Here is a 115,343-nt window from a genome sequence, read left to right as displayed (position 1 = left end):
TTTTTCAATCGGAGATTATTTTAAAGAAGAAGCCATTAGATGGGCTTGGGAGTTTTTAACAGATAAAAAGTGGTTAGGATTTGCTCCCGACAAATTATATGTTACCGTTCATCCTGACGACCACGAAGCTCGCCGTGTTTGGCAAGAGATTATCGGCTTGGCAGAAGAGCGAGTCATCGATATTGAAGATAATTTTTGGGAGATTGGTGTGGGCCCATGCGGACCAAACTCAGAAATATTTTATGACCGAGGACAGGCATTCAATGATTTAGCTGAAGACGATCCGGAAAATTATGCCGGAGGAGAAAATGAACGGTACTTGGAAATTTGGAATCTGGTTTTCTCTGAATTCAATCGGACAGAAGACGGTCAGTACGAACCGCTGCCTCATAAAAATATTGATACAGGGTTAGGATTAGAACGATTGGTGTCAGTAATTCAAAACACCCCGACAAATTTTGAAACAGATTTATTCATGCCAATCATTCAGGCGACGGAAAAATTGAGCGATGGCTTTTCTTATGGTAAAGAAAAAGAGACAGATGTTTCTTTTAAAGTGATTGCTGATCATATTCGTGCGGTAACCTTTGCGATTGGTGATGGTGCATTGCCTTCAAATGAGGGCAGAGGTTATGTGTTGCGTCGTTTGCTGCGACGTGCGGTAAGACACGGAAAGAAGCTTGGTATCAATCGCCCGTTTATGTATCAACTAGTACCAGTCGTGGGTAAAATCATGGAAAGCTTCTATCCGGAAATTTTAGCCCAGCAGGATTTTATTGCCAAAGTCATCAAAACAGAAGAAGAAAGATTCCATGAAACCATCAATGAAGGACTGCAGATTTTATCTGGGATTTTGGAAGATTTAAAAGAAAAAAATAAGACGATGATTCTTGGGAAAGATATGTTCAAATTATACGACACATACGGTTTCCCAGTGGAATTAACAAAGGAAATCGCTGAAGAAGCAGGGTTTGAAGTAGATGATGCAGGGTTTGAGAAGGAAATGGAAGCGCAACGTGAAAGGGCACGGGCGGCTCGAAGTGATGCTGCTTCGATGACGATTCAATCCGGTTTGTTTACAGACATTCAAACAGCAAGTGAATTTGTCGGTTATGATACCTTGAAAATAGAAAGTCCTTTGACAGTTTTACTCCATGATAATGAAAAGGTAGAGGAGTTGCTGCCAGCGGAAGAAGTTGTTGCCGATGCGATGTTTGAAGTGACACCTTTCTATGCTGAAATGGGAGGACAGATTTTCGATACTGGGGTCATCTATAATCAGAGCAACGACATCGTTGCAAAAGTTACTGATGTGAAAAAAGCTCCAAATGGACAACCGTTGCACAAACTCATTGTTCTAAAACCGTTAAAAGTCGGGGAACGCTATGTGCTGGAAGTAGACAAAAATAGACGCAATCGGATTCTGAAAAATCATACGGCCACGCATTTGCTTCATCAAAGCTTAAAAGATGTGTTAGGGATTCATGCAAACCAAGCGGGTTCTCTAGTTGCTCCGGGCTATCTTCGTTTTGACTTTACTCACTTCGGACAGGTAACTAAAGCGGAGTTGGAAGAAATGGAACATATTGTCAATCAGAAAATTTGGGAAAGCCTGCCGGTGGAGACGATTGAAACAGACATTGACACTGCAAAAAATATGGGCGCTATGGCATTGTTTGGTGAAAAATACGGATCGGACGTTCGAGTCGTAAAAATCGGAGATTATTCACTGGAACTGTGCGGAGGAACCCATGTAAAAAACACGAGTGAAATCGGCATTTTGAAAATTTTATCAGAATCAGGTATTGGAGCAGGCATTCGCCGAATCGAAGCTGTGACCAGTAAAGAAGCTTACGATGTTTTCCATGAAGAAGAGCAGCAGCTGAAAGAAGTGGCACAGATTGTTAAAGCTCCTCAGTTGAAACAAGCGGTCAACCGGGTGGAACAATTGCAGGAACAACTAAAAGAAGCCCAGCGTGACATCGAAACACTGGCGGCTAAATTGGCCAATCAGGAAGCAAAAGATATTTTTGCAGAGGTGTCAGAAGTTAACGGCATTCGTTTCATTGCTAAAGAAGCTCATGTAAAAAATATGAACCAATTACGTCAGCTGGCAGATCAGTGGAAACAAAATGCGGTTTCGGATGTTCTGGTTCTTGGAATCGTTCAAGATGGGAAAGCTAATTTGCTGGTAGCTATGACGAAAGAAATGAATGACCGGGGTCTTCGTGCGGGGGACTTGATAAAAGCTATTGCACCCCTTATCGGCGGTGGCGGCGGCGGTCGTCCTGACATGGCGCAAGCTGGAGGGAAAAATCCGGCAGGAATGATAGACGCTTTGGCAGAAGTAGAAAATTGGCTGAAAGAAAAATAGCCTCTATATAACTACTGTATGTAAAATTGTTTAGACTAAAAGGAGACAAACAGATTATGGCAAGAATTGAACAAAAACCCGGAAAAGTAAGTTTCGGGCAAGCAGTTAGTGATTTTTTTAAAGGCTACGTTGATTTTAAAGGAAGGACTACCAGAGCAGGTTTTTGGTGGGCACTTTTAATGTATTTGTTAGTGCACATTTCTTTTTTGATAATATTTTTGATATTTCTATTTTCTTCTAATGCTTCAAGCATCGCTTCGAACAATGTTGAGCAGTTTTTTCTTAATACAATGCTAGGCACTGGATTATTAGGGTTGATCTATATGCTGTTTGTTTTGGGGACAATCCTACCCATGCTGACATTGACAGTCAGACGTTATCGGGATGCGGGCATGACAGGCTCAGGGATTGTGCTCTTACTGATTGCGGGATATCTGCTGCCCAGAGGGGGAAACGGTAATACAATAATTTCTTTGGTTTCCTATGCTTTGATGGTTTTTGAGTTTATTTTGGCCGTGTTGCCGACGGATACTTTGTTCGCAAGAAGTACGGATAATGATGTGAAAAAATTCTTTTTACGAGTCAAACCATAGAAAAGGAGCCAGAATCGGGCTTCTTTTTCTACTAAAGAGAAAAAAATATGTTACACTATAGCAGAAAAGAAATAAAAAGGATTGAGCAAGTATGAAACCACAATCGGATAAACGCCAGCACTTTCGCTTCCCTGCCTTCGATGATGAAGAAGGGGTCAAGTTAATAAATGAAGACAGCCGTTATTTATTTGCGGAAGAAAGGGAAACTAGGATTTTTAATGCCCTTCGTGAAGAAATACCAGAAACTTATGACCAAGAAAAAAACATTCTTAAACATGACATCAAACGTGATGCACCTGTACAACAAGAAGTAAAACCTTCTAGACCGAACATTGCTTCAACTTGGGAAGCTCCTGATTTATCCCGTTCGAAGACTCAGTATTCGGGCCCGGCAATTACCGGACATAAAAAAGAGCCGGTGAATTCACTTTTTAATAAGCCTCATCGTCCTAGTATTCTGACCAAAGATGACAGTCTGACTCGTGAGAATCGTACTGAAATCGACCGAAGAATTGATAAAAGCAGTCATCTTGAGGAAAAGTTGGCAAGCACGCGTTTTGCTGCCCCTGAAAAAAGATTCAAACCTAGAAATATTCCTCAGCAATTATATGGAGTGGATGGGCTAGATAAAAATTGGAAGAAGGCGGAAATCGCTAATCAGATTACCAAAAATAAAACCAGTTATTTGATGCTCGCTAGTAAAGATGACAGTGATTTACCCGAATTGACCGATAATAAAGTTTTTCAGAAGTCAAAAGAGGAAAGCTTTGACACTGTCAGAAATCGTCCCCCTTCATCTGAAGAAGTCGTCGTTAGAAAAAAGCGCAAGATTCCAGAGGTGGCTTCTCGTGATTTTGGCAATCAATCTGTGGGAACTACTGGGAAAAAAAATGACACGGTCGAGTTGCCAGCCATTGAGAGAAAAAAAAGAGAAGAAGAAATCGTAACTAAAAATCGTCTGGAAAAGTCTTTGTCAGGAATTATGTCTGAAGAGGGCTCTCAGTTAGGGATCAATAAATATTTTGATTAAGTGCTCAGTTGAGATAGCTTCGGCTTATCTCAACTTTTTTGTGTCACATTAAAGTACTAAGTGTTGAAAAAAAAAGGAAAATGTATCATAATGGAGTTCGAATCAAATTTTGCTTATGCTATGAACGGTTTAAGAAAGAGGACTTTTATGACGAATAATATTTATCATTTTGTAGGGATAAAAGGTGCTGGAATGAGCGCTTTAGCCTTGATATTACATGGAAAAGGCTACCGGGTACAAGGATCAGATATCGATGACTATGTGTTCACGCAACGTGAATTAGAAAAAAACAATATAACAATATTGCCCTTTGATGAAAAAAATATAAAAAAAGACATGATTATTATTGCGGGCAATGCTTTTCCTGATACTCACCGGGAAATACAGGAAGCATTAAAAAAAGGTCTTCAGGTGATTCGTTATCACCGTTTTTTGGGCGACTTCATTAAAAAATTTACCAGTGTGGCAGTGACTGGTTCTCATGGAAAAACAACGACGACAGGGCTGCTTGCTCATGTTTTGAGCGGTATCAAACCCACGAGTTTTTTGATCGGAGACGGTACAGGTCAAGGCGTTGCCGATTCAGACTTTTTTGCTTTTGAAGCCTGCGAGTATCGCCGGCACTTCCTTTCATATAGTCCGGAGTATGGGATCATAACTAATGTAGACTTCGACCATCCTGATTATTACCAAAGTATTGACGATGTGTTTGATGCATTTCAAACATTTGCTCATCAAGTAAAAAAAGGCATCGTAGCTTATGGTGAAGATGATTATTTACGTAAGTTAGAGGCGGAAGTCCCTGTGTATTATTACGGGACCAGTCCCAATAATGATTACCGGGCTGTCAATATCAAGCGGACCACCGAGGGTTCCTTCTTTGAAGTTGAACGCGAGGGTCAAGTCATCGGTCAGTATAAGGTGCCTGCATATGGCATGCACAATGTATATAATGCGTTAGCGGTGATTGCTATCGCCCATCTTGAAGGCTTGGATCAAAAGAAAGTCGCTGAGGAATTATTGACATTTACCGGGGTGAAGCGCCGCTTTACTGAGAAAAAAGTCAGTGACATGATTATCGTGGATGACTATGCGCATCACCCGGCAGAAATCAAAGTGACGATTGACGGAGCAAGACAAAAATATCCTGATAAAGAAATCATAGCAGTCTTTCAGCCCCACACGTTTACCAGAACTATTGCACTTTTGGATGACTTTGCCGAATCCTTGGATTTGGCTGATCACGTCTTTTTATGTGATATTTTCGGGTCTGCCAGAGAACAGCAGGGAAGCGTGAAAATTGAAAACCTTGGAGAAAAAATATCTAAGGGGGGCACGGTAATCAGCGAAAATAATGTTTCACCCTTATTAGATTACCATGATGCGGTGATGATTTTCATGGGAGCCGGCGATGTACAGAAATTTGAAAGAGCGTATGAGTCTCTTCTGGCAAGTACTAGAAGAAACATTATGTAAAAAGCTGCTTATCTTTTAACGTAGTGAGATTTTTTCAGAGTTATCAAGGAAAAATAAGAAGGAGTGTTTTAAATGAATGATTACAAGACAAATCAAGTATCCGATCAGGAGCAGTTTGCTTTAGCGAGCTTTTATTCAAAAGTTTATGCGATTTTAGGAATAGGAATTGCCATCAGTGCAGTCACAGCATTTCTAGTTATCAACTTTTTCTTTTATCAAATTGCGTCAATATTGACCGCAGTTCCATTTGGCTTCATGATTTTATGGATTGCTCAAATTGGTTTAGTTATCTTTTTAGGCAGGAAAGCTTTCAGTAATCCGACGGCTGCCATGGGTGGCTTCGTAGCCTATTCGATTCTTAATGGAGTAACAATCAGCTTTACCTTGGCAATGTATGACATTCACACAGTTGGACAGGCCTTTCTGACAGCTTCTGTTACTTTCGGTGCTATGGCATTGATTGGTATGTTTACAAAGAAAGATTTATCTGTGATGGGTCGCGCCATGCTGACAGCACTAATCGGTGTGATTATCGCGCTAGTCATAAATATCTTTTTAAGAAGTGAAGGATTGGATTTCTTCCTTTCGATTCTAACTGTTTTGATTTTCTCAGGTTTGACTGCTTATGACAACCAAATGATTAAAAGATACTTCTATCAAGCACAAGGCAATCAGCAAACCTTGAGCGGCATCGCAATATTTTGTGCCCTACAACTTTATCTTGATTTTATCAATCTGCTGTTGGCATTTATTAGAATTTTCGGCAGAGACTAATCCTTTTGATGGCTACTGTTTGACTCGCTTCGGGTCAAACAGTTTTTCTTTTTCCTTTTTAAGCAGATAGAACTTTGTTAGAATAGAAAGGAGCGAAGAAAGCCTCTATTTTTAAATCTAATTTTGCTTCTTTATGGATTTGTGAAACAAGAGTCGCAAGTTTCGGGGCATCCAACTAAAATTAAAAATAGCAGCTACCAATTTTAAAATTATAAAGGGGATCGAGTCAATGGCAGATAAAAAAAAGTTATTATTAGTAGATGGGAACAGTGTGGCATTTCGTGCGTTTTACGCGCTGTATCAATCTCTAAATCGTTTTAAAAATAGCAGCGGTTTGCACACTAATGCCATCTATGCGTTTCATAATATGCTGGAAAATATCATAGAAAAAGAGAAACCCAGTCATGTTTTAGTGGCCTTTGACGCAGGAAAAACAACTTTTCGTCATGAAACATTTTCAGAATACAAAGACGGACGTTCTAAAACCCCAAGTGAATTTAGAGAACAGTTGCCCTATATTCGTGAAATGGTGACGGCACTTGGTATTAAGCATTATGAATTGGATAATTATGAAGCAGATGACATTATCGGTACGTTGGCAAACAAGGTTTCCCATGATGATTTTGATGTCGTCGTCGTTTCGGGCGACAAGGATTTGACACAACTGGCAGATGATCATATCCGAGTTGAGGTGACAGTCAAAGGTGTTAGCGAGTTGGAATCTTATACTCCAGAACATATCAAAGAAAAGTATGGTCTGACCCCAAGGCAAATCATCGATATGAAAGGTTTGGCTGGGGACGCATCAGACAATTTGCCGGGAGTATCAGGTGTAGGTGAAAAGACAGCGATCACTCTTTTGAAAGAATATGGCAGTCTTGAAGGAGTTTACGAACATCTTGATGACATGAAGAAAAGCAAAAGGAAAGAAAATTTAATCAAAGACAGAGATCAGGCATTTATGAGTAAAGAATTGGCGACAATCAATTTGAACACGCCTGTGGAAATAAAAGTGGATGATCTTGCTTATGAAGGAAAAGATTTTGATAAATTGATTCCTTTGTATAAAGAAATGGATTTCAATTCTTTCCTGGCAAAAGTTGATAGTGATGAAATCAAAAGCAATGCAGAAAATCTGACAGAAATTGTTTTTGAACATGTTCTTGAAGCAAAAGAAGAGATGTTCAAAGACGGCATGGAATTTTATCTTGAAATGTTGGATGAAAATTATCATCTTGCGGAGATTGCAGGAGTCGCTTGGGGTAATCAGGAGCATATTTATGTGTGCTCTGGCGATGAAATGTTACACCAGCCTTTATTTAAAAAATGGCTTGAAAATAATCAGCTGACTAAAAAAACATATGATGTGAAACGCACGGCGGTCGCTTTAAATCGTTATGATATTGAACTCGCCGGAGTGACGTTCGATGCGTTATTGGCAGCGTACTTACTGGATACTAATGATAAGAGTGAGGATTTAGCGGAAGTTGCTTATAATTATGACTTTCGTGAGATTGAAACAGATGAAAAAATTTACGGCAAAGGTGTCAAACGGGGATTACCGGAGGAAGCAGTTTTGCTGGAGCATTTGGCACGCAAAATCAAGGCTTTGGCCTATCTTTATCCGACTCTTGACGAGCAGTTAAGCGATCAGGCGCAACATGATTTGTTTTATGAGATGGAGCTGCCACTGTCCCAAGTCTTAGCGAAAATGGAAATAGCAGGTATCAAGGTGGACGCCAGCCGCTTGACAAAGATGCAGCAAGAATTTTCTGTTATCTTAAAAGGTATCGAGCAGCGGGTATATGAATTGGCAGGAGAGGAATTCAATCTGAATTCACCGAAACAACTGGGAGTGATTCTGTTTGAAAAAATGGGATTACCGCCGATAAAGAAGACCAAGACAGGTTACTCTACTGCTGTAGATGTTTTGGAACAGTTGAAAGACAAATCCCCTATCATCGACGAGATTTTGCATTACCGTCAGGTGGCGAAAATCCAGTCGACCTATGTGGAAGGTTTGTTGAAAGTCATCCATCCCGAAGACGGCAAAATTCATACAAGATATGTTCAAACATTGACTCAAACAGGTCGATTGAGTTCGGTTGATCCTAACCTTCAAAATATTCCGATTCGTTTGGAAGAAGGACGGAAAATCCGTCAGGCATTTGTGCCGAGAAAGCCGGGCTGGAAGATTTTCGCTTCTGACTATTCTCAGATAGAGTTGCGTGTGTTGGCAGAAATCAGTCAGGATGAACATTTGCGTCAAGCCTTTTTAGAAGGGCAAGACATTCATACCAGTACAGCGATGCGTGTCTTTAATATCGAAACGGCTGAAGAAGTTACCCCGAATATTCGACGACAGGCAAAAGCTGTCAACTTTGGTGTGGTTTATGGTATCAGTGATTACGGTTTGTCTCAAAATCTGGGGATTACTCGAAAAGAAGCCAAGGAATTTATTGATACTTATTTTGAAAAGTATCCTGGAGTTAAAAAATATATGCAGGACATCGTTCGGGAAGCCAAAGATAAAGGGTTTGTGGAAACTTTATGGCATCGCCGCCGCTACTTGCCTGATATCAATTCTCGTAATTTTAATCTTCGGTCATTTGCTGAAAGGACAGCAATCAACACGCCGATTCAAGGAAGTGCCGCAGATATTTTGAAACTGGCGATGATTGAGCTGGATAAACGATTGGCTAAAGAAAATATGGAAGCTACCATGCTTCTTCAAGTGCATGATGAACTGGTATTTGAAGCGCCAGCTGAGGAAATCGAGCAGTTGGATAAAGTGGTGACAGAAGTGATGGAAGGTATCGCTACTTTTAGTTTGCCTTTAAAAGCAGACAGCAGTTGGGGCGATACTTGGTACGATGCAAAATAAATAATTTTTGAAAAGGACTGTTTTCTGTTAAAGAGGCAGTCCTTCCTTGACAAATAGAGTTTAGGAGCGGAGAATATGCCAGAATTACCAGAAGTTGAAGCCGTAAAAATCGGCCTGAATCAGCTAGTGACCGGTAAAACGATCAAAGAAGTGACTGTGTTTTGGCCCAGAATCATCGAGCGGCCGGAAGTAGATTTTTTCAAGACACAATTAATCAATGAATCTATCGAAGGATTTGATCGAAGAGGGAAGTTTTTAATTTTCAAGTTGACCCACTACGATTTGGTTTCTCATTTGAGAATGGAAGGAAAATACGAATACCATCAGGCAGATGATGAACTTTTGAAGCACACTCATGTGATTTTTAAATTTACTGATGGCAGCGAATTACGCTATCTAGATGTGAGGAAATTCGGCAGGATGACATTGATGCCTAAGCATCATGCCCTAGACTATCCGGGAATAAAAAAATTAGGTCCTGAACCTATCCGGTCAGACTTTCATTTGGATGTATTTGAAAAGCAGTTGCAGGCGTCTCACAGAGCGATTAAACCTTTACTGCTGGATCAAAGTCTGGTCACAGGTCTGGGAAATATCTATGTGGATGAAGCTTTATTTCAAGCAAAAATACATCCAGAACAGCCGGCGGATACTTTGAATAAACAGGAAGTTTTAGCGCTATATGAGAGTATCATAGATGTCTTGGCACGTGCAGTAGAAGCTGGCGGGACGACAGTCAGAACGTATAAAAATGCCTTGGGAGAGGCAGGGAAGTTTCAAGTAGCTTTGAATGTCTATGGCTTAACTGGAAAAGCTTGTCCAAGGTGCGGCACACCAATCAGTAAAATCAAGGTAGCACAAAGAGGGACACATTTTTGTCCGAGTTGTCAGAAAAAGCTCGTTGAGTAAGAAAGAAGGAAGTTCAAATGACATTTGTCTTAGGAATTACAGGAGGCATCGCCACTGGCAAATCAACGGCGGACAAATTTTTCAGCGAGAGGAATATCCCGCTGATCGATGCAGATATTATTGCTCGTGAGGTAGTGGAACCAGGCACGGCTGGACTGAGTAAGATTGCGGTAGAATTTGGCAAAGAGATTCTGACAGAAGAAGGAAGACTGAATCGAAAAAAATTAGGCAGTATTGTTTTTAATGATAAAAAGAAATTGGAACGGTTGAATTACCTTTTAAAAGAAGAACTCTTTCATGCTATTGGTGAGAAAATTAAAGAAGCTGAGAAAAAAAAGCCGCTACTAATCGTGGTGGACGTCCCTTTGATGTATGAAGAAAATTATCACCAGCTGATGGATGCAGTGATGGTCATCTATGTTCCAGAAAGAATCCAGTTGAAACGTTTGATGGAGCGAGATGGATTGAATGAAGAAGCCGCTGGACAACGGATAAAAAGTCAGATGCCAATTGAAGAAAAAAAGCACTTGGCTGACATTGTAATAGATAATTCATACAGTGTCGAAAACACTTACCGACAGTTGGAAAGTTGGTTGCAGGAACACTTTCCAGAAGTTTGGAAAGGTAATTAAAGCTCTTAGTCCGGCAAATAGTCAGACTGTACCAATCACTGTTTTTCATGGTACAATAAAAGACAGAAGAACTAGTACAGAACTGCTGGTTTGAGTAAGTCTACGAAAACGTAAAAGCTATAAGGGGTGAAAAAAATGCAATGTCCAAAATGTCAAAATAATGGCTCTAGAGTAGTGGACAGTCGTCCATCTGATGAAGGACGTGCGATCCGCAGACGGAGAGAGTGTGAAGCTTGCGGCTTTCGTTTCACGACTTTTGAGAGAATTGAAGCCACACCTTTATTGGTGATCAAAAAAGACGGCAAGAGGGAAGAGTTTAATCGCGAGAAAATTTTACGCGGATTGATTCGTGCCGCAGAAAAACGCCCAGTTTCTATGGAACAAATGGAAAATGTCGTGGATCAAGTGGAAAACAAAGTGCGGGCACGGGGAGAAAGTGAAGTGCCAACCAGTTTAATCGGCGAGTATGTCATGGAATATCTGGCTGACTTGGATGAAATCGCCTATATCAGATTTGCCAGCGTTTATCGTCAATTTAAAGACGTGGGTGTCTTTATTGAAGAAATGCAAGAGATGGTAAACAAAGGGCAAAGCTCCCATGATTCAAAAGAAGAGGGAAAATGATTAGGAGTTGACATTGTTGAATCAAGCATGGAAAAATGTGAAGCCTAAAGATACTTTTTTTGTGCAACAGGGACAATTGGTATCAGATATGGATAAAAAAACTTTAAGCTTTCTCTATCAGCCGTTGATCGGTGTGGTAGCTTTCAGTCTGTATCATTTGTTTTTGACGATGATTCAATCTAGTGACAAGGAAAGCAGAGAAATGTTTCATGCAGATCTTCTGAATGAAATGGATATTGATATCCCGACTTTTTATCAGGGGCGCAGCCGCTTAGAAGGTCTGGGTTTATTAAGAGTTTTTGAAAAAGAAGAGCACAACAGCAAAAAGTTTATTTATCGTCTTGAGGCACCGCTGTCCTATCAGACTTTTTTCCAAGATGATGTTTTGACGCTGCTGTTGTTAGACAAAGTCGGAGAACGTCGTTTCAACGGACTATTGGAAGAATTTAATTTTCACAAGAAAATTTCTGATGATTACCATGAAACTACGCGTAAATTTATAGAAACATATCAGTTCAATGGGGAGCGTCTGTTGTCGGCTCCTAAGGAATTGTCTCATGCGAAAAACAAAACAGCTGCTGTTTATCAGCCTGAAATAAAAATCGACTCAAAGACATTTGATTGGGAATATTTTTTATCCGTCGTAAAAGATTTGCATCTCAAACCGGATTATTTATCAGGGGAAGTCAAAGAGCTGATTTTGCTTCTCCATCAACTGTATGGCATCAATGAATTAGAGATGAAAGAGAGTCTGTTGCCTTTTGTTGATTATACAAAAAATGAACTTGAGTTGAGTAAATTAAAACATTCATTTGTAAAGAAATATCACAGGAAAGAACAGCAGGAATCACCTGTTTCCCCCACCAACGATGCTACTGAGAGGGGAAAGAGGAAAAACACCTTGAGACAGCAAGGCTTTTCTCAAGGTGAGATTAGTGTGATTTTATCAAGTGAGGAAAGTGCACCGCTAAGTTTTATTCAAGATATCAAAGAACAAAAAAACGGCTTTGTTTCCAATGAAGAAAGATGGGCGGTCGAGAATTTGGTGAGGCAGTCTGGTTTGCCGGGCGGTGTTATCAATATTTTGATTCACTATATTCTAGTGGTCAAAAATGAACCGACATTTATTGCAAAACTCGCTAACACCATTGCTAATGACTGGGCACAGTCAAGTGTTCATTCGCCGGAAGCAGCGATTGAAAAGGTCAAGAATTTGGTGAATAAAACAAATGAAGCCTCTCAGAAAAGAAGAGGCCAAGCAACCAAGAAAAACTACTATCAAAAAAAGACTCGGACAGAGACGTTGCCTGAATGGGCGGACAAAGATGTAAAAGAAACCCCTCTGTCAGAGGAAGAAATCAAAGCATTTAAGGCTAGATTGAATATATTCAATGGAACAGAAGAAGGTGAATAACATGGAGCATGTTGGAAAAGAAATGGAAAAAGTCATCCGTAAAAATAAATGGAACGACCGTTTTCAACTGTTGGTTTCTGAAGTCTTAGGTCATCCTCAAGTTCAAGAATTTATAGAAGAGCATAAGGACATCATGACAGAGGAAGTAATCGAAAAAAGTTATGCCAAGCTTTATGAATTTGTTCAAGAGCGAAAAAAATATGAGAGTGGCGATTCTTCCATGCTTGCTCCGGGATATGAGCCGAAATTATTTTTGAATTATCGTTCGATTGATGTAACCTATGTGCCGACCAAAGAGCTGCTGGCAAGACAGAAGGAAGCGGCGATTCGGCAGCGGGTGAGAGCGGTGGACATCCCTAAAGATGTTCGTGAAGCAAAATTGAGCGAATTTCATTTGACTGCAGAAAGAATGGAGGCCATTGAAGAAGCTTCCAGCTTTATTACTGCTTTTAAAAGTCAACCTAAAAAGTTCCAGAAAGGATTGTATCTCCAAGGCTCCTTTGGTGTGGGAAAGACGTATCTGCTGGGGGCTATTGCCAATGAATTGGCACAATACGGTTTTCGAACCACACTGATACATTTTCCGACGTTTGCGGTAGAGATGAAACAATCTATCGGAGATAATAGCACGGGAGAAAAACTGGATGAAGTAAAAAAATCTCCTATCTTGATGATTGATGATATCGGTGCAGATTCCATGACACCTTGGGTTCGGGATGATATTTTAGGCGTGATTTTGCAATATCGCATGCAGGAACAGCTCCCGACTTTTTTCAGTTCGAATTTTGACATGCATCAATTGGAGCATGAGCACCTGCGACAATCTCAGCGAGGTGATGATGAACCGTTGAAAGCTAAACGAATTATGGAACGTATTCGCTACCTGTCAAAAGAAATCAAGATGGTAGGTATCAATCGCCGTAATCAGGAATAGCTCATAGTTTACTACGTAAAACTTGCACTAATATGACCGCTATTGGTAGAATAAGATGATTTTGTCTTAGGCTGTTTTTTCAGCCTCATAGTCTTCGAGTGTACTTTCAATACGTCGAAGATATCTTTTGAAAGACTCAAGTTTCCATGGATGTGACTGTGGAGGAATATACTTGCGTCTTTCTTTTTTTGTTTCTGGGATCGTGTCAAATTCTTCTGAATAGCGTTCAAAGTGTTTAACGTTAGGGCGCACTTTAAACTGTCGATAAATCGTGATGATTTGTTGTTTAATGTTATCAGGGACAGCATGCTTATGTTTGACGCCTCTATTTTTATGTGCAAATATTATTTTCCCTTTCTCTTTATAGGCTTTAACTAAACGATTGACCTGCCTTATTGATAAGTTCAGCTCAATGCAGGCTCTGGCTTTTTGTTTCTTTTTTTCAGCAACAGCTTTAATAACTTTATATTTTTTGGTTTCATTCATTGTTAATAGTATCCTTTTCATATGACTAGTGTATCATTTTGGTACATTTTGTCTTTCGACCTACTTAGGACATTATCACTTTCGAATGATAGCAACACGAGCTGTCAAGAAAATTTGATTGACAAAGAAAATCGAACCTAGTATAATTATTTTTGTTGCGCAAGAGGTGATAATGATGAAATGGTCGCTGCTGGAGTTGCGAAAATATCAAGGCAATCCATTAAAAATTGACACTAAAATCGATATAGAGCAATCATTGATGGCTCGGGATGAGACAATTTTAAGTGCTGGTGAAGTAAAAGTATCAGGCTTTTTAAATGTTGATGAGACTTCTTATGAAGTTCAGTTAGAAGTTCAATTAGAGATAGTTGTCCCTTCTAGCCGTTCATTGGAACCAGTGAACTTTCCAATGGCATTTATGATTGATGAAGTGTATATGAAACCTGAGCAATATGAGCTGGTAAAAACTGTTGAAGGCTATGAAGATGTGATGGTTCTGGAAACCAATACTTTGGATTTACGTGAAGCAATCGAAGACTATGTGTTGCTGAATATTCCAATGCAGGTATTGACAGCAGAAGAAAAAAAATCTGATAAAATGCCTGAGGGTGAATTTTGGAAAATCATGTCAGAAGAAGAATACTATCAACAACAGAAACAGTCTCAAAAGGAAACTTTGGATCCTCGTTTTGCGACATTGTCTGCTTTGTTAGATGATAACGAAGCAAGTGATGATGAGTCGTAAGATTGGAATAGATTTACTGCATTTATTGCAGTAGGAAGAGTTGAAGGAGGTGTAGTTCAATGGCAGTACCTGCAAGAAGAACTTCAAAAGCAAAAAAAGCAAAACGTCGTACTCATTATAAATTATCTGTACCTGGTATGAGCGTCTGCTCAAACTGTGGTGAAATGAAACGCAGCCACCATGTATGTCCAGAATGTGGTCATTATGATGGAAAAGACGTAACAAACTCAACAGAAGAATAAAACATTTTTTGAAAATGTTAAAAACCCGTTAGACAACCATGGAGTCTAACGGGTTTTTTAGTTTATCGGTTCTACAAGATTTAATGTTGACGGAAAACCCTTACCAGATTTTCCATCAACTCTTTTCCATTTTTAGATACAAAAGGAGACCTCCAACTGATAAAATGAAGTCGTCTAAAGCAAATCATTAGAAGGAAGTCTCGTAGATAATAATACTAAAAAATTACTTGAACTGACAGATAAAAATTTGTTGTTTGAATGCTAAAAGGCTTCTTGCAACTGCTGGTTGACATATTTCTTGCTTAACTGGTGGCTATGCAACTGATAAAATTGCTACAATTATACTATGAAAGAAAGGAGTATTGCCAACGAATATAGCAAACCGAATACACTACTTGAGAAAAGCAAAGGGACTGTCTCAAGAGGAACTTGCAGATAAGGTAGGCGTTACTAGGAAAGCTGTTTCTAAATGGGAAAGTGAACAAAGCACACCTGACTTAGAAAGAATAATTATCATGAGCCAATTTTTTGGGTAGCAACAGATTATATTTTAAAGGGAATTGAGCCAGTAGAGAATAAAGCACAAACAAGTAAAGAAATCATTAGTAAGGTACTTTACATTTCGTCAACGACCTTTGTTGTAATTGGATTATTTTGTGCATGGTATGAAGAACAGACAATGGAAACTGTCTGGGGTTCAATGGTTATTCAAGCAGTTGGAATTGCCGGCTATTTTATCGGAAAATTATTATCAATAGAAAAAACGCACTTTTATGTGGATTGGCTTAATATAATTGGGGTTTGCTTCATTCCAGTCTCTATGTTGACTGGATATATTTCAACGCTTGTTTTCAAACAAGGGTGGATTGCACCTTATCCCAGTGGAGTGTTTCATACATTATTTTTTTGTCTAGTGTTTTTTATAATTTGTGTTATAAGCTTCATCTTTATAAGGAAACACAGAAAATAAACATATTCCCTATCACCTAGAGAATATCTACTGGAAGAGAAAGATAAGACTAAGTGCAAAACCCAAAAGGTATATAAACTTGATGTTTACTTTTATATTTTTCTTTATAGGAATGTTATATGCTGGCTATCGTGGTTGTGCTGTTTTCTTTATAACAGTGATTTTAGAAGTTCAAGAGTTGGAACTTTGGCTGAAGTTTTATATAGCTATTCTTATTATGATATTAAGCCTAAGATGAACGATAGCTTTTTTAATCAGGTAGCGTCAAGAATTATGTGTAAATAGAACCGTCCATCCTGTCCTATGAGTTAAAACATTGATTCTAATGTCTCTTGAATATCTTTGAAGCCTTTGTGGACACGGCCTAAAAATGTTTGATATATAATCATTGCGTCCTTGGCAATATTTGTCTATTTTATTGTACTATTTTAGGGGAATCTAGAATGAGGTAATTCGATCTAGCTTGTTTAAATAAGCAGAAAATATAAGTTTTTAGAGGTTTATCCAAAAAAAGCTTGACATTCTCATAGAAAACTAATAGTATTTTAATTAACTTGAATTCTGAATTTTCAGAAAATTGTTTAAATTTTCGATTTCAGCAATTGATTATTCAGAAGAGCAGACAAAATGACCCACAAAGAAAGGAAGAACAGAAAGATGATTAAAAAGACAAACAGAAACGTTTTCTTTTTATTATTATCGTAAGGGCTGACGGGAAGAAAACCTGTGGCCCTATTTCTGCATTCAACGATGTGGGGGCTAGCATCTCACATTGTGAGATGCTTTTTTTAATGAAAAAAGTATGGCCGGGTTTATAAAAAAGAGAATTGTCTGCTTAGATTTATTTGATTATTGGAATAAGGAAAAGAATGAAAGAAATGTAAACTTTATTTAGGAGGGTGTCATCATGAAAAAAATCCAGTTTTTTGATACGTCATTACGTGACGGTGAACAAACCCCTGGGGTAAACTTCAACACAAGTGAAAAAGTTAGAATAGCCAAACAATTAGAAGCTTACGGCATCGATGCCATTGAAGCTGGATTTCCAATAGCTTCACAGGGAGATTTTGAAGCAGTAAAAGCTATCGCTGAAGCTGTATCAAAAACCACAGTGGTTGGACTTGCCAGATGTGCCAAAGCAGATATCGATCGGGCGCATGAAGCGCTACAACACGCCAATTACCCACAAATACATGTGTTTATTGCTACCAGTGAAATTCATATGAAAGATAAATTGAACATGACAAGGGAAGAAGTTCTCCAGTCTATCAAGAAACACGTGGCGTATGCTAAATCTAAATTTGATAAGGTGCAGTTCTCACCAGAAGATGCTACAAGGTCGGAAAAAGAATTTTTACTGCAAGCAGTGCAAACAGCAATAGATGCTGGAGCTTCCATTATTAATATTCCTGATACTGTTGGTTACACAAATCCGACAGAATACGGACAACTATTTAATTATTTGAAGACTCATATTCCTAATTTTGACGACATTATTTTTTCTTCCCACTGTCATAATGATTTAGGGATGGCAACGGCAAATTCTTTAGCAGCCATTGAAAACGGTGCGACTCGTGTGGAAGGAACAATCAACGGTATCGGGGAGCGGGCAGGCAACACAGCGATTGAAGAAGTTGCGTTGGCATTGTATGTACGCAAAGATTTTTATCAGTGTGAAAGTAATATTTTTTTTGAAGAGACAAAACGTACCAGTGATTTGGTCAGCCGTATTTCCGGTGTCCCGGTTCCGATTACCAAACCGATTATTGGCTTAAATGCATATTCTCATGAGTCGGGAATTCACCAAGATGGAGTGCTGAAAAATCCAAATACTTACGAAATTATTACTCCAAGTCTGGTAGGAGTAGCAACGAATTCCTTGCCTCTAGGGAAGCTTTCTGGCAAACATGCGTTTAAAACTAGAATGAATGAGCTGGGGTACCAACTATCTGAAACTGAAATGACGGAGAGTTTTAAACGTTTCAAAGATTTGGCTGATAAGAAAAAACAAGTGACAGTTGATGACTTGCATGCTCTTGTTTTAGGTCAAGCCCATGAAAAAGCTGACAAATACTTCTTGAACAGTTTACAGTTGCAGTACGTATCAGGGGGGCGTCAAGGGGCCATCGTAACAATCCAAGAGGGTGAAATGACTTATACTGATTCGGCTGTAGGTTCGGGAAGTATACAAGCAATCTACAATACGATTAATCGTTTGGTAGACGAAGACATCATGCTTGAAAATTATCAGATTCGGGCAATCACTGGCGGAGAAGATGCGCAAGCAGAAGTTCATGTGACAATTTCAAAACCCCAAACCAATGAATATTTCAATGGTGTCGGCATTGATTTTGATGTGCTTCAAGCATCAGCAAAAGCTTATTTACAAGCTTGTTCCAATGCATTAAGCGAACAGGCATGATTATATTAAGAGGTGGAAAAATGACAAAGAAAAAGATTGTAACATTACCCGGTGACGGCATCGGAACAGAAATTATGGACAGTGCCTTGAATATTTTAGCTGAGGCAAGCAAAAAATTTAATTTTGCTTATGAAGTGGAAAGTTTTCCTTTCGGTGGTGCGGGCATCGATTTGGAAGGGGAGCCTTTATCAGAAAAGACGTTGACAGCTTGTCAGCAAGCAGATGCCATTTTACTAGGAGCCATTGGCGGACCAAAGTGGGAGCAGGCTGAAAAAACACCAGAGCAGGGGTTGCTCCAACTGCGAAAGGCATTGGGACTTTTTGCCAATGTCAGACCGATCAGGGTGCCGGAAGCCATCGTTCATCTGTCTCCATTAAAAGAAGAAATCGTTAAAGGCAGCGACTTTGTTGTAGTTAGAGAATTGACCGGGGGGATTTACTTTGGGACTCCCCGCAAACTAGAAGATGATTTTGCTTTGGACACGTGTCCATACTCAGGTGAAGAAATACGACGGATTGTGAAAAAAGCTTTCGAGATGGCAAGAAATAGAAAGAAAAAAGTCACATCGGTGGACAAATCCAATGTGTTGGCAACGAGTAAATTATGGCGAAAAATTACCGAAGAAGTAGCCAAAGATTATCCAGACGTTACCCTAGAACATCAGCTAGTCGATTCAGCAGCCATGAAAATAATCACCCAACCGGCATATTATGATGTGATTGTGACAGAGAATTTATTCGGAGATATTTTAAGTGATGAGGCATCAGTCATTACTGGTTCTCTAGGAATGTTGCCAAGTGCCAGTCATAGTGAAAACGGACCTTCCCTTTATGAGCCGATTCACGGATCTGCTCCGGATATTGCAGGAAAAAATATTGCCAATCCGATGTCGATGATTTTATCTGTGACGATGATGCTCCGTGAATCTTTTGACCAACATGAAATGGCAGAATATTTGGAAAAAATATGTGATGAAGTGATGATTGCGGGAATTTTAACTGGTGATTTAGGCGGAAAAGCAACTACTAGCGACTTTGAAGAAGCGGTCATTCAAAAAATAAAAGGTTAAGGAGTTTTACGTATGGAAAAATCTGGGAAAACACTTTTCGATAAATTGTGGGACCGACATGTGGTCTATGGAGAGATTGGGGAACCCCAACTGTTATATATTGATTTGCATCTGATTCACGAAGTTACTTCTCCGCAAGCTTTTGAAGGATTGCGGGAAAAGGGTCGTAAAATTAGACGGCCTGATAAAACATTTGCCACTATGGACCACAATGTGCCGACGAAAGATATTTTTAATATTACGGACTTGGTAGCAAAAAAACAAATCGAGGCACTGGAAAAAAACTGTAAGGAATTTGGTGTTGAACTTTGCGACAATGGCAGTGAGCGTCAGGGTATCGTCCATATGGTCGGCCCGGAAACAGGGTTGACTCAACCGGGTAAAACGATTGTTTGCGGAGATTCTCATACAGCAACCCATGGAGCTTTCGGCGCGCTTGCTTTTGGTATCGGAACAAGTGAGGTAGAGCATGTTTTTGCCACACAAACTATTTGGCAAAGTAAACCTAAAAATATGGGGATTCATATCACAGGGGAATTACCAGAAGGGGTCTACGCCAAAGATATTATTTTATATTTGATTGCTACTTACGGTGTCGATTTTGGGACAGGATATGCCATCGAATTTTTTGGCGATACGATTGAAAGTTTGACGATGGAAGAACGAATGAGCATCTGCAATATGACGATCGAAGGCGGAGGCAAGATGGGCTTGATGGCGCCTGACCAAACAACATTTGATTATGTTCAAGGCAGAGAGTATGCACCAGAAAATATGACGGCGGCCATTGAGGATTGGAAAACATTGTACACTGATGATAATGCAGAGTACGACCATCTTATCGAAATGGATGCCAGTCAATTAGAACCTATCATCACTTGGGGAACCAATCCGGGAATGGCAGTTCCTTTTTCTGCTGATTTTCCAGAAATAAAAAATGTCAACGATGAACGTGCTTACCAATATATGGATTTGAAGCCGGGTCAGAAAGTATCAGATATCAAGTTAGGTTACGTGTTTATCGGTTCATGTACGAATGGCCGCTTGTCTGATTTGAAGGAAGCCGCCCGTATCGTTAATGGTAAAAAAATCCATCAGAATATTACTGGCATTGTTGTGCCGGGATCTCGTCCGGTCAAAAAAGCCGCAGAGAAAATAGGTTTAGATAAAATTTTTAAAGAAGCAGGATTTGAATGGCGGGAGCCGGGCTGTTCCATGTGTCTAGGGATGAATCCCGATCAAGTACCAGAGGGAGTTCATTGTGCTTCTACATCTAACCGTAATTTTGAGGGGCGGCAAGGTAAAGGGGCAAGAACGCATTTGTGTAGTCCGGCTATGGCGGCAGCTGCAGCTGTTTCAGGAGCCTTTGTGGATGTTAGGGAAGGAGATTGGCTAAATGGAAGCTATTAATGTACATACAGGGAAAACAGTCCCTTTGATGAATGATAATATTGATACAGATCAAATTATTCCAAAATCATTTTTAAAGCGAATCGAGAAAAAAGGATTTGGTAAAAATTTATTTGACGAATGGCGATTTTTGGAAGATGGCAGTGAAAATCCCGAATTTATTTTGAATCAACCAAAACGTCAAGAAGCAACGATTTTAGTGACGGGAGAAAATTTCGGCTGCGGTTCTTCGAGAGAACACGCCGCATGGGCATTGATGGATTATCGTTTCAGAGTCATCATAGCAGGCAGTTATAGTGATATTTTTTATATGAATGCCATCAAAAATGGGCTGCTGCCAATTATTTTACCTCGTGAAGCACGAGAAAAGATAGCTGGGATTGAGTCAGAGGAAGACATTGTCGTAGATTTAGAACAGCAAGAAGTTAGAACTTCTGCGGGGACATTTCATTTTGAGATTGATGCAACTTGGAAAAACAAGCTGATTCACGGACTGGATGATATTTCTATTACAATGGCTCACGAAGAATTAATCACCGCCTATGAAGAAAAAATGGTCAGTTATTAAGAACAGGTTTATAAAAACGTTGTGGTCCTAATCGATTTCACAATTCGAAAAGTTTTCATCACTCTCTAAATAAGGTATAATGGAAAACGTGAATGCGAGTTATTTGCAATATAACTTTTAGGAGGTACGACATGTCCAAACAACAAATTGGTGTTATTGGTATGGCAGTGATGGGTAAAAACCTTGCCTTGAATATTGAGAGCCGAGGCTACAGCGTTTCTATTTTTAACCGAACAGGAGAGCGTACGAAAGAAGTCGCTGCTGAACATCCAGATAAAAAACTGGTTCCTACTTATACAGTAGAAGAATTCGTAGCATCGTTAGAACAACCCAGAAAAATCATGTTGATGGTAAAGGCCGGTAAAGCAACAGATTTGACGATTCAGAGCTTGCTGCCTCATTTAGATAAAGGGGACATTTTGATTGATGGGGGAAATACATTCTTTAAAGACACCATTCGTCGAAATGAAGAGTTGGCTGATTCAGGTATTAATTTTATTGGCACAGGAGTTTCCGGCGGGGAAGAAGGAGCGCTGAAAGGCCCATCTATCATGCCCGGAGGACAAAAAGAGGCTTATGATTTAGTTGCACCGATTTTTGAAAAAATTGCGGCAGTGGCTGAAGAAGATGGAGAGCCGTGTGTGACTTACATTGGACCTAACGGCGCAGGTCATTATGTGAAAATGGCTCATAACGGAATTGAATATGGAGATATGCAGCTGATAGCAGAATCTTACGACATCATGTCCCGTCTGTTAGGTTTATCAGTGGATGAAATGGCTGATATATTTAAAGAATGGAACACAGGGGAGTTAGACAGCTACCTGATCGAGATTACTGCTGATATACTGACCCACAAAGATGAAGAAACAGGAAAACCGATAGTAGACGTCATACTTGATACTGCTGGAAATAAAGGGACTGGAAAATGGACCAGTCAAAGTGCATTAGATTTAGGTGTGCCTTTGCCTCTAATCACAGAATCAGTTTTTGCCCGCTATATTTCTGCGATGAAAGATGAGCGTGTGGAAGCCAGCAGTAAAATCAAAGGAGTCGACGTGCAAAACTTCACGGGAGACAAAAAAGTATTTATTGAGAAAATCCGTGAGGCGTTGTACTTTAGTAAAATCATGAGTTATGCACAAGGATTTGCCCAGTTGAGAATTGCCAGTGAAGAGTACGGCTGGGACTTGCAATACGGAAATATTGCTAAAATATTTCGTGCCGGCTGCATTATTCGTGCTAAGTTTTTACAAAAAATCACTGATGCCTATGATCGCAATCCTGAACTTAAAAATCTGCTTTTAGATGATTATTTTAATGATGTGACGCAAAGATACCAACAGTCAGTGCGTGAAGTGGTGGCGGCTGCAATACAGGCAGGTGTTCCAGTGCCGACTTTCTCTTCTGCTATTGCTTATTATGACTCTTATCGCAGTGCTGATTTGCCTGCAAATATCATACAAGCGCAAAGAGATTATTTTGGTGCTCACACGTTTGAACGCAAAGACAAAGAAGGCATTTTCCATCACGAATGGTATGTCGACTAGAAAGAACATTTTAGCTGGTAAGTCTGTTAAGATTTATCAGCTTTTTATATTATTGCTAGCGAACGATAGCTTTTTCTTAGATTAATCGCTATAATATGAGTTGTGTGAGAATATTTCTAATGAAATGAAAGGAATTGCTCCGAAATGAATAAAATTTTAATCATAGAAGATGAAAAAAATCTTGCCCGCTTTGTAGAGCTTGAATTAAAGCATGAAGGCTACGAGGTAGAAGTGCATTATAATGGTCGCACTGGGCTGGAAGCAGCTTTAGGCACTGATTGGGACGCCATTTTGTTAGACCTGATGTTGCCGGAGTTAAATGGGATTGAGGTCTGCCGCCGAATCCGACAAACGAAAGACACGCCGATTATCATGATGACGGCTCGTGATTCTGTTATCGACCGTGTGTCAGGGTTAGATCACGGAGCAGATGACTATATCGTTAAGCCTTTTGCTATCGAAGAACTTTTGGCTCGCCTGCGGGCATTGCTGCGCCGAATAGATTTTGAAGGCGATCGAAATATTACAAAACAAACCACCATCAGCTATCGCAATTTGACGATTGAAAAAGAAAATCGGATTGTTCGCCGCGATAATGATGTCATCGAATTGACAAAACGTGAGTATGAGCTGCTGCTGACATTGATGGAAAATGTGAATGTCGTCTTAGCTCGTGATGTTTTGCTGAAAAAAGTTTGGGGTTATGAAACGGAAGTCGAAACAAATGTTGTAGATGTTTATATCCGTTATCTCAGAAACAAGATCGATTTACCGGGACAAGATAGTTATATTCAAACAGTTCGCGGAACTGGATATGTGATGAGATCCTGATGAAAAAAGTTTATATTCGGTTAAAAAACAAAGTTCATTTGCACTTGCCTTTAAGTGTCAAGTGGACTTTGCTTACTTCCGCCTTTGTTTTTATCAGTGTGATTATCTTTTCAGCGGTAACTTATCGAACCAGTATGTCAACTTTGATTTCTCAGGAGAAAGAAAAGGTGACAGAGGTGACGGAAAATATTGAAAAACGTTTATCGATTTCTAACCTAGAACTTACAATTCGAAACACCGCTTATTATTTAGGAGACAGCGGCGGTCAGCTGACAAGTGAACCGACAGAGCGAACACTGGAGGCTAACTTGATTCGCCTAAACTCATTTATCTCAGACTTGTCTTTACCGGAATTAAGCGTATCTGTCTATAATAAAAGCAAAGGATTAGTCTTTGAGACAAAAAATACCAACTATTCTTATGTGGGCAATGAGAACAAGAGTTTAGAAAAAACGATGCTGAACGGTACCTCTGGATTTTTGGCTACCCAACCTATTTTTTCAAAAGATTCAGATGAAAAAATTGGTTACATTCAATTGTTTTATAATTTGTCCTCTGTAGATGAAGTTCGTGGTCACTTAATCAGAACATTGATTTTATTGATCATAGGCGGGTTACTCATTAGTTTGGCTCTTGGTTTCTTATTGTCCAACTATTTCCTGCGACCATTAAAGAAAATCACGGCCACTATGAATGAAATTAAAGCAGATCCTCAAACAGATGCCCGTATTCCAGAAATTAAACAACGTGATGAATTTGCTGATTTGGCTTTGGTGTTTAATGAGATGATTGACAGAATGCAGCGTTTTATTGAACAGCAGCAGCAGTTTGTGGGGGATGTTTCCCACGAGCTCAGGACGCCGGTAGCAGTCATCGAAGGGCATTTGCAGTTGTTGAACCGCTGGGGAAAAGATGATCCGGAAATCTTGGAAGAATCTCTTTTGGCCTCGTTACAAGAAATCAGCCGGATGAAAACGCTGGTGCAGGAAATGCTTGATTTATCCCGTGTGGGTCAAGTGGAATTGCAACATAAAAATGATGTCTCCAATGCCAAAGAAGTGATTCACCAATGTTACAATAATTTTGTTTTATTGTATCCGGAGTTTACGTTTATTTTGGATGATGATTTAGATCAGGAGATGCAAGTCAAAATTTATCGCAACCACTTTGAGCAAATTTTGGTCATTATCATGGATAATGCAGTAAAATATTCCTTGGATCGCAAGGAAGTTAATTTATCAGTTTCTTATAATCATAACAGTCTTGAGATTGTGATTCAGGATTTTGGAGAAGGAATCAGCGAAGAAGAACTAGACCAAGTGTTTAATCGTTTTTACCGTGTCGACAAAGCGCGAAGCAGACACAAAGGCGGCAACGGTCTAGGGTTGGCTATCGCTAAAGAACTGGTGGAAACGTACGGCGGAACGATACACGCCGACAGTGTTTTGGAAAAAGGCTCGGTGTTTAGAATCACGTTGCCTTTGAAGAAAGACTAAAGCTTGTATTTTTATCAAAAAGACTAGCACATGAATTCAGCATCTTCATGTGCTTTTTCATATACAAATATCTTTGAAGAGCTTGTTGTATAGTAGACAATCTCAAGTTCTATCGGATTTTTTTTAAAAGTAATGAAACAGTTATTTTGCAGTAAAATGATTTAGTGAGTCTAACTCTTATGTTATACTATTTTTATAATTATTTACTGTGAAATAGTTGAGTGATTTGATTGAACAGGATCGTCCTCCTGTTAAGCTGAGAAATAAATTTTGTTGAAGTGTACGTACAGTTTCAACCATTGATTAAAAGCAGGGGAATGTTTCGAGGACTAAACAAGAAGAACCGAAAAGCCGGCACGTTTTTCGGCTTTTCAGTCAGCACAGAAATAAAAGTATACTAGGGATACTTGGATGAAAAGAAATATCAAAAAGAACATTGTCGAGCCTTATAAAGCTTGAAACAGAATCCCCAAATCAAAGACCTAAGATATTTCGTAAATGATTTAGCGCAATTGTTGGAACTAGCAAAAGTTTAATTTGTGACAGGTCCCACTATCAATGGCTTTGCTTAATTCTTGAATATGTTGCATTCCGGAACAAAGAGATGAACTCTGCGGCAGTCGCACAGGTCATTAATTTGGATGGAAATGAAAGCAAAAAGCGATGCTAGTATCAGCTTGTTTTACGAAGACTTTAGCGGTGTCATGAGAGTCGTTGCAACTACACCAATATTCACACAGTTTACTCTTTTGATAATGTAAAGAAGACAGCTGGAAAATAAAGAATTTCCTAAAGTGCCAATGTACAACTGGTTGAACGGATAGGAGAAAGAGAAGTGAAATTAATGAATAAGATCGAACAAAAGCTACATGACGAACTAGGAGATTTGATGCACACTGTTTATCGTGACGGGTGTATTTTGCCGAATCGATCCTCCAAGGATGGGATAGATATGGACGGTATTACAGGGTATTATTTTGAGCCAGTCACATATCTGATCTATCCGATTTACCATCAGCTGCATCCAGAATCTGTGGTAGATGAAACAGGCTATGTCCTAGACAGCGAGTTGGGAATGATTATGCTAAGTCCAGTTAATATAAATAGCCAAGAAGAACTTCAAAAATATGGATTTAACAGGCTAATGTTTCACACGGAATATGACAGTCCGACGAATGTAGTTAGGCATGAAGTTCATACGGCTCCAGTCACTTTGGATAAAATCAACATTTTAAAGCTTGTGCTAGCTAATGGCCGTGAAATACCAGTCATGCCAGACGGTAATTCAATCGGTTTAGCAGGCAAGGGCTACAAAATTATGAACAACTCAGAACCAATCGAGCCAGTTGGATTTTTGCAACGTTCCACTATCGCCGCTAAGGTTTTGAGGGCATTTGGCATCAAAGTTTTTGAGAAGTAAAATCAGAGACGACGGGTAACTGCAAGCTAGACTTATATTAATACGTTTCATTTGTCACTTTGACAATCAAAAAATTTCTTTTTCTTGTATATAAAAGAGTTTAGTTGCAAAATGTTCAGGCTCAGTTATTTTAAGGTACGCTCAGTCTAATATGGACGAGTGGCACCAAGACAAAGCATTTTAAGACAAAACGTAAAGAAAAATATGGTTATTGTCACCGCTGGCCATCATCTTCGGTGTTACTTTAAAAGAAACACCGAAGATAAAATTTACGCTTCTTATAAAATTCTCGGAAGAATTGGAAGAACTAATCTCTTATTTTTTTGTATGAGTGACAATCTATAACTTGATCGAGATTTTCAGGGAATTTAACTGTTGTTTTGCAGTAAAACAATGTGATGCGGCTAGCTCGTATGTTACACTGTCGTTATCCATCTTTTTGTCTCCTGTATTATTTTTTTCCAAGGAGATGACAACCATTTTTACGGTTATTCAGAGATAAGAATTTTTCAAAAAATAAAAATTTTGGAGGAATGAAGATGATCCGATGGGGAATCATAGGGGCAGGAAATATCGCCCACAGGTTTGCTGGCAGTTTGGCTGCGACAGAAAAGGGCAGTTTGTATGCTGTTGCTAATCGAACGCTGGAAAAGGCACGTGCGTTTCAATTAGAACACCCTTGTGAAAAAATTTATGATGATTATGAAGAACTTTTAAGGGATAATAACGTGGATATCGTATATATTGCTTTGCCCCACCTTTACCATGCTCAGTGGATCAAGCGTGCAATCGTACACGGTAAGGCGGTTCTTTGTGAAAAACCGGCAACACTGGATTTGAAGCAAATGCTTGAGATAGATATGTTATTGAAAGAAAATCAAGTTTTCTTCATGGAAGCAATGAAAAGCCGTTTCGTTCCCGCTTATCAAAAAATGTCGTCCTTGATTAAGGAAGGTTTGATTGGTGAGATTACTAATATTTCCACCAGCTTTTGCCGCTTGGTCCCAGAGGAAAACTCGGGATATTATTATCAGCCGATTCAAGGGGGCTGTCTGCTTGATATGGGGATTTATAATGCCAGTTTGATTGAAGATTTTACCACCGAACCATTATCGCTTCAACAGGTTGACTATCAAATGCATACTAGCGGCGTAGAAGTTTATGTCAATGCTGTTTTGGCAAATGATCATGTCACCTGTCAGCTGGAATCAGGTTTTGACCGTAATCTGCCGGTGGAAGCTGTGATTACTGGAACAAAAGGGAAAATTGTGATGCCTGATTTTCACCGCGGCAGCAGTATAACTATTTCTTTGAATCAAAACAAAGAGGGAGCAAAAAACTATGACATTCCCTATCACCAAGATGATTTTTATGGTGAAATCGTCCATGTGATGGATTGTTTTTCAAAAGGAGAGGTGGAAAGCAGTGTGATGTCCCGCCAAGCATCGGTAAATTGTGCGGAGATGATCGATCAAATCAAAAAGAAACTGAGCTATTAATTTTTAAATAAATGAGGTTGAAAAAAACGGCGGAGATAAAATCTCCGTCGTTTAATCGTTTCTATTCAGTTTATAGAGCGTTTGATTTAAAAATAAACTATTTGCGGATGTTTTGTTTACGACCAGCGTTTAAACCTTTAGTAGGTTTAGTATTTAGTTTATTTCCTTTGCCTTGATTCATCGGAGTATATCCGGTTTGTCCCGGTCTATTTGGTTTTACTTCTTTGACCTTTTTTACTTCAACAGGCTTAGGAGGATTTAACCGGATTTCTTCTTCAACTTGCGCCCGTATTTTTGGTTTTTGAACCAAATTAGTGTATAAGGTTTGCAGACTGCTGATGACACCGCCGACAACCCAGTAAATAGTTACGACAGCAGGAGAAGAAAATGAAATCATAATCATCATGATTGGTGTCATGAACATCATTGAACGCATTTGTTTCTTCTGGGCTTCATCAAGTCCGATTGTCCCCAGGTAAGCTTGTCCCAGATATAAAAGACCGACAATGATTGTCAGTACCCAACTAGGTCTTGACAAATCGATCCCAAGAAATGGTGCAGCTTTGTCGACACCGCTGGCGAACTTGATTGAATAAAACAAAGCAGTAAAAATCGGCATCTGTATCAACAAGGGTAAACAGCCGATGCTGCTGAACATGTTGATGTTATGATCTTTGTGAAGTTGTTGTAATTCTTTGTTAGCAGCCATTTGTTCTTCAGGTGTGGTGGCCGCTTTGACTTTAGCGTTGATGGCATCAATTTGAGGTTTCAGATGAGCCATTTTTTCAGACATGTAGGTAGATTTTTTTGTCTGATTGACCATCAGCGGGAACAGGATTGCCCTGACGACCACTGTTAAAATAATCACTGCTAAAACATAATTACCATTAAAAGCTTGTACCAAAGAATCAATGATACCGCTCATTGGACGAACAAGAAGATTGTAGACCCAACCGTCTCCCGTTGGTTTTCCAGCATCTGGACCGCTTTTGATTACCTGTACACAGCCGGACAATGTCAACATCATACCGAAAAGGCCTGAAGCAATCAGCCATTTTTTAAATTTTTTCATGCAACTCTTCCTTCTATAAATTTATTCACGTAATGATAACTATAAGTCAAAATGGCGAACTTTTCAATTAGTTTATCAAAAAGTTAGTAAAGAACATCAAAATTGCGTCGTTCTTCAATGGTGTCATCTTCCACAATTTTACTATAAGTGACTCGTCCGCTTGGTGAAGGAGATGCTTTTATTTTATTAATGAAGTTTTCCAAAACAATATCATCAGCGATTGCTTCAATATAAACGGAGCCGTCGTCCAAATTTTTAACATATCCTTTAACACCTAGACGATCAGCCACCATCTTGGTTGTAAATCTGAAACCTACGCCTTGGACACGTCCGGAGACAATCATTTTTATTTTTTTCATCAGCATTCACTTCCCTTAGATTGTTATCGTTATTTTCTTTAATCATATCAAAAAGTAGGGAGTTTTAACAAGTTAAAATAGGCTAGTAGGGAAATAATTATCATGCTATAATGCATCAAGAAGAAGGGAAGAAGACCATGAAAGAAATTACCTCTTTGCAAAATGCAACTATCAAAGAAACTAAAAAACTTTTGAAACCTAAATACCGTGAACAAACCGGTGATTATTTAATAGAAGGAGAACATTTGATTCAGGAAGCGTTGAAAGAAGCTCTAAATTTTGAAAAAATCTTTGTGACTGAAAAATTTATTGCGAACCATGAGACTTTCGAGTTGCTCAAAGCATCAACGGACGTTTTTCTAGTCAGTGAACAAGTAATGAAATCACTCTCTTCGTTACCCACACCCCAAGGCATTGCAGGTGTTTTGCAGCAACAAGAAAAACCGTTGCAGTTTCCGTTAGAGGGACCATTACTGATTTTGGATCGTGTGCAAGACCCGGGAAATGTTGGGACGATGATTCGCACGGCAGATGCTGCCGGCTACGCAGGAGTTGTTCTGGGGGAAGGCTGTGCCGATATTTATTCTGGGAAAGTGCAGCGTTCACTACAGGGCAGTCATTTTCATTTGCCTGTGGTTCAAAAAAAATTGGAAACATTCTTGCCTTTTCTAAAAGAAAACGGGATTCAGCTGTTAGGCACAGCGCTAGATGAGGAAGCCAAGATTTACACAGAGTTTACACCGGAGAAAAACTTTGCTCTTATTATGGGAAACGAAGGGCAAGGGGTTGCCCAACAGTTTTTACAACTGACCGATAGGAATTTATATATCCCAATCCATGGACAGGCTGAATCTTTGAATGTTGCAGTGGCGGCGGGGATTTTGATGTACGGATTGAAAGGAAAAATATTACAAAAATATTAAGAAGAATCAACCTTGCTGGAAACTTTGTGCAAAAGGTGCTATTATATGGAAAGTACCTCTGTAAAGGTACATTAAATATGAGGAATGATAACAGAATGAATTTGAACTGGCAAAACGATCAGGAATATATGTCCTATGTTGAAGATTTGATTTATACGGAAGAAGTTCAACGTCTAGCAGAATTTAAACAACACCGTTCAGAAACACGTTTGAGTCATTCAATCAATGTCTCATATCTAAGTTACCGTCTGGCCAAAAAATGGAATGGCGATGCCAAAGCGACAGCTCGTGCCGGATTGCTTCACGACCTCTTTTTTTATGATTGGCGTGATGAAAAATTTGACGAAGGCACTCATGCTTACGTTCACCCTCGCATGGCGGTAAGAAATGCTGAAAAATTAACAGATTTGTCAGATTTGGAAAAAGATATTATTGTGAAACATATGTGGTTGGCAACGATTGCCCCTCCTAAATACAAAGAAAGCTATATTGTCACTTTTGTGGATAAATATTGTGCTTTGTACGAAGGGCTGTCACCGACTTATTATAGTGCTAAACATAAGTTTGTTTCTTTCTTCAGTATGGCGAGCTAAAAATGTCAAGGAGTGATCGTAAAAGAGATCGCTCTTTTTTTGTTATTAAAATAGTGAATAGTTATAAATATTTTCTTTTTGTGATATAATTTGAAGAAGTTAAGGGAGGGATGCTAATGTTGAATAAGCAAGAATGTGAAAAAAGACAGTTTCAAATGTGCCCGAAGTTTGAAAAGACGTTTGAATTTTTAGGCAAACGCTGGAATGGTCTGATTATCGATGTTCTCTTAGAAGATGGGATTCAGCGATTTGGAGAATTGGCTGATAAGATACCAAACATTAGTGACCGCGTGCTGGTAGAAAGATTAAAAGAATTGGAAGCTTGCGGCATCGTTGAGCGGATTGCCGACGAAAAGAACAGCAAGAAGGTTGAGTATCGTCTGACTGCAAAGGGCAGCGACCTTCAAACAGCAATGAAAGAGATTCAAAATTGGGCTGAAAAGTGGATGATTTTATCAGAGTAGGTTGACCTTTGTCTGATTTTCTTGTAGACTGATAATCAAATAACAATTAACAATGATGGAAAAGAGTAGTTTATCTGATACTCACAGGAATAGTTTGCCGGCGACTGGAAGCAGACTAAGTATGAGTTAAATGAAGTTCACTTCCGGAGTTGCTTAGCCAATATCTAAGCCGGTGATAAAACACCGATAACAATTGATTGAGAGCATCATTTTTTTATGATGAACTAGGATGGTACCGCGAAGCTTCGTTCCTGATAACTGGAATGGAGTTTTTTTATTTGGAAACAATCGATTGTAAAGAAAAATATTTTTTAGGATTTTATGGCAGTCTGGCACTGCTGAAAATAGTAACGTATAAACTGTAGAGGGAGAAGAAAGATGTCTTTAAAACAACAATTAGAAAAATTAAAGGAAAAGACCATTGCTGAAATCGATGAAGCAGTGGACTTAAATGCCTTAAACAACATTCGTGTTGAAATTTTGGGGAAAAAAGGGCCGATAACTGAGGTTTTAAGAGGGATGAAAGATTTATCCTCAGAAGAAAGACCAGTGGTTGGCAGTTTTGCCAATGAAATCAAAAATAAAATTGCACAAAAAATAGAAGAAAAAAAAGAAATACTGGAATCTCAGGCTTTAGATGAAGCGCTGGTTGCTGAAACATTGGACGTGACACTTCCCGGGAAAAAAGTCCCTCAAGGTACACGGCATATTTTGACACAAATCATGGAAGAAATCGAAGATATTTTCATAGGCATGGGGTATCAGGTCATTGAAGGTTATGAGGTCGAAAAAGATGCCTATAACTTTGAAAGAATGAATATTCCTAAAAATCACCCGGCACGGGACATGCAGGATTCATTTTACGTGACGGAAGAACTTTTATTAAGGACCCATACTTCGCCAGTACAAGCCCGTACGATGGAAGTACATGATTTTTCAAAGGGACCGTTGCGGATGATTAGTCCGGGAAAAGTTTTTCGCCGGGATAATGATGATGCAACTCATAGTCATCAATTTCATCAAATCGAAGGTCTGGTTATCGATAAAAATATCACCATGGGAGATTTGAAAGGGACACTGGAAGTTTTGCTGAAAAAAATGTTTGGCGAAGATCGGGAAATCCGCTTGCGTCCAAGCTACTTTCCTTTCACTGAACCTTCAGTGGAAGTGGATGTCAGCTGTTTTAAATGCGGCGGTGCCGGCTGTAACGTTTGTAAAAAAACCGGTTGGATAGAAATTTTGGGTGCGGGTATGGTTCACCCGACCGTGCTGGAAATGTCCGGCATTGATCCGGAAGTTTACAGCGGCTTTGCCTTTGGGTTGGGACCAGACCGTGTGGCTATGCTGCGCTACGGTGTCACTGATATTCGTTCCTTCTATTTGAATGATTTACGTTTCATCGAACAATTTAAAGTAAAGGAGTCAAACTAACATGTTAGTGTCATATAAATGGCTGCAAGATTTTTTAGATTTATCTCAAACCACAGCGATTGAGTTAGCGGATAAAATGTCCCGAACAGGAATAGAAGTTGAAGAAGTCAATACCCTCCAAGATGGTTTGAAAAAAATTGTCGTGGGTTATGTAAAAGAAGCTAAAGCGCATGAAAACAGCGACCATCTTTCTGTGTGTCAAGTTGATGTGGGTGAGGAAGAAGATTATCAAATCGTTTGCGGTGCACCTAATGTAGCCACCGGACAAAAAGTAGTGGTGGCATTGCCCGGTGCGAGGATTACGGGCAATATTAAAATCAAAAAAAACAAAATGCGCGGAGAGGTTTCCATGGGAATGATTTGTTCCCTTGAGGAAATGGGATTTCCTGAAAATGTGATTCCTAAAGCTTATGCTGACGGCATTTACGTCTTGCCTTCAGATGCAAATGTAGGAGAAGAGGCCTACGCCTATTTAGGAATGGATGATCCCATCATCGAGTTGTCCGTGACGCCTAACCGTGCAGATGCGTTAAGCATGATGGGAGTTGCTCATGAAGTAGGAGCAATTTATCGTCAGCAACCAAAGTTTGATAAAAAAATTTTAAAAGAAACGTCTTCTATGTCTATTCAGGATTTGCTGACGGTTAGAGTAGAAGATGAAAAGGATGCACCTAACTACCGAATGCGTGTGGTAGAAAATCTTACCATCAAAGAAAGTCCTTTGTGGTTGCAGACACGTTTGATGAATGCCGGGATTCGTCCCCATAACAATGTCGTTGATGTGACCAACTATGTACTCTTATTGTTTGGTCAGCCGCTCCATGCTTTTGACTATGATAAAATCGGTTCGAAAGAAATTTTAGTCCGTCGCGGCTTGCCCGAAGAGACTTTAATGACGCTAGACGGCGTAGAACGAAAAGTCGGACCGGAAAATATTATGATTACTAATGGACAGGCCCCAATTGCACTAGCGGGGGTGATGGGAGGTTTTGATTCGGAAGTTACTGAAGAGACGACGTCTGTTGCGATTGAAGCAGCCAGTTTTGATCCGGCGCTGACACGTAAAACGTCAGCTCAATTTAATCTCCGCAGCGAGTCAAGTGCCCGATTTGAAAAGGGCATCAACTTGGCAACAGTTCAAGAGGCTTTGGATTATGCCGCAATGCTGATGGCAGAACTGGGAGATGGAGAAGTTGTTGCAGGTGAAATCGTTGCTTCCGAGACGCTGCCAGAACAAATCATTGTAGATATTTCATTAGAAAAAATCAATCGGTTGTTAGGCACGGACTTGCTCACCTCTGAAGTAAATGAAATTTTTGATGCTTTAGGTTTTGCATACTCGGAAAATGATGAATATTATGCGATTGAGATTCCACCGCGTCGTTGGGATATCAAAATACCAGAAGATATTGTGGAAGAAGTTGCCCGTATTTATGGCTATGACGATCTTCCGTCAACCTTGCCTAAGGGAGAAGCACTTCCCGGCGGATTGACTGTCAATCAGCAGCTGATTCGTGAAATTCGTGATATTTTGGAAGGCAGCGGCTTATCTGAAGCCATCAGCTACGCTTTGACGACTGAAGAGAAAGCTGGCCAGTTCGTCATTCAACATGGGGAAAATGTTAAATTAGCTTCCCCCATGAGTGAGGACCATAGTGTGATGCGACAAAGTTTGATTAGCGGTCTTTTGACCGATATGTCTTATAATGTGGCCCGTAAAAATTTAAATGTGGCCCTTTATGAAATTGGAAATATTTTTATTCAAAAGGAAAAGAAAGAAATTCCTGAACAGCGCAAACATTTAGCGCTGGCAATAACAGGTTTATGGCATGAAAAAGCTTGGAGCGAAACCAATCAATCTGTTGATTTTTATTTGCTGAAAGGCATTGTGGAAAATCTGATGACTATGTTGGGAGCTGAAAATGTACGTTATGAGGCAACAGTAGAATACAGTGAGCTCCACCCGGGACGAACCGCAAAAATGATTTTAAATGAAGAAGTGATCGGGTTTGTGGGACAGCTGCATCCAAGTATGGCAAAAGCGTATGACATCCATGATACTTTTGTCTGTGAAATCGATTTGGATATATTGTTTGCCCAAGAATTGAAAAACTTTGATTTCAAAGAAGTCAGCAAATATCCGTCCGTCAGTCGTGACATTGCGTTACTTGTGGACAAAAACATTACGAATCAGCAATTAATTGATGTGATTCGTGCAAAAGGGGGCGCCTATCTAAAGGATGTCCATTTGTTTGATGTTTTTGAAGGGGAAAAACTCGGCAAAGCTAAAAAATCTTTGGCTTATTCACTGACATTTCAAAATCCTGCAAGTACTTTAGTGGATGAAGAAGTCACACAAGCGATGGAAAAAATCAGCTCAGCCTTGGAAAACAATTTCTCAGCAGAAATTAGATAAGAGTGAAAGCTGAAACATTAAAAAATGTTTCAGCTTTTTAATGGTCAAGTCATAAAGTTTCCGACAGAGGTCAAAGAAAAAAACTCATGAACAGTGTATTTTTATAGATAGCACTTTAAAACAGAAGTCTGTTGGTATTTACTTCAAATGAAGGCTGGTCTTACGATTAAAAGACTTGCAACTTTCCTCAAAAAATTAGAGAATAGAAGAATGAGAAACAAGCGGAAAGGAGTTGGAAGCAGAGTGAATGAAGAAGCGATCGGCTTTATCGACTCAGGAGTGGGCGGATTGACCGTCGTTAAAGAAGCCCTTAAACAACTTCCAAATGAGCGCATCATTTACCTCGGTGACACAGCAAGATGTCCTTATGGTCCCCGACCTGTGGAACAGATTATTGAGTTTACTTGGGAAATGACTTCTTTTTTAATGAAAAAAAACATCAAAATGTTAGTGATTGCCTGTAATACAGCCACAGCAGCCGCACTTGATCGAATAAAATCAAGTTTGGCTATTCCAGTTGTGGGCGTGATTCTTCCGGGAGTCCGCGCAAGTTTAAAACGAACAGAAAACAATCGAATCGGCGTGATTGGTACAGTTGGGACAGTGAACAGCCACTCCTATTCCAAAGGTATTTTGACTAAAGCACCGAAAACGTTTGTCACGGAATTGGCTTGTCCTAAATTTGTCCCTATTGTGGAGAGTAGCGAATATAATAGTCCGTTAGCTAAAATGGTAGTGGCAGAAACTTTGAAATCTTTAAAAAGGGAAAAGATAGATACGCTAATCTTAGGCTGTACTCATTATCCTTTGTTGCGTCCATTGATTCAAAATTATATGGGAAGCCAAGTGACCCTCGTTGATTCAGGTGCGGAAACTGTGGGGGAGGTCAGCATGCTCCTTGATTATTTTAATATTGCCGCCCAAGCGAGTGAAAAAATGAAAGAACATGAGTTTTATACCACAGCTTCACCTAAAATGTTTGATGATATTGCGTTGGATTGGCTGCCATTAAAAAAAATAGCCGCGAAGAAAGTGACGCTCTAAAGGAGAGAAAGGAACATCAAAATGAGACACGATGGTCGACGAGTCGATGAACTCAGAAAAATTTCTATAGAAACAAATGTATTGAAACACGCAGAAGGGTCTGTCTTGATCCGCTTTGGCGATACTATGGTTTTATGTGCCGCTTCAATCGAAAATTCAGTTCCGACATTTTTAAAAAATAGCGGCAAAGGCTGGGTCACAGCGGAATATAGCATGCTGCCAAGAGCAACGAATACGAGAAATCGTCGGGAGAGCAGCAATGGCAAACTTTCCGGCCGAACAATGGAAATCCAGCGTTTGATTGGGCGCTCTTTGCGCTCTGTCGTGGATTTGGAAGTCTTGGGAGAAAAGTCGATTGTTATTGATTGCGATGTGCTTCAAGCCGATGGGGGAACACGTACAGCAAGTATCACTGGTGCTTTCGTCGCCCTGTCTCTAGCAGTACAGCATGAGATGGCTGCCGGCCAATTAGTGGAAAATCCTTTGAGAGAACATTTGGCTGCGATCAGCGTGGGAGTATTGCAAGACGGGACACCTGTGCTTGACTTGGATTACACTGAAGACGTAAATGCTGCGGTGGATATGAATTTAGTGATGACTGAATCGGGAGAATTTGTAGAGATTCAGGGAACAGGCGAAGAACAGACTTTTTCTCGAGAAGATTTACTTTCCATGCTGAATTTAGGAGAGAATGGCATCTTTGATTTGATCCGGCTGCAAAAAGAAGCACTGGAAACCTCTGCTGCTCCAGTATACAGCGCTTCTAAAAATGATATTTTAATTGCCACCCATAATGCGGGCAAAGCAAAGGAATTTGAAGCTATGTTTGCTGAAAAAGGATTTAGGATCAAAACACTGGAAGATTTTCCGGAAATCCCTGAAGTAGAAGAAACTGGCAGTACCTTTGAGGAAAATGCCCGCTTGAAAGCTGAAACGATTGCCGCAAGATTAAAATGTATGGTCCTAGCAGATGATTCGGGATTGATCGTAGATGCGTTAGGAGGACAGCCTGGGGTGTACTCTGCCCGTTTTGCGGGAGAGGCACACAATGATGCTGCAAATAATGCCAAACTTTTGCATGAGCTGACGGGTGTCCCTAAAGAAGAACGGACTGCTCGCTTCCATTGCACCTTAGTTTTGGCTGCACCCAATCGGAAAAGTTTGGTGGTCAATGGGGAAACAGAAGGAAGAATCCTGACTATTCCTCGGGGAGAAAACGGTTTTGGCTATGATCCGCTATTTTTGGTGGAAGAAATGGGGAAATCCATGGCAGAATTAGCACCAGAAATAAAAAATAAAATAAGCCATCGTGCCAAAGCTATTCAAAATTTGACAAAAGTTTGGGACGATTGGTTGGAGGACTAGCCACTATTTTTAGAGAATAACAGTCTCTAAAATCCCAGCATCAGACCATCAAGAAGAGGAGAATAGAGATGAAATATTTAGTAGTCAGTGACAATCATGGAGACTATTTTGTATTAAAAGAGTTAGCCGATAAGTATCGTGGAAAAGTAGATGAGATGTTCCATTGCGGTGATTCTGAGTTATCACCTACAGACCCGATTTGGAATGATTTTCATGTAGTGACAGGCAACTGTGATTACGATTCAAGATTTTCAAATAGTCAAACCTTATCTAATGGATTAGATAAGATATATATGACTCATGGACATCGGAGCAGTGTTCGTTTTGGCTTGCAGCATTTATTTTATGAAGCCGAAGAATCAGGAGCCAATATTGCTTTATACGGACATACCCACCAGTTGTTTGCTGAGTTAGTCGAGAACATCCTCATCGTTAATCCCGGGAGCATCAGTCAGCCTAGGGGAAGATTTCGTGTGAAAACTTACGCTATCATAGAAAGCACGCCGGAAAAATATATCGTTTCTTATTTTAATGAACAACATCAGCCTTTACCGGAACTAACTCAGGAATTTAAAAGATAAGAACATGAGGATTTACTAAAAAAAGATTGAATAAAGTGTGAAAAGGCTTTTAATTTAGATTTAATTCGCTACAATGAAGTTGAGTGAAAAGGAGGCAATCTTAAATGATTGGAAGTACAATAGAAAATCTTTTATTAGAAAATCAGAGTGATTTTCTGATCAGTGCAGATAAAGTGGCCCATGTGATGGACACCAACCCGCTTACCCATGCATTGTTAGTTCTTTCGAAAGTTCGTTATTCTAAAATTCCAGTATTAAACGCCCAAGATGAATTGGTCGGATTTATCGGCTTGACAAATATCGTAGATGAAATGTTTGATTTAGATGAAGTAGAACCAAATAATCTGAATGATAAAAAAGTTGCCGATGTGATGGATGTGGATATTACATTTATCAACAACACCTCTGATGTGGAAAGACTTTTCCATCTGGCAGTGGACCATCCGTTTATTCCAGTTTCTGACGAGAACAATAAGTTCATGGGAATCGTCACACGAAAGGAACTACTCAAAGCGGTGAATCATCTGATGCATACTCTTGGTAATGACTATGATTTGAAACCTAAAAAAGTTGAGATCCGGAAATTTGGTTAGTAAATATTTATCAAAATAAGCTTTTAAATGAAAGCACAATAAATTCTTTTGTTCACTGAATTTATTGTGTTTTTTTATGCACTTTCATAAAATCGAGATTTATGACGAAAAAATTTAATGTGACTAATTTATTTAAGGAATTTGATGATTTTAGGTTATGCCATATTGTTCAGTAGAAGAGATTCAATGATATAATAGTGTAAGAGGACGGAAAAGATGCCAAAAATTTGTTGCAGGCGAGGTGGTATGATGAAAATTATTTCAGCGATTGACTCGATGAAGGGGTCTTTATCCAGCGTTGAGGCAAATAAAATCATTGAAGAAGTATTTATGTCAGAGGAAGTTCAGGTCAAGAAAATTGCGATTGCAGACGGTGGCGAAGGAACAGTGGAAGCTTTTATCACTAATTACACTGGCCAATATGAACAGATATCTTGTCAGAATTTAAGAGGGAAGGTCGGGACATCGTTTTTCGGCTGGTTGGCGCAAGAAAAAATTGCCGTCATCGAATCTGCGTTGACTTGCGGGATTCAGTTTCTTGATGGTACTGACAGAACACACCCAAGTCAGACAAATTCGGCCGGACTGGGAGAATCTATCTTGGCTGCTTTGGACAAAGGAGCCAAGACCATCATCATCGGGCTTGGCGGTACAGGAACTGTGGATGGTGGCATGGGGGCAATGCATGCGTTAGGGGTAGAATTTTTTGATATTTCTGGCAATGTACTTTCGCCAAAAGGGGAGAATTTAGGTCTTGTCCGTCAAGTCTCAAAAGAGAATTTAGACGCTAGAGTAAACAATGTTGAATTTATTATTGCCGCCGACGTGGAGAGCCCCTTGACTGGACCCACAGGCGCGGTCTATATGTTTGGCACACAAAAAGGGATCAAACAAGAAGAATTAAAAACATATGAAACGATGATGATAAATTATGAGCAGGTACTTTTAGACGGAGATACCCCGCAAAAAGGGGACGGGGCAGCCGGAGGGTTAGGAATAGCCTTGCGTAAATTATTGAATGCTAAAATGGTACGAGGCTTTGATTTGATTGCTCACTATTCCGCTTTGGAAGAAGAAATACGCACTGCAGACTTGGTTATTACAGGTGAGGGAAAAATAGACAGCCAAAGTCTGCAAGGAAAAGTACCGATTGGGATTGGTCAAATAGCAAAAAAATATCAGCTGCCGGTGATTGCTTTTGTTGGTTCTGTTGAGGGAGATCCCGCTATTTTTCATTTGAATGGATTAGATGTAGTTATACCAATCGTTGATAGAATTTCATCTTTGGGTGAAGCGATGAAGAATGCAAAAGGAAATTTAAAAAGGGCAGCCATGCGGACGAAACAACTTTTGTTTTTGCTGAAATAAAAATTTTATGATTTTCTGGTTACAGAATTAGGGTGTATTCCACAAAAATCCGGAACCATAAAAAGTTCCGGACGTGATTAATTTGCTAAGGTTATCGGCGAAGAAGGAATTTCTATACCTTCTTTAGCAATAGCTTCGATGTATTCTTCTAAAAATTTTGACTGGACCTTTATTTGGGCGCCGTTGAGTGTCCCGATAGTCACTCTGATTGCCAGTGAACCGTTGCCTAAATCAATGACACCCATGATTTCAGGGGGAGAAGTGATTTCTGGGAATTGCGGTGTTAATACCTCGTTCACTTGTGCCATAATAGCCTTGATTTTTTCAATATCATTTGAGGGAGCGACGCGCAACTGAACAATAGCCAGTCGATTAGCCTTAGATAAATTGCTCACGACTAGAATACTTCGATTGGGAATATAATGCATGACACCATCCCCACTTTTTAATTGTGTCGTACGCAGTCCCACTGATTGAACCGTTCCCTCGAAATTTTCAATTTTTACGTAGTCTCCAACTTCGATCTGCTTTTCGAAAATAATAAAAAAGCCGGTAATAAAATCACTGATAAACCCTTGTGCTCCCAATCCGATGGCAACTCCGACGATTCCTGCTCCTGCTAAAAGAGACCCGACTGGAATCCCGATGATGGATAAAAGCGTGTAAAGATAAACAAAGAATAAAATGTATTGGAAAATATTTTTTGACAGGGCGTATAAAGTCTCAGTTCTGGTTTCACTTTGTTTTTCCTTTAGTTTATAACTATCAAACGACTTGCGTATGAATCTATTCCCGATGCGATGGGTAAGGATGATCAGGAAAGTAGTGATTAAAATAATGATGCCTTTGGAGATAAACAAAGCAAAGAGGCTTTCCCAGTCTATTTTTTGCCAGTAATTTGCAAAAGCACTGATTTTTTTAGTTGTTTTCTCAGTGACTGACACATCTGAACTTTGTGTTGCTGTTAAAAAAAGAAGGTTGGAAACCAAAGAAAAAACTCCTTTCACGTTTAAGATACTATCACTATTGTAACAAAAAAATGGTGAAAAAAAAGTTACAAATGGTTATTGTAATTAGTTGAGAAAAGACAATGTAAGTGGTATGCTAAAAAAAAGTGTTGGAAAACGATAGAAAAGAGGAATGTGAAATGACCGGTACTGAGATTGCTGCTTTGATTGCTGCTATAGCATTTGTTATTTTAGTGGTAGTGCTCGTGGTGGTGTTGATGAGCTTATTGCCAAAATTAAAGCAGACATTAGATATGACCAATGAAACCATCACTAAAGCGCAAGCGATAGTGGATGAGACAACTAATACGATACAAGTGGTAACGAAGGACGTCAACGTTCTGGCTCATCAAGTAGAAGACCTGCTTGTAAAGAGTAATGAATTGCTGGCGGATGTGACTAGTAAAGTCGAAACGATTGATCCGCTGTTTGATGCAGTGGCAGAACTGAGTGAGAGTGTATCAGACTTAAATAGATCCAGCCGTCATATGGCCAATAAGCTTGGTGCAGTAGGCAGTGGCGCAGCAAAAGCGACGGTAGCTTCAAAACTTGGGAAGACGGCAGTTAACTTTTTTAAAAAATAGATTTTAGGAGGACAAAGGATATGGGTAAGAAAAGCAGTGGATTTTTATTAGGGGCAGTTATCGGAGGAACAGCAGCTGCATTTACGGCATTACTTTTGGCACCAAAGTCAGGAAAAGAAACAAGGGAAGAGTTGCTCAAAAAAATTGATGATTTAAAGGATAAAACTTATGAATATGGTGAGTATGCGAAGCAAAAAGGGGCAGAGTATTCGGAATATACGATGAACAAAGCACATGAGTTTCATGATTCCACTCTGAACACGTTGAAACAACAAACATCTGACTTGAAAAAAGAGTTCAAGGAAACGGTGGCAGACGCTAACTGGGAAGAAAGATTAGATGATTTGGTGGACGACGCAGAGGATATTGTGCTTGACGTTGAGGACATGACTGAAGAAGTAGCAGATACAGTTGTGGAACTAAAAGATAATGTCAAAGATGCGGGGGAAGAAGTCGCTGAAACAATTGTTGACGAAGCCAAGGAAGTTTCAGAGGATGTCCAAGACAAAATAAAACAAGAGACTGAAGAATAGCAGACGACACCTTCTTAAAGGAGAACCTTTAGGAGGGTGTTTTCTTCTTTTTCGAAGGATTCTGTTAAACTACACTTGCTTAATGAAAATATTTTTGAAAAAGTGTATAGTATTATTATGCGTGTGTATAAAAAATAGGAGGATAAAAAGATGAACGAAACAATTAAAACCCAGTTAGATCACCGTACGATTCGAAAATTTTTAAATGAAGAAGTTTCCCAAGATGATTTTAATACATTGATTGAAGTGGCACAACGGACGGCTACCAGTAACTTTATGCAAAGCTATTCTATTATTCAAGTGACCGACCAGTCACTCAAGGATGAAATCGCAAAAATTTGCAATCAAACTTATGTGGCTGAGGCACCGTGCTTGTTGATATTTGTGGCTGATCAGCATCGTAACCACCAAATCGCTGCGGAGGAAAATCAAAACACTGACGTTTTGGCACAATTCGACCGGTTTATGGTGGCGATGACAGATGCCTGCCTTGCTGCTCAAAATGTTGTAGTGGCGGCTGAAAGTTTAGGTTACGGGACAGTTTATTTAGGCAGTATCGGCAACGATAGTCAAAAAATGGTTGAATTGTTAAACTTGCCTGATTATGTTTTTCCGGTATTGGGACTGGGTATCGGGAAGCCGGCGGAGGCACCATCGCAAAAACCGCGACTGCCTAAAGAAGTGGTACTTCATACCAATAGTTATGAGACCACGGAGAATATACATGAAGCTTTAGCGGACTATGATGCGTTAGTAGAAACTTATTATGATTCAAGAGATACCAATAACCGTTTGGACAGCTTTACTAAACAAATCGTGACTGGCATGTCACGTCAGTTGGCTAAACGGAAAGATTTGCTGGAAAATGCTAAAAAGCAAGGCTTTATTTTAAAATAAGGTGACATATTTTTAGATAAGCCTTAAGTGGTAAAAGAGATTGTTTATCAACGACTATAACTCCTGTTTGTTAGCTAATATTTTACTATAAACTGTCTACGGAAATTGCGTAGGCAGTTTTTTGTCGGAATATTCTATCCTTAAAATAAATGGTTGACTTTTTATTGAAAAGTATTAAAATATTCAGCAATAAAAGGGGGAATAATGGAACATTTGATATGAAAAAAATTGATAATATTGCGGAAAGTTTGAAAAGTTGACTAATGGTATATGATTGTCAATTAACTGCTTCTTACATGTGATTTGTGAAGCTGTTGAAAGATAATCAGAAAGGAACACATAATGATTTTTAAAATAATCGTAGCACTACTCCTATTGTCAGGGGGATCATGGCAAATTTACTCGACGAGGCACTATCTAAAACATCTCCAAGCGCATGGAGATGAGAATACATCTCCATTTTCTCCAGCAGCATTGTATTTTGGCTATTTTTATGGCGTAGTTTTTATTCTACTTGCTATTTCAATCGTTATAAATTAAGTAGGATTATTGGATGGTTCAAACAGACGTGATGATTCGTTAAAAATATGTATTTGGAAGATAAAAAAGCCGAAAAGTTGCGAGACTTTTCGGCTTTTTTCTTTTAAACGAAAAATATTTTGAGATTAAAAACATGGGTGGCACATCTTTCTGACAAAACAAACAATTCTCAATCATGGGTTTCTCATTATGTATTCCACATCATTCGTATCTTTGATTCTCTTTTCGTCTACTCTAGTGAATGTTTCGCTAAAACCATCGGCACTAATGACATACTGGTCTCCGGAAATTTTGATGTTAAGATTGTTGTATGTTTCCATCGTATCAACTTTGCCTTTTTCTTTTCGCTCATCCTTGCTTTTTTCGATTTTTTCAGCTTCTGATGTGACTAAGTCTTTATATCTTTTTATGACGTCGACACTATTGTTTTCCTCTGAAAAAGTAATATAGGCATAGGATAAGTCAGCCGTTGGATCAAAAGCCATCTCAAACCTTTTATCTAGCAAGTCCTTCGAAGATAAGTTATTTCCACTTTTCGTAGAATTCTTCATTAAAAGAAAAACACTAAAACTTATTAGCAACACTAAAAATATACTTGCACCCACAACAATACTTTTTCTTGTTTTCTTATTTTTATCCTTCATATTTTCTCCTTTATCCCGTTGACTAAGAAACACCACATATTTGGCAACATCATCAAAACTTTATGATTTTTAAATGTCCCACCCATGAAAAATTCTTTCTAGGAAATATGTATTGGCAACTGTCGATCTAGCTTTTCTCCAGAGTTCATACAATCAACAAAAAGTAGTTTTCAGGCACTGTTCTCAGAGAAATTGTTGAAGCAACAGTAGGAAAGAGAGGCAACAGAATAATTTTTGTGTCAGGTTTTTCGACTAATATCTAAGCATCATAAGTTCTAACGTACAAATTTGGCACGTTATCAAAAAAATAAAGGTTTCTACATCTCTATTTTATCTCAAAAGTAACGGAATTGATAGCGCTTCCTTTGCGTATGAAGATAAAACAAATGTGTTTGACTTGTTTTTGTTAAAACTAAGCAATTCAAGAATAGCCTAGCTGATTTGCTTAATTTTATACGAGAGGGACTCTTAGTAACCTGGCAAACTATTTGTTTTGGAAAAAAATATAAAGTGTATTTAACTTATTGGCATAGTCAGTATAACCCAAGACATCATGAAAAATAGACAGAATTTCTTCCACTTGTTTGCTCCCTTGTTTGTTCCCCGTCTTCATAGTAAAAATCCCTTGAACAAATTTTGCAAATAAATCATTATGGATATAACTTGTATCATGTTGGGAGGCAATTCGGGAAAAATAAAAGGATAAGATTTTTTCAGCATGGCCTAAATTATTATTTTGTATCAGCTTTAAGGCAAAGTGAAGGGCCAAGTCATTCCGCCACTGATTTATTTCAAAGGAGGGATGTCTTTTTTTCAGCAATTGGTTCCCGTAGATGAAAGCTTCCTCATCTTCGAAAAAAAGATACATGTAGGTTCCCAAGAACAATTCAAATTTTCCCCACTGTTCGATTTTTCTCAGGTGTTCTAAAATCGGTGCAGCATCCATCTCATAAACTGCATGAAAAGAATGGTTATAGTAAAATTTTCCCACTAAGCTGACTAAGAAAAAACGTTTTTCTCTGGTTTCAGCAAAGCTCTTTTCGTTTTCTTCAATAAATTTTTTTAAAAGAAAAGAATTGCCGGAATTGAAGGCGACATCCAAGTCATACTCCACAGACTTTAACCAAACATCAATGGTGTTATCAGTTTCTGAAACAAATTCAATCATTGTGGTATCCACCCGGGCGAGCAACTCTAGAAAATTATTCAAACTGATGTCGCTCATGTTATTTTCAAATTTACGCAAAAATTGGGGTGAAATGATTCCATGTGCTACTTCTTTAGCTGTCAACCCCTTATTTTTCCTGATATTCAGGAAAATTTCTCCTGTACTAGTCATGACTATCCCTCCAAGTAACTATAGTGTTATTCTCTATTGAAATCTGCGAAAATTCAAGTGTTTATACCTTATTTTGAAAAGATAGTATCTTTTTCCCCATTTTCTTCGAGTTTTTGTCTATCCTTAAGTTCAGATTGGAAGGAGTGGAATGATTATGAAAGCTGAAACATTAAGCGAACAACTATTTTTATTAGCAATGAATAAAAGGGGCGGTATCAACGGCAGTCAGTTTCATGCACAACTTGCTCTGGTGATGGCTGGACTGCTGGATCTGCAAGAAGCCGGTATGATTGTTTTGGATGAAAGAAGTGTGAGATTAAAAAAAGGGGAGTTATCAGGGAGATTTATATTTTTACAGCCGTTGCTGGACGTGTTGAAAGGAATAAGTAAACCTACTTTAAAAAAAGTTGCTGACGTCTATTGCGGTACATTCACTGACAAAGAATTAAAAAAATATTTACAAGGAATCAGAAAAGAGATGCAGCAAAAAGGGTTACTTAATGTGACTAAGGAAAACAGCTATCTTGGAGAAAAATCAGTCTATACCGCAAATGATACTGAGGTACAGTTAATTTTAAAAAATCTTGAGTTAAACTTGGAGAAAGCTATCTTCGATGAAAAGGGGATACACCTGTGGATTTTGTTGGAGCAAGGGAAATTGTTGAACAAATATTATCCCAAAGATAAAATAAAAAGCTTCCATAAAAGGTGGGACCAGTGTCAAAATCAGTCATTGTTGAAAGGTTTCGGGGTCATGAAAAAAGAAATTGAAGGAATGTTTTGGACCTTGATGATTGCTGCCAGTATCTAAAAAGAGAAATTTAATGAGAGTATAGTATCATGTTAAAAAATCAGGAGGAGTTGTTGTTATGGAAAAAATGGTTAAAGAAGTCACTTATAATAGTATCATGGTCAATATTTTAGGATTTTTGTGTGTTCTGCCTTTATTGGCAAGTTATATGGTCGTTTATAGAAAATGTTTTTACGGAAAGTTAACAGATACGGACATCAATATTACCCTACTTATTATCATCTTGCTGCTTATTTCAATGTTAATTCATGAAGCATTGCACGGGGGCGGCTGGGTGTTGACCAAAGGATGCACACTTAAAAATATTCATATAAAATTTAATTTTATGATGGCATCATGTCACTGTGATAAACCTTTAACAGGAAGTAAGTATATGTTTGGATTGGTACTCCCGTTCCTTACTTTAGCTGTAGGGACAACCTTATTGTCCTTTGTTTACCCGAGTACTCTCACATTATTTGCCACCCTTGTGAATATCGCTTTATGCGGTGGAGATATTTTGTTGTTCTTTAGAATGTTTCCTTACCGTCACCAAAAGATTATCGACCATCCCACTAAAGCTGGTTTTGCAGTAGTAGAATAAAAAGAAAAAAACCTAGACAGCCATCAGCTTCAAGATTGCTGTCTAGGTTTCAATTGATTTAAGGAAAAACATTCTTTTTATATATTTTCCTGCCATTCTTTTCTTAAAATCCCAAATTTTACTGAATCATAATAGTTTCCCTGCCAGAATCTTACTTGGCGGATGACGGCTTCTTTTTTCATCCCCAATTTTTCGCCCATTCTGAGAATTCTGTGATTGCCTGACCAAGTGGTAAAGCCTACTCTTTGAATATAAGGGTATGTATCAAATAAATAATCCATCCAAATTTTGCACGCCTCAGTTCCGATGCCCTTTCCCCAATGCTGTTCTTGATAGATCACTAAGCCGTATTCAAGCCATTGCATCAATTCGCCATCTTCCCAGTAATGAGAAATCAGTCCAATCGGCTGCTCATCGACAACGATGACTGCGGTGGCATCCAAAGGCATAACCTTTGTTGTATAATAGAGGATAAATTCTTCATAAGTATAAACAGGGTCATTGAAATAAGGGCCATTCCAATTCATCCATTCTAAAGATTGATTGTAGGCAATTTGCCAAAGTGTTTCCAAATCTTCATTTTTAATTGAACGAAGGGTAAGATTTTTTCCGTTTAAGTTTAATGTCATTTATTAGGTTCTCTCCTGTTCATTTGATTTTTGATAGTTTTAGTCGTTTGATTTTCATGCTAATTTCATTTTTCATTTAAAATAAATTGGAGCTAGTATATCATTTTAGAAGATGGATTAAAAGATACAGACGGAAAAATGAAATATTTCCTGAATTTAATTGACAATTAGCACTCAAGAGCCTTAGAATTGTAAATATGAAAAAACTATTATATTATTTTCATTTTTTCTAATGTTTTTCTCATAACTTGCATAAATAACTCGAAATTTTCAAAGCCAACCATTCATTTGTAAACTAATCATTAAAGGAACTAAAATTAAAAGGGGAGAAAAAGTTTCTGATGCTGGAAATACTGTTAAAAACTAGAGGATTAATTTTTTTTTTCCAAACTAAATATTTTTTTAAAAACCTTGTAAAAAAAAGTTATTCAGTATAGAATTGGCATTGGAAGCGTTATCTTTTTAGGAGGTAGGTTTTACTTGCTTCTTTTACGATTTGTCATAGCTAAGTATGGATTAGTTAGCAAAATTTTATTAGTGGTTGTTCAAGTTGTGTAAGTTTTTCATCATATCACGTCTCTAGAAGGTGTTGGAGAGGTGTGTGGTTTTGAGGGAATAAAGGGGGGAATAAAATAACTTCATAGTCATTGATTTTCGCAATCTAGGAAGGAGAAGATAAGATGGATAAAAAAACAGCTTTATATGATACACACATAAATCTAAAGGCAAAAATGGTCCCTTTCGGTGGTTTTTCTATGCCGATTGAATATCAGGACAGCGGCGTGCTGAAAGAGCATCTGGCTGTAAGAAATGAGGCGGGCATCTTTGATGTCTCCCACATGGGGGAATTCTTCATCGAAGGAGAAGGAGCCGTTGCAACGTTACAAAAAATATTTACAAACGATTTTTCAAAAATGAAAAACGGTGGTATACGCTATACATTGATGTGTAATGAAAAAGGCGGCATCATAGAAGATTTATTGGTTTATAAGTACTCTGACCAGAAATTTATGCTAGTAGTCAATGCAGCCAACCATGACAAAGATTTTAATTGGATTCAAGAGCATCTCTTGTCGAATACAACCTTGACGGATCGTTCAGAAGAGATTGGTTTGCTGGCAGTACAAGGCCCCCGTACAAAAGAAATTTTCGAAAAAATATGTCGTGCGGAAGAATTGCCGGAAAAATATTATACTTTTAAAGAAAATGTCGAGATTGCTGGAGTTAAAGCTGATATTTCAAGAACGGGCTACACCGGCGAATTCGGATACGAAGTTTATTGTCGCACAGAAGATTTGTTAACAATTTTTGAAAAAATAATGGCAGCAGGGGAACCTTTAGGATTGCTTCCTAGCGGTCTTGGTGCACGAGACACCCTGCGTTTGGAAGCCGGTATGCCGCTTTATGGTCATGAAATGAACGAAGACATCACCCCAGTAGAAGTAGATCTAGGTTTTGCGGTAAAGCTTGCTAAAGAAGATTTTATTGGCAAAGATGCCATTGCTGCAGCCCAAAACAGTGAAAAAGTCAGAGTAGGTTTGGAAGTTGTAGGCCGGGGAATCGTCAGAGAAGAAGCTGAACTACTTTTAGCTGATGAAAAAGTTGGTTTCACCACCTCAGGGACGTTCTCTCCAAGTATGAAAAAAGGTATCGCCATGGCTTTTGTCGACCGGGATAAGAGTGAAATCGGAACGGTCTTCGATGTGAAAATCAGAAATCGGGTACTACAGGCAAAAATTGTTACAATGCCTTTTAATTTTAAAAATCAATAAAAATCTTATCAGGAGGAATATTAACATGAAAAATCCAGAAAATTTGAAGTACAGCAAGTCTCATGAATGGTTCAAGGAGTTGACAGAAACATCAGGACAAGTTGGGCTGACTTTCTTTGCTCAGGAAGAATTGGGAGATATCGTTTATCTGACTTTGCCGGAAGAAGGAGATGAAGTTGCCCAAGGAGATGTGGTCTGTGATATCGAATCAGTCAAAGCTGTTTCTGACATCCATTCACCTGTCAGCGGAACCATCACGAAAGTCAACGAAGCTCTTTTGGATTCACCAGAGTTAGTCAACGAAGCTCCTTTTGACACATGGTTATTTGAAATTGAAGAAATCACTGCTAAAGATGATTTATTGAACGCAGAAGAATACACGAAGTTTGTTGAAGAGGAGGCATAAACTCATGGGAAGATACAGTCCGATAACGACTTCTGACCAGGAATTAATGCTGGCAAAATTAGGATTGTCATCAATCGATGACCTTTATAAACAAGTGTCAAAAGATTTATTGATCGATGGGCTGGATATCCCTTCAGGCAAGTCGGAGATGGAAGTACGTCAAATAATGACAGATTTGGCTGCTAAAAATAAAGTGTATCGGAGTATTTTTAGAGGAGCTGGTGCTTACAACCATTATATTCCTGCGTTAGTCAAGCAAATCGTAAGTAAGGAAGAATTTCTAACGACTTATACTCCTTATCAAGCAGAGATTAGTCAAGGTGTTCTTCAGTCGATTTTCGAGTATCAGACAATGATTTGTCAGCTGACGGGCATGGAAATCGCCAATGCTTCGATTTATGATGGTGCAACAGCGGCGGCAGAAGCGGTCAATATGACGATGACACGCAAGCAAAACAAAATCCTGATAAGTGAAACTGTTCATCCGATGACGATTGAGACCATTCAAACATATGCAAATAGTGTGAATAATGAAGTTATCATCGTTCCTCAAAAAGACGGGGTTACAGATGTGGAAAAGTTGGCAGCTATGCTGGAAGATGACGTGGCATGTTTTGTCCTGCAGCAGCCAAACTATTTCGGACAAATCGAAGAAGCAGAGAAAATAGGAGCATTGCTCAAGGAAAATAAACAGAAATTCATTATGTCCATAAATCCGGTAGCGGGTGTGAAGTTGAAAACACCATTCGAGTGTCAAGCTGACATCGCAACAGGAGAAGGACAGCCTCTTGGGTTAGATTTAGCATTTGGCGGACCATATTTAGGATTCTTAGCCGCCAGTAAAGAATTTTTACACAAGATTCCGGGAAGAATTGTGGGAGAGACGGAAGATACTGAAGGCAAGCGCGGCTATGTCTTAACTCTTCAAGCAAGAGAACAGCATATCCGAAGAGAACGCGCCTCCTCAAATATTTGTTCTAATCAGGCTCATTGTGCGTTGACTGCTTCTGTTTATATGACAGTGATGGGGCCGGAAGGATTAAAAGATGTTGCCCGTCAATGTTACTCAAAAACTCATTACTTAGCGGATGCCTTGACTCAAATTCCAACGATTGAACTCAAATATCCGGGAGAATTTTTCCATGAATTTGTGACAACTTCAACTAAACCAGCCATAGATATTTTGGAAAAGCTGGATGAAGAAAATATTTTAGGCGGTTATCCGTTGAATGAGACAGATATTTTATGGTGCGCAACTGAAATGAATTCAAAAGAGGATATCGACCGATTAGCCTCAATCGTCAAGGAGGTAATGTAGAAATGAAATTGATTTTTGAGAAAAGCAAACATGGTATTAAAAATGATATGCTCCCTCCTTTGGATGTTCCGGAAGTCGAACTGCCTACAATGCTGCAAAGAAAGCAGGCGTTAAACTTACCAGAAGTTGCCCAGCCGGATATCACACGTCATTATTCAGCTTTGGCTAAACGAACGCATGGTGCCAATGATGGTTTTTATCCATTAGGTTCATGTACCATGAAATATAATCCAAAACTAAATGATGAGATGGCGTCACTGCCTAATTTTACAAAAATCCACCCGCTTCAGCCAGTGGAAACTGTTCAAGGGGCTTTAGAAGTGTTTGCCTTAGCAGAAAAATATTTATGTGAAATCACTGGTATGGATAAGATGACTTTCCAGCCAGCTGCAGGTGCCCATGGTGAGTTGACGGGATTAATGATTATCAAAGCGTATCACACTGCTAAAAAAGATTTTAAACGTAATAAAATCATCGTGCCAGATTCTGCTCACGGAACGAATCCAGCTAGTGCATCCATGGTGGGATACAAAACAGTTAATGTACCTTCTGATGAGAACGGCTGTGTCGACCCGGAAGAGTTGAGAAAAGTAGTTGGTGATGATACGGCAGGTATTATGCTGACTAATCCTAACACGTTAGGAAAGTATGAAGAAAATATTTCAGAAGTGACGAAAATCGTTCATGATGCCGGCGGATTGAACTATTATGATGGTGCCAATCTGAATGCGGTTATGGGAGTGGTACGTCCCGGGGACATGGGCTTTGATGTGATTCATTTAAACTTGCATAAGACATTTTCTACGCCCCACGGCGGCGGCGGACCGGGATCTGGTCCAATCGGAGTGAAAAACATTTTGGAACCATTCTTGCCAAACGATCATCCTGTCCAAGAAACTTCAGGAAAATTCAATCTGATGAAACCAGAACAATCAATCGGCCGCGTCAAAGGGTTCTACGGACACTTCCTTGTGGACGTTCGCGCATTGACTTATATCTTATATCTAGGGGCAGAAGGCATACCGCATGCTGCGAAAACGGCTGTATTGAATGCTAATTATCTGATGGAAGGTTTGAAAGAGTTTTATAAAGTAGGTTATCCGGGAATCTGTATGCATGAGTTTGTTTTAAGTCTGAAAGACATAAAAAAAGAAACAGGTGTGACAGCTCTGGATGTGGCAAAAATGATTTTGGATTATGACATGTATCCGCCAACGATGTATTTCCCTACGATCGTGCCGGAAGCTTTGATGATTGAACCGACGGAAACTGAATCAAAAGAGACACTGGATGAGGTCATCAGAATCTATGGGGAAATTCACGAAACTATCTATAGTGATCCTGAAAAAGTCAAATCAGCCCCTCATCGAATGGTAGTGAAACGCTTGGATGAGGTCAAAGCAGCACGACAGCCGAAATTAGCTTATCAGTTTGATTGAGAAGGCGGGGGATTTAGATGAAGACATATGATGTGGGAATTATCGGTGCGGGACCGGGAGGCTATGTAGCGGCAATCAGAGCAGCTCAATTAGGGTTGTCAGTGTTGCTGGTAGAAAAAGACAACGTCGGCGGCACTTGCTTAAATCGCGGTTGTATTCCTACAAAAACTTTACTAGAAAGCAGCGGGGCTTATCGTAAACAGGGCCAATTATCTGAACTTGGGATTCAAACGGCAGATTCAACCTATGATATGACGGCAATTTATTCTAGAAAAGATCGTTTAGTGAATCAAATCAGAACTGGTGTTGAGACATTATTAAAGAAAAATAAAATCCAGTTAGCAATTGGTGAAGGCATCATTACTGGTGCAACGCAAATTGAAGTCGCAGGGGAAACGTATGAAGCTGAACATATTATCATTGCTGCCGGGTTGACCCCGGCACTCCCCCCGATCAAAGGAGTGGAGCTGTCAGAAGTGGTCACTAGCGATGATATTTTAACGGTTCCTGAAACGCTTGACGAAATCGTCATTGTGGGCGGAGGCGTCATCGGTGTAGAAATAGCTTCATTTTATAACGATTTAGGTTGTAAGGTGACAATTTTAGAAGCCATGCCGAGAATACTGGCTACCTTTGATCGGGAAATTTCCCAGAATCTATCTATGATTTTAAAACGGCGTGGAGTAGAAATAAAAACCAATGTGAATGTGACCGGATTTTCAAAAGAAAACTCTCAAATAGCCTGCACCTACGAAGAAAAAGATGAGATGAAAAAAGTAGTGTCTGACAAAGTGCTGATGGCGACTGGACGTCGGGTTTCTCAATCGAAGTTATTTTCAGAAGATTTGGGAATAAAGACAGAACGAGGTTTTATCGTAGTGGATGACGATTTTAAGACTTCTGTTCCATCCATCTATGCCATTGGAGACATTGTGGCAGGCAATACACAGCTTGCCCATGTGGCTTCTGCTCAAGGTATTAATGTTGTGTCCCAAATAGCTAATCAAGCGCCCCCCTACGATCTGGATGTTATTCCCGGCTGTGTGTATACAACACCGGAAATTGCCAGTGTGGGATTATCTGAAGCAGAAGCAAAGGAAAAAGGTTTTGATGTGGAAATCGGAAAATATGTTTTAAGCGGCAACGCCCGTCATATGATCAAAGGAGGAGACCGCGGCTTTATTAAGATAATTACTGAAAAGGAATCTGGCAAACTGCTTGGAGCAGTGATTATGGCAGATACAGCCACTGAAATGATTAGTGAATACAGCACAGCCATCGTTAACAAATTAACCACCGAGGAGATGTTGTCCGTCATTCATCCTCATCCAACGGTGCACGAAGGAATAATCGAGGCACTGGATAATATTTCCAAAAGGGGTATTCATTCAATCCCACGGTAATATAAATCATTAAGCCAAAACAGCCTAGATTTCTGTAAAATAAAATAGTTTTGTTACATTAATATGCTTACCGTATTTTGCTTAATTTTGTTCACTTTTTGGATACACTGCCGATAAAATAATAGTTATACCACTCTCATTGTATATTTTCAGAAATCTAGGTTATTCCATGAAAATTTAAATTGAAGAACATTATGAAAAATGGGGTGGAATTTATTGGATCAGTTTATAGAGTTTATCAATACGATTAGGGATTTTTTATGGGATATCATTTTGATATTTTTGCTTATCGGCACAGGTGTTTTTTACACTATTAGAACAAAGTTTGTTCAATTCAGGTATTTTAGGAAAAGTTTCAAGTTGACCTTTGGAAATATCGCATTTTTTGGAGAAAAAGCAGACGATGAGGGAATGACTTCTTTTCAGTCTCTGATGACATCGATTGCAGCACAAATTGGCACAGGGAATCTTGCGGGCGTTGCCACAGCAATGGTTCTTGGAGGACCGGGATCTATTTTGTGGATGTGGATCAGTGCCGTACTCGGGATGGCAATCATTTATTCCGAAGCTACTTTATCACAAATATATCGAGGCAGACGAGGCGGGCAAGTGGTCGGCGGACCAGTATTTTATATTAAAAAAGCTTTCAAAGGCAGGGTGGGACAGGTAATGGCGGCGATGTTTGCCGTCTTTATCATCCTCGCTCTCGGCTTTATGGGCAACATGGTGCAGTCAAATTCTGTTGGAAATGCATTTGAGGCGGCTTTTAATATTCCGGCATGGCTTTCAGGTCTTGTTTTCGGTGTTGCCGGATTGTATGTATTTCTTGGCGGCAGACAACGCGTGGCTGCCGTGACAGAAAAAGTCGTGCCTACCATGGCAGTCTTTTTTTCAATCGTTTCTATTGTAGTGGTCATGATTAACTATAAAGCTATCCCAGAAGCCTTTAAAGATATTTTTCTTGGAGCCTTTAACCCTGAGGCTGTCCTTGGCGGTATTTTGGGAGTTACAGTCAGACAGGCGATGCGCTACGGTGTGGCTCGGGGTTTGTTTACACACGAAGCGGGGATGGGGTCCACTCCTCATGCCCATGCGCTGGCAAAAGTCAAACACCCTGCTGACCAAGGGCTGGTCGCCATGATGGGTGTGTTTATTGACACGATTGTGTTGCTTCCAATGACTGTACTAGTCATACTCACAACGAATTCTTTAGGAGCAATGGAAAACGGTGCATTTTTAGATGGTATCGAACTGACCCAGCATGCATACTCTCAAACAATGGGGGCTTTCGGTTATCCCTTTATTGCCATCTGTGTCGCTCTATTTGCGTATGCTACATGCATAGGCTGGTATTTTTTTGGAGAAGCTAATGTGGAATATTTATTTGGGAAAAAAGCAGTTCCTATGTATGCAGTACTCGTAGCAGTCTTTATGTTTGTCGGCTGTATTTTAAAAGTTGAACTGGTTTGGTCCTTAGCAGATTTATTTAATGGCTTTATGGTCATTCCTAATGTATTGGCGCTATTGATGCTTCATAAAGTCATTGCGAAACATACGAAAGAATATGACCAAGGACTGCCGTATCAGCCAGAAGAAGATGCCTTTTAAGAAGTTAATAGATTTTCTTCAGGAATGATTTACCAGTGTCAGATTTGAATAATTGATTAGCTACCTGATAGGTGATGCAGGTAGCTAATTTTTAAAATTAAAAGATTCAAATTTCACACTGCTAAAAGAAAACCATAGAATGTTAAATGAAAATAGTTTAAAATCTTTGTTGAAAGTTAGAAAAGAGCGGGAGAGAGGAGATTGGTTATGTCGGAAAAAATGCTGAATCAATCAGCAGTAAAGTTTTTACAAGATTTAAGTTCATCATTGCCGGCACCTGGCGGAGGTGGGGCGGCAGCCTATGCCAGCGCCATGGGAACAGCTTTGGGAATGATGGTTGTCAACTTGACCAAAGGAAAGAAAAAGTATGCCCAATATGAAGAAGATCTTGGACAACTATTGGAAAAGTTTGGGGTGACATTGGAAAGATTTATGGAGTTGGTACAAGAAGATGCTGATAATTTTCTTCCACTATCTCAAGCTTATGGGTTAGCTCAAGGAACCGAAAAAGAGAAAAAGCATAAAGAAAAAGTGATGGAAGAGTCTTTGAGACTAGCTTGCAGTGCACCATTAGAGATGATGGAGCTTTCTGTCAAGGCGATGTTTCTATTAGAAGAACTTCTTGAAAAAGGAAGTAAATTAGTTCTCAGTGATGTGGGTGTGGGTGTTGCTATGCTCGAGGCAGGTTTGAAAAGTGCTTCCTTAAATATCTATATCAATGCTAAGTCCATGATGGATGAAAAATATGCAGATGAGATTGTTAACAGGACAGAAAAATATTTATCAGAAGGCGATAAACTTTCAGAAAATATATTTAATCAAGTAAAAAATCGTATCTATTGAAAAAAATAGCAGGTGATTTAAATCAGTAAACAAGAATTACGTAAAGAAATGATTCAGCGTCGAGCGAAATTATCTTTAGCTTATCGCAAGCGGGCAGAAGCCAATATTCTGACAGCTTTAGTCAACTTGGAGCTCTATCAGCGTGCCCAGATGATATTTTGTTATGTGGGGATGACTGATGAAATCGATACTCGGTTATTTATTCAAAAGTTTTTATCACAGGGCAAAAGGGTTTGCGTCCCAAAAGTATTATCACTTGGAGAGATGGCAGCTTTTGAAATCACCGATTTGACAGATTTGGCACTCTCTAGCGGCAAATACCAGATTTTAGAACCTGTTGACGGTTGTCCTGTAGTCGAAAAACATGAAATAGATTTAGGGATTATCCCTTGTATCACTGCTGATGAACAAGGCTTCCGTTTAGGTTATGGCGGAGGGTTCTATGACCGTTATTTGACAGATAGCCAAATGAGCAAAGTTTTGTGTCTTTGGTCTCAAATGGTTGTTTCGGATGTGCCTCGTGAATCCCACGATGTACCTGTCGATTGGCTTATTACTGAAAATGAAGTAAAAAAGATCATCCATCGTTGACTGTTATCAGATTGTTTCTGAACAGATAAACTAAAGATGACAGACAAAATAATGATAAAAATGTTACTATGCAGTAACAAGTGAAGAGAAAGTGAGTGACGTTATTGACGACAAAAATATTAAAAGGGAAAGAAATTGCTGCACCTAAAAACGAAAAAATTAAAGAGAAACTGGCAAAGCTTTCAGAAAAACCCTGTCTGACAATTGTGAGAGTTGGAGAAGATGCAGACCAGATTTATTATGAAAATTCCTGCAAAAAAATCCTAGGAAACTTAGGATTTGATGTAAAGACTGTGACTTTAGCAGAAGACGTGGCGCAAGAAGTTTTTGACAGCAATTTTACTAAAGTGAATGATGATCCTGATGTTCATGGGATTTTACTATTAAAACCTCTGCCTGCTCACTTATCTGATCATTACGCCAGCCAAATCGTCAAAGCAGAAAAAGATGTTGATTGTTTTGGCGAGAAAAATATGCTGGGTATTTACAAAGGAGATTTTTCAAAATTCATTCCTTGTACTGCGCAAGCATGTCTGGATATTTTAGATTTTATAGGGGTTGAATTATCCGGAAGTCGTGTTGTGATGGTGGGTTATAGTATGGTGGTCGGGAAACCTCTTGCTTTGGCCTTAATGGGCCGGGGAGCAGTAGTGAAGATTTGCCGAAGTACTACAAAAGATTTAAAGAGGGAAACAAGGGATGCTGAAATAGTCATCAGCGCTATTGGTATTCCCCATCATATCGAAGCTGACCAGCTAGATGAAAATGCCATAGTTATTGATGTGGGGATTAACGTAACTCCAGAAGGTAAAGTTGTTGGAGATGTGGTCTATGAAGAGGCAGTAAAAAAAGTTGCTGCTATTACACCAGTACCAGGAGGTGTTGGCACAGTAACTAATGCTGTTCTTGCAGAAAATGTATTGAAAGCCTATGAGCTGTTAAAATAATAAAGCAAAAGAGAATCGGAACGGTTAGTTCCAGACTCTCTTTTTTTATGCTAAATAAATTATGATTGCTGGCTGTTTGCCGGTGCTGCAGATTTTTTGATGTCTGCTCTGATTAAAAATGATAGTATCAAGGCAATAGCTGACATTACGATGAAAATAACAATAGCAGACGAATAAGACCCTGTTTTATCAGCAGTGAAAGATAAAATTAACGGACCTGCCATCCCAGCCATTGCCCATGCAGTTAAAATATATCCGTGGATAGATGCGACGGCTTTTGTTCCAAAAATATCACTGATGAAAGCAGGAACTGCAGAGAAACCTCCACCGTAACAAGTCATAATGATGCAAATTAGAATAGCAAATGCTATAGGTGATTTTGTAAAGTATAATAGCGCCAACGCAACAATATCAATGATAAAATATGCGGTAAAAACATTGGCTCTTCCCATATAATCTGAAACAGTTGCCCAAACGAAGCGACCGCCACCGTTGAAGATTCCCATAATTGCTACCATCGTTGCAGCAAGGCCTGTGCTCATGCCTGTTACTTTTTGTGCCATTGGAGAAGCAGATGACACTAAAGCAATTCCACAAGTAATATTGATAAACAGCATCAACCAAAGCATCCAGAAACGTTTTGTTTTAAGAGCTTCGGCAGCTGTTAGTTCAACGATACCGGAAGAGTTGCCAGAAGTTTGAACTTCACTTTCTGCTGGTGTTTCTTCTTCGTAACCTTTAGGCTTCCAACCAACGGGTGGTTTTTCAATATATTGGGATGCAAGAAACATAATGACAAAGTAAGCAGCCCCAAGAACATAAAATGTTTTTACTAAGCCAATATTACTAGCATTCATTAACGCTTCTGCAATTGGAGTCGTGACTAATGTAGCAAAACCGAAGCCCATGATTGCCATACCAGTGGCTAATCCGCGTCTATCGGGGAACCATGCCATCATTGTGGAAACGGGTGTAACATAACCGGTACCTAAACCGATGCCTGCGATTAATCCGTAACTTAAATAAAGCATAGGTAAAGATTCAATTGAGATAGCGACACCAGTCAATGCTATTCCAAGGCCAAAAAAAATAGACGATATGGTTCCAGTGACACGCGGACCATATTTATCTGTATATCTGCCCATAAAAGCGGCTGAAAATCCTAAACAGAAAATAGCGATACTGAATGCAAAAGAAATTTGGCTTGCTTTCCAGCTTGTAACCTCCTGTATTGGTGTGGTAAAAATGCTCCACGCATACGCGGAACCAATGGACAGATGGAGTGCAACACCCGACAGGGCTACCAGCCATCTGTTCTTTAATTTTTTTGTTTGTGCCATTAAATATACTCTCTCCTTTATTAGTGATTAATATATTATACCCTAAAAATATTTAAAAGATAACACATCTCTAAAAAAAAGACATTTTGCAAGATAATGATTGGGTGGAATAAAGCTTTTAAGTAATGTCATTTGATATAATAACGTTAAAAGATCTTATACTTTACATCTTTGAGTATAAAATAGACGAAATCGATATATCTATTTTTATAAAAGTAGCCAACTTCTAAAGATGAGGCTATAATAGTAACATATAAATTATCTGAAGCAGGAGGAAAAAATGGTAACTTTAGCTGACGTGGCAAAAAAAGCGAATGTCTCTAAGATGACAGTTTCCCGAGTAATCAATAATCCTGAGAAGGTGACGGATGAGTTGAAGCAGTTGGTTTTTCAAGCGATGAAAGAGTTGGATTATAAACCTAACGTAGCTGCCAAAGCTTTAGCCAACAACCGCACCCATATTATCAAACTTTTCATTTTGGAGGAGATGGATACAACGGAGCCTTATTATATGAATTTACTAATGGGCATCTCTAAAGAGTTGGACAAACACCAATATTCCCTCCAGCTAGTAACTGAAAATGGCTTTGATATCGGTCTTTGTGATGGGTATATTATCACTGGTATGAGGGATAAGGATTATGAATGGATTCACAGAATCGAAAATCCAATCATTTTATTTGGTGAAAATAAATACGGTTATGATTTTGTCGATACTGACAATCAGCGAGGGACCTATTTAAGTACAAAACACGTGTTAGAAAGAGGATACGAACAAATCGTCTATGTTGGTATCGATGTGGATGAACCTTTTGAAATCTCAAGGGAAGCAGGTTATCTGCAAGCGATGAGAGAAAAAAATAAGGAGACAAAAATCGTTCGCTTTCAAAACCGTTCTCGTTATTCCGCAGGTTACATCGAAGAATATTTTGATTCTTTTGAGAAAAATACTGCCTTTGTTTGCAGTTCGGATCGCTTGGCTTTTGGCATAATCAGAGGTTTGCTTGGAAAAGAGGGGAAAGTGCCAGAAGAGTTTGGTGTTGTTGGCTTTGATGGAGTTTTTCTAGACCAGATTGCCTACCCAAGACTAACGACAGTGAAACAATCAGTGATTGACATGGGGCGTACGTGTGCGAAAATGCTGTTGAAAAAAATTGATGAAGAAGGTGTTTCACAGGGCAATAATTGGTTTGAGCCTGAATTGATTGTCAGAGGAAGCACGCGTTAAAGACGGTGTAAAAAGGAACAATACTGTAAAGAAACACCTCTATCTTTTTTTAAAAGCATAGAGGTGTTTCAATTATGTTTAATATGTAAATGAGGTCATATAGACTTCAAGCAGCTATTGAAAAATTTATGCTCCATTTTCAAATGTTCTCTTGAATTTTTTTGTCTTTTAGCCTATTCTTAAAAAGTAGCGAAAGTATGTTCCCTATGTTAAAATAATGAAGTGACTACGATTGACTATTATTAAGAATAAAGGGGTGGTTGGATGATTGAAAAACAAACAGATTTAGCGTTTGATTTGGTTTCAAATTATCAACCCAATGGCGATCAGCCGCAAGCGATCAAGCAGCTGATAAAAAATATAAAGAACAATGAGAAAGAACAAATTCTACTAGGAGCTACAGGGACAGGAAAAACCTTTACTATCTCCAATGTAATCAAGGAAATAAAGAAACCCACATTGGTCATCGCCCACAACAAAACCCTGGCAGGGCAACTGTACAGTGAATTCAAAGAGTTTTTCCCTAATAATGCTGTCGAGTATTTTGTCAGTTACTATGATTATTATCAACCTGAAGCCTATGTTCCCTCAAGTGATACTTATATCGAAAAAGATTCCAGTGTCAATGATGAAATCGACAAGCTGCGACATTCAGCGACAAGTTCTCTTTTAGAGAGAAATGATGTTATTGTGGTAGCTTCTGTTTCCTGTATTTACGGATTAGGAGATCCGGAAGAATATCGCAAGCAAGTCCTGTCGATTCGACAAGGAATGGAGATGGAAAGAGGAGAGTTGTTGGAAAAACTGGTAAGTATTCAGTTTGAACGCAACGATATTGATTTTCAGCGGGGACGTTTTCGTGTCAGAGGAGATGTGGTGGAGATTTTTCCGGCTTCTCGTGCTGACCACGCTTTGCGAGTCGAGTTTTTTGGTGATGAAGTCGAGCGGATTCGGGAAGTAGATGCTTTGACTGGAGAAATTATTTCTGATCAGGAACATGTGGCCATTTTTCCGGCGACTCACTTTGTGACCGATGATGAACATATGGAATCTTCAATAAAAAAAATTCAAGATGAATTAGTTGTGCGCTTAAAAGAACTGCGTGACAATGATCAATTGATAGAAGCCCAACGTTTAGAACAGCGGACAAATTATGATATTGAAATGATGCGGGAAATGGGTTATTGTTCAGGGATCGAAAATTACTCCAGGCATATGGATGGTCGTAAAGCTGGTGAACCACCGTATACGCTACTAGATTTTTTCCCTGATGACTTTCTGATTGTAGCGGATGAATCTCATGTGTCTCTGCCGCAAATCAGGGGAATGTATAATGGCGACCGTTCCCGAAAACAGATGCTGGTGGACTATGGTTTTCGTTTGCCAAGTGCTTTGGATAATCGTCCATTACGGATCGAGGAATTTGAAGAGCACGTGAATCAGATTATCTATGTATCAGCTACACCGGGTCCTTATGAGATGGAACGTACCGATCATGTAATCGAACAAATTATTCGTCCAACAGGTTTGCTTGATCCAAAAATCGAAGTTAGACCGATTATGGGGCAAATCGATGATCTCGTGGGAGAAATCCATCAAATCATCGAACAAAATGAACGTGTTTTTGTCACGACTTTAACTAAAAAGATGTCGGAGGACTTGACTGATTATCTGAAAGAATTGGGCATTAAAGTGAAGTATCTTCACAGTGATATCAAGACGTTGGAACGAACTGAAATCATTCGTGATTTGCGTCTCGGAGAATTTGACGTATTAGTGGGGATAAACTTGCTGCGTGAAGGACTGGACGTACCAGAAGTGTCACTAATTGCAATCTTGGACGCAGACAAAGAGGGATTCTTGCGAAGCGAGCGATCGTTGATACAAACGATTGGGCGTGCTGCTCGTAATGCTAATGGGAAAGTGGTCATGTATGCGGATAAAGTGACGGACTCCATGGAAAAAGCAATCAATGAGACGGCACGGCGCCGAAGCATCCAAGAAAAATACAATGAAGAACATGGCATCACACCTAAAACGATTATTAAAGAAATCCGTGATTTGATCAGTATCTCTAAAGTTGCAGAAGATGCGGAAGCATACGATTTAGTTGATAATTATGGTAAGTTGAACAAGAAAGAAAAACAAGACGTGATTGCTGACCTTGAAAAAGAGATGAAAGATGCTGCCAAAGCTCTTGACTTCGAACGAGCAGCCACATTGCGCGACACAGTATTAGAATTAAAAGCTGAATTGTAAGGAAGGTGAAAGCGTGGCAAATGATAAAATTGTCATTCATGGCGCGAGAGAACATAATTTAAAGGATATTGATGTGACGATTCCTCGAGACAAGTTAGTGGTCGTTACAGGTTTGTCAGGCTCCGGGAAGAGTTCTTTGGCTTTTGATACATTGTACGCTGAAGGTCAAAGAAGATATGTGGAGAGTTTGTCTTCTTATGCCCGTCAATTTTTAGGTCAGATGGACAAACCGGACGTGGATAGTATTGACGGCTTGAGTCCGGCAATTTCTATCGACCAGAAAACTACCAGCAAAAATCCTCGTTCTACGGTGGGGACAGTGACAGAAATAAATGACTACTTGCGTTTGCTGTTTGCTCGTGTCGGGGTTCCGATTTGTCCCAATGACGGCACGGAGATCAAAAGTCAGTCTGTTGAACAGATGGTTGAACGTGTGTTGGAGATGGAAAACCGTACCAAAATCCAAATTTTAGCACCTATCATCGTGGGAAAAAAAGGACAGCATAAAAAAGTCTTTGAAATGATAAAAAAAGAAGGCTATGTCCGTGTACGCGTCGATGGTGAAATTTATGATGTCATGGAAGTTCCTGAGTTGGAAAAAAATAAAAAACACTCGATTGAAATTGTCATCGACCGGATAGCAATAAAAGAAGGAATTCGTTCTCGTCTGTTTGATTCCTTTGAATCTGCACTGCGTTTGGCTGAAGGTTACGCGTTGGCGGATGTCATCGGCGGGGAGGAAATTTTGTTCAGCGAGCATTATTCCTGTCCTTATTGCGGCTTTACTCTAGGGGAAGTTGAACCTCGATTGTTTTCATTTAATGCGCCCTTTGGAGCTTGCCCGGATTGTGATGGGTTGAGTGTCAAGTTAGAGGTCGATCAGGACTTAGTTATTCCTGATCCTTCAAAAACATTAAGACAGGGAGCAATTGTCCCGTGGAATCCTATCAGTTCCAATTATTATCCAGCGATGTTAGAGCAGGCGTGCACTCACTTCAAGATTGATTTCGATACTCCTTTTGAAGAGTTGACCACGGCCCAACAAGAGTTGATACTCCTTGGGTCGCAAGGGGAGACGTTCCATTTTCATTACGAGAATGATTTCGGCGGTGTACGTGATGTGGATGTTCCCTTTGAAGGAGTGCTCATTAATATAAATCGCCGTTACCATGAATCAAGCAGCGACTACACCCGTGAACAAATGCGCTTATATATGACAGAATTGGAGTGTCAAACGTGTCATGGTTATCGCCTAAACCCTCAAGCTTTATCGGTGAAAGTTGGAAGTAAGCACATTGGTGAAGTGAGCGAACTGTCCATCACTCATGCATTGGAATTTTTTGAACAGTTAAAACTTTCCGAACAGGACAGCATGATTGCGAAACCGATTTTCAAGGAATTAAGGGACCGTTTGTCTTTTCTTGAAGATGTAGGCCTAGATTATTTGAGTTTAAGCCGTTCATCAGGCACTCTTTCGGGAGGGGAAGCCCAACGGATACGTCTGGCAACTCAGATTGGTTCCAACTTGTCGGGAGTACTTTATATTCTTGATGAGCCATCCATTGGCTTACATCAACGGGACAATGATCGGCTGATTACTTCGTTAAAAAAGATGAGAGATTTAGGCAATACCCTGATCGTCGTAGAGCATGATGAAGATACCATGCGGTCGGCCGATTATCTGATTGATATGGGACCGGGAGCCGGTGAACATGGTGGGGAAATTATCGCTGCAGGGACTCCAGAAGAAGTGATTGAAAATACAATGTCGTTGACAGGACAATATTTGGCAGGCAAGCGTCAAATAAAAGTGCCGGCTAAAAGACGAAAGGGCAATGGAAAATTCGTCACAGTTCAAGGAGCTAAAGAAAACAATCTGAAAAATTTAACAGTGAAATTTCCTATGGGAGAGTTTGTGGTGGTCACAGGGGTTTCAGGCTCAGGGAAAAGCACGTTAGTCAACGCTGTTTTGAAAAGAGCTCTTGCTCAAAAAATCAATCGCAACTCAGAGCGTCCCGGTGCCCATAAAAAAATTGTTGGGTATGAGTCTATCGAACGCTTGGTTAATATTGACCAAAGCCCGATTGGACGGACACCGCGGAGTAACCCAGCCACCTACACCAGCGTCTTTGATGATATTCGCGGATTATTCGCAATGACTAATGAAGCAAAAGTTCGGGGATACAAAAAAGGAAGATTTAGCTTTAATGTCAAAGGTGGGCGTTGCGAAGCATGCAGAGGAGACGGAATCATCAAAATTGAAATGCACTTTCTTCCTGATGTTTACGTGCCTTGCGAAGTGTGTCATGGCAAGCGGTATAATTCTGAAACGTTAGAAGTTCACTACAAAGGAAAGAATATTTCCGAAGTGTTAGATATGCGGATTGAAGAGGCAGCAGAGTTCTTTAAGGCTATTCCGAAAATCCAACGAAAACTTCAAACGATTGTAGATGTCGGCCTTGGTTATGTTACGATGGGTCAGCCGGCGACCACATTATCGGGTGGGGAAGCCCAGCGGATGAAATTAGCTAGTGAATTGCATAAGAGACAAACAGGCAACAGTTTTTACATTTTAGATGAACCGACAACAGGTCTGCATTCTGAAGATATCAAGCGGCTTCTGAAAGTTTTGAACCGTTTAGTGGATGCTGGGAATACGGTCCTTGTTATCGAGCATAATTTAGACGTAATCAAAACGGCTGATTATATCATAGACTTAGGACCAGAAGGGGGAGATCAAGGGGGCACCATTGTCGCTACAGGTACGCCGGAAGAAATTGTAAAGGTTAAAGAAAGTTATACCGGTCAGTACTTAAAAAAAATATTAAACTAAATTTAGACTCTTTTCTTCAAAGTATTTTTGAGGAAAGGAGTTTTTGATGTTTTTATCGTTGGCTATTTCAATGATATCAGATAGGAACAGAGGGGTTAAAGCTTAGAAAATAGTAAAATCCAACGGAACTAGGAAAATATAACTTTAGAAAAATATAACTTTAGAAAAATATTGGTTTTTTATAGGGAAAAAATGTAAAACCAATCCTCTACCATGATACGCCCGGCTATGCTATAATATCTAAGAAGTAAAGAAGGAGGCTGCAAGATGGTTGAAAGTTTAAAATTAGTCGTCATCACAGGAATGAGTGGTGCTGGAAAAACCGTTGCTATGCAAAGTTTTGAAGATATGGGTTATTTCTGTATCGACAATATGCCCCCAGGATTGTTACCTAAATTTTGGGAATTAATCAAAGAATCAGGAAAAGTCACTAAATTAGCTTTGGTGATTGATTTACGTTCACGTTCTTTTTTTGAAGAGTTGCAACAAACACTTGTTGAAGTTGAAAATACAAAAATGATTGATACAAGTATTATCTTTTTAGATGCTTCCGATGAGGAGCTGGTGTCTCGTTACAAAGAAACCCGAAGAACCCATCCCCTTGCGATGGACGGACTGGTGACCGATGGGATTCGTAAAGAACGTGCGTTGCTTGAGGAAATCAAGGCTGACGCCATGGTTATCGATACGACGAATTTGACTCCCCGTCAATTACGTCAAAGAATTTTAAATGATTTTAAATCTGAAGACACTAACATGTTCCGTATAGAGGTCGTTTCTTTTGGTTTTAAATATGGACTGCCGATTGATGCGGATATTGTCATGGATGTCCGCTTTTTGCCTAACCCTCACTATGTGGAAAATTTACGTCCTCTGACAGGGATGGACCAACCGGTGTATGATTATGTGATGGGCTTTGAAGACACGGAGAAATTCTATCAACAGTTTAAAGAATTGATTGTATCGATTTTACCGGGATATGAAAAAGAAGGAAAGACGAGTTTGACGATTGCCATCGGATGTACTGGTGGACAACATCGTTCTGTAGCTTTGTCTAAGCGCTTGGCCGCTGATATAAAAGCACTTGATTTGTATCCGGTAAATACGACACACCGTGACTGCGGAAAACGAAAAGAGACGGTGAATCGTTCATGAAAACATACCGTATAAGAAAACCGAATATTGTCGTCATTGGTGGTGGGACAGGATTACCGGTCATCTTAAACGGCTTGCGCAATCAGGGGGCTTCCATTACCGCTATCGTCACTGTGGCTGATGATGGAGGAAGCAGTGGTTCGTTGCGGAAAAGTGTCAATATTTCTCCGCCGGGCGACCTGAGAAACGTGCTGGTTTCTCTATCAGAGATGCCAAAATTATTTGAGGATTTGTTTCAATATCGCTTTAATGAGGATGATGAATTTTTAGCTAATCATTCACTGGGGAATTTGATTATTGCTGCCCTGTCTGAAATGAGGGGAAGCACCTATGAAGCAATCCAAATTTTAGGGCAGATTATGCAAGTGGATGGACATGTTTATCCCGCATCGGAAAAATCTCTGACATTGCACGCAGAGTATGCTGATGGGTCTGTGGTTTCTGGAGAATCAAAAATCGCAGAAAAACGTCAGAAGATTGAACGGGTCTTTGTGACTAATTCCTGTGATAATGAAAAGCCAAAACCATCTAGAAAAGTCATTCAAGCAATAAAAGATGCAGATATGATTGTTTTGGGCCCTGGCAGTCTGTTTACAAGTATTTTGCCTAATCTGATGATTAAAGAAATAGGGGAGGCCGTGGTAGAGGCCGATGCGGAAGTTGTTTATATCTGCAACATCATGACCCAAAAAGGGGAAACGGAGCACTTCACAGATGCAAATCATGTAGAGGTTCTCAATCGGCACCTTGGAAAAAAATTTATTGATACGGTGTTGGTAAACACAGAGGGTGTGCCAGAGGGTTACATGGACACTGAAAAATACGATGAGTATTTGGTTCAGGTGACACACGATTTTAAACGGCTCCGGGAAGAAGGCTGTCGAGTGATTTCAGCTAATTTTCTAAAGTTGAGGAAAGGCGGCGTTTTCCACGATGGGGAAAAAGTCGTAGAGGAGTTGTTTAGGATTGTGCTGGGTCCTAAGTATTAAGAGAAAGAGGTGTAGCAAGTGTCGTTTGCCTCAGATGTGAAAAAAGAGCTCACTACCTTGGAAGTCCATCGTGATTTAGCTAAATCGGAACTGGCGGCTTTGATACGGATGAATGGTGCACTGTCTTTAGCTAACCGTCATTTCGTCTTAAATGTTCAAACTGAAAATGCGGCGATTGCCAGAAGAATCTATACATTGTTGCGTGACCATTATGAAGTTCAGGCAGAATTTCTAGTTCGGCGCAAAATGAAATTAAAGAAAAACAACATTTATATTGTCCGCTTGAAACAAGAAACGCAAAAGATTTTAATGGATTTGGATATTTTTGACAACGGCATGCTGATGGATCATGTGTCAGATATGATTATCGGCAATAGTGAGAGGATGAAAGCTTACCTCAGGGGGGCTTTTTTAGCCGGAGGTTCGGTGAATAATCCGGAAACTAGCCGTTACCACTTAGAGATTTACTCTTTATATGAAAATCACAGCAGAGAATTGAAAGAAATGATTGAGTACTATCATTTAAAAGCTAAAACTCATAACCGGCGTAATGGTTACATCACATACCTGAAAGGGGCAGAAGATATTTCTGATTTTCTGACACTGATAGGGGCGACTACCAGCATGCTGAAATTTGAAGATGTGAGAGTCATTCGTGACATGAGAAATTCGGTGAATCGGTTGGTGAACTGTGAAACGGCTAATTTATCAAAAACCATCGAAGCAGCATCAACGCAAATTGAAAATATCAACTACATCGAAGCCACTGTCGGTTTGGGTAATTTGGATGAGCGACTGCAGGAAATTGCGGAATTGAGACTCCAACATCCCGAGGTCAGCTTGAAAGAGTTGGGGGAGCTCGTGCCTTCGGGTCCTATTTCAAAATCAGGTATTAATCACCGCATTCGAAAAATAAATGAGTTCGCTGATAAACTAAGAGAAGGAAAATAAAATATCAGACAGCATTTTCTTAGCTGTCTGATATTTTGACTGACTGTATCATCATTTACGTGGGACTATGGGACTGATGTTACTTTCGATATTTTTGTGTGAGTTGTTTCAATTCGATTTTTCGGTCTTCAGCCGTTCGGATCAACTGTTCAGAAAATTCTTCCAGAACGACACGGCCTCCTTGATAGCTGTAGGCCCCTTCCGTCCGGATAATCTGAGGATCAAGAACGACTTTTCGATGGGAAATTTTTTTGAAGAATTCTTCTACCATATAGTTTGGCAGATAGTAGTGGTTTTGCGCACAAAAAGACTGTAAATAAATAAAATCATCAATGGTGATTTTTACATCATCAAAATTTGCAACTTTTTCATAATTGGTGATGTCGACGTCATCTCTGATTTCGATGTCTCTTTTTTGCATAATCTCGTTGATTTTTTTATTTAACAGCATCAGCATATCGATTTCTTTCATCTTTTCTTTTATTTGCTCACGCCGATCGAATTCTTTGAAAATCATTTTATTATTGATGTTTACGCCGGCGATGGCAATCAAAGCTCCCAGCAAAACACCTAACAAAGTACCGATTAGTTCTGTCATAGAATTCTCCCTCCAAAAATTGTCTAGCACGTTAACTATATCAAAGAAAAACAAATTGTAAAAGACAAACATAATAATTGACCATTACTGACCTTTAGTATAAACTTACTCTATGAACAAATTTCCCCTGTATGATACAATTAGGGGAAAAGTTTTGAAAATAGGAGGAAACAAAATGAATTTAATTCCAACAGTCATTGAGCAGTCAGCTCGTGGAGAGAGAGCTTATGATATTTATTCTCGTTTATTGAAAGACAGAATTATCATGTTGAGTGGTCCTATTGACGATAACGTGGCCAACTCAGTGATTGCCCAACTATTATTTCTAGATGCTCAAGATTCAGAAAAAGATATTTTCTTGTATATCAACTCACCAGGCGGTAGTGTATCATCTGGTTTAGCAATTTATGACACGATGAATTTTGTGAAAGCTGATGTACAGACCATTGTTTTAGGTATGGCTGCTTCAATGGGAAGCTTTTTACTTGCAGCTGGAACTAAAGGAAAAAGATTTGCGTTACCTAATGCAGAAATCATGATCCATCAACCTTTAGGCGGTGCTCAAGGACAAGCCACAGAAATTGAAATTGCTGCTAAACATATTTTAGACACACGCGATCGTTTGAATAGAATTTTGGCTGAAGTTACTGGTCAACCGATTGAAGTTATCGAAAAAGATACCGACCGTGACAATTTTATGACAGCAGAAGAAGCAAAAGCTTACGGTCTGATTGATGAAGTGATGGTCAACAATAAATTAAAAACCAAGTAACTCAGGGGAAAATAGATGGAAATAATAGAGGTTTCAAAGATAAGTGATAAAATCGGGATCCAACTGGGAGATGAAAATGCGCCAGTAGTGGTGATGGAATATGTCAATCTGCGCTGTCCTTATTGCCTTCAATGGTTTGAGGATTCCCGGGAAACTTACCATGAACTGATAGAAAACGGTACGGTGCGCAAAGTTCTAAAGCTATTTGACAAGGAAAAGTTTGGTCTTCATTACGGGAATGTCTTGCACCGTTACGTGCCTAAGCATGCCAGTTATGAGGAAGTGGACGCAGTGCTGGATAAGATTTATCATTCTCAAACTAGATGGGGCGAGATGAACAGAGAAATGGGTTCAGCATCAGTGGCTGAGTATGCAGAGAAAATTCTTCATCTGACAGAAGATGCCGATGAGGAAATGAGCCAAGCGATTATCGATGAAACTATCTCAGCGGGTGTACAATTTGTACCCACGATGGTGGTCGGTGACCATGTGTTTGATCAAAAAATTTCTCAAGAAGAATTTCGTCAGCTGATTGAAGAAGAAAAACAGAAACAATTATCATCATAGTTTTAAAGGTCCAACAGCAGAAATGTTTGTTGGGCTTTTTTTATGGTATTAAAGTTTCCTTGCGGGCAACTTTTGTTCCAAAAGTTGGCGAGCTTTCCATTGTGAAAAGCCCGTTTTAGATTTATGATATGTCTAAGAGGTGAAAAAAATGACTGAAATTAAGTTGGGTAAGATTGTTCAACGTTGTCGTAAAGAAAAAAATATGACTCAGGAAGAGTTGGCAATTGCTTTAGGTGTTTCAAAATCGGCTGTCTCTAAGTGGGAGAATCACCAAACCATGCCCGATGTTTTATTATTACCAGCGCTGGCCTCTCTTTTTAAGATATCGATAGATGAGCTGCTCGGCTACTCTCCCCAATTGACACAAGAAGAAACCCGTCAGTGGTATAAACATTTTTCTGATGAATTTACTCGGAAAAATTTCTCTGAAGTTAAGCAGGAAATTGATGCTATGTTGGGAAAATACAGTGTGTGCTATTCTTTTCAGCTGCAAATGGTGATTTTATTATTTAACCACCTTAATCTGGCAGGAGATGCCACTGATAGAAACAGTTTGCTTGAGGAATTACTTCAATTAAGCGAGACGATTAAAAAAGAAACTTCCCAGCCAAATTTGGCGAAACAAGCAAACGTCATTCAAGCGATTATTTATTCCCTATTAGATAAAAATGAGATGGTGATGGTGTTGTTAGGAAAAGAAGTCAATCTTTATTTAGCAGAAAATCAAGTGTTGGCCAACGCCTACTTCAGATCAGGTGATTTGAAGAAAGCGGGAGAAATACTTCAGATTGAGATTTATCAAAATTTGTTTGCTCTAGTCTCAAACAGCAGTCATTATTTATCTTTATTGGAAACGCCGGAAAAAGTGAACGAAACCATCAAACGAATCAAACAAATAACAGCAGCTTATCAGATCAAAGAACTTTCTCCTTATACATATCTGACTTTTTTATTTTCTTCTTTTATACAATTGTTAACACTGGACGAAAGGGAGGATGCACTAGAAGCCATGACAGAAATCATTGAAATCCTTAAAATGTCTCCTGCAATAGAACTTCAAGGAGATGATTATTTTGACCAAGTCGTATTTTGGCTTGATAAGCAAACTGACCTAGGCAATACGATTCCCAGAGATAAGAGTTTGGTAAAGGCAAGCATTCTAGAGTTTTTTACCTCTCAGCCTTTGATAGAAGAAAAACTGGGGCGAGACAGTACGTATCAGAAATTATTTCAGCAACTGATGAAACTAACAGGGAGTTGATGTTCAGTGAATATTTTAAGTATTTCAGAAGTCAAAGAGCTGCTGCCGTTGATTTTACCGATTATTCTGATTCACGTCACATTGGTCATTTTATCAGTGAAACATATTCTAAAACATCCCCGTGTCCGCATTGGCAACAAATGGCTTTGGCTATTCATTGTAATTTTAATTCAAATTATCGGGCCGGTGCTTTATTTTACGATTGGTCGTGAGGAAGAATGACAACTATTTTGGAAGTATCTCATGTCAGTAAGAGTTTTGGTTCCCAACAAGTATTGAAAAATATCGAAATGGAAGTGAAGGAAGGGACGGTCTTGGGGTTCATCGGCAAAAATGGTGCAGGCAAAACCACGTTGATGAAGTGTATTGTAGGGATGTTGCCGATTGACAGCGGAGAGATTCGTTTGGCTAACGTACCTGTGACATTCAGAAAAAACAGGACAAATCAGTTTATCGGCTATTTGCCAGATGTGCCGGCTTTTTATGATGAAATGACAGCAGTGCAATATCTTAAATTTTGTGGAGATATTACCGGAATGTCAGCTTCCAAACTTTCTAACAAGATTTCTGAGATGCTGGCATTGGTAGAATTGGAAAGTTCCAACAAAAGCATTGGCAGTTATTCCAGAGGGATGAAGCAAAGGCTAGGGATTGCTCAAGCTCTTCTCAATGAGCCTAAACTTCTGATTTGTGATGAACCCACATCCGCACTGGATCCGGTGGGACGAAAAGAGATTCTAGAGCTTTTGCGACGCGTAAAGAATCAAACAACAGTTTTATTTTCTACTCATATTTTGAGTGATGTAGAAAAAATATGTGACGACATGATGCTGCTACATGAAGGGAAAATCATTTCGGGAACAGAAATTGAAAAATTAAAAGCTAGTCATAAGAAAAAGCAAGTTCTTTTAGAATTGATGAATAGTTCTGATAGAGAAAAATTCACGGAATTTGATTATCAAAATCATCCAGCCGAAAAAAATGACACAAGTTTGATTTTTCAGGGGGAAGATGCCTTGCAATTACAGCAAGCTTTATTTCAGTTTTTAGCAGTCAAACAAATACCAGTCAAAAAACTTATGATTCTTGAGCCTTCTTTGGAAGATTTGTTCCAGGAGGTGGTGAAATGACACAGACTTGGATTTTTTTAAAAAAGGAAATTTTCAGCAGCTTGAAGAACTATCACGTGTATATTTTAAGCGGAGTGTTTCTCTTACTGGGAATTCTTAACGTATTGACAGCTAAATTCACCCCCAAACTGATTGAAACATTAGTATCAAAGGAGATGGCTGAGGCGTTACCATCTCCCACAGGTATGGACGTTTGGCTCCAGTTTCATAAAAATGTCACACAAATGGGTTTGATCGTCATAGTCTTATTTTTCAGCACTATTTTGACGAAAGAATATCAAAAGGGTTCCTTGACGATTTTGTTGACTAAAGGTTTGAAGCGCCGGAGCGTTATCGTGGCGAAATGGGCATGGCTGGTGACCAGTTTCACTTTTTATTATTTCCTGTCTGTGGGGATAACGTTCATCTATGCCTACCTTTATTTTGAGCAAGTGGTTTATGGTTCTTTAGGTTTTGGATTGTTCGCCCTTTGGCTGTTTGGTTTGCTGATATGCACCTTAATTATTTTAGGGAGCGTGATAGGCAGACAAAGTTATACGGTCCTGATATTTGTGGTCGGCTGTCTAATCGTGATGTTTCTATTGAGTGCTGTCACCAAGTTGTCTGATTTTATCCCAATTCAATTGCTTCAACAATTTATGCCGCTTTTGGAGGGCAGCAAGAGTGCCGGTGATTTATCGTCAGCGGTCATGATGACGGTCATCCTTTGCATTGCCATCCTCTTAAGCAGTGTTTGGCTTTTTGAGCGAAAATTAATATAGTTTTATGTAAACAGCTGTTTTTATTTTTTCTTAATTTATGTTGCTGCCTATTGAATAGCCTCACCAAAACGATGCCGCAAAAAACTCAAAAATTCATTTGAGTTTTTTTGTGGTATAATTTTTTAAAAGTGTCTATGATGAGGGAGGATATGCCGTGGAAATCAGAAAGGCATTGCGTCATGAGGAAACACTAGTCAACGATATGCTGAAAGGTGCTGCGTTGCGAATAAAAAACAAGCAGTCCGAGCAGTGGTCAAACATTTTGGAAGATAAGGAACTGCCGGTCATTCGGCATTGGCTGGGAAAAGATTCCATATATTTTGGGGAGATAGATCAGCAAGTCATTGCCGTCTGTTATTTGTATCAAGAAATGACGGACTGGGATCGTGAGCTGTGGGAACAACATCCTACTGATACTCCTTGTCTGTATCTGCATAAGCTGACCTTAGCAGAAGGCCAGACAGGCAAAGGACTGGCCCATAAATTTTTAAGTGTCCTGCAAGACTACGTCAAATTGAATTTTGAGTCTGGGACCTTGATTCGTTTAGATTGTATTGGTGAAAAAGAAATGCTTAATCAATTGTATCAAAGCAGCGGCTTTCATAAGGTGGGGATGACTCCTCAAGTTTATAATGGTGTTTTGATGGCAGACTTCAATTTGTTTGAATGGCGGCCGTGACACATTATTTTTGTTTTACATCAGCATAAATCATCATAGGAAATAAAAGGGGGAAATAAAGGTGACGAAGGTTCAAAATTTTTGCGAAATCTATGGGGTAGAAAGAAAAGGCACAGACTCGGTAAAATGGGATGGCATGGCAGAGAAATTCACTAGAACAGATTTGCTGCCACTATGGGTGGCGGATATGGAGTTTAAAATTCCTAAAAAAGCCGAAGAAGCATTGATTGAACGTGTTCGACACGGGGCGTTTGGCTACACGATGGTCTCTGATTCATATTATGAACAATATTTTAACTGGCAGAAAAAAAGGTTCAATGTGGATTTGGAAAAAGACTGGGTACGTTTTTCAACTGGTGTTGTCAACAGCTTTTTTTGGATGGTTAATACGTTTACCGAAAAAAATGACAGTGTATTGATTTTAGCCCCAGTTTATTACCCATTTTATGATGCCATCCGTGATAATCAGCGTAAAGTGGTAACTTCAGACTTAATCAATCGTGACGGTCGCTATGAAATAGACTTTGAAGAGGTAGAACGTAAAATCGTCGAAGAACAGGTGAAATTATTCATCCACTGTTCTCCTCATAATCCTGTGGGCCGAGTCTGGACCAAAGAGGAATTGACAAAACTTTTTAATCTTTGCCAAACCCATGATGTGCTTATTATTTCTGATGAAATTCATCAGGATCTGGTACGAAAGGACGTATCGTTTACCAGTGCATTGGCAATGGATGAAAATTACTTTACCCATTTGATTGCTTTGAATGCTCCTTCGAAGACTTTTAATCTGGCAGGACTGCTGCATTCTCACATCGTGATTCCTAACAAAGAGTTGAGAAGCCGTTATGACGACTATGCCAAGACGGTTCATAAGTCTGCTTTAAGCACGATGGGGCTAGTAACGACAGAAGCTTGCTACCGCTACGGCGAGGAGTGGCTGGAAGATTTGCTGGAAGTCATCGAATTTAATTTTAAGCTGTTAGAGGAAAAATTAGTGGGGGCTTTTCCAAAAATTCGTTTGACGGATAAGCAAGGCACTTACTTGGCTTGGATGGATTTGTCGGCCTATGTTCCGCCACAAGAGATGAGAGAATTTATGGAAGAAGAGTGTCATCTTGCTATCGATTACGGTAACTGGTTTGGTGGAGATTGTGATCAGTTTATCCGTATCAATCTGGGGACACTGCCAAAATATGTGGAAGAGGCGGCGGACCGCTTGATTGCCGGATTGAAAAAACGGCAGGGGAAATAAATAATTTTGAGGGTCGGGAATTTATGACCGAGTGTTAAATTTTAAATCATAAGTATTCAATCTGGTTACTTCAATATTATGTAAGTAAAATAAGATGTTCTTGCCATATAACTATGCTAAAAATTACTCAATTGGTTTGTGGACCTTCGATTTTTAACCGCTAAGAGTGAGTATTTCTTTTGTTGTAGTATTAGACAAATACCAGTAGTGTGTGCGGTCGTGCCAAAATCGTGTTAATAAATTTTATAATTTATATGTTAGGTCTTTGGCAAGACTCGCTGAGTTATCCATTAATAAACAAAGCACAGCATCGGAAAAGCCATTGCTATTTTCTATGATGTACCGGACTATGAGAACTATGTAGATAGCTTGAATGGGGCATTAAGTCATTTTTAAAATGTTAAAATAAAACAGATACTCCTAAATAGTCTTTTGGCAAAGTTCATGGGGCAGTTCACTTTATGGTACAACCAGTAAGATGAACGCTGCTCAAAAGGAGTGTTTTCTTTTCACCGGCACTAAATATTTCCTCTTAATTAATAGATATTTTTCAGTATGTATGCTATTATGTTATAGACGTAATTTATGTGATGAGTAGGGAGGACCACCAATTGTATGATATTTTAGTTGGCGTCATGATTGTGCTTTCGATTTTGATAATCATAGCGGTGATGATGCAACCGAGCAAACAAAATAGTGCGGCAAGTGCTTTTACTGGCGGGGCCGATCAATTATTTGGAAAACAGAAAGCACGGGGATTTGAAGCCGTGATGCAAAGGTTAACCGCTTTTTTAGCTATTGCTTGGGTGGTAGTAGCCATTCTGTTAGCGTATGCTCCACTTAAATAATAACGATGAAGCTTCCTAATAAAGGGAGCTTTTTTAAATGCTTTGATTAAGTCAAATTGAGGTGAGTGTTAAAATGAGTCAGTCACAAGTTAAGGATGGTATGATTTATTTTTCAGGAGGGTCACGAGGTGTTCTCTTATTTCATGCCTATACCGGCAGTCCTAATGATGTTCGTATGTTAGGCAGGTTTTTAAATGGTCATGGCTACTCAGTAGGCTTGCCTACATTTAGCGGACATGGCACTGTCGATCCGGAAAATATTTTATCTAAAGGTCCGGCAGACTGGTGGGAAGATGTAAAAGCGAGTATAGATTTTCTTAAAAGACAAGGGGTCAAAGAAATTGCTGTTTTCGGTCTGTCTTTGGGAGGCGTGTATGGCATCAAATGTTTGGAGGAGTATGGGGATGAATTAGTCGGGGGCGGTGCTTTTTCTTCGCCTGTTTTACCTGAGACAGAAAACAATATTTTTCCAGTCTTTCTCGATTATGCCCGTAAATTAATCAAAAACAATGGCGCCAGCCAGTTAACAGAAAATCGCCGGATGGAAAATATTGAGTACCAATTAACCAAACAGCTGGAAGCTATCAAACAATTACAGACAGAGGTTCGTATGAAGCTGGGGGAAATCAAACAACCAGTGATGCTGGTTCAAGGGGGCAGAGATCGCTTGATTGACCCCGAAGCAATTTTTGAAGCGGTTAAATATTTTACTCAAACCGAGCCGCGCGTATTTTTATATCCCAATAGTGGTCATGTGGTGACGATTGGTAATGAACGTCGTCAGTTTCAGGAGGATGTGTTGTCATTTCTGACAGATATACAGTGGACAAAGGAGACAGGATGAAAAAAACAATTAGAGAAGAAATCATTTCATATATGGAAGAAAATGAAAAATCAAGTTACTCGGTGCAGGACATAGCCAAGGGATTAAAATTGACAAAAAGTGATAATTTCAAGCTGTTAGTTCAGACGATTGCCAGCATGGAACGTGATCATCAAGTGACTTTGACGGGAAAAGGGAAGGTGAAACTTGCGGCCCGCACGATTGAGATCGAAGGGACTTTCAGAGCTAATGACAAAGGGTTTGGTTTTGTCACGATTGATGACGAAGAGCCGGATGTTTATATTTCTAGAGAGAATATTGGCTATGCGTTAGATGGTGACACAGTATTGATTGATATTATCAAGCCAGCGGTTCATGGCGAAGAACAAGCAGCGGAAGGTAAGATAGTAAGTATTGTCAAACGCTCACTGACTCAAATTGTTGGCGAGTTTACCGAATATGATGATGATTTAGTAGAAGAAACAGGCTTGTATGGTTTCGTGTTGCCAAAAGAAAAAAAATTAAGTCATTATAAAATTTATATCACAGCAGCAGGAATCCGTCCGAAAGAAGGGGAAGTGTGTGTGGTGGAAGTCACCCACTATCCCGAAAAAGGCTATGAAAATCAAATCGAAGGCATTGTGAAGCAGACGATCGGACACAAAAATGATCCGGGAATGGATATTTTGTCCATTGCTATACAATACGGGATTCCGACAGAATTTTCAGCAGATGTTTTAAATCAGGCTGAAAGAGTGCCGGAAAAGGTGCTGGAAGAAGAATTTGACGGTCGCAGAGATTTACGTGACGAGCTTATTATTACCATTGATGGGGCAGATGCGAAAGATTTAGATGATGCTGTTCAAGTAAAGAAAATGGCGAACGGCAATTATTTATTAGGCGTACATATTGCAGATGTCACGCACTATGTGACAGAAAATAGTTTTCTTGATCGGGAAGCGCTGGATCGAGGAACGAGTGTTTATTTGACTGACCGCGTCATACCGATGCTGCCGCCGCGATTGTCCAACGGTATTTGTTCACTGAATCCCCATGTACCGCGCCTAACTATGAGTTGCCAAATGGAAATCAATCCACGAGGGCGAGTGGTAGCCTATGAGATTTTTGAAAGTGTGATACAGTCCAGAGAACGAATGACCTATAGCGATGTTAATTTGCTGATTGACCGAAAAGAAGAAGTCCTGCTAAAAAAATATCAGCATCTGCTTGAAATGATTGACCACATGACTGAACTTCATCATGTGTTGGCACAAATGAGAGTAGAGCGGGGGGCTATTTCATTTGAAGATCGAGAAGCACAAATTTATTTGGATGATGAAGGGCACCCTCTGGAAATCCATTTAAGGGAACGGGGAACTGCTGAAAAGTTGATTGAATCATTTATGCTGGCGGCAAATGAAACCATTGCGAAGCATTTTAACGAACAAGGACTGCCTTTTATTTACCGGGTGCATGAGCAGCCTAAGGAAAATAAAATGCAATTTTTCTTTGAGTTTATCACCAATTACGGTATCAAGGTAGAGGGGCTAAAGGATGCTCTTGACCCAAAGGAATTGCAGCGGGTTTTAAATCAGACTAAAGACATGCCTGAAAGTCCGATTATCAGTATGATGCTTTTGCGAAGTATGCAGCAGGCTAGGTACAGTGAAGAATCTTTGGGACATTTTGGGCTGGCGGCAAAGTACTATACCCATTTCACATCACCAATTCGAAGATATCCTGATTTATTAGTTCACCGCTTGATCAAAGCTTATCAACAGCAACGGCCAGTGTCAGAGAAACTGAAACAAAAGTGGCAGAAAAAAATTCCTGAGATCGCTGCCCATGCTTCCAATGCGGAAAGAAGAGCGGTTGAAGCCGAGCGTGAGACAGATGCTTTGAAGAAAACAGAGTTCATGGTACAGCATGTGGGGGAAACTTTCGATGGCTACATCAGTTCTGTGACCAAATTCGGTATTTTTGTCGAACTGCCAAACACTATTGAAGGTTTAATCCATGTGAGTCAGATGAAAGATGATTATTATCAATTTATTGAAAATCACTTAGCTTTAGTGGGCGAACGTACTCGGAAAATTTATAAAATCGGTCAGCAAGTCACAGTCAAGGTTATCAAAGCAGATGTGGATAACCGGGAAATTGATTTTGAGATTTTACGTGCTGAAAAAATCACTCAGCCTGAACTGTTTCCAAGAAAGAAAAAAGACAGAGGCGGGTCCCGCCAGTCAAAAAATAAAGGTGCGCGAAACCTTCAAGGCAGAGAGAAGAAATCTCAAGGGAAGACCGGGAAAAGAAAAAAAGAAGCTCCTTTTTATCAAAAGGCGGCAAAATCTAAGAAAAAAAGAAAAGGCAGGAGGTGATGAGTTAGATGAAAGGCAAGAAAGACAGTAATGTGATCGCACAAAATCGTAAGGCACGACATGATTATACTATTTTGGAGACGGTTGAAGCCGGCATCGTTTTGACAGGAACTGAAATCAAGTCTATTCGAGCTGGCAGAATCAATCTCAAAGACGGATTTGCTACGATTCGCCAAGGGGAAGCTTACCTTCATAATGTCCATATCGGTCATTATGAACAGGGAAATCAGTTTAATCATGATCCGTTAAGAGCACGAAAACTTTTAATGAAGAAACGTCAAATCCATCAGCTCATCGGCGAAACCAAAAAACAGGGCGTCACATTGATTCCTCTAAGAGTCTACATAAAAAATGGCTTTGCCAAAGTTTTGATTGGTGTTGCTAAAGGGAAAAAGCAATATGATAAACGGGAAGATTTGAAACGTAAAGCAATCAACCGAGAAGTGGAACGAGCGTTAAAATCAAGATAGAATTTCAGATATGTTTCTGAAAATTTTAAAAACATTTTCAATGATTGAAGTTTGGCCTTAGGATAAGATGCTTTTTTTAGCAGAAAAACCTTTGAAACTTAGGGTTTTCCACAAATTTTTACCTGCTGAATGCTTTATGAAAAAAACTTTGAATTTTAGTTTTTTTGGTGCTATGATAGGACTTATCGGAACGCAAAGCGTTCTGTTAAGCTTTGAAAAAAAGTTTATATTTGAGATGATTTAGAAACGAGGTGAGGTTTTTATGGATGAGGTATCAAAAATCATCAGGATTGGACCATTGGATTTTGATTTAACCTTAATGGGTATGACGTTACTGACGTGTATTATTATTTTTACTTTCGTTTACGTCTGCTCCAGAAATCTGGAAATGAAACCACGAGGCAAACAAAATGTATTGGAGTGGGTCATAGACTTCGTAAAGAAAATCTTGTCGGACAACTTACCATCTAGTGAGGTAAGCAACCATCACCTTTTTGCTTTCACCATGTTTCTGTTTGTTCTGGTTTCCAATGTGATTGGTTTAGCAACGAAAATTGAGATACACGAAGGAAATCAAGCAGTCAGCTATTGGAAAAGTCCAACAGCAGATCCCGTCGTAACATTGACGCTGGCGACAATCGTGATACTGTTGACCAATTATTTTGGGGTTCAAAAATTTGGGTTTAAAAACTATTTTAAAAACAGCTATGCAGAGCCGGCTAAGTTTTTAATGCCTATCAAGCTGATGGAAGAAGTTACCAATGTTTTAACGTTAGGCCTGCGGTTGTACGGAAATATCTACGCCGGTGAGGTTTTGCTCACTCTGATCACAATGATGGCAACAAGTAAAGGGATCTTTAGTTTTATCCCGTCGCTGCCTTTAGAAATGATCTGGCAAGGATTTTCGCTTTTCATCGGAGGTATCCAAGCGTTTATTTTTGTGACACTTTCGACTGTTTATCTGTCTCATAAGATAGAAGCAGAAAGTTAAATTTTTTTGTACAGTAAAACATTTAGGAGGAACAACTCATGGAAGGTTTAAACTATATTGCAGCATCAATTGCTGTTTTCGGATCTGCTATCGCAGCAGCTTATGGTAACGGAAAGGTTATTTCCAAAACATTAGAATGTATGGCTCGTCAGCCGGAGATGTCAGGGGAGTTAAGAAGTACCATGTTTATTGGTGCCGGACTGATTGAAGCTGTGCCGATTCTTGGAATCGTTGTCGCATTACTGCTAGTCTTCTTAGGATGATTCAGGCGAAATAATAATCAAATGCTTAATGAAGGCAGATAAATGCGAAAGATTCGTTACTGCTTTCTTTCTAAAAAAGGAAGAAGGGAAGGGAGGCAATCATGACTGATTATTTCTTAATTGGAAGTACACCTAACACTACTTTGACAAGCATGGCCTTTGTTTCGTTGTCTTTTGTGCTACTTCTACTATTAATTAAGAAGTTTGCCTGGCAACCAATGACCAAGATGCTTGACAAGCGTGCCGAAACAATTGCTAATAATATTGACGATGCTGAAAGATCAAAAATTACCGCCGCTCAACTCGTGGCTGAAAATGAAGCCATTTTAAAACAATCCCGAGCGGAAGCAGCGGAAATTGTTAGAAAAGCTAAAGAAGTGGCTGAAAAAGATGCAAACGTGATTATTCAAGATGCCCATGCGGATGCAAAACGTCATCTTGAACAAGGAAAAAAAGAGCTGGAAATTGAAAAGGCAAAATTGATTGACTCAGCTAAACATGAAGTGGCTGACTTATCAATTGAAATTGCTGAAAAAATCATAAAAAAAGAATTGGATTTGGCAACTCATCAGGAATTGATAAATTCTTATATTGAAGGGCTGGGTTCTCAAAATGAAGACTGAAGCATTGGTTGCTGGCCGTCGTTATGGGAAAATTCTTTATGAGACAGCTAAAAAAGAAAATAACATCGAGTCTGTTCATGATGAGATACTGGTTCTAAGAGAAATTTTTGAAGATGTGCCAGAACTTGGCAATATTTTAAGTGATGATCGTCTAGAACCTTTTGAAAAAGTAGATATTCTACACGAACTAGATAAAGAATTTGGAGACACTGTGTCTAAATTTCTTCATGTCATTTATGAATACGGGAGAATGAGTGAAATTCCTGACATCATCAATGAATTTGAATTCTTTTATTATCAGGATAAAGGAGTCCTTGTTGCCGATGTGACTTCAGCAGTTGCATTGACTGAAGTACAGGAAGAAGCTCTGGCAGAAAAAATCCGTGTCATGACAAATTCTGAAAAAGTGATTCTCAGACAGTCTGTTGACCCGGATATTTTGGGCGGCATCATAGTGAATGCCAATAACCGACTATTAGATAGTAGTGTCGCAACAAAATTGAAAGAAATGCATCGTGAGTTACTAGCGTAGAGTATTGAAAAAGAGGTGAAGGAAATGAGCTTAAAAGCGAAAGAAATAAGCACGCTCATTAGACAACAGATTGCCAACTATTCGGATGCTTTACAAGTAGAAGAAGTTGGGATAGTTACTTACGTTGGAGACGGTATTGTTCGTGCCTATGGTCTGGAAAATGCCATGGCGGGAGAATTGCTGGAATTTTCAAACGGGTCGTACGGCATGGCCGAAAACTTGGAAGAAAAAGACGTAGGGATTATTGTATTAGGTGAATTTGAAAATATCCGTGAAGGAGATAAAGTCACACGAACCGGTAAAATCATGGAAGTCCCAGTGGGAGAAGAACTGATAGGACGTGTTATTAATCCTTTAGGACAGCCGGTTGACGGCAGGGGAGAAATCAACACTACTCGGACACGGCCGATCGAGGCTGCTGCACCGGGAGTGATGGACCGGGAGTCTGTTTCCGAACCCCTTCAAACAGGGCTAAAAGCAGTGGATGCTTTGGTGCCGATTGGTCGGGGACAACGGGAACTTGTAATCGGAGACCGTAAAACTGGGAAAACGAGTATCGCCATTGATACAATCATCAATCAAAAAGATGAGGACATGATTTGTATTTATGTGGCTATCGGTCAAAAAGAATCTACTGTCCGCGGTTATGTGGAAACTTTGAAAAAATTTGGTGCATTGGATTACACGATTGTCGTGACAGCCAGTGCGTCACAACCTGCACCATTATTGTATATCGCTCCGTATGCTGGAGCAGCTATCGGTGAAGAATTTATGTATAACGGCAAACATGTTTTGGTAGTTTATGATGACTTGTCAAAACAGGCCGCAGCTTATCGTGAGATATCGTTACTATTACGCCGTCCGCCGGGACGTGAAGCTTATCCGGGGGATGTCTTTTATTTGCATTCACGTTTATTGGAACGGGCAGCAAAACTAAAAGAAGAGCTTGGCGGAGGTTCAATGACAGCCTTGCCTTTTGTAGAAACTCAAGCTGGAGATATCTCTGCTTACATTCCAACGAATGTCATTTCTATTACCGACGGCCAAATTTATTTACAAAGTGATTTGTTTTATTCTGGTGTCAGACCAGCAGTGGATGCCGGTCTATCCGTCTCTCGTGTGGGAGGTTCAGCACAAACTAAAGCGATGAAAAAAGTAGCCGGCACCCTTCGCGTGGATTTAGCCAGCTATCGAGAATTAGAAGCCTTTACTCAATTTGGTTCTGATTTAGACGCTGCAACTCAAGCAAAGCTGAACCGTGGACGACGGACAGTTGAGATTTTGAAACAAGGCTTGCATCAACCGTTGTCAATGGCAAAACAAGTAACGATTCTTTATGCACTGACACGCGGATTTATTGATGATATTCCTGTGGGAGATGTGTTGCGTTTTGAAAAAGAATTATTCGAACATATAGAAAATTCTCATCCAGATATTTTTCTTTCGATACAGCGGACAAAGACCCTTCCGGAAGAGAAATTATTGGACGATGTTATCAAAGAATTCAAAGGATTCTTCACATTTAGCAAAGATCAGCAAAAACCTCGGGTGCAAACAAAAAGTTAAAAAGGATGGTGAGATGTTTTGGCAGAATCATTAGTTGAAATCAAACGTAAAATCGCCTCAACAAAAAAAACCAGCCACATAACTAGTGCCATGCAGATGGTCTCGGGCGCTAAACTTAGTCGCTCTGAGCAAGCCTCAAGAAATTATCAGCGCTATGCTGCCAAGGTTCGGGAAGTTTTGACCCATCTAGCTGCAGCCCAGTTAGAAGAAATGGATAGTGAATCTGACGAAGGTTCTGGTTTAGGGGAAGAGAAGGCTGACATGCACATGATGCTGAAACCTCGTCCCGTGAAAAGAACAGGATATATCGTCATCACTAGCGACAAAGGATTGGCTGGCGGCTATAATAGCTCGATTATCAAGCAAACATTGCAGATGCTGACTTCTGATCATAAAAGCGACAGCGAGTATGTCTTGATGACAGTAGGTCGTACGGGAACTGACTTTTTTAGAAAACGAGGCTCTAATATCGCCTATGAATTGCTGAATGTATCAGATCAGCCGGTTTTCGATGAGCTAAGTGAATTAGTCAGATCTGCGATACAGATGTATGAACAGGGAATTTATGATGAGTTGTATGTTTGTTATAACCATCACATCAATTCACTGTCTTCTCAGTATCGAGCAGAAAAAATGTTGCCTGTTTCTGACTTGGAAGTGGAAGAAGTTAAGAAGTATGAGCAGGAGTATATTTTGGAACCTTCTGAAGATGTGATTTTAGATCAACTCCTTCCTCAATATGCAGCTAGTCTGATCTACGGAGCAGTCCTTGATTCGAAAACTGCTGAGCATGCGGCACGTATGACAGCAATGAAGAGCGCTACGGATAACGCAGCACAAATCATCGATAATTTATCATTAAAATATAATCACGCTCGACAAGCAGCGATTACTCAAGAAATTACTGAGATCGTCGGCGGAGCAGCGGCACTAGAGTAATGACGGGAGGAAATCAAAGTGAATTCTGGTAAAATTGTACAAGTCATCGGTCCCGTTGTCGATGTTGAGTTTCCAATGGACGAATCTTTGCCTGATATCAACAATGCATTGATTGTTTATAAGCGTGACTCCAAAAAGAAAGTAGTTTTAGAAGTAGCTTTAGAGCTTGGAGACGGAGTCATTCGCTCCATTGCAATGGAATCGACAGACGGTTTGCAACGGGGAATGGAAGTCTTGGATACGGGAGTGCCGATTTCTGTTCCAGTTGGAAAAGATACTCTGGGACGTGTATTCAACGTGCTAGGAGATACCATTGATTTAGGCGAACCTTTCAGTGAAAATGCTGAAAGAAGCAGTATACATAAAAAAGCACCGACTTTTGACCGGTTATCCACAAGCAGTGAAGTTTTAGAAACTGGGATAAAGGTCATCGACTTGCTGGCTCCTTATTTGAAAGGGGGAAAAGTCGGTTTGTTCGGTGGTGCAGGTGTAGGTAAAACAGTATTGATTCAGGAATTGATCAATAATATTGCACAAGAACATGGGGGTATTTCTGTTTTTACAGGTGTTGGTGAAAGAACACGTGAAGGAAATGACCTTTATTATGAGATGAAGGAGTCCGGTGTTATCGAAAAAACAGCGATGGTTTTCGGCCAGATGAATGAGCCTCCCGGTGCAAGAATGCGGGTAGCATTAACTGGTTTGACGATTGCTGAATATTTTCGTGATGTGGAAGGACAAGACGTTCTGTTGTTTATCGACAACATCTTCCGTTTCACACAAGCGGGTTCCGAGGTTTCTGCCTTACTGGGACGGATGCCTTCAGCTGTCGGTTATCAGCCGACATTGGCTACTGAGATGGGGCAGCTGCAAGAACGAATCACGTCGACACAAAAAGGTTCGATTACTTCTATTCAAGCGATTTATGTCCCGGCTGACGACTATACTGACCCGGCTCCTGCTACAGCATTTGCCCACTTGGATGCTACGACCAATTTGGAACGTAGTTTGACAGAGATGGGGATTTATCCGGCGGTTGACCCGCTGGCATCAACGTCTAGTGCATTGACACCAGAAATTGTTGGTGAAGAACACTATAAGGTGGCAACAGAGGTTCAGCGAGTTTTACAGCGTTACCGTGAGTTGCAGGACATCATTGCAATTTTGGGAATGGATGAATTATCTGAAGAAGAAAAAATTCTAGTTGGTCGTGCGCGACGTATTCAATTTTTCTTATCTCAAAACTTTAATGTAGCAGAACAATTTACAGGCCAGCCCGGTTCTTACGTTTCGATTAAGGAAACGGTGCGAGGGTTTAAAGAACTGCTGGAAGGCAGACATGATCATTTGCCGGAAGAAGCTTTCCGTAATGTCGGCAGTATTGATGACGTTATTGAAAAAGCTGGAAATCTGGGCTATTAGAAACGGAGTGATCAAAAATGTCTAAACTGCATATTCAAGTCGTTACCCCAGATGGTTTGGTTTTTGACGGGGACGCCGGATTTTTAGTAGCTCGTACTCCGGAAGGCGAAATCGGTATTATGTCTAATCATCTGCCTTTGATTGTCCCGCTTGCGATTGACTCTTTGGTGATTAAAGAAGAGCGGGGCGGCAAAATTATTATGACGATAGCGGTCAATGGGGGTATCATGGAAGTTCGTGACAACCAAGTGTCAATTTTGGCTGATAGTGCGGAGCAGGCTGGCGAGATCGATTTAGATCGGGCGATGCGTGCGAAAGAACGAGCGGAACGAAATTTGGAAAAAGCGAAAAAAGACCATCATATCGACAATATGAAACGGGCGGAAGTTGCACTAAATCGTGCCATCAACCGAATTCATGTGTCGAGAAAATAGAACACAAAGTCACAGGCTAAAGTCTTTGACAAGTAAGAGGCTTGCCTAAAAGTTTAAAGATAGAGAAAATCCCATGAAATCATTTTTTGAAACATTGATTTCGTGGGATTTTTCAATTTATTATTTTTTTTCGGGCGTGTAAAAATACTCTTGGAATAGCCGCTCGGTTATTTTTTTATTGTACTTAATTCTTTCAAAGTTCTGTCAAGATTGGCAGCGTGCCAATTTTCCAATTTGAAAACAGAATTTGCTACTCCTGCATAATAACCGCTCATCCTCCAATCACTTAATTCTTTTTGTTGCGCACTCAATAGAATGGAACTGTCAGCCGTTTTAATGTCTATCGTGTAATTTAAACCAGTTTCTTTGATGGAAATACTTTCAATCTCTGAAAGGGGTAACACAAGAGACTCTTTTTTCTTGATGTTGGTTGTAACGCTGTTAGAGAAGGGAACTAGTACAATTTCATCTTCAGAAATCAGCAAGACATAATAATTACCGCTGAAAAAACTTGCGATTTTCCCACTTAAATTATCACTTTGATACTTAACGACGATAGCTCGGCCTTCTTTCGGTGTGAACCCCATTTCCTTTATGACAGTTTCAATCTTTTTTTCTTTTGCCATCCCTTTTTTCCTCCTTAGATATTGATAACCACTGATTACAGAATAAACTAGTAAGTTGATGATTGGAGAAAAGCGAATGTATCTTTTCTTTTTGCGAAGTAAAATTTAGAAAAAGCCTCTTTTTTATAAAAAAGGAAACTGAAGGTTCATTATGGTGTGGTATACTATGCTAAAAAAGGAGAAGTTAGTGATGGAAGGTGAAACTTTTGGGGAAATATTTTCCAGTTTTCGTCAAAAGAAGGGGTATACAGTGAAAGAAACAGCAGAAAACATTGTTTCCGTCCAATTTTTGCGTCGGTTTGAAAAAGGAGAAAGCGACATCACATTGACGAATTTTTACGAGTTGCTAAATAGGATCAATGTCAGCTTTGAAGAATTTATGTTTGAAAGTCAGAAAGATTCTGTTGATGCCATGGTGGAAAACATTGAACAACAGCTTGATCAATTTCTATTCGAACAAAATACACTTAAATTTAGACGTTTGATTGACTATTTGGACGAGAATTATATCCGAACAGGCAATAAACGTTACAAACATATTTCTGTAGTCGCCCAAGGGATGTATGACCATTATTTTTTTGAAACTTATAGACCAGACAGCAAAGAGTTGGAAGACTATCTTTTGCAATGCGAAACATGGGGAAAATATGAGTTTTTCCTTGCTTGCTACTCTACATTTCTTTTCAATAATGAAACACTTGTTATCTTGGCAGAACAGTCTTTTCGCCGGAAAGTAAAAAGTCGATCCACCCGTCATTATTTTATCGATTTTTATTTACAGGTCTGCCAGAAATTGATCCGAAAAGATGACTGTGATATTGCAGACAGACTGCTAAAAAAATATGAGACAGAAGAAGATATCAGACCGATTTTACAGTATCTCAGTTTTAATGTTTTTGCAAAGTATCTAAGGGGGTTACTGCAAATAAAAAAAGGTGATGAGAGAGGCAGAGAAGTTTGCGAACAAATCATCAATTTTTTTGATAAATCGATTGATTATCAAGGCTATGCTAGTGGACTTCACCGTCTTTACTTGAAAATATACATGGAGAGTCCTTTGGTTGTGAAATAAAGTGACTGATCTATAATTCCCAAAATGAAGAAAATCCCATGATTTCAATGTTTTAGAAAAACGATCTCATGGGATTTTTAATTTGTAAATTTCGTGTTTTACCCTTAAAGGCAATTGATAGACCAGTTTTTTTAATACCATGTCAAGCAGCAAAGGGCGGGAAATAGTTGGTCAAAAAAATTCACCTTTTTGTTTTATAAAGTTAATTATGATAAACTGATTTTAATCGAAGTAGAAAAGAGGAGAAAGATGCAAACTTATCAAATTTATGGTGTTGAAGCGTTAATTAGGGTAGTTTGCCATTTTGGTTTTATTTATTCGGCGTTCTGGGGAGTTCAATCATTGGATTATGAAAGATGGTTCAAAAAAACAAACCCTGGACAAATCCGGATGTTCCTTATGCTTTTGTCAATCGCAATCGGATACACGGCAAGTTCAATGGTTTTAGAATGTTTTGCTCTATTGTCAAATTTTGTCTTCACACTATTACAGTAGCGGTATCCCTAAAGCATAGAGTTTCCATTTAGAATGAATTATGCTATACTACAAAGGCTTATTTAATTAATTTGGAGGGAAAACAATGGAACATATCATTGTTCAAGGCGGCCGACAACTCGAAGGAACAGTTAAAATTGAGGGAGCAAAAAATGCAGTACTGCCTATATTAGCAGCTGCTTTGCTGGCTGAAGAAGGCGTAACAAAGCTTACAAATGTGCCGATCTTATCAGATGTTTTTATGATGAACGAAGTGATCAAGCACTTGAATACGAAATTAAATTTTGATGAAGAAACTAATACTGTCACAATAGATGCTACAGATGAATTAAAAAATGAAGCACCTTATGAATATGTCAGTCAAATGCGTGCGTCGATTGTTGTGATGGGTCCGCTGTTGGCACGTACCGGTCATGCACGTGTTGCCATGCCTGGGGGATGTGCAATCGGAAAGCGTCCAACGGATTTGCATCTGAAAGGTCTTCAGGCGCTGGGAGCAACTATTACTCAGGAAGACGGTTATATTGAAGCTATTGCAGAAAATGGCCTAAAAGGGGCTCGTATCTATTTGGACTTTCCAAGTGTAGGAGCCACACAAAATATTTTGATGGCAGCTGTTAAAGCTAAGGGAAAAACAACTATCGAGAATGCTGCAAGAGAACCAGAAATTGTAGATTTGGCTAACGTTTTAAATAAAATGGGTGCCAAAATCATGGGTGCCGGAACTGAATCTATGCGAATCGAAGGTGTGGAACGTCTCCATGCTGTTGACCACCGCATCGTTCAAGACCGGATAGAAGCCGGAACGTTCATGGTAGCAGCAGCAATGACTAAAGGAAATGTATTAATTGAAGAAGGAATCATCGAACACAATCGTCCACTAGTCTCCAAGTTGCGTGAGATGGGTGTGATTGTTAGCGAAGAAGAAGAAGGTATTCGCGTAATCGGACCTGAGCAATTAAAGTCGACTGATATCAAGACGTTGCCTCATCCTGGATTTCCAACGGATATGCAAGCACAGATGAGTACGATTCAAGTGATTGCTGAAGGGACAAGTGTGATCACAGAGACAGTTTTCGAAAATCGTTTCCAGCACTTGATAGAACTTGGCAGAATGGGTGCCAGTTATAAAATTGATAATAATGTTGCTTATATTTTTAATAAATCTAATCTGACTGGTGCAGAAGTGGCGGCGACAGACTTGCGGGCGGCTGCAGCTCTTGTTTTGGCCGGGTTAGTGGCTGAAGGTCGCACCAAAGTAACACATCTGGAATATTTAGACAGAGGTTATTATAAATTCCATGAAAAATTAGCAGCATTAGGTGCGTCTATCGAACGCATCGATTCTGCTGGAAACAAAGTAGCAGAAAAATCAAATCAACAAACCGTAAAAAAGTAAGGTGAGAATAATGTCAGACGCATGGAAGCACATTTTAATCCAGCTATCTAAGGTACTGCTTTTTGTCTTGCTGCTGATTATTTTGTTTTACATCGGTTTGATGATTGGCTATGGCGGCATCGGAGACGGGAAGCCGACTGGTGTATTTGATGCGCAAGTTTGGGACCATATAACAGATTTTTTAAAAAAATAATAATAGAAGACAAGGTGAAAGGTGCTTTGTCTTTTTTATTGTGAGAGTTAAGGGTGACGTGAAGTGAAACGACTATTATTGAAGCTTGTGCATTTTTATCAGAAATATATATCGGCTGGCAGGCCAGCTTCCTGCCGGTATCATCCCACGTGCTCTCAATATATGGCAGATGCAGTCACGTACCATGGAGCGCTGAAGGGATTTTTAATGGGAATCGCCCGTATATTACGGTGCCATCCATTCGTAAAGGGAGGAATCGATTATGTTCCGTTGCGCTTCACTCTTAAAAGGAACCCCGACGATCATTATCCCGGTCCTTACGAAAAAAAATGATTTAAGGAAATTAGCAGTTTAAATAGAAAGATAAAAGAATAGGAGCGTTTTGAATGGCAATTCTAGCATTTGATTGGGGCGGCACAAATATCAAATTTGGTGTTTGGCATGATGAAAGATTACTTGGACAGGGACTATTTCCCACACCGAAGAGTTTAGAAAGTTTGGAAGCACAACTTTTATCCACAAAAAAAGAATTAGAAAAATCTTATGATTTTGAAGGTGTTGCCATCAGTGCTCCGGGAGCAGTCAACTATGATACAGGAGTGATTGAAGGCATCAGTGCCATCCCTTATATACATCATTTTGGTATTCGGGAACGGTTGAGTGAATTGTTTCAACTGCCAGTTAAAATTGAAAATGATGCGAACGCAGCAGGGATCGCCGAAGTTTGGCAAGGAGTAGCCAAAGGGTTATCTAATGTGTTGTTCATTGTCATCGGCACAGGTATCGGCGGTGCTATTTTACAAAACGGCAAAGTAAATGTGGGAGCTCATCGGTATGGCGGAGAATTCGGCCTCATGTATATGGATAAAGACAATACTTTCAGCGGGGTTGGAACCGGCGTCAAGATGGCCCAGCGGTATGCTGAGAGAAAAGGTCTCCCAGCTGACAGCATTTCAGCAAAAGAAGTCTTCGAATTGGCTTCCCAAGGGGACGTGCTGGCTCAGGAGGAAGAAAACAATTTTTATGATTATTTGGCACAAGGGCTTTTTAGTCTTCAATTTTGTTTTGATCCTGAATGTTTAGTTCTCGGCGGTGGTGTCTCAGCAAAAGAAGGATTGGCTGAAGAAATTACTAAACGGGTACAGGTTTTAATGGATCAGCATAATTTAAAAGATTTTAAACCAGACATCAGAGTCTGCCATTTTAAAAATGATGCCAATTTGATTGGTGCGGTGGCTTCTTATTATCAGCAAATGGAGTAATCTCTACTCCTTTTGCCGGTAATTAGTTTTGATAGAATTGTCAGAAAATTCTTGACTTTGCAGACGAATTGTTTTATATTAAGACACATCTTGAAAGATAAGAAAACGATGAGAATTTGGAGTGGTTGAAATGAAAAAGAAACTTTGGCTATTGTTAGCAGCTTCATCTATGCTGCTGGCAGCATGTACATCTGGCGGCGGAGGAACCTCCAGTACAGATGAGAAGAAAAGTAAAGAAGCATCAGGGGATACAATTAAAATTGGATTGAACTATGAGTTGTCAGGTGCTGTGTCTGCCTATGCGCTGCAACAAAAAGATGCCATCGAGATGGCTGTGAAAGAAATCAATGATGACGGCGGTATCTTAGGTAAACAAGTAGAACTTGTCAGTAAAGATAATAAATCTGAAACAGCCGAGGCGGCGTCCGTTGCAGGCAGTTTGGCTGAGAATGATGAAATTGTGGCAGTGTTTGGCCCGGCAACTTCAGGGGCCTTCAAAGCGAGCATTCCGCAAATGATGAAAGCTGGAATCCCGGCGATTAGTCCATCTGCAACAGATGATGAAGTCACGGTCACTGATGGTAAATTGAAAGAATTTATTTTCCGGACTTGTTTCCAAGATTCTTTCCAAGGAGTTATTTTGGCAAACTATGCAGAAAATAATTTAGGTGCGAAAAAAGCTGTCATCATTGGGGACAATTCCAGTGATTATGGTAAAGGCTTGACGAAAGCATTTAAAGAAACTTATAAAGGCGAAATTGTCTTGGAAGAAAACTTTGCTGCTAAAGAAAAAGATTTCAAAGCAATGTTGACAAAAATTAAAGGTAAAGACTTTGATGTGATTTATTTACCGGGTTATTATGAAGAAGCTGGTTTGGTTATCAAACAAGCTAGAGAAATGGGAATCGATCAGCCGGTGTTAGGGGCAGACGGTTTCTCAGACCCTAAATTAGTCGAACTAGCTGGTGCCAGCAACATGAATGATATTTACTACACGTCTCACTTCTCAGAAAATGCACCGGCAAATGATAAAGTTCCTGAATTTGTTGAAAACTTTAAAGCAAAATATAAAACTAGTCCAAGTTCATTTAATGCGTTGGCCTATGACACGATGTATCTATTAAAAGATGCTATCGAAAGAGCTGACTCGACAGACCGGACAAAAGTCAAGGACGCGATTGCAGAAACTAAAGATTTTGTCGGTGTGACAGGAACAATGTCAATTGATGAAAATCACAATCCTCAGAAGCCGGCAGTTGTTATCGGCTTGCAAGAAGGAAAAGAAGAGTCATCAGAAATCGTTGAACCGTAATTAAAGAATAAAAAGCAAGGAATGGCTAAAACTATTCCTTGTTTTTTAGTAAGAGGGGATTTCCGTATGGAGAATATTTTACAGCAATTAGTAAATGGCCTATCTCTAGGAAGTATATATGCGTTGATCGCATTAGGCTATACGATGGTTTATGGTATTATAAAGTTGATTAATTTTGCCCATGGGGAGATATACATGCTGGGGGCGTTTATTGGCTATGTGTTTATTCAATATTTTCACCTGCCTTTTTTTGTTGCTCTTGTGGGAGCCATGATTTGTTGTGCGGGGATTGGTGTTCTGATAGAGTTTCTCGCTTACCGCCCGTTGCGTGGATCGACAAGAATTGCAGCTCTGATCACAGCGATTGGTGTGTCATTTTTGATTCAAAATGTCATGAAATTGAGATTTTTTGCCGGTGCAGAACCTCGAGCGTTTCCTCAGGCCATTGAGCAAAAAATGATTGAAGTAGGGCCAATAATGGTATCTAATATCCAGTTATTAATTTTGGGTACTACGGTTGTATTGATGTTGGGACTTCAAATCATTGTGATGAAGACCAAGATGGGTAAAGCGATGCGTGCAGTGAGTGTGGACGCTGATGCTGCCATGCTGATGGGAATCAGTGTCAATCAGACCATCTCCTTTACGTTTGCTATCGGCTCTGCTTTGGCAGCCGCTGGCGGTGTGATGATTGGTTTATACTACAATAGTATTGACCCGATGATGGGTGTTACGCCGGGACTGAAAGCTTTTGTTGCCGCAGTGTTTGGCGGTATCGGTTTGATTCCAGGAGCAGCATTGGGAGGATTTTCTATCGGTTTGATTGAAACTTTTGTCAGTGCCTCGTCCATTGAAGGGTTGTCAGCTTATAAAGATGCCATCGTTTATTTTATTCTAATCATTGTATTATTAATTAAGCCGACTGGTTTGCTGGGTAAAAATACGAAAGAGAAAGTGTAGGAGGAGTCAGATGAGAAAGAATCTAAAATATAACCTTTCGTGGCTGCTGCTGGCTGTCGCGGTCTACCTTGGGATTTTCGTGTTGAAAAGCGTGGGTTTGTTGAGCGGTATTGTAGAGGACACGTTATCGTTGATTGGTATCAATGTCATACTAGCCGTCGGTTTAAATTTGATTATTGGATTTTCCGGACAGTTTTCTTTGGGACATGCTGGATTTATGGCTATCGGTGCCTATGCAACGGCGATTTTTACTCAAATACAGTCAACTTATACGGGGTTTTTGCTAAGTATTTTGATTGGTGTCGGGATTACCATCGTTGTGGCGCTAGTTGTCGGGATTCCAACTCTGCGTTTAAAAGGGGACTATTTGGCGATTGCCACATTAGGAATTGCTGAAATCATCCGTATTTTGATTGTTAATGGGAAAGATGATTTATCCCAAGGGATTTTTGCCACAGGCGGTGCGGCAGGGGTTTTTGGTATTGTTGATTATGCTAACTGGGAAGTCATTTATATTTTTATGGTATTAACGACGATTATTATAGCGAATTTCATTCATAGCAGTACCGGGCGGACAGTTCTTTCCATACGTGAAGATGAAATTGCCGCTGAAGCTATGGGAGTCAATTCGACAAAAGTAAAAGTTTTAGCCTTTGTTTTGGGAGCTGCTACAGCAAGTATTGCAGGCTCACTCCATGCCAGTTACATTCAAACCATAGTTCCCGGTGATTTTGGTTTTATGAAGTCCGTTGATATTTTAATTATCGTCGTGTTCGGTGGTATTGGCAGTTTGACTGGTAGTTTTGTGGCTGCTATCCTGTTAGGTATTTTAAACCATGTTTTGAGAAATGTTCAAGCCATCAGTGATTACCGGATGATCGTTTATGCTTTGGCGCTAATCATCATCATGATTTTTAAACCCGGTGGATTGTTAGGTAAAAAAGAACTTTCAATGAAAAAATTATTTCAGCGAATAGGTAAAGGAGGAAAAGAAAATGCCTCTGTTGACCGTTGATCGCTTAACTAAAAACTTTGGCGGTTTAGCCGCTGTTTCCAATGTTTCTATCCAGTTGGAGGAAAACGAACTTGTTGGTTTGATAGGGCCGAATGGTGCCGGAAAAACCACACTATTTAATTTGTTGACGGGGGTTTACGAACCCTCAGAAGGCAGTGTAACGTTTAATGAGAATGGAAAAGAAACATTACTGAACAAGATGAAGCCCTATGCAATCGCTGATTTGGGCATCAGTCGAACATTTCAAAATATTCGTCTATTTAAAGATTTGACCGTGCTGGACAATGTATTGATTGGGTTTAATAGTAAAAATAAACAAGGCATTTTCAGCAGTGTTTTGCGGTTGCCGAGTTTTTATCGTCAAGAAGCCGAATTAAAAGAACGTTCCATTGAATTGCTGAAAATTTTCGATATGGAAAACGAACTAGAAACCTTGGCGAGGAATCTTCCGTACGGTCAGCAGCGCCGTTTGGAAATTATCCGGGCGCTGGCGACACAACCGAAACTTTTGTTTTTGGATGAGCCGGCAGCAGGGATGAATCCACAAGAAACCGCGGAACTGACAGAGTTGATTCGAAAAATCCATCAAGAGTTCGGTATCACGATAGTCTTAATCGAACATGATATGTCTCTGGTGATGGATGTTTGTGAGCGTCTGTATGTGTTAGAATATGGACAGTTGATTGCTCAAGGGACTCCTGCGGAAATCAAAGAAAATAAACGTGTGATTCAAGCGTATCTAGGTGGTGAAATTTAGTGCTGAAAGTAAAAGATTTAACCGTAAAGTACGGAGTCATTGAAGCAGTGCATGGTGTCTCTTTTGAAGTCAAAAAGGGAGAAATCGTTTCACTGGTGGGGGCCAACGGTGCCGGAAAAACGACGATTTTAAGAACGATTTCCGGTCTTGTGCGTCCGGCAGGAGGAAGTATTCAATTCAAAGAGTTGGAATTGACAAAAACTGCACCGCAAAAAATCGTGGCTGCGGGACTTTCACAAGTTCCAGAAGGTCGTCATGTATTTTCGGGACTATCAGTCATGGAAAATTTGGAGATGGGTGCCTTTCTGAAAAAGAAAAATCAAGATTCAAAAAGAGTGCTACAAGAAGTTTTTGAACGTTTCCCCATTTTGGCAGATAGAAAAAATCAAGATGCAGCCACATTATCAGGCGGGGAACAGCAAATGCTTGCCATGGGGCGGGCGTTGATGTCAGAACCGGATTTATTACTGTTAGACGAGCCTTCAATGGGTCTGGCTCCTATTTTTATCAAAGAGATATTTGATATTATTCAGGAAATTCAAAAACAAGGGACGACGGTCCTTTTGATTGAGCAGAACGCAAACATGGCTTTGTCAATAGCTGACAGAGGTTATGTGCTGGAAACGGGCAGTCTTGTGCTTAGCGGCACGGGTGAAGAATTGCTTGCAAGTGAGGAAGTCAGAAAAGCTTACTTAGGAGGATAATCGAATGATCGTTGAATACTATATGACAACTGATTTGGTAACGATTGAACCGGAAACTAAAATTTATGATGCAGTAGAAGTGATGAATCAGCATGAAATTCATCGTCTGCCTGTTTTAAAAGATGGCAAGCTTGTTGGTTTGATTACGGAAGGAACCATTCAAAGCGCCATGCCGTCTAAGGCAACCAGTTTAAGTGTTTATGAAGTCAATTATTTACTTAATAAAACCACCGTGGCCGAAACCATGATCCAAGAGGTTGTGACTATCAAACCTACGGCGCTTCTGGAAGATGCTATCAAGCGAATGCGTGAGAATAATGTAGGCGTACTGCCAGTATGTGACGGCGAAAGATTAGTAGGGATCATTACGAACAATGATATTTTTGATGCCTTTTTGGAAATCACCGGATACAATCAGGAAGGTCTCAGAGTGACGATTGAGATTGCTGAGGACCATCGTGGGGTGCTTGCCCGTTTGACCGCTCTATTTGCAGAGAACCATATGAATATCGTACAAATTGTTGTTTTCCGTCACGAAGGACAGCCTACAATCGTTGTCCAACTAACCAATGCAGAAGAAGAGAAAGTCAGAAATATTCTGTCTGCTCATGATTTTGTCGTGAAGTCCGTAGTTGAAACAGCAAAAGAAGATTAATCAGATACTGCTTTATTTTAATACTAATTAATAGATGATAGATAGACTCCTGTGAAGCTGGCCTAACAGTCTAGTTTTGCAGGATTTTTTTATTTTGAGTAGTATTTTTGTTTTCTCGTAAGACTACGCATTAACAAACTAAGGGTTTTGTGGTATCTTGTAGAAAGAACATATTTTTTTAAGGTCAACTAAGTTTTTTGGCCTTTTGTTAGTAACGGTTTTTCAAAAATATGAATGAGAAAGAACAGGCAAAGGTGAACAAGATGAGCAAAAATAAGAATACAAATAAGAACACAGAAATAGAAGTCAAAGAGTTTGAAATAAATAAAGAGGGGAAACTTATCCCATGTTACGAGTTAAAAGTCGGTAAAAAGATTATTGGGACATTAGAGGAAACAGAACCTAAAAAGATTTCCGTGATTATGGACGGGGAAACGGCAATGGTTGTCAAGACAGTGGAAGAAGGTATTGAAGCCGTTATCCGCCAGTGGAATTTATTTCAATAATTTTTATTTTGCACTTGATTTTTTTTAAGGAATTGCGTATGATATAAAAGTCGGCAATAATGCCGACATCTTATGGAGGGGTAGCGAAGTGGCTAAACGCGGCGGACTGTAAATCCGCTCCTTCGGGTTCGGCAGTTCGAATCTGCCCCCCTCCATTTTCGTTATTGGGCTATAGCCAAGCGGTAAGGCAACGGACTTTGACTCCGTCATTCGTTGGTTCGAATCCAGCTAGCCCAGTCAAATTATACGCTGTGTTCCCATGGGAATGCAGTTTTTTTATTATCTTAAAAGGGGTGAGACGACATGCAGTTGAAGAAAATGCAAAGCAATATTTATAGACAATATGCTTTACTTAAAAGAGGATTGGAGCAGCGTTCAGCCACAATAGAAACAGAATTTTGCGAAAAGAATCAAAAGTTGACAACAAACAGCAACGATCGCAGCGATCGGTTGAAGCAAGTCATCAAATGGCAAGCGAAAGGCCACTAGAAATTTGAAAAAGACATTCTGAAAAGAGTGTCTTTTTGATTTGTCAAGGAAAGGCTCAAAGACTAGTATCTTGAAATGGATAATGTTAGAATAATAGAGAACTATGTGACAGGAGGAAAGATTATGTCAGAATTTGTGACGATTCAACAATTGGTTAATGAACTGCAGCTGGAAGTGTCTTCTGGTGCAGAGAATTTAGATAGAAAAATATTAACAAGCGATATTTCAAGACCGGGGTTAGAGCTGACTGGATATTTCAGTTACTATCCATATGACAGATTACAGTTATTCGGCAGGAAAGAAGTTGCTTTTTCAGAACGTATGACGCCGGAAGAACGTCTGATTGTTATGAGAAGGTTATGTACCGACGAAACGCCGGCAATAATTTTTGCCCGAAGCATCGAACCTACAAAGGAGATGGTTCAAGCTGCAAATGAAAGAAACATTCCCGTTCTGGTCTCTTCGTTGACTACCTCGAGAATTTCAGGGGTCTTATCTAATTTTATCGAGGGTCATTTGGCTCCTCGAACATCTATCCATGGTGTTTTGATGGAAATATATGGATTGGGAGTGCTGATTCAAGGAGACAGCGGAATCGGAAAAAGTGAGACTGGTTTGGAATTAATCAAAAAAGGCCACCGCTTAGTTGCAGATGATCGCGTAGATGTTTATCAAGAAGATGAACGGACTGTCATCGGCGAACCGGCACGAATTTTAGAACACATGATGGAAATCCGAGGCATCGGGATTATTGACGTGATGAATCTTTATGGTGCCAGTGCGGTACGTAACAGTTCGCAGGTCCAATTGGTGATCCAGCTTGAACATTGGGCGCCGGATAAAAAATTTGACCGTCTAGGCGGTGCCGCAGAGACTGAGCGGATCGCTAATGTAGATATTCCTAAAATTTCAATTCCAGTAAAAACTGGACGTAACGTGGCAATCATTATTGAAGTAGCGGCAATGAACTTTAGAGCCAAAACGATGGGTTATGATGCAACGAAAAAATTTGAAGAAAATCTTACTAACTTGATTCAAATGAATTCTGAAACTTGAGCATAGAAAGAGGGAATTAGAACTTATGTTATTGGCACAAATTAACGATGTAGCATTTAAACTGTTTGGTCTTGAGATTAAGTGGTACGCCATCATTATTGTTTCAGGCATTATTTTAGCTGTCTGGCTGGCCAACAGAGAGTCTAGACGCCTAGGTTACGGTGAAGATGACATTATTGATTTTATGCTTTGGGCATTACCCTTGTCCATTGTAGGGGCAAGACTTTATTATGTCATTTTTGACTGGGAAATATACGTTAACAATCCGCTGCAAATTTTTAATTTACGCAGTGGCGGATTGGCCATTTATGGAGGATTGATTGCTGGGGCGCTGGTCGTTTACTACTTTACTCAAAATCGTTATTATTCTTTCTGGAAATTTTTAGATATTGCGGCACCCAGTGTTATTATTGGGCAAGCCATCGGACGTTGGGGAAATTTTACCAACCACGAAGCGTACGGTCCGAAAACTACGGAGGCTTTTTTAAGAGGCTTGCATCTGCCGAATTTTATTGTAGAGAATATGTATATTGATGGTGCTTTTCGGCACCCGACATTTTTGTATGAAAGTCTGTGGAGCCTGGCAGGTTTTGCGATATTATTATGGCTGCGTTCCAGAAAAGATTTATTGCTTCAGGGGGAAGTGTTTTTCAGTTATATCATGTGGTATTCTTTTGGACGCTTCTTTATTGAAGGGTTAAGAACTGACAGTCTTTATTTGTTTGGAGAAATCAGAGTGTCACAGTTATTATCCCTCATTCTTTTTGCAGGGGCTCTAGGCATGATGATTTACCGGAGAAAAGTGGTAAAACCTCCTTATTATAATTTAAGAGGGGTGAGATGATGGCAAGTGTTCAAACAGTGCTGTTTGATTTTGACGGCACTCTGGCGGATACAAATCATCTGATCGCCCAGTCTTATCTCCATGTCTTTGAAAAATATCTGCCGGGACGTTTTCAGACGGAAGAATCTGTGAGACATTTCAACGGTCCTTCTCTTGAAGAAGTTTTTTCCGAATTGTTACCTGAGAAAACAGATGAGATGGTAGCAACATATCGGGAATTTAATCATGAAAAGCATGACGACTTGATTCAAGAATTTCCCTGCGTAGAAGAAGTGCTTGGAAAACTAAAAAAATCAGACATACGACTGGCGGTAGTGTCAACTAAGAACAGTTTTATTTTAAAAAGAGGTTTGGAAGTGTTGAATATCCAAAATTATTTTGACCTGATCTTAGGCGGCACAGACTATCAAAAAGTCAAGCCCGATCCTGAAGCGCTCCATCTTGCCATGACAAAGTTGTCTTCTAGTCCAGCTGAAACTATTATGGTTGGGGACAATCCCCAAGATATCGAAGCTGCTAACCGGGCAAAGGTTCGGGGGATATTCGTTGAGTGGTCTCATAAGACATTGGCAGAAGTGAAACCTTACAAACCCTATCAAACGGTCAAAAGTATGGTAGAATTACAGGAGTGGATTACTTTACAAAATAACGGAGGTAGAGAATGAAGCAAAAAATTGCCGTTTTAGGAACTGGTTCATGGGGATTGGCTTTAGGGAATACTTTAGTCGAAAATGGACATGATGTCACACTTTGGGGCAGAGAAACCGATCAAGTGGAAGAGCTTCAAAAGCACCACACGAATAAAGCTTATCTGCCTGATATAGTTTTCCCCAAAGAATTAAAAGCAACAACTGATATGGCAGAAGCGATAAAAGGTGCGGATGCTGTTTTATTTGTCGTACCGACAAAAGCTATTCGAGAAGTGGCGATTCGATTTAGAAAATTGTGCCAGAATCAGCCGGTTATCATCCATGCCAGTAAAGGGTTTGAACAAGAAACGCATTTGAGAATTTCTGAAATATTGGCTCAGGAAATACCTGAAAATATGCGACGGGATATCGTTGTTCTCTCGGGTCCAAGCCATGCCGAAGAAGTGGCAGTAAAAGATATTACCACGATTACAGCAGCAAGCAAAAATCTTGAATGGGCAGAGTATGTTCAACAATTATTTATGAATGATTATTTTAGAGTGTATACAAATGATGATGTGATAGGTGTTGAAACAGGCGCTGCCTTAAAAAATATCATCGCTCTTGGCGCTGGTGCGATTCACGGTCTTGGCTTAGGAGATAATGCTAAAGCTGGGATAATGACTCGGGGATTAGCAGAAATCACCCGCTTAGGCGTGGCCATGGGAGCAGATCCTCTTACCTTTATCGGTTTGAGCGGCTTTGGAGATTTAGTCGTTACTTGTACCAGTATCCATTCGCGGAACTGGCGTGCCGGAGATATGTTGGGAAAAGGCTATTCAGTGGATGACATCCTAGCTACCATGGGAATGGTTGTTGAAGGCATCTCCACTACAAAATCTGCTTATGAGCTCGCGGAAGAACTAGGTGTAGAAATGCCGATAACTGAAGCCATCTATCAGGTGGTTTACGGCGGGAAAAAAGCAGAAGAAGTGATTCAGGATATGATGTTGAGAGATAAAAAATCGGAAAAAGAATTCTAAAAAAAATCAGTAGAAGGAGTATGAGATGAACCAACGTGTAAAAAAAGCGATTATTCCAGCTGCGGGTCTAGGTACCCGATTTTTACCGGCAACGAAAGCAATGGCCAAAGAAATGCTGCCGATTGTGGACAAGCCGACGATCCAATTTATTGTTGAAGAAGCATTGGAGTCAGGGATTGAGGATATTTTGATCATTACAGGAAAAGCAAAACGCCCGATCGAGGATCATTTTGATGCTAACTTAGAACTGGAAATGAATTTGAAAGAAAAGGGGAAAACTGATTTACTGGCAAAAGTGGAAGCCACCACTGGTTTAAACTTGCATTTTATGCGTCAGTCTCATCCAAGAGGTTTAGGACATGCCGTTTCCCTAGGAAAAGCTTTTGTCGGTAATGAGCCGTTTGTGGTGATGCTGGGTGATGATTTAATGTCTGACAAAGTTCCTTTGACTAAACAGCTGATTGACAATTATGAACAAACCAAAGCTTCAACTATCGCCGTGATGGAAGTTCCTAATGAAGATACTTCAAAATACGGCATCATCAATCCTGAGCAGATGGTAAAAAAAGGATTGTACAATGTGAAAAATTTTGTTGAGAAACCTGATCCAAAAGATGCTCCAAGTAATTTGGCAATTATTGGCCGTTACTTGTTGACGCCAGAAATTTTTGAGATATTGGAAAATCAGAAACCCGGTGCCGGAGATGAAATTCAATTGACCGATGCCATCGACACGTTGAACAAGACGCAGAGAGTTTTTGCCCATCAATTCACCGGCAAGCGCTACGATGTGGGTGATAAATTTGGTTTCTTGAAAACAAGTATCGAATATGGTTTAGAGCATCCGGAAGTAAAAGACCAATTACGTGAACTTATCATCAGTATGGGGAAAGAATTGGAAGAACAGGATAATAAAAAGAAATAATAAAAACTTTCTAACTTTTTGGCTGAAACCAAGTTCAAAAGTTAGAAAGTTTTTTGATTTATCTATAATGATATTCTCGTTGTGTGTTTTGTTGTTTTCGATGACTAGTGTAGCGGTAACTTGCTTCATCCCATAGCATGATTAATATGAGAAAGATAGGGACGACGATCAAGAAGGCTGTTTTCAAACCTAAGTTGCCAAGAAAAATACCTATCAACAATACAAAAAATAAGAAAAATAATCTTCTAATGCTTGTCATTTTTTCATCCTCCTATACAAGAACATCTGTTCTGTTTTCATTATACAAACAAACGTTCGCTTTGTAAAGAAGTTTTTAAAAGTTTTTTAAAAGAAACTACGGTACAATCCCACTACTTTTCCTAGAATCGTGATATTATCAAGGATAATCGGCTCAAGAAAGTCATTTTCGGGTTGAAGACGAAAATAATTTTGTTCTTTGTAAAAAGTTTTGCACGTGGCTTCTTCCTCATCGGTCATAGCAATCACCATTTCACCATTAGAGGCGTGGGTTTGTTTGCGGACGATAACATAGTCCCCATCAAAAATTCCTGCATTAATCATACTATCACCACGGATTTTTAACATAAATAACGGGCGGGATTCATTTTTAAATTCTGGCGGGATAGGAAAATAATCAGAAGCTTCTTCTACCGCTAAGATAGGCTCCCCTGCGGTCACCGTTCCTAAAACAGGCATGACATCAGCTTGTATGCCCAAGAAATTCAAGCCTTCAGGTGTGACTTCAATCGCCCTAGGCTTTGAAGGATCTCGTTGCAGAAGTCCTTTCTTTTCTAGTCGGGACAGATGTCCGTGCACAGTCGAAGTAGAAGAAAGATTGACGGCTTCACCTATTTCTCTAACGGTCGGTGGATAGCCGCGTTTATCCACTTCTTCATATATGTATCTTAAAATTTTGATTTGTCTATTTTCTTTTTGCGTAGTCAACTCATCGCCTCCTATAAAGAGTAGTTACAAAGAAAGTGTAGCATACTCTTAATGACAAATCAAACAAGTGTTCGCTATTTTTTATGGCATTGTTTTTTTGGAGTTGTTTCGTTAAAATAAAGAAGAGTGAGGAGGAGTAGATTTATGCTGTCAAAAGAAAAATTAGCCCGAATCAATGAATTAGCTAATCAAGCGAAGACAGAAGGGCTGAACCAAGAAGAAAAAGAAGAACAAAAGAAATTAAGGGAAGAATATCTGGCTGCTTTCCGTGGTGGAATGAGACATCATATCGAGGGAATGAAAGTTATCGATAAGGAAGGAACAGATGTGACGCCGGAGAAATTGAAAAAGATTCAGAAAGAAAAAAAATTGCATGGAAGACATGAAAAATAAGTTATACTTAAAAGTATCAATAATTTCATTGCTATTCAGACGTAAAAGTAGTAAAATGCTAATAAAGGTAAAAAAAACCTAAATCAGGAGGATGATTATTTTGTTTGACAAGATTGACGAACTCGGTGTTAATACACTGCGCACTCTAAGTATCGATATGATTCAAAAAGCAAATTCAGGACATCCAGGATTGCCAATGGGAGCAGCCCCAATGGCCTATGCTTTGTGGACAAAGCATCTGAAAGTGAACCCAACAACTTCTAGAAATTGGGCCGACCGGGACCGTTTTATTTTATCTGCCGGACATGGTTCAGCGTTACAATACAGCTTGCTTCATTTAGCAGGTTATGATGTGACTATTGAAGATTTAAAAGAATTTCGCCAGTGGAATAGTCGCACGCCTGGACATCCAGAGGTTCATCATACAGACGGAGTAGAAGCGACCACAGGCCCATTAGGTCAAGGTATTGCGATGAGTGTTGGATTTGCGATGGCTGAAGCTCATCTAGCTGCAACGTATAATCGTCCAAACTTTAAAGTTGTTGACCATTATACGTATGCTATTTGCGGCGACGGAGATTTGATGGAAGGAATCTCTCAAGAAGCTATCAGCATGGCTGGTCATATGAAGTTAAACAAATTAATCGTTTTATATGATTCAAATGATATTTCTCTTGATGGTGATTTAGATAAATCATTCAGCGAAAGCGTTAAAGGACGGCTAGAAGCTAGCGGTTGGCAACACATCCTTGTGGAAGACGGCACAGATTTGGCTGCTATTTCTAAAGCTATTGATGAAGCAAAGGCAGAAACAGGCAAACCAACTATGATTGAAATTAAGACTGTGATTGGTTTTGGTGCCCCAAATCAAGGTACTAGTAAGGTGCACGGTGCGCCATTGGGAGCTGAAGGTGCAGCAGCAGCAAAGGCCGCTTATGGTTGGGAATATGATCTGTTTGAAGTTCCGGCAGAAGTAAAGGAACGTTTTAAAGAAGAAATAGTGGTCAAAGGACAAAAAGCTGAAGCTGAGTGGGATCAGTTGTTCCAAGACTACAGTGAAAAATATCCTGAACTGGCACAACAATTTAAAGACGCTTTTGCTGATAAATTGCCGGCAGATTGGGATAAGGAAATGCCTGTCTATCATGAAGGAGACGGAGAGAAGGCTAGCCGTGTCACCAGTAGTGAAATGATTCAGGCTTTGGCAAAAACTATTCCTAATTTGTGGGGAGGTTCTGCTGATTTATCTGGCTCTAATAATACAATGATCGCCGGTGAAAAAGATTTCGAGCCTGGAAGTTATGAAGGCCGCAATATCTGGTTTGGTGTTCGGGAATTTGCTATGGCAGCAGCGATGAACGGTATTGCTTTACATGGGGGAACAAAAGTATACGGAGGGACGTTCTTCGTCTTTGTGGATTACTTGCGCCCAGCCGTTCGTTTAGCAGCCATTCAAAAGGCTCCAGTAACTTACGTCTTGACTCATGACTCTGTGGCTGTTGGTGAAGACGGACCGACTCATGAACCGATTGAGCAATTGTCAAGCTTGCGCAGTATGCCAAATGTCAATGTTGTTCGCCCGGCAGATGGTAATGAAGTGCGTGAAGCGTGGAAATTAGCTGTTCAGTCAACGGATCATCCGACCGTGCTAGTTTTGACACGCCAAAATCTGCCAGTATTGCCGAAGACATCAGAATTAGCTGCTGAAGGAGTTTCTAAGGGAGCATATATCGTTTCTCCTGCTAAGGGAGCCGTTCCATCAGGTATTCTGATTGCTACCGGTTCTGAAGTTGCTCTAGCGGTAGAAGCTCAAAAAGCTTTGGCTGAAAAAGGTGAAGATGTGTCAGTCGTGTCTATGCCTAGCATGAAATTATTTGATGCACAGGATGCTGCGTATAAGGAAAGTGTGTTGCCAAAAGCAGTCACTAAACGTCTATCTATTGAGATGGGTGCTAGTTTCGGTTGGGAACGTTATGTGGGATTAGCTGGTGCTTCGCTAAGCATTGATAAATTTGGTGCTAGTGCTCCTGGCGGTACAGTGATTAAAGAATATGGCTTTACAGTTGAAAATGTTGTCAATATTTTTAATCAAATCGCTGAATAACTAATAGTAATTTTGCAAAGGAGAGTTGTTCTAAACGGACACTCTCTTTTTTGTGGCCTTATCTGTTTGTTTAGTATTTGGCGGTGTGCTAAAATAACCATGTTAGGTTATAGAGAAGCGGAGGAACCCCATGAGTAAAAAAGAATTTATTAGTAATATTATTTGGCTTGGCGGTTTAATAATTGTTCTTTTTGTGGTGAGGCGTTTTGTAATGTCTCCGGTGGCAGTCTCGGGAGACTCGATGGTGCCCACACTGGAAGACCGGCAACGTGTGATTCAGTTTAAGATGTCTGAAATCAAGCGTTTTGACATTGTCACATTTCCTGCACCAGATCAGCCAGATCAAAATTATATTAAGCGCGTTATCGGTTTGCCCGGGGACAGTCTATCTTTTAAAAATGATGAACTTTATATTAATGGTGAAAAAATAAATGAATCCTATTTGGATGATGTGAAATCTGACATGCAAGATGGGGTCGTGTATACGGCTTATCGAACAAGTGACGGGGAAATGCTGACCGACTTTACCTTAATGGATATCGAAAGTGTGAGAGTTGACGTTATACCTGAGGGCAAGGTTTTTGTATTAGGGGATAACCGTCCGATTTCTAAGGATAGTCGTTACATCGGATTGATTGACCTGGAGGATATCACAGGAGATGTGAAATTCAGATTTTGGCCGATTTTCATCAAAGATGAAGACTCAGGCAAATTGGATATAAAAATTGGAACTTTAGACTAACTGTTGAAATTGATAAAAAGATAATCTGTCTGATTGGACAGATTATTTTTTTTATCTTCTTTATGCTAAACTAAAGGAGAAATCTTTTTGGAAGGAGCACCTTTATGTCATTGAAATTTTTCTTTGGACCGGCGAGAAGTGACCATACGACACCATTGTTAAAGCAGGCAGTGGAATGGTTGGAAAAAGATCAGAAACATCAAGTATTTTATATCGTACCCAATCACGTGAAATTTGAAGCAGAAGTTCATGTGCTGGACAGCATCCGAAAATTAAATCAGCAAGATAATTCTCAAACCTTGGCGACGATGAATTTGCAGGTGTTTAGTTTCACCCGTTTAGCTTGGTATTTTTTGCAATACACTGGTTTGTATAATGGGAAGCAGTTAAGTGATGCAGGCAAGCACATGGTATTGAGAACTATCTTGAGGGAAGACAATGAAAATCTGTTGGTTTATCGTGGAGAAGCGGAGCATTCCGGCTTTATCCAACAACTGGCTGATTTTTTTCAAGAGCTTCATCAGGGGAAAATCATGGAAGAAGACCTGCTTTTGCTGGCGGAACAGACAGAAGAAGCAGATTTTAAACGCAAGCTGGAAGATCTTTCTTTGATTTACCAGCGCTATTGCCAGTTTTTATTTGATAATGATATCAATGAAATGGATATATTAAGTCATTTAGCTGAGTATTTGCAATCAAAAGATTTGTCGCATGTGCAGTTTATTTTGACTGGTTTTACAAGACTGACCGCTCAGGAGCAAGAGTTGATTCAGGTCCTCATGTCAAAAGCGGGCAATCTGGTAGTGGATTTACCGTTAGATCAAGGCTATGTAGACCAGCCGCCAAAACCTTATGAGCTTTTTTATGACAGCGGCTCCTTGTATCACTCCTTGTATCACTGGGCTAAAAATGCCGGCATACCTATAGAATTAGATGAAAGACTTCCCTTTGAAATAACAGATGATCTGGCACTGTTGGATGTTTTTTGGCGTGACAGCCAGAAAGTCAGCCGTCAAAAAAAAGAACTTCCGGCCGCTTCTCAAGGAAATATCAAGATATGGCAGGCGGAAAATCCACAGGCAGAAGTTGAGCATGTTGCCAAAGAAATTCGCCGATTAGTGTCTAGCGGGCACTATCGCTACCAAGACATTGAGGTGTTGACTCGGGATGCCCAACTATACAATGCGAGAATCACACCGGTGTTTAATGCGCACGATATCTCCTTTTACTTAAATGAAGATTTAATGATGACCCATCATCCCTTAGTAGAATTTCTTGATGCTCTTTTTGCAATTGATAAAAGGTACTATCGTTATACGGATGTGATGCGTTTTTTAAGAACAGAATTATTTTTACCAAAGATGGACGGTCAGCTAAGTATTGAACAATGGCTGGCGGTACGTGATGACTATCGTGAGAAGGTCGACCAAACGGATAACGTTGTTTTGGCGTACGGTTATGAAGGAACAAACTGGGTCCGTGAAAATGATTGGGAATATGTCACGTATATCCAAGAATCATCAGAGGATGAAGAGTCTCTCGATGCCATTGCCGAAAGAATTTCCAATGACGTCCGCCGTGATATTCGTGATGATTTGGTTCCTTTTTATCAAAAAATGAAACAGGCAAAGACTGGCAAAGAGGGAGCGTATACTTTGTATCAGTTTTTAGTAAATACTGGGGTGGAGCAGCAGCTGCTTTTCTGGCGGGACTATTATATTCAGCAAGGAGAGTTGGAGGAGGCAAAGATTCACGAGCAGACATGGCAGGCCTTTGTAGCATTGTTGGATGAATATGTTGAAATTTTGGGGGAGCGTTCTTTTGACTTGGCGGAATTTGAAGAGATTTTAGCTTATGGGTTGGAAGGGACGACTTACAGCAAGGTTCCTACCACACTTGATCAGGTGAAAGTATCAGCCTTGGACAAGGTCCATGCCAAGAAAAATAAAGTTACTTTTATTTTAGGTGCCACCGATCAAGTTTTGCCGGGGAAAACGGAAAATACTACCTTGCTTTCTGATCAGGAACGGGGCAACGTGGCAGAAGGGCTGCAGGAAGGACAATTTTTATTGCTTACGGGCAGCCAGTCCATGCATCAAGAGCCTAATCTAGCTTATTTAGCATTTTTATCCAGCAGTGAGAAGTTGTATTTGACCTATCCAATGAGTGGAGAAAAGGGAAGTACCGGGAGAATCTCTCCCTATGTTGCTAGAATTGCGGAAGGTTTGAAGATTGCCATTGAGGAAAAACATTTTATGCCTTCTCTCGATACATTTGAAGAGTCATTTGTTGGTAATTATCAGACACTTGTCGGTACGCTGGTTCAGCTGAAGCGTCAGAGCATGGATGAGGGCAAAGAGATACCTTACCAATGGGGACAACTGGAAAAAAGTTTATTTAATCGGGGAGAGACTCAGTCCATCCGATTGGCACAGAGTGTTTTCCGCAGTTTGAATAAAAAAAATATTCCAGAAACTTTGGCACCCTCACTTGTGTCTGATTTGTATGGGGAGACGTTGTATGGCTCAGTCTCAAAAATCGAACGATTTTATCAGTGTGAATACAAATATTTTCTGACCTACGGGTTGCGTTTGAAAGAGCGGGAAGTTTTCGAATTAACACCGGCTGCGGCTGGAGAATTTTTCCATGATACTCTCGATGCTATTTTTAAAGTATTAATCGAAAATAACTTGTCTCTTAGCCAGTTGAATGAAACTGAATTGAATAAAATCGCTGATCAAGTCCTGACAGAGGTATTGGATCATAGTAAATTTATGATTTTGAGCACGTCTAATCGCATGAATTATATACGCTATCAGCTGATTCAAACGATAAAAAGAGTCAGCTGGGCGTTGCGGGAACAAAGTAAGCGCACAGGCTTGACGACAGCCCAAACAGAAGTGATTTTTGGGGAAATTGCTCAGGAAAAAGGACTGGCAAGTTTGGAAATTCCCCTTTCTGATCAAAGACAGATAAAAATCAGAGGGAAAATCGACCGTTTGGATGTCGTAAGAACCGAAGAAGGCCCTTTTATTTCAGTGGTAGACTACAAATCAAGCGCTCATAAATTTAGTTTTCAAGATGCTTATTTTGGACTTGCGATGCAGATGATTACTTACTTAGACGTTGCTATGATGAATGCGGTCCAGCTGGTAGGGACCGAAAAGGCAAAATTAGGCGGCGCTTTTTACTTACACGTTAAAAATCCGCGGTTAAAAGAAGGGATACCTGAAGATCAGCTGCTTGAGTCTATGTTGAAAGAGTTTCGTTACCAAGGCTTACTGTTGGAAGACGATAGTTTTATTGAACAGTTAGATAAGACAGTAGGGCCTCAAGAAACTTCAGCCGTCTACCCTTACAATATTTTGAAAAACGGTTCGGTCCGCTCTAACCAGTTTGTGACTGGGGATGATTTAGAATTGCTCAGAGGTCACAATCGTGAGCTGTTCAGTAAAGCAGGAGAGAATATTTATGCTGGGAATATCAGATTGAATCCTGCCTACAGGGAGAAAATCAGGATTGCTTGTCAGTACTGTCCTTTCCGCAGTGTGTGTCAGTTCGATCCTATGTTAAAAGAAAACAACTATCATCGGCTGGAAAAAATGAAAAAAGATGATGTCATTGATCGAATCAAGTTTAATTTGAAAGGGGAGGTACAGGAATGATGAGTGGCAAACTACCATTAAAACCGGAACAAAGCCACTTTACAGATGGACAGTGGCAGTCCATTTATGACGGCGGCAGTAATCTGCTGGTTTCCGCTTCGGCAGGATCGGGGAAAACCACAGTTTTAGTTCAGCGTGTCATTGAAAAAATCAAAAGCGGAGTGGACATCGACCAGCTTTTGATTGCAACTTATACAGAAGCAGCGGCAAAAGAGATGAAAGAACGTATCTTAACTGCTGTTCAACAGGCAATTACCGAAGAACAAGATGTAGAACAGCAGAGACACCTGGTCAATCAAATCAGTAAAATCCCTGCGGCGCCAATTAGTACATTACACGCGTTTTGTTTACAGGTAATTCGCAAGTACTATTATTTGATTGATATTGACCCGGTTTTTCGCTTATTAACCGATGAAACAGAGATGTTGTTGTTAAAAGAAGATGTTTGGCATGAACTCAGAGAAGAACTTTATGGGGAACAGGAAGAATGGTTTTATCCTCTGACAGAAAACTTTTCTGGCGACCGCAATGATGAAGGCTTTTCTCAGTTGATTTATTCTTTATACGAATTTTCAAGAGCTAATCCTGAGCCGAAAAGATGGCTTGATGGGTTGCTGGCTTTGTATCAGGGGGAGGAACAGCTGGCGGACACGATGGTCTATAGAGAGTTTATCCGCCCCAATATGCTGCAAGTCATAAGTGAAAGAATTGAACAAGGATTCTCGGCAGTATCTTCTCTAGAGGGAGAGCCTGAATTAGCAAAACCTTTGGCTATTCTACAAGATGAAGTGGCGATTCTTGAGCAGATTTACGAGCTGATTTCAGCTGAAAAGCTGGAAACCTGTCATGAGATGCTGAAACAGGTTGAATTTCAAACTTATCGCGGTCCGGGGAAAAAAGCAGATGATGTCATCAAAGAAGCATTTGAAAGTACAAAAGCTATCCGCAATCAAAATAAAGAGTATATCAACGAGATGAAGTCTGGCTTCTTTGGGATAGCGCCTGATGCACATCTGACGATATTGAAACGATCAAAATTTTACATAAAAAATCTTTCAGAAGTTGCGGACTTGTTCGATAAAGCTTACACAGCTAAAAAACAAGAGAAAAAAATATTGGATTTTAATGACTTGGAACACTTGACATTGCGGATTTTAAGGAAAAAAAGCGGTGATGATTGGGAAGCATCTGAGGCTAGTTCTTTTTATCGCAAGCAATTTAAAGAAGTACTGGTGGACGAATATCAGGACATCAACCAGCTTCAGGAAAACATATTATTTTGGCTGCGCAGTCCTGAAAAAGAGGATGGCAACTTTTTTATGGTCGGTGATGTAAAGCAGTCCATTTACTCTTTTCGTTTGGCTGATCCTACCTTGTTTATCGAAAAATACAATGCTTTTGCCAAGGGAGAGGGCGGAAGGCGTATCGTTTTAGCTGAGAATTTCCGTTCCAGAGGAGATGTCTTAGCGTTCACCAACTTTGTTTTTACTCAGTTGATGGATGTTTCAGTGGGACAGCTGGATTATGATGATCAGGCGAAGCTGGTTCATGGATTTAAAGCTTTCCCGAAAACAGACGATTTTAAGACTGAGGTGCTGATTTTTGAAAATGACGGATTAGAAAACTCAGAAGAAGATGTATCAGAAGATGAGGTTTCTGAGGACTTCGTTATTGATGATAAGACTGAAGGGGAAATTCGAATCATCGGGAATAAAATTCGTGAACTGAAGCAAAATGGGTTTCAAGTATATGATAAAAAAGCAAAAGAAATGCGCCCATTAGCGTATCGGGATATCGTGATTCTGACACCGACTAAAAAGAATAATTTAGTAATTTTAGATATTTTGAGTGAGTTGTCGATTCCTTTGTACGTCAATGATACGCAAAATTATTTTCAGGCAACAGAAGTGAAACTCGTGATGGCGTTGTTAAATGTGATTGACAATCCTTATCAGGACATTCCGCTGGCAGCAGTTTTACGTTCACCAATCGTTGGCTTGGGAGAAAACGATATGGCACGGATTCGCTTGCAGCGTCAAGCAGGGAACTATTACGAAGCTCTGAAAAGCTTCTCAAAAATGAACACCGAAAAATTTTCTGATGAGGAAAAAAATTTGCAAAAGAAAATACATTATTTTGAGAAGCAATTGGCAGGCTGGCGGGAATTGGCACGGCGCAAACAACTGGTGGATTTAATCTGGAAAATTTATCAAGACACAGGATTGATTGATTATGTTGGAGGATTGCCGTCAGGGAAACAGCGTCAGGCTAATTTGCATGCTCTGTATGAACGGGCGATGAATTATGAAAACAGCAGTTTTAAAGGTCTTTTCCAATTTGTCCGGTTTATCGAAAAAATGCAGCAAAAAGAAAAAGATTTGGCTGAACCGAGTTCAATTGGCGAAGATGAAGATGCCGTCCGTGTGATGACGATTCACGCTTCAAAAGGGCTGGAATTTCCGGTAGTGTTCATTATGGATTTGAATCGCCGCTTTAATTTGAAAGATTTAAGGCAGCAATATATTTTTGATGAAAAGCTGGGTGCCGGGATAAAATATATCGAGCCTTTGACAAGAGTTGAATATGAGAGCTTACCTTATCAAACGATTCGTGAGGAGAAACGTAAGAAACTTCTGGCAGAAGAAATGAGAAAACTGTATGTTGGGTTGACTCGTGCGGAAGAAAAATTGTTTCTTGTGGCTTCATATAAAAATGAAGCTGATACGTGGAAGAAGTGGTCCAAAGCAGCTGAGATAAAAACAGAAGTTTTGTCCGACCAGTTGCGGTTAGGCGCCCAATCTTTAATGGATTGGCTAGGGATGACTTTAGTTCGCCATGAGAACTTAAAAGAAAACATGGAGGAACATGTAGAAGACTATCAGCAAAAATTTGATCAGAGTGCCGTTGATTTTTCGGTGGAATTCTTTGACTTGGATAAAATCAAGCAGACAGAAGCTGAAGCAACAACGAATGCTGCCAGTATAGAAAAACCGGAGATGGTTACTAATAATCAAACGGTGGAGGAACAACAGCAATTAGCTGAAAGCATCAAAGTCCTGACCTTTGAGTACCCCTATGAAGTGGCTGCACAGACGGCAAGCTACCAGTCGGTGTCAGAAATCAAGCGGGTATTTGAAGATCCTGATAACACCACACTATTGCCAATCGAATTTGTCAATGGGCATGGGAGAATCAAGCATCGCTTCGCTGAGGAAAAGTTGGCGACACCAAAATTTTTATCTGAGACAGAAGAGGTTTCATCTGCCGATATTGGAACGGCAACACACGTGGTGCTGCAGCTCCTGACTTTGGCTCACCCGCCCACAGTAGAAGATATCCGAAATCTCATCAGCAAGCTCGTCACCAATCATTCGATAGCCCAAGAGGTGGGGGAAAAAATCGATGCAGAACATCTGCAGAGATTTTTTGAGACACCATTTGGCAGTTATTTGATAGCCAATCAGAAGTTTGTCTCAAGAGAACAGCCATTTTCTATGCTGATTCCGGCTAAAGATATTTTTGAAGAGTTTCCTGAGGGAATCGATGACCGTTTGTTAGTTCATGGAATCATCGATGGTTACATTGAAACCTCGGAAGACTTGATTTTATATGATTTCAAAACAGATTATCTACCAGAAAATTATATAGATGCTGACTTGAATAAAATAAAACAACGTTATCAAGGACAATTACAGCTTTATAAAAAAGCCTTGGAGGCAGAAAAAAAACGTCCAGTCACTGAGGTCAAACTGATTCTTTTGCAACAACATTTAGTGCTTGAGATGACATAGGTTGCTACTGGATTTGAGGGAAAGATAAATAAAGCAGAAGGAAGAAAATCTTTATGTGATTTTCTTCCTTCTGCTTTTATAATTAAAGATCCTGAATTGTAAAATTAAGTTAGAAAAATAAAAACAGTCATTTGTGGTACACTCAAATTGTATTTCCGACCAAAGAAAACAAGGAGTGAGCCACAAATGACCTACAAACATCTTACCATAGACGAAA

General features: G+C 39.7%; 108 protein-coding genes, 2 tRNA genes and 3 pseudogenes (1 of these 113 running past the window's edge). 101 read left to right on the top strand and 12 right to left on the bottom strand.

Annotation, left to right across the window (positions count from 1 at the left end; translation table 11 throughout):
• The 11 genes from alaS to dnaI all read left to right on the top strand — a co-directional run.
• Window positions 1–2,374 carry the 3' portion of an alanine--tRNA ligase gene (gene alaS, locus CBF29_RS06085; RefSeq protein WP_126808488.1) on the top strand. Its footprint begins 278 nt before the window's first position, so 2,374 of the gene's 2,652 nt are visible here — the last part of the coding sequence; its start codon lies off the left edge, out of view; its stop codon occupies window positions 2,372–2,374.
• A 56-nt stretch (window positions 2,375–2,430) separates the two neighbouring features.
• Window positions 2,431–2,967, top strand: a complete 537-nt coding sequence (locus tag CBF29_RS06080; RefSeq protein WP_126808486.1) for a DUF805 domain-containing protein — start codon at window positions 2,431–2,433, stop codon at window positions 2,965–2,967.
• Between the two features lie 91 nt (window positions 2,968–3,058).
• A complete protein-coding gene (locus CBF29_RS06075) occupies window positions 3,059–3,997 on the top strand; it encodes a hypothetical protein (RefSeq protein WP_126808483.1) in 939 nt (312 codons plus the stop codon).
• A gap of 147 nt (window positions 3,998–4,144) precedes the next feature.
• On the top strand, window positions 4,145–5,473 hold the full coding sequence (gene murC, locus CBF29_RS06070) for a UDP-N-acetylmuramate--L-alanine ligase (RefSeq protein ID WP_126808481.1): 1,329 nt from the start codon (window positions 4,145–4,147) through the stop codon (window positions 5,471–5,473).
• Between the two features lie 72 nt (window positions 5,474–5,545).
• A complete protein-coding gene (locus CBF29_RS06065; protein WP_126808479.1) occupies window positions 5,546–6,247 on the top strand; it encodes a Bax inhibitor-1/YccA family protein in 702 nt (233 codons plus the stop codon).
• 229 nt (window positions 6,248–6,476) lie between these two features.
• The gene (gene polA, locus CBF29_RS06060) at window positions 6,477–9,131 is read left to right on the top strand and encodes a DNA polymerase I (protein ID WP_126808477.1); all 2,655 of its coding nucleotides are present in this window, start codon (window positions 6,477–6,479) and stop codon (window positions 9,129–9,131) included.
• Window positions 9,132–9,206: 75 nt separating this feature from the next.
• Window positions 9,207–10,040: a DNA-formamidopyrimidine glycosylase gene (mutM, locus tag CBF29_RS06055; RefSeq protein WP_126808475.1), complete on the top strand. Its 834-nt coding sequence runs from the start codon at window positions 9,207–9,209 to the stop codon at window positions 10,038–10,040.
• Between the two features lie 17 nt (window positions 10,041–10,057).
• A complete protein-coding gene (gene coaE, locus CBF29_RS06050) occupies window positions 10,058–10,672 on the top strand; it encodes a dephospho-CoA kinase (protein WP_126808473.1) in 615 nt (204 codons plus the stop codon).
• A 135-nt stretch (window positions 10,673–10,807) separates the two neighbouring features.
• Window positions 10,808–11,296, top strand: coding sequence for a transcriptional regulator NrdR (gene nrdR, locus CBF29_RS06045; protein ID WP_126808471.1), 489 nt, complete (start codon window positions 10,808–10,810; stop codon window positions 11,294–11,296).
• A 16-nt stretch (window positions 11,297–11,312) separates the two neighbouring features.
• Window positions 11,313–12,710 carry a replication initiation and membrane attachment family protein gene (locus tag CBF29_RS06040; RefSeq protein WP_126808468.1) on the top strand — a complete coding sequence of 466 codons (1,398 nt, stop codon included), beginning with the start codon at window positions 11,313–11,315 and terminating at the stop codon, window positions 12,708–12,710.
• 1 nt (window position 12,711) lies between these two features.
• Window positions 12,712–13,644, top strand: a complete 933-nt coding sequence (dnaI, locus tag CBF29_RS06035) for a primosomal protein DnaI (protein WP_126808465.1) — start codon at window positions 12,712–12,714, stop codon at window positions 13,642–13,644.
• A 204-nt stretch (window positions 13,645–13,848) separates the two neighbouring features.
• On the opposite strand, the pseudogene CBF29_RS06030 reads toward dnaI, so the two are convergent.
• Window positions 13,849–14,130: pseudogene (locus CBF29_RS06030) on the bottom strand (ISNCY family transposase); the annotation flags it as partial.
• A gap of 175 nt (window positions 14,131–14,305) precedes the next feature.
• Between CBF29_RS06030 and CBF29_RS06025 the strand changes: the two are divergent.
• From CBF29_RS06025 to CBF29_RS05970, 14 genes and pseudogenes are all read left to right on the top strand, one after another.
• Complete coding sequence (locus CBF29_RS06025; protein WP_170170004.1) at window positions 14,306–14,875, top strand: YceD family protein; 570 nt, start codon at window positions 14,306–14,308, stop codon at window positions 14,873–14,875.
• A gap of 59 nt (window positions 14,876–14,934) precedes the next feature.
• Window positions 14,935–15,117, top strand: a complete 183-nt coding sequence (gene rpmF, locus CBF29_RS06020; protein WP_126808459.1) for a 50S ribosomal protein L32 — start codon at window positions 14,935–14,937, stop codon at window positions 15,115–15,117.
• A gap of 362 nt (window positions 15,118–15,479) precedes the next feature.
• The gene (locus CBF29_RS14245; protein ID WP_425469889.1) at window positions 15,480–15,653 is read left to right on the top strand and encodes a helix-turn-helix transcriptional regulator; all 174 of its coding nucleotides are present in this window, start codon (window positions 15,480–15,482) and stop codon (window positions 15,651–15,653) included.
• A 1,341-nt stretch (window positions 15,654–16,994) separates the two neighbouring features.
• The gene (locus CBF29_RS06010) at window positions 16,995–18,509 is read left to right on the top strand and encodes a 2-isopropylmalate synthase (RefSeq protein WP_126808457.1); all 1,515 of its coding nucleotides are present in this window, start codon (window positions 16,995–16,997) and stop codon (window positions 18,507–18,509) included.
• Between the two features lie 20 nt (window positions 18,510–18,529).
• Entirely contained in the window at window positions 18,530–19,579 is a 1,050-nt protein-coding gene (gene leuB / locus CBF29_RS06005) for a 3-isopropylmalate dehydrogenase (RefSeq protein WP_126808455.1), read from the top strand.
• A gap of 12 nt (window positions 19,580–19,591) precedes the next feature.
• Complete coding sequence (gene leuC, locus CBF29_RS06000; RefSeq protein ID WP_126808453.1) at window positions 19,592–20,989, top strand: 3-isopropylmalate dehydratase large subunit; 1,398 nt, start codon at window positions 19,592–19,594, stop codon at window positions 20,987–20,989.
• The gene (gene leuD, locus CBF29_RS05995; RefSeq protein WP_126808451.1) at window positions 20,976–21,557 is read left to right on the top strand and encodes a 3-isopropylmalate dehydratase small subunit; all 582 of its coding nucleotides are present in this window, start codon (window positions 20,976–20,978) and stop codon (window positions 21,555–21,557) included. The genes leuC and leuD overlap by 14 nt, the downstream gene beginning before the upstream one ends.
• A gap of 131 nt (window positions 21,558–21,688) precedes the next feature.
• Window positions 21,689–23,107, top strand: a complete 1,419-nt coding sequence (gndA, locus tag CBF29_RS05990) for an NADP-dependent phosphogluconate dehydrogenase (RefSeq protein WP_126808449.1) — start codon at window positions 21,689–21,691, stop codon at window positions 23,105–23,107.
• A gap of 144 nt (window positions 23,108–23,251) precedes the next feature.
• Window positions 23,252–23,938: a response regulator transcription factor gene (locus tag CBF29_RS05985; protein WP_126808447.1), complete on the top strand. Its 687-nt coding sequence runs from the start codon at window positions 23,252–23,254 to the stop codon at window positions 23,936–23,938.
• Window positions 23,938–25,434, top strand: coding sequence for a HAMP domain-containing sensor histidine kinase (locus CBF29_RS05980; RefSeq protein ID WP_126808444.1), 1,497 nt, complete (start codon window positions 23,938–23,940; stop codon window positions 25,432–25,434). Before CBF29_RS05985 ends, CBF29_RS05980 begins: the two co-directional genes overlap by 1 nt.
• Before the next feature lie 217 nt (window positions 25,435–25,651).
• Window positions 25,652–25,835, top strand: a pseudogene (locus CBF29_RS13975) (IS6 family transposase); the annotation flags it as partial.
• A 434-nt stretch (window positions 25,836–26,269) separates the two neighbouring features.
• A complete protein-coding gene (locus CBF29_RS05975) occupies window positions 26,270–26,854 on the top strand; it encodes a hypothetical protein (protein WP_126808442.1) in 585 nt (194 codons plus the stop codon).
• Window positions 26,855–27,384: 530 nt separating this feature from the next.
• Window positions 27,385–27,735: pseudogene (locus CBF29_RS14240) on the top strand (Gfo/Idh/MocA family protein); the annotation flags it as partial.
• Entirely contained in the window at window positions 27,715–28,353 is a 639-nt protein-coding gene (locus CBF29_RS05970; RefSeq protein ID WP_425469890.1) for a Gfo/Idh/MocA family protein, read from the top strand. The pseudogene CBF29_RS14240 and the gene CBF29_RS05970, both read left to right, overlap by 21 nt.
• A gap of 97 nt (window positions 28,354–28,450) precedes the next feature.
• On the opposite strand, the gene yidC is transcribed toward CBF29_RS05970, so the two are convergent.
• Window positions 28,451–29,425 (bottom strand): membrane protein insertase YidC, encoded by a 975-nt coding sequence (gene yidC, locus CBF29_RS05965; protein ID WP_126808438.1) that lies wholly within the window; start codon window positions 29,423–29,425, stop codon window positions 28,451–28,453.
• A gap of 83 nt (window positions 29,426–29,508) precedes the next feature.
• Complete coding sequence (locus tag CBF29_RS05960) at window positions 29,509–29,784, bottom strand: acylphosphatase (RefSeq protein ID WP_126808436.1); 276 nt, start codon at window positions 29,782–29,784, stop codon at window positions 29,509–29,511.
• Between the two features lie 137 nt (window positions 29,785–29,921).
• Between CBF29_RS05960 and CBF29_RS05955 the strand changes: the two genes are divergently transcribed.
• From CBF29_RS05955 to CBF29_RS05910, 10 genes are all read left to right on the top strand, one after another.
• Complete coding sequence (locus CBF29_RS05955) at window positions 29,922–30,707, top strand: TrmH family RNA methyltransferase (protein WP_126808433.1); 786 nt, start codon at window positions 29,922–29,924, stop codon at window positions 30,705–30,707.
• Window positions 30,708–30,802: 95 nt separating this feature from the next.
• The gene (locus tag CBF29_RS05950; RefSeq protein ID WP_126808431.1) at window positions 30,803–31,300 is read left to right on the top strand and encodes an HD domain-containing protein; all 498 of its coding nucleotides are present in this window, start codon (window positions 30,803–30,805) and stop codon (window positions 31,298–31,300) included.
• Between the two features lie 116 nt (window positions 31,301–31,416).
• Window positions 31,417–31,764, top strand: coding sequence for a winged helix-turn-helix transcriptional regulator (locus CBF29_RS05945; RefSeq protein WP_170170003.1), 348 nt, complete (start codon window positions 31,417–31,419; stop codon window positions 31,762–31,764).
• A 378-nt stretch (window positions 31,765–32,142) separates the two neighbouring features.
• The gene (gene pheS, locus CBF29_RS05940) at window positions 32,143–33,195 is read left to right on the top strand and encodes a phenylalanine--tRNA ligase subunit alpha (RefSeq protein ID WP_126808427.1); all 1,053 of its coding nucleotides are present in this window, start codon (window positions 32,143–32,145) and stop codon (window positions 33,193–33,195) included.
• A gap of 1 nt (window position 33,196) precedes the next feature.
• A complete protein-coding gene (gene pheT, locus CBF29_RS05935; protein ID WP_126808425.1) occupies window positions 33,197–35,611 on the top strand; it encodes a phenylalanine--tRNA ligase subunit beta in 2,415 nt (804 codons plus the stop codon).
• A 243-nt stretch (window positions 35,612–35,854) separates the two neighbouring features.
• Window positions 35,855–36,655 carry a glutamate racemase gene (gene racE / locus CBF29_RS05930; RefSeq protein WP_425469888.1) on the top strand — a complete coding sequence of 267 codons (801 nt, stop codon included), beginning with the start codon at window positions 35,855–35,857 and terminating at the stop codon, window positions 36,653–36,655.
• Window positions 36,656–36,676: 21 nt separating this feature from the next.
• Window positions 36,677–38,020 (top strand): ribonuclease PH, encoded by a 1,344-nt coding sequence (rph, locus tag CBF29_RS05925; protein WP_126808421.1) that lies wholly within the window; start codon window positions 36,677–36,679, stop codon window positions 38,018–38,020.
• Between the two features lie 68 nt (window positions 38,021–38,088).
• Entirely contained in the window at window positions 38,089–38,601 is a 513-nt protein-coding gene (locus tag CBF29_RS05920) for a metallophosphoesterase (RefSeq protein WP_126808419.1), read from the top strand.
• Between the two features lie 104 nt (window positions 38,602–38,705).
• Complete coding sequence (gene cbpB, locus CBF29_RS05915) at window positions 38,706–39,194, top strand: cyclic-di-AMP-binding protein CbpB (protein WP_126808417.1); 489 nt, start codon at window positions 38,706–38,708, stop codon at window positions 39,192–39,194.
• Window positions 39,195–39,443: 249 nt separating this feature from the next.
• Complete coding sequence (locus CBF29_RS05910) at window positions 39,444–40,562, top strand: glycerate kinase (RefSeq protein WP_126808415.1); 1,119 nt, start codon at window positions 39,444–39,446, stop codon at window positions 40,560–40,562.
• Window positions 40,563–40,639: 77 nt separating this feature from the next.
• Here the strand turns inward: CBF29_RS05910 and CBF29_RS05905 are convergent, their stop codons facing one another.
• Complete coding sequence (locus CBF29_RS05905; RefSeq protein ID WP_170170002.1) at window positions 40,640–41,551, bottom strand: mechanosensitive ion channel family protein; 912 nt, start codon at window positions 41,549–41,551, stop codon at window positions 40,640–40,642.
• A 158-nt stretch (window positions 41,552–41,709) separates the two neighbouring features.
• Here CBF29_RS05905 and CBF29_RS05900 point away from each other — a divergent pair, with 158 nt between their 5' ends.
• The 3 genes from CBF29_RS05900 (at window position 41,710) to CBF29_RS05890 (ending at window position 43,583) form a co-directional block, all read left to right on the top strand.
• Window positions 41,710–42,153, top strand: a complete 444-nt coding sequence (locus CBF29_RS05900) for a DUF948 domain-containing protein (RefSeq protein ID WP_126808411.1) — start codon at window positions 41,710–41,712, stop codon at window positions 42,151–42,153.
• 20 nt (window positions 42,154–42,173) lie between these two features.
• On the top strand, window positions 42,174–42,686 hold the full coding sequence (locus CBF29_RS05895; protein WP_126808409.1) for a YtxH domain-containing protein: 513 nt from the start codon (window positions 42,174–42,176) through the stop codon (window positions 42,684–42,686).
• Between the two features lie 150 nt (window positions 42,687–42,836).
• Window positions 42,837–43,583, top strand: coding sequence for an NADPH-dependent oxidoreductase (locus CBF29_RS05890; protein WP_126808407.1), 747 nt, complete (start codon window positions 42,837–42,839; stop codon window positions 43,581–43,583).
• A gap of 713 nt (window positions 43,584–44,296) precedes the next feature.
• On the opposite strand, the gene CBF29_RS05885 is transcribed toward CBF29_RS05890, so the two are convergent.
• Window positions 44,297–44,767 (bottom strand): hypothetical protein, encoded by a 471-nt coding sequence (locus CBF29_RS05885; RefSeq protein WP_126808405.1) that lies wholly within the window; start codon window positions 44,765–44,767, stop codon window positions 44,297–44,299.
• 484 nt (window positions 44,768–45,251) lie between these two features.
• Window positions 45,252–46,106, bottom strand: coding sequence for a helix-turn-helix domain-containing protein (locus CBF29_RS05880; RefSeq protein WP_126808402.1), 855 nt, complete (start codon window positions 46,104–46,106; stop codon window positions 45,252–45,254).
• Window positions 46,107–46,260: 154 nt separating this feature from the next.
• Here CBF29_RS05880 and CBF29_RS05875 point away from each other — a divergent pair, with 154 nt between their 5' ends.
• On the top strand, window positions 46,261–46,917 hold the full coding sequence (locus tag CBF29_RS05875) for a GPP34 family phosphoprotein (protein ID WP_170170001.1): 657 nt from the start codon (window positions 46,261–46,263) through the stop codon (window positions 46,915–46,917).
• A gap of 58 nt (window positions 46,918–46,975) precedes the next feature.
• Window positions 46,976–47,500 (top strand): DUF3267 domain-containing protein, encoded by a 525-nt coding sequence (locus CBF29_RS05870; protein ID WP_126808398.1) that lies wholly within the window; start codon window positions 46,976–46,978, stop codon window positions 47,498–47,500.
• 77 nt (window positions 47,501–47,577) lie between these two features.
• Here the strand turns inward: CBF29_RS05870 and CBF29_RS05865 are convergent, their stop codons facing one another.
• Window positions 47,578–48,129, bottom strand: coding sequence for a GNAT family N-acetyltransferase (locus tag CBF29_RS05865; protein ID WP_126808396.1), 552 nt, complete (start codon window positions 48,127–48,129; stop codon window positions 47,578–47,580).
• Between the two features lie 680 nt (window positions 48,130–48,809).
• On the opposite strand from CBF29_RS05865, the gene gcvT reads away from it, so the two are divergent.
• From gcvT to CBF29_RS05820, 9 genes are all read left to right on the top strand, one after another.
• Window positions 48,810–49,901 carry a glycine cleavage system aminomethyltransferase GcvT gene (gene gcvT, locus CBF29_RS05860; RefSeq protein WP_126808394.1) on the top strand — a complete coding sequence of 364 codons (1,092 nt, stop codon included), beginning with the start codon at window positions 48,810–48,812 and terminating at the stop codon, window positions 49,899–49,901.
• Between the two features lie 25 nt (window positions 49,902–49,926).
• Window positions 49,927–50,307, top strand: a complete 381-nt coding sequence (gene gcvH / locus CBF29_RS05855) for a glycine cleavage system protein GcvH (RefSeq protein WP_126808392.1) — start codon at window positions 49,927–49,929, stop codon at window positions 50,305–50,307.
• Window positions 50,308–50,311: 4 nt separating this feature from the next.
• Complete coding sequence (gene gcvPA / locus CBF29_RS05850; RefSeq protein WP_126808390.1) at window positions 50,312–51,625, top strand: aminomethyl-transferring glycine dehydrogenase subunit GcvPA; 1,314 nt, start codon at window positions 50,312–50,314, stop codon at window positions 51,623–51,625.
• A gap of 2 nt (window positions 51,626–51,627) precedes the next feature.
• The gene (gene gcvPB / locus CBF29_RS05845) at window positions 51,628–53,064 is read left to right on the top strand and encodes an aminomethyl-transferring glycine dehydrogenase subunit GcvPB (protein WP_126808388.1); all 1,437 of its coding nucleotides are present in this window, start codon (window positions 51,628–51,630) and stop codon (window positions 53,062–53,064) included.
• 17 nt (window positions 53,065–53,081) lie between these two features.
• A complete protein-coding gene (lpdA, locus tag CBF29_RS05840; protein WP_126808386.1) occupies window positions 53,082–54,467 on the top strand; it encodes a dihydrolipoyl dehydrogenase in 1,386 nt (461 codons plus the stop codon).
• Window positions 54,468–54,683: 216 nt separating this feature from the next.
• Window positions 54,684–56,075, top strand: a complete 1,392-nt coding sequence (locus CBF29_RS05835) for an alanine/glycine:cation symporter family protein (RefSeq protein WP_211334255.1) — start codon at window positions 54,684–54,686, stop codon at window positions 56,073–56,075.
• 207 nt (window positions 56,076–56,282) lie between these two features.
• A complete protein-coding gene (locus CBF29_RS05830) occupies window positions 56,283–56,918 on the top strand; it encodes a cyclodeaminase/cyclohydrolase family protein (RefSeq protein WP_126808384.1) in 636 nt (211 codons plus the stop codon).
• A 21-nt stretch (window positions 56,919–56,939) separates the two neighbouring features.
• A complete protein-coding gene (locus CBF29_RS05825; RefSeq protein ID WP_281272909.1) occupies window positions 56,940–57,509 on the top strand; it encodes a 5-formyltetrahydrofolate cyclo-ligase in 570 nt (189 codons plus the stop codon).
• A gap of 95 nt (window positions 57,510–57,604) precedes the next feature.
• Entirely contained in the window at window positions 57,605–58,456 is an 852-nt protein-coding gene (locus tag CBF29_RS05820) for a bifunctional 5,10-methylenetetrahydrofolate dehydrogenase/5,10-methenyltetrahydrofolate cyclohydrolase (RefSeq protein WP_126808379.1), read from the top strand.
• Between the two features lie 59 nt (window positions 58,457–58,515).
• On the opposite strand, the gene CBF29_RS05815 is transcribed toward CBF29_RS05820, so the two are convergent.
• Window positions 58,516–59,796: an L-lactate MFS transporter gene (locus CBF29_RS05815; protein WP_126808377.1), complete on the bottom strand. Its 1,281-nt coding sequence runs from the start codon at window positions 59,794–59,796 to the stop codon at window positions 58,516–58,518.
• Window positions 59,797–60,076: 280 nt separating this feature from the next.
• On the opposite strand from CBF29_RS05815, the gene CBF29_RS05810 reads away from it, so the two are divergent.
• The 6 genes from CBF29_RS05810 to whiA all read left to right on the top strand — a co-directional run bounded on the left by CBF29_RS05810 (window position 60,077) and on the right by whiA (window position 69,211).
• Entirely contained in the window at window positions 60,077–61,024 is a 948-nt protein-coding gene (locus CBF29_RS05810) for a LacI family DNA-binding transcriptional regulator (protein ID WP_126808375.1), read from the top strand.
• Window positions 61,025–61,288: 264 nt separating this feature from the next.
• Window positions 61,289–63,283: an excinuclease ABC subunit UvrB gene (gene uvrB, locus CBF29_RS05805; RefSeq protein WP_126808373.1), complete on the top strand. Its 1,995-nt coding sequence runs from the start codon at window positions 61,289–61,291 to the stop codon at window positions 63,281–63,283.
• Between the two features lie 13 nt (window positions 63,284–63,296).
• Window positions 63,297–66,116 (top strand): excinuclease ABC subunit UvrA, encoded by a 2,820-nt coding sequence (gene uvrA / locus CBF29_RS05800; protein WP_126808371.1) that lies wholly within the window; start codon window positions 63,297–63,299, stop codon window positions 66,114–66,116.
• 267 nt (window positions 66,117–66,383) lie between these two features.
• Window positions 66,384–67,271 (top strand): RNase adapter RapZ, encoded by an 888-nt coding sequence (gene rapZ / locus CBF29_RS05795; RefSeq protein ID WP_126808369.1) that lies wholly within the window; start codon window positions 66,384–66,386, stop codon window positions 67,269–67,271.
• Window positions 67,268–68,260 (top strand): gluconeogenesis factor YvcK family protein, encoded by a 993-nt coding sequence (locus CBF29_RS05790; protein WP_126808367.1) that lies wholly within the window; start codon window positions 67,268–67,270, stop codon window positions 68,258–68,260. Before rapZ ends, CBF29_RS05790 begins: the two co-directional genes overlap by 4 nt.
• Window positions 68,261–68,278: 18 nt before the next feature.
• On the top strand, window positions 68,279–69,211 hold the full coding sequence (whiA, locus tag CBF29_RS05785; protein WP_126808365.1) for a DNA-binding protein WhiA: 933 nt from the start codon (window positions 68,279–68,281) through the stop codon (window positions 69,209–69,211).
• Between the two features lie 79 nt (window positions 69,212–69,290).
• On the opposite strand, the gene CBF29_RS05780 is transcribed toward whiA, so the two are convergent.
• Window positions 69,291–69,809 (bottom strand): hypothetical protein, encoded by a 519-nt coding sequence (locus CBF29_RS05780; protein WP_126808363.1) that lies wholly within the window; start codon window positions 69,807–69,809, stop codon window positions 69,291–69,293.
• 175 nt (window positions 69,810–69,984) lie between these two features.
• Between CBF29_RS05780 and clpP the strand changes: the two genes are divergently transcribed.
• The 20 genes from clpP (at window position 69,985) to CBF29_RS05680 (ending at window position 87,523) form a co-directional block, all read left to right on the top strand.
• The gene (clpP, locus tag CBF29_RS05775) at window positions 69,985–70,581 is read left to right on the top strand and encodes an ATP-dependent Clp endopeptidase proteolytic subunit ClpP (RefSeq protein WP_126808361.1); all 597 of its coding nucleotides are present in this window, start codon (window positions 69,985–69,987) and stop codon (window positions 70,579–70,581) included.
• 15 nt (window positions 70,582–70,596) lie between these two features.
• The gene (locus CBF29_RS05770; RefSeq protein WP_126808356.1) at window positions 70,597–71,148 is read left to right on the top strand and encodes a thioredoxin domain-containing protein; all 552 of its coding nucleotides are present in this window, start codon (window positions 70,597–70,599) and stop codon (window positions 71,146–71,148) included.
• Window positions 71,149–71,296: 148 nt separating this feature from the next.
• Window positions 71,297–72,409, top strand: a complete 1,113-nt coding sequence (locus CBF29_RS05765; RefSeq protein WP_126808354.1) for a helix-turn-helix domain-containing protein — start codon at window positions 71,297–71,299, stop codon at window positions 72,407–72,409.
• Between the two features lie 6 nt (window positions 72,410–72,415).
• The gene (locus tag CBF29_RS05760) at window positions 72,416–72,631 is read left to right on the top strand and encodes a PLD nuclease N-terminal domain-containing protein (protein ID WP_245987283.1); all 216 of its coding nucleotides are present in this window, start codon (window positions 72,416–72,418) and stop codon (window positions 72,629–72,631) included.
• Window positions 72,628–73,539, top strand: coding sequence for an ABC transporter ATP-binding protein (locus tag CBF29_RS05755; RefSeq protein ID WP_126808352.1), 912 nt, complete (start codon window positions 72,628–72,630; stop codon window positions 73,537–73,539). The genes CBF29_RS05760 and CBF29_RS05755 overlap by 4 nt, the downstream gene beginning before the upstream one ends.
• Entirely contained in the window at window positions 73,536–74,300 is a 765-nt protein-coding gene (locus tag CBF29_RS05750; RefSeq protein WP_126808350.1) for an ABC transporter permease, read from the top strand. The genes CBF29_RS05755 and CBF29_RS05750 overlap by 4 nt, the downstream gene beginning before the upstream one ends.
• A 154-nt stretch (window positions 74,301–74,454) precedes the next feature.
• Window positions 74,455–74,979, top strand: coding sequence for a GNAT family N-acetyltransferase (locus CBF29_RS05745; RefSeq protein WP_126808348.1), 525 nt, complete (start codon window positions 74,455–74,457; stop codon window positions 74,977–74,979).
• Between the two features lie 61 nt (window positions 74,980–75,040).
• Window positions 75,041–76,234 (top strand): MalY/PatB family protein, encoded by a 1,194-nt coding sequence (locus tag CBF29_RS05740; protein WP_126808346.1) that lies wholly within the window; start codon window positions 75,041–75,043, stop codon window positions 76,232–76,234.
• Window positions 76,235–76,845: 611 nt separating this feature from the next.
• Complete coding sequence (gene secG / locus CBF29_RS05735) at window positions 76,846–77,082, top strand: preprotein translocase subunit SecG (protein WP_126808344.1); 237 nt, start codon at window positions 76,846–76,848, stop codon at window positions 77,080–77,082.
• 73 nt (window positions 77,083–77,155) lie between these two features.
• Window positions 77,156–77,926: an alpha/beta hydrolase gene (locus tag CBF29_RS05730; protein WP_126808342.1), complete on the top strand. Its 771-nt coding sequence runs from the start codon at window positions 77,156–77,158 to the stop codon at window positions 77,924–77,926.
• Window positions 77,923–80,283, top strand: a complete 2,361-nt coding sequence (gene rnr, locus CBF29_RS05725; RefSeq protein ID WP_126808340.1) for a ribonuclease R — start codon at window positions 77,923–77,925, stop codon at window positions 80,281–80,283. The genes CBF29_RS05730 and rnr overlap by 4 nt, the downstream gene beginning before the upstream one ends.
• Window positions 80,284–80,291: 8 nt before the next feature.
• A complete protein-coding gene (smpB, locus tag CBF29_RS05720) occupies window positions 80,292–80,753 on the top strand; it encodes an SsrA-binding protein SmpB (RefSeq protein ID WP_126808338.1) in 462 nt (153 codons plus the stop codon).
• A 262-nt stretch (window positions 80,754–81,015) separates the two neighbouring features.
• Window positions 81,016–81,744: a F0F1 ATP synthase subunit A gene (atpB, locus tag CBF29_RS05715; protein WP_126808336.1), complete on the top strand. Its 729-nt coding sequence runs from the start codon at window positions 81,016–81,018 to the stop codon at window positions 81,742–81,744.
• A gap of 38 nt (window positions 81,745–81,782) precedes the next feature.
• Window positions 81,783–82,007, top strand: a complete 225-nt coding sequence (atpE, locus tag CBF29_RS05710; RefSeq protein ID WP_126808334.1) for a F0F1 ATP synthase subunit C — start codon at window positions 81,783–81,785, stop codon at window positions 82,005–82,007.
• Between the two features lie 101 nt (window positions 82,008–82,108).
• A complete protein-coding gene (gene atpF, locus CBF29_RS05705) occupies window positions 82,109–82,630 on the top strand; it encodes a F0F1 ATP synthase subunit B (protein ID WP_126808331.1) in 522 nt (173 codons plus the stop codon).
• Window positions 82,620–83,162 carry an ATP synthase F1 subunit delta gene (atpH, locus tag CBF29_RS05700; protein WP_126808329.1) on the top strand — a complete coding sequence of 181 codons (543 nt, stop codon included), beginning with the start codon at window positions 82,620–82,622 and terminating at the stop codon, window positions 83,160–83,162. The genes atpF and atpH overlap by 11 nt, the downstream gene beginning before the upstream one ends.
• A gap of 24 nt (window positions 83,163–83,186) precedes the next feature.
• Entirely contained in the window at window positions 83,187–84,728 is a 1,542-nt protein-coding gene (gene atpA, locus CBF29_RS05695) for a F0F1 ATP synthase subunit alpha (protein ID WP_126808327.1), read from the top strand.
• An 18-nt stretch (window positions 84,729–84,746) separates the two neighbouring features.
• Window positions 84,747–85,667: a F0F1 ATP synthase subunit gamma gene (locus tag CBF29_RS05690; RefSeq protein WP_126808325.1), complete on the top strand. Its 921-nt coding sequence runs from the start codon at window positions 84,747–84,749 to the stop codon at window positions 85,665–85,667.
• Between the two features lie 18 nt (window positions 85,668–85,685).
• Window positions 85,686–87,089, top strand: coding sequence for a F0F1 ATP synthase subunit beta (atpD, locus tag CBF29_RS05685; RefSeq protein ID WP_126808323.1), 1,404 nt, complete (start codon window positions 85,686–85,688; stop codon window positions 87,087–87,089).
• A gap of 17 nt (window positions 87,090–87,106) precedes the next feature.
• A complete protein-coding gene (locus CBF29_RS05680) occupies window positions 87,107–87,523 on the top strand; it encodes a F0F1 ATP synthase subunit epsilon (RefSeq protein WP_126808321.1) in 417 nt (138 codons plus the stop codon).
• 167 nt (window positions 87,524–87,690) lie between these two features.
• Here the strand turns inward: CBF29_RS05680 and CBF29_RS05675 are convergent, their stop codons facing one another.
• A complete protein-coding gene (locus CBF29_RS05675; protein WP_126808319.1) occupies window positions 87,691–88,149 on the bottom strand; it encodes a hypothetical protein in 459 nt (152 codons plus the stop codon).
• A gap of 190 nt (window positions 88,150–88,339) precedes the next feature.
• On the opposite strand from CBF29_RS05675, the gene CBF29_RS05670 reads away from it, so the two are divergent.
• The 21 genes from CBF29_RS05670 (at window position 88,340) to galU (ending at window position 103,465) form a co-directional block, all read left to right on the top strand.
• Window positions 88,340–89,221 (top strand): helix-turn-helix domain-containing protein, encoded by an 882-nt coding sequence (locus tag CBF29_RS05670; protein ID WP_170170000.1) that lies wholly within the window; start codon window positions 88,340–88,342, stop codon window positions 89,219–89,221.
• A 249-nt stretch (window positions 89,222–89,470) separates the two neighbouring features.
• A complete protein-coding gene (locus tag CBF29_RS05665) occupies window positions 89,471–89,716 on the top strand; it encodes a DUF1146 family protein (RefSeq protein WP_126808316.1) in 246 nt (81 codons plus the stop codon).
• An 85-nt stretch (window positions 89,717–89,801) separates the two neighbouring features.
• Window positions 89,802–91,115, top strand: coding sequence for a UDP-N-acetylglucosamine 1-carboxyvinyltransferase (gene murA, locus CBF29_RS05660; RefSeq protein ID WP_126808314.1), 1,314 nt, complete (start codon window positions 89,802–89,804; stop codon window positions 91,113–91,115).
• Between the two features lie 10 nt (window positions 91,116–91,125).
• Complete coding sequence (locus CBF29_RS05655) at window positions 91,126–91,308, top strand: DNA-directed RNA polymerase subunit beta (protein ID WP_126808312.1); 183 nt, start codon at window positions 91,126–91,128, stop codon at window positions 91,306–91,308.
• Window positions 91,309–91,371: 63 nt separating this feature from the next.
• Window positions 91,372–91,641, top strand: coding sequence for a membrane protein insertion efficiency factor YidD (gene yidD, locus CBF29_RS05650; RefSeq protein ID WP_126808309.1), 270 nt, complete (start codon window positions 91,372–91,374; stop codon window positions 91,639–91,641).
• Window positions 91,642–91,694: 53 nt separating this feature from the next.
• A complete protein-coding gene (locus CBF29_RS05645) occupies window positions 91,695–92,570 on the top strand; it encodes an ROK family protein (protein ID WP_126808307.1) in 876 nt (291 codons plus the stop codon).
• A gap of 130 nt (window positions 92,571–92,700) precedes the next feature.
• The gene (locus CBF29_RS05640) at window positions 92,701–93,882 is read left to right on the top strand and encodes an ABC transporter substrate-binding protein (RefSeq protein ID WP_126808305.1); all 1,182 of its coding nucleotides are present in this window, start codon (window positions 92,701–92,703) and stop codon (window positions 93,880–93,882) included.
• Window positions 93,883–93,948: 66 nt separating this feature from the next.
• Window positions 93,949–94,842, top strand: a complete 894-nt coding sequence (locus CBF29_RS05635) for a branched-chain amino acid ABC transporter permease (RefSeq protein WP_126808303.1) — start codon at window positions 93,949–93,951, stop codon at window positions 94,840–94,842.
• Window positions 94,843–94,852: 10 nt separating this feature from the next.
• On the top strand, window positions 94,853–95,857 hold the full coding sequence (locus CBF29_RS05630; protein ID WP_126808300.1) for a branched-chain amino acid ABC transporter permease: 1,005 nt from the start codon (window positions 94,853–94,855) through the stop codon (window positions 95,855–95,857).
• Complete coding sequence (locus CBF29_RS05625) at window positions 95,838–96,614, top strand: ABC transporter ATP-binding protein (RefSeq protein ID WP_126808298.1); 777 nt, start codon at window positions 95,838–95,840, stop codon at window positions 96,612–96,614. Before CBF29_RS05630 ends, CBF29_RS05625 begins: the two co-directional genes overlap by 20 nt.
• A complete protein-coding gene (locus CBF29_RS05620) occupies window positions 96,614–97,318 on the top strand; it encodes an ABC transporter ATP-binding protein (RefSeq protein WP_126808296.1) in 705 nt (234 codons plus the stop codon). Before CBF29_RS05625 ends, CBF29_RS05620 begins: the two co-directional genes overlap by 1 nt.
• A gap of 4 nt (window positions 97,319–97,322) precedes the next feature.
• Entirely contained in the window at window positions 97,323–97,973 is a 651-nt protein-coding gene (locus CBF29_RS05615; protein ID WP_126808294.1) for a CBS domain-containing protein, read from the top strand.
• Between the two features lie 263 nt (window positions 97,974–98,236).
• Window positions 98,237–98,479 carry a DUF2969 family protein gene (locus CBF29_RS05610; protein ID WP_170169999.1) on the top strand — a complete coding sequence of 81 codons (243 nt, stop codon included), beginning with the start codon at window positions 98,237–98,239 and terminating at the stop codon, window positions 98,477–98,479.
• A 74-nt stretch (window positions 98,480–98,553) separates the two neighbouring features.
• A tRNA-Tyr gene (locus CBF29_RS05605) sits at window positions 98,554–98,634 on the top strand.
• 10 nt (window positions 98,635–98,644) lie between these two features.
• A tRNA-Gln gene (locus CBF29_RS05600) sits at window positions 98,645–98,716 on the top strand.
• 66 nt (window positions 98,717–98,782) lie between these two features.
• Window positions 98,783–98,968, top strand: coding sequence for a hypothetical protein (locus tag CBF29_RS05595; protein WP_126808290.1), 186 nt, complete (start codon window positions 98,783–98,785; stop codon window positions 98,966–98,968).
• Window positions 98,969–99,091: 123 nt separating this feature from the next.
• Entirely contained in the window at window positions 99,092–100,024 is a 933-nt protein-coding gene (hprK, locus tag CBF29_RS05590) for an HPr(Ser) kinase/phosphatase (RefSeq protein WP_126808288.1), read from the top strand.
• A 25-nt stretch (window positions 100,025–100,049) separates the two neighbouring features.
• A complete protein-coding gene (lgt, locus tag CBF29_RS05585) occupies window positions 100,050–100,868 on the top strand; it encodes a prolipoprotein diacylglyceryl transferase (protein ID WP_126808284.1) in 819 nt (272 codons plus the stop codon).
• Complete coding sequence (gene ppaX / locus CBF29_RS05580; RefSeq protein WP_245987282.1) at window positions 100,865–101,533, top strand: pyrophosphatase PpaX; 669 nt, start codon at window positions 100,865–100,867, stop codon at window positions 101,531–101,533. The genes lgt and ppaX overlap by 4 nt, the downstream gene beginning before the upstream one ends.
• The gene (locus tag CBF29_RS05575) at window positions 101,530–102,540 is read left to right on the top strand and encodes an NAD(P)H-dependent glycerol-3-phosphate dehydrogenase (RefSeq protein ID WP_126808282.1); all 1,011 of its coding nucleotides are present in this window, start codon (window positions 101,530–101,532) and stop codon (window positions 102,538–102,540) included. The genes ppaX and CBF29_RS05575 overlap by 4 nt, the downstream gene beginning before the upstream one ends.
• A gap of 25 nt (window positions 102,541–102,565) precedes the next feature.
• Window positions 102,566–103,465, top strand: coding sequence for a UTP--glucose-1-phosphate uridylyltransferase GalU (gene galU, locus CBF29_RS05570; RefSeq protein ID WP_126808280.1), 900 nt, complete (start codon window positions 102,566–102,568; stop codon window positions 103,463–103,465).
• Window positions 103,466–103,523: 58 nt separating this feature from the next.
• On the opposite strand, the gene CBF29_RS05565 is transcribed toward galU, so the two are convergent.
• Window positions 103,524–103,724, bottom strand: coding sequence for a hypothetical protein (locus tag CBF29_RS05565; protein ID WP_126808278.1), 201 nt, complete (start codon window positions 103,722–103,724; stop codon window positions 103,524–103,526).
• A gap of 86 nt (window positions 103,725–103,810) precedes the next feature.
• Window positions 103,811–104,431 carry a transcriptional repressor LexA gene (gene lexA, locus CBF29_RS05560; RefSeq protein WP_126808276.1) on the bottom strand — a complete coding sequence of 207 codons (621 nt, stop codon included), beginning with the start codon at window positions 104,429–104,431 and terminating at the stop codon, window positions 103,811–103,813.
• A gap of 144 nt (window positions 104,432–104,575) precedes the next feature.
• On the opposite strand from lexA, the gene CBF29_RS05555 reads away from it, so the two are divergent.
• The 5 genes from CBF29_RS05555 (at window position 104,576) to addA (ending at window position 115,126) form a co-directional block, all read left to right on the top strand.
• Window positions 104,576–104,824: a DUF896 family protein gene (locus tag CBF29_RS05555; RefSeq protein ID WP_126808274.1), complete on the top strand. Its 249-nt coding sequence runs from the start codon at window positions 104,576–104,578 to the stop codon at window positions 104,822–104,824.
• A gap of 100 nt (window positions 104,825–104,924) precedes the next feature.
• Entirely contained in the window at window positions 104,925–106,928 is a 2,004-nt protein-coding gene (gene tkt / locus CBF29_RS05550; protein ID WP_126808272.1) for a transketolase, read from the top strand.
• Window positions 106,929–107,058: 130 nt separating this feature from the next.
• A complete protein-coding gene (gene lepB / locus CBF29_RS05545; RefSeq protein WP_126808270.1) occupies window positions 107,059–107,670 on the top strand; it encodes a signal peptidase I in 612 nt (203 codons plus the stop codon).
• A 104-nt stretch (window positions 107,671–107,774) separates the two neighbouring features.
• Window positions 107,775–111,335 carry a PD-(D/E)XK nuclease family protein gene (locus tag CBF29_RS05540; protein WP_126808267.1) on the top strand — a complete coding sequence of 1,187 codons (3,561 nt, stop codon included), beginning with the start codon at window positions 107,775–107,777 and terminating at the stop codon, window positions 111,333–111,335.
• Window positions 111,335–115,126 (top strand): helicase-exonuclease AddAB subunit AddA, encoded by a 3,792-nt coding sequence (addA, locus tag CBF29_RS05535; RefSeq protein WP_126808509.1) that lies wholly within the window; start codon window positions 111,335–111,337, stop codon window positions 115,124–115,126. The genes CBF29_RS05540 and addA overlap by 1 nt, the downstream gene beginning before the upstream one ends.
• Window positions 115,127–115,343 lie beyond the last annotated feature (217 nt).

The organism is Vagococcus elongatus, from assembly GCF_003987645.1.
GTDB lineage: Bacteria > Bacillota > Bacilli > Lactobacillales > Vagococcaceae > Vagococcus_A > Vagococcus_A elongatus.
The sequence above is the reverse complement of the archived record's forward strand: the minus strand, read 5'-3'. Positions and strand labels throughout refer to the sequence as shown.

What these genes read in the sequence shown, in the direction of transcription:
- CBF29_RS06080 (WP_126808486.1), top strand. Translation starts at nt 2,431, where the DNA reads ATGGCAAGAATTGAACAAAAACCCGGAAAAGTAAGTTTCGGGCAAGCA.
- CBF29_RS06075 (WP_126808483.1), top strand. Translation starts at nt 3,059, where the DNA reads ATGAAACCACAATCGGATAAACGCCAGCACTTTCGCTTCCCTGCCTTC.
- murC (WP_126808481.1), top strand. Translation starts at nt 4,145, where the DNA reads ATGACGAATAATATTTATCATTTTGTAGGGATAAAAGGTGCTGGAATG.
- CBF29_RS06065 (WP_126808479.1), top strand. Translation starts at nt 5,546, where the DNA reads ATGAATGATTACAAGACAAATCAAGTATCCGATCAGGAGCAGTTTGCT.
- polA (WP_126808477.1), top strand. Translation starts at nt 6,477, where the DNA reads ATGGCAGATAAAAAAAAGTTATTATTAGTAGATGGGAACAGTGTGGCA.
- mutM (WP_126808475.1), top strand. Translation starts at nt 9,207, where the DNA reads ATGCCAGAATTACCAGAAGTTGAAGCCGTAAAAATCGGCCTGAATCAG.
- coaE (WP_126808473.1), top strand. Translation starts at nt 10,058, where the DNA reads ATGACATTTGTCTTAGGAATTACAGGAGGCATCGCCACTGGCAAATCA.
- nrdR (WP_126808471.1), top strand. Translation starts at nt 10,808, where the DNA reads ATGCAATGTCCAAAATGTCAAAATAATGGCTCTAGAGTAGTGGACAGT.
- dnaI (WP_126808465.1), top strand. Translation starts at nt 12,712, where the DNA reads ATGGAGCATGTTGGAAAAGAAATGGAAAAAGTCATCCGTAAAAATAAA.
- CBF29_RS06025 (WP_170170004.1), top strand. Translation starts at nt 14,306, where the DNA reads ATGAAATGGTCGCTGCTGGAGTTGCGAAAATATCAAGGCAATCCATTA.
- rpmF (WP_126808459.1), top strand. Translation starts at nt 14,935, where the DNA reads ATGGCAGTACCTGCAAGAAGAACTTCAAAAGCAAAAAAAGCAAAACGT.
- CBF29_RS06010 (WP_126808457.1), top strand. Translation starts at nt 16,995, where the DNA reads ATGAAAAAAATCCAGTTTTTTGATACGTCATTACGTGACGGTGAACAA.
- leuB (WP_126808455.1), top strand. Translation starts at nt 18,530, where the DNA reads ATGACAAAGAAAAAGATTGTAACATTACCCGGTGACGGCATCGGAACA.
- leuC (WP_126808453.1), top strand. Translation starts at nt 19,592, where the DNA reads ATGGAAAAATCTGGGAAAACACTTTTCGATAAATTGTGGGACCGACAT.
- leuD (WP_126808451.1), top strand. Translation starts at nt 20,976, where the DNA reads ATGGAAGCTATTAATGTACATACAGGGAAAACAGTCCCTTTGATGAAT.
- gndA (WP_126808449.1), top strand. Translation starts at nt 21,689, where the DNA reads ATGTCCAAACAACAAATTGGTGTTATTGGTATGGCAGTGATGGGTAAA.
- CBF29_RS05985 (WP_126808447.1), top strand. Translation starts at nt 23,252, where the DNA reads ATGAATAAAATTTTAATCATAGAAGATGAAAAAAATCTTGCCCGCTTT.
- CBF29_RS05980 (WP_126808444.1), top strand. Translation starts at nt 23,938, where the DNA reads ATGAAAAAAGTTTATATTCGGTTAAAAAACAAAGTTCATTTGCACTTG.
- CBF29_RS05970 (WP_425469890.1), top strand. Translation starts at nt 27,715, where the DNA reads ATGTTATTGAAAGAAAATCAAGTTTTCTTCATGGAAGCAATGAAAAGC.
- yidC (WP_126808438.1), bottom strand. Translation starts at nt 29,425, where the DNA reads ATGAAAAAATTTAAAAAATGGCTGATTGCTTCAGGCCTTTTCGGTATG.
- CBF29_RS05960 (WP_126808436.1), bottom strand. Translation starts at nt 29,784, where the DNA reads ATGAAAAAAATAAAAATGATTGTCTCCGGACGTGTCCAAGGCGTAGGT.
- CBF29_RS05955 (WP_126808433.1), top strand. Translation starts at nt 29,922, where the DNA reads ATGAAAGAAATTACCTCTTTGCAAAATGCAACTATCAAAGAAACTAAA.
- CBF29_RS05950 (WP_126808431.1), top strand. Translation starts at nt 30,803, where the DNA reads ATGAATTTGAACTGGCAAAACGATCAGGAATATATGTCCTATGTTGAA.
- CBF29_RS05945 (WP_170170003.1), top strand. Translation starts at nt 31,417, where the DNA reads ATGTTGAATAAGCAAGAATGTGAAAAAAGACAGTTTCAAATGTGCCCG.
- pheS (WP_126808427.1), top strand. Translation starts at nt 32,143, where the DNA reads ATGTCTTTAAAACAACAATTAGAAAAATTAAAGGAAAAGACCATTGCT.
- pheT (WP_126808425.1), top strand. Translation starts at nt 33,197, where the DNA reads ATGTTAGTGTCATATAAATGGCTGCAAGATTTTTTAGATTTATCTCAA.
- rph (WP_126808421.1), top strand. Translation starts at nt 36,677, where the DNA reads ATGAGACACGATGGTCGACGAGTCGATGAACTCAGAAAAATTTCTATA.
- CBF29_RS05920 (WP_126808419.1), top strand. Translation starts at nt 38,089, where the DNA reads ATGAAATATTTAGTAGTCAGTGACAATCATGGAGACTATTTTGTATTA.
- cbpB (WP_126808417.1), top strand. Translation starts at nt 38,706, where the DNA reads ATGATTGGAAGTACAATAGAAAATCTTTTATTAGAAAATCAGAGTGAT.
- CBF29_RS05910 (WP_126808415.1), top strand. Translation starts at nt 39,444, where the DNA reads ATGAAAATTATTTCAGCGATTGACTCGATGAAGGGGTCTTTATCCAGC.
- CBF29_RS05900 (WP_126808411.1), top strand. Translation starts at nt 41,710, where the DNA reads ATGACCGGTACTGAGATTGCTGCTTTGATTGCTGCTATAGCATTTGTT.
- CBF29_RS05895 (WP_126808409.1), top strand. Translation starts at nt 42,174, where the DNA reads ATGGGTAAGAAAAGCAGTGGATTTTTATTAGGGGCAGTTATCGGAGGA.
- CBF29_RS05890 (WP_126808407.1), top strand. Translation starts at nt 42,837, where the DNA reads ATGAACGAAACAATTAAAACCCAGTTAGATCACCGTACGATTCGAAAA.
- CBF29_RS05885 (WP_126808405.1), bottom strand. Translation starts at nt 44,767, where the DNA reads ATGAAGGATAAAAATAAGAAAACAAGAAAAAGTATTGTTGTGGGTGCA.
- CBF29_RS05880 (WP_126808402.1), bottom strand. Translation starts at nt 46,106, where the DNA reads ATGACTAGTACAGGAGAAATTTTCCTGAATATCAGGAAAAATAAGGGG.
- CBF29_RS05875 (WP_170170001.1), top strand. Translation starts at nt 46,261, where the DNA reads ATGAAAGCTGAAACATTAAGCGAACAACTATTTTTATTAGCAATGAAT.
- CBF29_RS05870 (WP_126808398.1), top strand. Translation starts at nt 46,976, where the DNA reads ATGGAAAAAATGGTTAAAGAAGTCACTTATAATAGTATCATGGTCAAT.
- CBF29_RS05865 (WP_126808396.1), bottom strand. Translation starts at nt 48,129, where the DNA reads ATGACATTAAACTTAAACGGAAAAAATCTTACCCTTCGTTCAATTAAA.
- gcvT (WP_126808394.1), top strand. Translation starts at nt 48,810, where the DNA reads ATGGATAAAAAAACAGCTTTATATGATACACACATAAATCTAAAGGCA.
- gcvH (WP_126808392.1), top strand. Translation starts at nt 49,927, where the DNA reads ATGAAAAATCCAGAAAATTTGAAGTACAGCAAGTCTCATGAATGGTTC.
- gcvPA (WP_126808390.1), top strand. Translation starts at nt 50,312, where the DNA reads ATGGGAAGATACAGTCCGATAACGACTTCTGACCAGGAATTAATGCTG.
- gcvPB (WP_126808388.1), top strand. Translation starts at nt 51,628, where the DNA reads ATGAAATTGATTTTTGAGAAAAGCAAACATGGTATTAAAAATGATATG.
- lpdA (WP_126808386.1), top strand. Translation starts at nt 53,082, where the DNA reads ATGAAGACATATGATGTGGGAATTATCGGTGCGGGACCGGGAGGCTAT.
- CBF29_RS05830 (WP_126808384.1), top strand. Translation starts at nt 56,283, where the DNA reads ATGTCGGAAAAAATGCTGAATCAATCAGCAGTAAAGTTTTTACAAGAT.
- CBF29_RS05815 (WP_126808377.1), bottom strand. Translation starts at nt 59,796, where the DNA reads ATGGCACAAACAAAAAAATTAAAGAACAGATGGCTGGTAGCCCTGTCG.
- CBF29_RS05810 (WP_126808375.1), top strand. Translation starts at nt 60,077, where the DNA reads ATGGTAACTTTAGCTGACGTGGCAAAAAAAGCGAATGTCTCTAAGATG.
- uvrB (WP_126808373.1), top strand. Translation starts at nt 61,289, where the DNA reads ATGATTGAAAAACAAACAGATTTAGCGTTTGATTTGGTTTCAAATTAT.
- rapZ (WP_126808369.1), top strand. Translation starts at nt 66,384, where the DNA reads ATGGTTGAAAGTTTAAAATTAGTCGTCATCACAGGAATGAGTGGTGCT.
- CBF29_RS05790 (WP_126808367.1), top strand. Translation starts at nt 67,268, where the DNA reads ATGAAAACATACCGTATAAGAAAACCGAATATTGTCGTCATTGGTGGT.
- CBF29_RS05780 (WP_126808363.1), bottom strand. Translation starts at nt 69,809, where the DNA reads ATGACAGAACTAATCGGTACTTTGTTAGGTGTTTTGCTGGGAGCTTTG.
- clpP (WP_126808361.1), top strand. Translation starts at nt 69,985, where the DNA reads ATGAATTTAATTCCAACAGTCATTGAGCAGTCAGCTCGTGGAGAGAGA.
- CBF29_RS05770 (WP_126808356.1), top strand. Translation starts at nt 70,597, where the DNA reads ATGGAAATAATAGAGGTTTCAAAGATAAGTGATAAAATCGGGATCCAA.
- CBF29_RS05765 (WP_126808354.1), top strand. Translation starts at nt 71,297, where the DNA reads ATGACTGAAATTAAGTTGGGTAAGATTGTTCAACGTTGTCGTAAAGAA.
- CBF29_RS05755 (WP_126808352.1), top strand. Translation starts at nt 72,628, where the DNA reads ATGACAACTATTTTGGAAGTATCTCATGTCAGTAAGAGTTTTGGTTCC.
- CBF29_RS05750 (WP_126808350.1), top strand. Translation starts at nt 73,536, where the DNA reads ATGACACAGACTTGGATTTTTTTAAAAAAGGAAATTTTCAGCAGCTTG.
- CBF29_RS05730 (WP_126808342.1), top strand. Translation starts at nt 77,156, where the DNA reads ATGAGTCAGTCACAAGTTAAGGATGGTATGATTTATTTTTCAGGAGGG.
- rnr (WP_126808340.1), top strand. Translation starts at nt 77,923, where the DNA reads ATGAAAAAAACAATTAGAGAAGAAATCATTTCATATATGGAAGAAAAT.
- smpB (WP_126808338.1), top strand. Translation starts at nt 80,292, where the DNA reads ATGAAAGGCAAGAAAGACAGTAATGTGATCGCACAAAATCGTAAGGCA.
- atpB (WP_126808336.1), top strand. Translation starts at nt 81,016, where the DNA reads ATGGATGAGGTATCAAAAATCATCAGGATTGGACCATTGGATTTTGAT.
- atpE (WP_126808334.1), top strand. Translation starts at nt 81,783, where the DNA reads ATGGAAGGTTTAAACTATATTGCAGCATCAATTGCTGTTTTCGGATCT.
- atpF (WP_126808331.1), top strand. Translation starts at nt 82,109, where the DNA reads ATGACTGATTATTTCTTAATTGGAAGTACACCTAACACTACTTTGACA.
- atpH (WP_126808329.1), top strand. Translation starts at nt 82,620, where the DNA reads ATGAAGACTGAAGCATTGGTTGCTGGCCGTCGTTATGGGAAAATTCTT.
- atpA (WP_126808327.1), top strand. Translation starts at nt 83,187, where the DNA reads ATGAGCTTAAAAGCGAAAGAAATAAGCACGCTCATTAGACAACAGATT.
- CBF29_RS05680 (WP_126808321.1), top strand. Translation starts at nt 87,107, where the DNA reads ATGTCTAAACTGCATATTCAAGTCGTTACCCCAGATGGTTTGGTTTTT.
- CBF29_RS05675 (WP_126808319.1), bottom strand. Translation starts at nt 88,149, where the DNA reads ATGGCAAAAGAAAAAAAGATTGAAACTGTCATAAAGGAAATGGGGTTC.
- CBF29_RS05670 (WP_170170000.1), top strand. Translation starts at nt 88,340, where the DNA reads ATGGAAGGTGAAACTTTTGGGGAAATATTTTCCAGTTTTCGTCAAAAG.
- CBF29_RS05665 (WP_126808316.1), top strand. Translation starts at nt 89,471, where the DNA reads ATGCAAACTTATCAAATTTATGGTGTTGAAGCGTTAATTAGGGTAGTT.
- murA (WP_126808314.1), top strand. Translation starts at nt 89,802, where the DNA reads ATGGAACATATCATTGTTCAAGGCGGCCGACAACTCGAAGGAACAGTT.
- CBF29_RS05655 (WP_126808312.1), top strand. Translation starts at nt 91,126, where the DNA reads ATGTCAGACGCATGGAAGCACATTTTAATCCAGCTATCTAAGGTACTG.
- CBF29_RS05645 (WP_126808307.1), top strand. Translation starts at nt 91,695, where the DNA reads ATGGCAATTCTAGCATTTGATTGGGGCGGCACAAATATCAAATTTGGT.
- CBF29_RS05640 (WP_126808305.1), top strand. Translation starts at nt 92,701, where the DNA reads ATGAAAAAGAAACTTTGGCTATTGTTAGCAGCTTCATCTATGCTGCTG.
- CBF29_RS05635 (WP_126808303.1), top strand. Translation starts at nt 93,949, where the DNA reads ATGGAGAATATTTTACAGCAATTAGTAAATGGCCTATCTCTAGGAAGT.
- CBF29_RS05630 (WP_126808300.1), top strand. Translation starts at nt 94,853, where the DNA reads ATGAGAAAGAATCTAAAATATAACCTTTCGTGGCTGCTGCTGGCTGTC.
- CBF29_RS05625 (WP_126808298.1), top strand. Translation starts at nt 95,838, where the DNA reads ATGCCTCTGTTGACCGTTGATCGCTTAACTAAAAACTTTGGCGGTTTA.
- CBF29_RS05615 (WP_126808294.1), top strand. Translation starts at nt 97,323, where the DNA reads ATGATCGTTGAATACTATATGACAACTGATTTGGTAACGATTGAACCG.
- CBF29_RS05610 (WP_170169999.1), top strand. Translation starts at nt 98,237, where the DNA reads ATGAGCAAAAATAAGAATACAAATAAGAACACAGAAATAGAAGTCAAA.
- CBF29_RS05595 (WP_126808290.1), top strand. Translation starts at nt 98,783, where the DNA reads ATGCAGTTGAAGAAAATGCAAAGCAATATTTATAGACAATATGCTTTA.
- hprK (WP_126808288.1), top strand. Translation starts at nt 99,092, where the DNA reads ATGTCAGAATTTGTGACGATTCAACAATTGGTTAATGAACTGCAGCTG.
- lgt (WP_126808284.1), top strand. Translation starts at nt 100,050, where the DNA reads ATGTTATTGGCACAAATTAACGATGTAGCATTTAAACTGTTTGGTCTT.
- ppaX (WP_245987282.1), top strand. Translation starts at nt 100,865, where the DNA reads ATGATGGCAAGTGTTCAAACAGTGCTGTTTGATTTTGACGGCACTCTG.
- CBF29_RS05575 (WP_126808282.1), top strand. Translation starts at nt 101,530, where the DNA reads ATGAAGCAAAAAATTGCCGTTTTAGGAACTGGTTCATGGGGATTGGCT.
- galU (WP_126808280.1), top strand. Translation starts at nt 102,566, where the DNA reads ATGAACCAACGTGTAAAAAAAGCGATTATTCCAGCTGCGGGTCTAGGT.
- CBF29_RS05565 (WP_126808278.1), bottom strand. Translation starts at nt 103,724, where the DNA reads ATGACAAGCATTAGAAGATTATTTTTCTTATTTTTTGTATTGTTGATA.
- CBF29_RS05555 (WP_126808274.1), top strand. Translation starts at nt 104,576, where the DNA reads ATGCTGTCAAAAGAAAAATTAGCCCGAATCAATGAATTAGCTAATCAA.
- lepB (WP_126808270.1), top strand. Translation starts at nt 107,059, where the DNA reads ATGAGTAAAAAAGAATTTATTAGTAATATTATTTGGCTTGGCGGTTTA.
- CBF29_RS05540 (WP_126808267.1), top strand. Translation starts at nt 107,775, where the DNA reads ATGTCATTGAAATTTTTCTTTGGACCGGCGAGAAGTGACCATACGACA.
- addA (WP_126808509.1), top strand. Translation starts at nt 111,335, where the DNA reads ATGAGTGGCAAACTACCATTAAAACCGGAACAAAGCCACTTTACAGAT.